Annotated in this window: 92 protein-coding genes, 1 tRNA gene and 3 pseudogenes (1 of these 96 running past the window's edge); 51 read left to right on the top strand and 45 right to left on the bottom strand. The window is 64.5% G+C overall.

Annotated features, from left to right (window positions below; translation table 11 throughout):
- The 6 genes from XcyCFBP4188_RS03690 to aptA all read right to left on the bottom strand — a co-directional run.
- On the bottom strand, positions 1-252 hold the beginning of the coding sequence (locus tag XcyCFBP4188_RS03690) for a DHA2 family efflux MFS transporter permease subunit (RefSeq protein WP_006449715.1). 1,179 nt of this gene lie to the left of the window's left edge; 252 of the gene's 1,431 nt are visible here — the first part of the coding sequence; its start codon is at positions 250-252; its stop codon lies beyond the left edge, outside the window.
- Positions 253-654: 402 nt separating this feature from the next.
- Entirely contained in the window at positions 655-1,647 is a 993-nt protein-coding gene (locus tag XcyCFBP4188_RS03685) for a response regulator (protein WP_006449714.1), read from the bottom strand.
- A gap of 33 nt (positions 1,648-1,680) precedes the next feature.
- Positions 1,681-5,775 (bottom strand): CHASE domain-containing protein, encoded by a 4,095-nt coding sequence (locus XcyCFBP4188_RS03680; RefSeq protein ID WP_104591643.1) that lies wholly within the window; start codon positions 5,773-5,775, stop codon positions 1,681-1,683.
- 207 nt (positions 5,776-5,982) lie between these two features.
- On the bottom strand, positions 5,983-7,287 hold the full coding sequence (locus tag XcyCFBP4188_RS03675; protein ID WP_104591642.1) for a DUF445 domain-containing protein: 1,305 nt from the start codon (positions 7,285-7,287) through the stop codon (positions 5,983-5,985).
- A 292-nt stretch (positions 7,288-7,579) separates the two neighbouring features.
- Complete coding sequence (locus XcyCFBP4188_RS03670) at positions 7,580-8,434, bottom strand: plasmid replication/partition related protein (RefSeq protein ID WP_104591641.1); 855 nt, start codon at positions 8,432-8,434, stop codon at positions 7,580-7,582.
- Positions 8,435-8,559: 125 nt separating this feature from the next.
- A complete protein-coding gene (gene aptA, locus XcyCFBP4188_RS03665) occupies positions 8,560-9,924 on the bottom strand; it encodes an omega-aminotransferase AptA (RefSeq protein WP_167393497.1) in 1,365 nt (454 codons plus the stop codon).
- Positions 9,925-10,320: 396 nt separating this feature from the next.
- On the opposite strand from aptA, the gene XcyCFBP4188_RS03660 reads away from it, so the two are divergent.
- Genes XcyCFBP4188_RS03660 through XcyCFBP4188_RS03645 form a run of 4 tightly spaced genes read left to right on the top strand, consistent with a single transcriptional unit; the run spans position 10,321 to position 15,462 of the window.
- On the top strand, positions 10,321-11,997 hold the full coding sequence (locus XcyCFBP4188_RS03660; protein WP_104591639.1) for an OFA family MFS transporter: 1,677 nt from the start codon (positions 10,321-10,323) through the stop codon (positions 11,995-11,997).
- Positions 11,998-12,003: 6 nt separating this feature from the next.
- On the top strand, positions 12,004-12,849 hold the full coding sequence (fdhD, locus tag XcyCFBP4188_RS03655) for a formate dehydrogenase accessory sulfurtransferase FdhD (protein WP_104591638.1): 846 nt from the start codon (positions 12,004-12,006) through the stop codon (positions 12,847-12,849).
- Complete coding sequence (locus XcyCFBP4188_RS03650) at positions 12,846-15,194, top strand: FdhF/YdeP family oxidoreductase (protein ID WP_104591637.1); 2,349 nt, start codon at positions 12,846-12,848, stop codon at positions 15,192-15,194. Before fdhD ends, XcyCFBP4188_RS03650 begins: the two co-directional genes overlap by 4 nt.
- Complete coding sequence (locus tag XcyCFBP4188_RS03645; RefSeq protein ID WP_167393496.1) at positions 15,184-15,462, top strand: hypothetical protein; 279 nt, start codon at positions 15,184-15,186, stop codon at positions 15,460-15,462. The genes XcyCFBP4188_RS03650 and XcyCFBP4188_RS03645 overlap by 11 nt, the downstream gene beginning before the upstream one ends.
- Before the next feature lie 281 nt (positions 15,463-15,743).
- On the opposite strand, the pseudogene XcyCFBP4188_RS23750 reads toward XcyCFBP4188_RS03645, so the two are convergent.
- Positions 15,744-15,979: pseudogene (locus XcyCFBP4188_RS23750) on the bottom strand (hypothetical protein).
- A gap of 577 nt (positions 15,980-16,556) precedes the next feature.
- Here XcyCFBP4188_RS23750 and XcyCFBP4188_RS03640 point away from each other — a divergent pair.
- Positions 16,557-17,864: an MFS transporter gene (locus tag XcyCFBP4188_RS03640; protein ID WP_104591635.1), complete on the top strand. Its 1,308-nt coding sequence runs from the start codon at positions 16,557-16,559 to the stop codon at positions 17,862-17,864.
- A gap of 86 nt (positions 17,865-17,950) precedes the next feature.
- Here the strand turns inward: XcyCFBP4188_RS03640 and XcyCFBP4188_RS03635 are convergent, their stop codons facing one another.
- The 3 genes from XcyCFBP4188_RS03635 to XcyCFBP4188_RS03620 all read right to left on the bottom strand — a co-directional run bounded on the left by XcyCFBP4188_RS03635 (position 17,951) and on the right by XcyCFBP4188_RS03620 (position 22,567).
- Positions 17,951-19,249, bottom strand: a complete 1,299-nt coding sequence (locus tag XcyCFBP4188_RS03635; protein ID WP_167393495.1) for a diguanylate cyclase — start codon at positions 19,247-19,249, stop codon at positions 17,951-17,953.
- A 622-nt stretch (positions 19,250-19,871) separates the two neighbouring features.
- Positions 19,872-21,188 (bottom strand): NAD(P)/FAD-dependent oxidoreductase, encoded by a 1,317-nt coding sequence (locus tag XcyCFBP4188_RS03625; RefSeq protein ID WP_104591634.1) that lies wholly within the window; start codon positions 21,186-21,188, stop codon positions 19,872-19,874.
- Positions 21,188-22,567 (bottom strand): glutamine synthetase family protein, encoded by a 1,380-nt coding sequence (locus tag XcyCFBP4188_RS03620; protein ID WP_104591633.1) that lies wholly within the window; start codon positions 22,565-22,567, stop codon positions 21,188-21,190. The genes XcyCFBP4188_RS03625 and XcyCFBP4188_RS03620 overlap by 1 nt, the downstream gene beginning before the upstream one ends.
- Positions 22,568-22,729: 162 nt before the next feature.
- Between XcyCFBP4188_RS03620 and XcyCFBP4188_RS03615 the strand changes: the two genes are divergently transcribed.
- The 10 genes from XcyCFBP4188_RS03615 to XcyCFBP4188_RS03570 all read left to right on the top strand — a co-directional run bounded on the left by XcyCFBP4188_RS03615 (position 22,730) and on the right by XcyCFBP4188_RS03570 (position 35,294).
- Entirely contained in the window at positions 22,730-23,485 is a 756-nt protein-coding gene (locus tag XcyCFBP4188_RS03615; protein WP_074057301.1) for a gamma-glutamyl-gamma-aminobutyrate hydrolase family protein, read from the top strand.
- A gap of 6 nt (positions 23,486-23,491) precedes the next feature.
- Complete coding sequence (locus tag XcyCFBP4188_RS03610) at positions 23,492-24,877, top strand: glutamine synthetase family protein (RefSeq protein ID WP_074057302.1); 1,386 nt, start codon at positions 23,492-23,494, stop codon at positions 24,875-24,877.
- Between the two features lie 231 nt (positions 24,878-25,108).
- The gene (locus XcyCFBP4188_RS03605; RefSeq protein WP_104591632.1) at positions 25,109-26,476 is read left to right on the top strand and encodes an aspartate aminotransferase family protein; all 1,368 of its coding nucleotides are present in this window, start codon (positions 25,109-25,111) and stop codon (positions 26,474-26,476) included.
- 240 nt (positions 26,477-26,716) lie between these two features.
- Positions 26,717-27,832 (top strand): polyamine ABC transporter substrate-binding protein, encoded by a 1,116-nt coding sequence (locus XcyCFBP4188_RS03600; protein WP_104591631.1) that lies wholly within the window; start codon positions 26,717-26,719, stop codon positions 27,830-27,832.
- 197 nt (positions 27,833-28,029) lie between these two features.
- Positions 28,030-29,232, top strand: a complete 1,203-nt coding sequence (locus XcyCFBP4188_RS03595) for an HlyD family secretion protein (protein ID WP_046932382.1) — start codon at positions 28,030-28,032, stop codon at positions 29,230-29,232.
- Positions 29,229-30,815, top strand: coding sequence for an MDR family MFS transporter (locus XcyCFBP4188_RS03590; RefSeq protein ID WP_006449562.1), 1,587 nt, complete (start codon positions 29,229-29,231; stop codon positions 30,813-30,815). Before XcyCFBP4188_RS03595 ends, XcyCFBP4188_RS03590 begins: the two co-directional genes overlap by 4 nt.
- Before the next feature lie 4 nt (positions 30,816-30,819).
- On the top strand, positions 30,820-32,310 hold the full coding sequence (locus XcyCFBP4188_RS03585; protein WP_006449561.1) for an efflux transporter outer membrane subunit: 1,491 nt from the start codon (positions 30,820-30,822) through the stop codon (positions 32,308-32,310).
- Between the two features lie 109 nt (positions 32,311-32,419).
- A complete protein-coding gene (locus XcyCFBP4188_RS03580; RefSeq protein ID WP_104591630.1) occupies positions 32,420-33,538 on the top strand; it encodes an ABC transporter ATP-binding protein in 1,119 nt (372 codons plus the stop codon).
- Entirely contained in the window at positions 33,538-34,449 is a 912-nt protein-coding gene (locus XcyCFBP4188_RS03575) for an ABC transporter permease subunit (protein ID WP_104591629.1), read from the top strand. The genes XcyCFBP4188_RS03580 and XcyCFBP4188_RS03575 overlap by 1 nt, the downstream gene beginning before the upstream one ends.
- Complete coding sequence (locus XcyCFBP4188_RS03570) at positions 34,446-35,294, top strand: ABC transporter permease subunit (RefSeq protein ID WP_104591628.1); 849 nt, start codon at positions 34,446-34,448, stop codon at positions 35,292-35,294. The genes XcyCFBP4188_RS03575 and XcyCFBP4188_RS03570 overlap by 4 nt, the downstream gene beginning before the upstream one ends.
- 139 nt (positions 35,295-35,433) lie before the next feature.
- Here the strand turns inward: XcyCFBP4188_RS03570 and XcyCFBP4188_RS03565 are convergent, their stop codons facing one another.
- On the bottom strand, positions 35,434-35,853 hold the full coding sequence (locus XcyCFBP4188_RS03565) for a hypothetical protein (protein ID WP_104591627.1): 420 nt from the start codon (positions 35,851-35,853) through the stop codon (positions 35,434-35,436).
- A 44-nt stretch (positions 35,854-35,897) separates the two neighbouring features.
- Positions 35,898-36,137: a hypothetical protein gene (locus tag XcyCFBP4188_RS22475; RefSeq protein ID WP_146094026.1), complete on the bottom strand. Its 240-nt coding sequence runs from the start codon at positions 36,135-36,137 to the stop codon at positions 35,898-35,900.
- Between XcyCFBP4188_RS22475 and XcyCFBP4188_RS03560 the strand changes: the two genes are divergently transcribed.
- Positions 36,109-37,500 (top strand): NAD-dependent succinate-semialdehyde dehydrogenase, encoded by a 1,392-nt coding sequence (locus XcyCFBP4188_RS03560; RefSeq protein ID WP_006449556.1) that lies wholly within the window; start codon positions 36,109-36,111, stop codon positions 37,498-37,500. The two genes, XcyCFBP4188_RS22475 and XcyCFBP4188_RS03560, sit on opposite strands and share 29 nt — an antisense overlap.
- Positions 37,501-38,077: 577 nt before the next feature.
- Here XcyCFBP4188_RS03560 and XcyCFBP4188_RS03550 read toward each other — a convergent pair.
- From XcyCFBP4188_RS03550 to XcyCFBP4188_RS03505, 10 genes are all read right to left on the bottom strand, one after another.
- Complete coding sequence (locus XcyCFBP4188_RS03550) at positions 38,078-39,079, bottom strand: magnesium and cobalt transport protein CorA (protein ID WP_006449555.1); 1,002 nt, start codon at positions 39,077-39,079, stop codon at positions 38,078-38,080.
- 14 nt (positions 39,080-39,093) lie between these two features.
- Complete coding sequence (locus XcyCFBP4188_RS03545; protein ID WP_428977228.1) at positions 39,094-40,281, bottom strand: lipoprotein N-acyltransferase Lnb domain-containing protein; 1,188 nt, start codon at positions 40,279-40,281, stop codon at positions 39,094-39,096.
- A 68-nt stretch (positions 40,282-40,349) separates the two neighbouring features.
- Positions 40,350-41,228, bottom strand: a complete 879-nt coding sequence (locus XcyCFBP4188_RS03540) for a CorC family transporter (RefSeq protein WP_006449553.1) — start codon at positions 41,226-41,228, stop codon at positions 40,350-40,352.
- A gap of 96 nt (positions 41,229-41,324) precedes the next feature.
- Entirely contained in the window at positions 41,325-41,843 is a 519-nt protein-coding gene (locus XcyCFBP4188_RS03535) for a hypothetical protein (RefSeq protein WP_006449552.1), read from the bottom strand.
- Positions 41,843-42,328, bottom strand: a complete 486-nt coding sequence (gene ybeY, locus XcyCFBP4188_RS03530) for an rRNA maturation RNase YbeY (RefSeq protein ID WP_104591625.1) — start codon at positions 42,326-42,328, stop codon at positions 41,843-41,845. Before ybeY ends, XcyCFBP4188_RS03535 begins: the two co-directional genes overlap by 1 nt.
- Before the next feature lie 101 nt (positions 42,329-42,429).
- Positions 42,430-42,978, bottom strand: a complete 549-nt coding sequence (locus XcyCFBP4188_RS03525; RefSeq protein WP_006449550.1) for a hypothetical protein — start codon at positions 42,976-42,978, stop codon at positions 42,430-42,432.
- Between the two features lie 2 nt (positions 42,979-42,980).
- On the bottom strand, positions 42,981-43,964 hold the full coding sequence (locus tag XcyCFBP4188_RS03520) for a PhoH family protein (RefSeq protein WP_104591649.1): 984 nt from the start codon (positions 43,962-43,964) through the stop codon (positions 42,981-42,983).
- Positions 43,965-44,260: 296 nt separating this feature from the next.
- Positions 44,261-44,464: a hypothetical protein gene (locus tag XcyCFBP4188_RS23245; protein ID WP_104591624.1), complete on the bottom strand. Its 204-nt coding sequence runs from the start codon at positions 44,462-44,464 to the stop codon at positions 44,261-44,263.
- A gap of 30 nt (positions 44,465-44,494) precedes the next feature.
- Positions 44,495-45,964 carry a tRNA (N6-isopentenyl adenosine(37)-C2)-methylthiotransferase MiaB gene (miaB, locus tag XcyCFBP4188_RS03510; RefSeq protein ID WP_104591623.1) on the bottom strand — a complete coding sequence of 490 codons (1,470 nt, stop codon included), beginning with the start codon at positions 45,962-45,964 and terminating at the stop codon, positions 44,495-44,497.
- 69 nt (positions 45,965-46,033) lie between these two features.
- On the bottom strand, positions 46,034-46,648 hold the full coding sequence (locus tag XcyCFBP4188_RS03505) for a glutathione S-transferase family protein (RefSeq protein ID WP_006449547.1): 615 nt from the start codon (positions 46,646-46,648) through the stop codon (positions 46,034-46,036).
- A gap of 118 nt (positions 46,649-46,766) precedes the next feature.
- Here XcyCFBP4188_RS03505 and XcyCFBP4188_RS03500 point away from each other — a divergent pair.
- The 7 genes and pseudogenes from XcyCFBP4188_RS03500 (at position 46,767) to XcyCFBP4188_RS03470 (ending at position 53,681) form a co-directional block, all read left to right on the top strand.
- A pseudogene (locus tag XcyCFBP4188_RS03500) lies at positions 46,767-47,731 on the top strand (helix-turn-helix transcriptional regulator).
- Positions 47,732-47,780: 49 nt separating this feature from the next.
- Positions 47,781-48,773 (top strand): lytic transglycosylase domain-containing protein, encoded by a 993-nt coding sequence (locus tag XcyCFBP4188_RS03495; protein ID WP_006449545.1) that lies wholly within the window; start codon positions 47,781-47,783, stop codon positions 48,771-48,773.
- Positions 48,774-48,950: 177 nt separating this feature from the next.
- A complete protein-coding gene (gene petA, locus XcyCFBP4188_RS03490; RefSeq protein ID WP_043907856.1) occupies positions 48,951-49,595 on the top strand; it encodes a ubiquinol-cytochrome c reductase iron-sulfur subunit in 645 nt (214 codons plus the stop codon).
- A complete protein-coding gene (locus XcyCFBP4188_RS03485; RefSeq protein ID WP_006449543.1) occupies positions 49,595-50,854 on the top strand; it encodes a cytochrome b in 1,260 nt (419 codons plus the stop codon). Before petA ends, XcyCFBP4188_RS03485 begins: the two co-directional genes overlap by 1 nt.
- Entirely contained in the window at positions 50,847-51,605 is a 759-nt protein-coding gene (locus XcyCFBP4188_RS03480) for a cytochrome c1 (protein WP_006449542.1), read from the top strand. Before XcyCFBP4188_RS03485 ends, XcyCFBP4188_RS03480 begins: the two co-directional genes overlap by 8 nt.
- A 918-nt stretch (positions 51,606-52,523) precedes the next feature.
- Entirely contained in the window at positions 52,524-53,159 is a 636-nt protein-coding gene (locus XcyCFBP4188_RS03475) for a glutathione S-transferase N-terminal domain-containing protein (RefSeq protein WP_006453247.1), read from the top strand.
- A gap of 78 nt (positions 53,160-53,237) precedes the next feature.
- On the top strand, positions 53,238-53,681 hold the full coding sequence (locus XcyCFBP4188_RS03470) for a ClpXP protease specificity-enhancing factor (RefSeq protein WP_006453246.1): 444 nt from the start codon (positions 53,238-53,240) through the stop codon (positions 53,679-53,681).
- Between the two features lie 232 nt (positions 53,682-53,913).
- Here the strand turns inward: XcyCFBP4188_RS03470 and XcyCFBP4188_RS03465 are convergent, their stop codons facing one another.
- Positions 53,914-54,258, bottom strand: a complete 345-nt coding sequence (locus XcyCFBP4188_RS03465; protein ID WP_006453245.1) for a DUF3301 domain-containing protein — start codon at positions 54,256-54,258, stop codon at positions 53,914-53,916.
- 662 nt (positions 54,259-54,920) lie between these two features.
- On the opposite strand from XcyCFBP4188_RS03465, the gene XcyCFBP4188_RS03460 reads away from it, so the two are divergent.
- Positions 54,921-56,288 carry an NEL-type E3 ubiquitin ligase domain-containing protein gene (locus XcyCFBP4188_RS03460; protein ID WP_006453244.1) on the top strand — a complete coding sequence of 456 codons (1,368 nt, stop codon included), beginning with the start codon at positions 54,921-54,923 and terminating at the stop codon, positions 56,286-56,288.
- Positions 56,289-56,723: 435 nt separating this feature from the next.
- Complete coding sequence (locus XcyCFBP4188_RS03455) at positions 56,724-61,181, top strand: DEAD/DEAH box helicase (protein WP_104591622.1); 4,458 nt, start codon at positions 56,724-56,726, stop codon at positions 61,179-61,181.
- Here the strand turns inward: XcyCFBP4188_RS03455 and XcyCFBP4188_RS03450 are convergent.
- A pseudogene (locus XcyCFBP4188_RS03450) lies at positions 61,121-61,739 on the bottom strand (DNA-3-methyladenine glycosylase). The gene XcyCFBP4188_RS03455 and the pseudogene XcyCFBP4188_RS03450 overlap by 61 nt on opposite strands.
- Positions 61,740-62,053: 314 nt before the next feature.
- Here XcyCFBP4188_RS03450 and XcyCFBP4188_RS03445 point away from each other — a divergent pair.
- Together XcyCFBP4188_RS03445 and XcyCFBP4188_RS03440 are read left to right on the top strand one after the other, a co-directional pair.
- Entirely contained in the window at positions 62,054-63,712 is a 1,659-nt protein-coding gene (locus tag XcyCFBP4188_RS03445) for a methyl-accepting chemotaxis protein (protein ID WP_006453242.1), read from the top strand.
- An 11-nt stretch (positions 63,713-63,723) separates the two neighbouring features.
- A complete protein-coding gene (locus XcyCFBP4188_RS03440) occupies positions 63,724-64,233 on the top strand; it encodes a chemotaxis protein CheW (RefSeq protein WP_104591621.1) in 510 nt (169 codons plus the stop codon).
- A 52-nt stretch (positions 64,234-64,285) separates the two neighbouring features.
- On the opposite strand, the gene XcyCFBP4188_RS03435 is transcribed toward XcyCFBP4188_RS03440, so the two are convergent.
- The 5 genes from XcyCFBP4188_RS03435 to rnd all read right to left on the bottom strand — a co-directional run bounded on the left by XcyCFBP4188_RS03435 (position 64,286) and on the right by rnd (position 67,825).
- Positions 64,286-65,371, bottom strand: coding sequence for a GGDEF domain-containing protein (locus tag XcyCFBP4188_RS03435; RefSeq protein WP_104591620.1), 1,086 nt, complete (start codon positions 65,369-65,371; stop codon positions 64,286-64,288).
- Positions 65,372-65,539: 168 nt separating this feature from the next.
- Positions 65,540-65,716, bottom strand: coding sequence for a hypothetical protein (locus tag XcyCFBP4188_RS23000; protein ID WP_006453239.1), 177 nt, complete (start codon positions 65,714-65,716; stop codon positions 65,540-65,542).
- Positions 65,717-65,913: 197 nt separating this feature from the next.
- Positions 65,914-65,989, bottom strand: a tRNA-Ala gene (locus tag XcyCFBP4188_RS03430).
- A gap of 105 nt (positions 65,990-66,094) precedes the next feature.
- Entirely contained in the window at positions 66,095-66,496 is a 402-nt protein-coding gene (locus XcyCFBP4188_RS03425; protein ID WP_006453238.1) for an H-NS family nucleoid-associated regulatory protein, read from the bottom strand.
- Between the two features lie 234 nt (positions 66,497-66,730).
- Entirely contained in the window at positions 66,731-67,825 is a 1,095-nt protein-coding gene (gene rnd / locus XcyCFBP4188_RS03420; RefSeq protein ID WP_006453237.1) for a ribonuclease D, read from the bottom strand.
- A 118-nt stretch (positions 67,826-67,943) separates the two neighbouring features.
- Between rnd and XcyCFBP4188_RS03410 the strand changes: the two genes are divergently transcribed.
- Positions 67,944-69,788, top strand: a complete 1,845-nt coding sequence (locus XcyCFBP4188_RS03410) for a formylglycine-generating enzyme family protein (protein ID WP_043911373.1) — start codon at positions 67,944-67,946, stop codon at positions 69,786-69,788.
- Positions 69,789-70,049: 261 nt separating this feature from the next.
- Complete coding sequence (locus XcyCFBP4188_RS03405) at positions 70,050-71,303, top strand: virulence factor family protein (protein ID WP_043911378.1); 1,254 nt, start codon at positions 70,050-70,052, stop codon at positions 71,301-71,303.
- A 587-nt stretch (positions 71,304-71,890) separates the two neighbouring features.
- Here the strand turns inward: XcyCFBP4188_RS03405 and xseA are convergent.
- Both xseA and queG read right to left on the bottom strand, forming a co-directional pair.
- The gene (gene xseA, locus XcyCFBP4188_RS03400) at positions 71,891-73,252 is read right to left on the bottom strand and encodes an exodeoxyribonuclease VII large subunit (RefSeq protein WP_006452168.1); all 1,362 of its coding nucleotides are present in this window, start codon (positions 73,250-73,252) and stop codon (positions 71,891-71,893) included.
- A 54-nt stretch (positions 73,253-73,306) separates the two neighbouring features.
- The gene (queG, locus tag XcyCFBP4188_RS03395; protein ID WP_006452169.1) at positions 73,307-74,374 is read right to left on the bottom strand and encodes a tRNA epoxyqueuosine(34) reductase QueG; all 1,068 of its coding nucleotides are present in this window, start codon (positions 74,372-74,374) and stop codon (positions 73,307-73,309) included.
- Positions 74,375-74,398: 24 nt separating this feature from the next.
- On the opposite strand from queG, the gene XcyCFBP4188_RS03390 reads away from it, so the two are divergent.
- The 6 genes from XcyCFBP4188_RS03390 (at position 74,399) to XcyCFBP4188_RS03365 (ending at position 82,113) form a co-directional block, all read left to right on the top strand.
- Positions 74,399-75,886: an NAD(P)H-hydrate dehydratase gene (locus XcyCFBP4188_RS03390; RefSeq protein ID WP_006452170.1), complete on the top strand. Its 1,488-nt coding sequence runs from the start codon at positions 74,399-74,401 to the stop codon at positions 75,884-75,886.
- Positions 75,883-76,383: a tRNA (adenosine(37)-N6)-threonylcarbamoyltransferase complex ATPase subunit type 1 TsaE gene (gene tsaE, locus XcyCFBP4188_RS03385; RefSeq protein ID WP_006452171.1), complete on the top strand. Its 501-nt coding sequence runs from the start codon at positions 75,883-75,885 to the stop codon at positions 76,381-76,383. Before XcyCFBP4188_RS03390 ends, tsaE begins: the two co-directional genes overlap by 4 nt.
- Positions 76,384-76,453: 70 nt before the next feature.
- Entirely contained in the window at positions 76,454-78,193 is a 1,740-nt protein-coding gene (locus XcyCFBP4188_RS03380; RefSeq protein ID WP_104591619.1) for an N-acetylmuramoyl-L-alanine amidase, read from the top strand.
- A 137-nt stretch (positions 78,194-78,330) separates the two neighbouring features.
- Positions 78,331-80,193, top strand: coding sequence for a DNA mismatch repair endonuclease MutL (gene mutL / locus XcyCFBP4188_RS03375; RefSeq protein ID WP_006452173.1), 1,863 nt, complete (start codon positions 78,331-78,333; stop codon positions 80,191-80,193).
- Positions 80,193-81,131 (top strand): DUF1684 domain-containing protein, encoded by a 939-nt coding sequence (locus XcyCFBP4188_RS03370; RefSeq protein WP_006452174.1) that lies wholly within the window; start codon positions 80,193-80,195, stop codon positions 81,129-81,131. Before mutL ends, XcyCFBP4188_RS03370 begins: the two co-directional genes overlap by 1 nt.
- A gap of 10 nt (positions 81,132-81,141) precedes the next feature.
- A complete protein-coding gene (locus XcyCFBP4188_RS03365; RefSeq protein WP_043910303.1) occupies positions 81,142-82,113 on the top strand; it encodes a TraB/GumN family protein in 972 nt (323 codons plus the stop codon).
- 47 nt (positions 82,114-82,160) lie between these two features.
- On the opposite strand, the gene phaR is transcribed toward XcyCFBP4188_RS03365, so the two are convergent.
- The 3 genes from phaR to gluQRS form a co-directional block, all read right to left on the bottom strand.
- On the bottom strand, positions 82,161-82,751 hold the full coding sequence (gene phaR / locus XcyCFBP4188_RS03360; protein WP_006452176.1) for a polyhydroxyalkanoate synthesis repressor PhaR: 591 nt from the start codon (positions 82,749-82,751) through the stop codon (positions 82,161-82,163).
- A 158-nt stretch (positions 82,752-82,909) separates the two neighbouring features.
- Positions 82,910-83,650, bottom strand: coding sequence for a beta-ketoacyl-ACP reductase (phbB, locus tag XcyCFBP4188_RS03355; protein WP_074057328.1), 741 nt, complete (start codon positions 83,648-83,650; stop codon positions 82,910-82,912).
- 113 nt (positions 83,651-83,763) lie between these two features.
- Entirely contained in the window at positions 83,764-84,630 is an 867-nt protein-coding gene (gene gluQRS / locus XcyCFBP4188_RS03350; protein WP_104591618.1) for a tRNA glutamyl-Q(34) synthetase GluQRS, read from the bottom strand.
- A gap of 98 nt (positions 84,631-84,728) precedes the next feature.
- Between gluQRS and htpX the strand changes: the two genes are divergently transcribed.
- Positions 84,729-85,607 carry a protease HtpX gene (htpX, locus tag XcyCFBP4188_RS03345; RefSeq protein WP_006452179.1) on the top strand — a complete coding sequence of 293 codons (879 nt, stop codon included), beginning with the start codon at positions 84,729-84,731 and terminating at the stop codon, positions 85,605-85,607.
- A gap of 402 nt (positions 85,608-86,009) precedes the next feature.
- Here the strand turns inward: htpX and XcyCFBP4188_RS03335 are convergent, their stop codons facing one another.
- The 4 genes from XcyCFBP4188_RS03335 to XcyCFBP4188_RS03320 form a co-directional block, all read right to left on the bottom strand.
- On the bottom strand, positions 86,010-88,079 hold the full coding sequence (locus tag XcyCFBP4188_RS03335) for a GGDEF/EAL domain-containing response regulator (RefSeq protein WP_006451997.1): 2,070 nt from the start codon (positions 88,077-88,079) through the stop codon (positions 86,010-86,012).
- 117 nt (positions 88,080-88,196) lie between these two features.
- The gene (locus tag XcyCFBP4188_RS03330; RefSeq protein ID WP_006451996.1) at positions 88,197-89,378 is read right to left on the bottom strand and encodes a BaiN/RdsA family NAD(P)/FAD-dependent oxidoreductase; all 1,182 of its coding nucleotides are present in this window, start codon (positions 89,376-89,378) and stop codon (positions 88,197-88,199) included.
- The gene (locus tag XcyCFBP4188_RS03325; protein ID WP_006451995.1) at positions 89,375-89,923 is read right to left on the bottom strand and encodes a YaeQ family protein; all 549 of its coding nucleotides are present in this window, start codon (positions 89,921-89,923) and stop codon (positions 89,375-89,377) included. The genes XcyCFBP4188_RS03330 and XcyCFBP4188_RS03325 overlap by 4 nt, the downstream gene beginning before the upstream one ends.
- 61 nt (positions 89,924-89,984) lie before the next feature.
- Positions 89,985-90,464: a YaiI/YqxD family protein gene (locus tag XcyCFBP4188_RS03320; RefSeq protein WP_043910113.1), complete on the bottom strand. Its 480-nt coding sequence runs from the start codon at positions 90,462-90,464 to the stop codon at positions 89,985-89,987.
- A 267-nt stretch (positions 90,465-90,731) separates the two neighbouring features.
- Here XcyCFBP4188_RS03320 and XcyCFBP4188_RS03315 point away from each other — a divergent pair, with 267 nt between their 5' ends.
- The gene (locus XcyCFBP4188_RS03315) at positions 90,732-90,941 is read left to right on the top strand and encodes a cold-shock protein (RefSeq protein WP_006451993.1); all 210 of its coding nucleotides are present in this window, start codon (positions 90,732-90,734) and stop codon (positions 90,939-90,941) included.
- Positions 90,942-91,121: 180 nt separating this feature from the next.
- Entirely contained in the window at positions 91,122-91,820 is a 699-nt protein-coding gene (locus XcyCFBP4188_RS03310; protein ID WP_006451992.1) for a glutathione S-transferase, read from the top strand.
- A 138-nt stretch (positions 91,821-91,958) separates the two neighbouring features.
- Here the strand turns inward: XcyCFBP4188_RS03310 and XcyCFBP4188_RS03305 are convergent, their stop codons facing one another.
- On the bottom strand, positions 91,959-92,825 hold the full coding sequence (locus XcyCFBP4188_RS03305; RefSeq protein ID WP_074057335.1) for an alpha/beta hydrolase: 867 nt from the start codon (positions 92,823-92,825) through the stop codon (positions 91,959-91,961).
- Positions 92,826-93,000: 175 nt separating this feature from the next.
- Here XcyCFBP4188_RS03305 and XcyCFBP4188_RS03300 point away from each other — a divergent pair, with 175 nt between their 5' ends.
- Together XcyCFBP4188_RS03300 and XcyCFBP4188_RS03295 are read left to right on the top strand one after the other, a co-directional pair.
- Positions 93,001-94,557, top strand: a complete 1,557-nt coding sequence (locus XcyCFBP4188_RS03300; protein ID WP_104591617.1) for a protein adenylyltransferase SelO — start codon at positions 93,001-93,003, stop codon at positions 94,555-94,557.
- A gap of 94 nt (positions 94,558-94,651) precedes the next feature.
- Complete coding sequence (locus XcyCFBP4188_RS03295) at positions 94,652-95,212, top strand: adenine phosphoribosyltransferase (protein WP_074057337.1); 561 nt, start codon at positions 94,652-94,654, stop codon at positions 95,210-95,212.
- 147 nt (positions 95,213-95,359) lie between these two features.
- Here XcyCFBP4188_RS03295 and dbpA read toward each other — a convergent pair whose 3' ends face one another.
- Positions 95,360-96,736: an ATP-dependent RNA helicase DbpA gene (gene dbpA, locus XcyCFBP4188_RS03290; protein ID WP_006452773.1), complete on the bottom strand. Its 1,377-nt coding sequence runs from the start codon at positions 96,734-96,736 to the stop codon at positions 95,360-95,362.
- Positions 96,737-96,836: 100 nt separating this feature from the next.
- Between dbpA and XcyCFBP4188_RS03285 the strand changes: the two genes are divergently transcribed.
- Complete coding sequence (locus XcyCFBP4188_RS03285; protein ID WP_006452772.1) at positions 96,837-98,732, top strand: ATP-binding cassette domain-containing protein; 1,896 nt, start codon at positions 96,837-96,839, stop codon at positions 98,730-98,732.
- A gap of 587 nt (positions 98,733-99,319) precedes the next feature.
- Here XcyCFBP4188_RS03285 and XcyCFBP4188_RS03275 read toward each other — a convergent pair.
- Together XcyCFBP4188_RS03275 and XcyCFBP4188_RS03270 are read right to left on the bottom strand one after the other, a co-directional pair.
- The gene (locus XcyCFBP4188_RS03275; protein ID WP_006450340.1) at positions 99,320-99,745 is read right to left on the bottom strand and encodes a barstar family protein; all 426 of its coding nucleotides are present in this window, start codon (positions 99,743-99,745) and stop codon (positions 99,320-99,322) included.
- Positions 99,742-100,191 (bottom strand): guanyl-specific ribonuclease, encoded by a 450-nt coding sequence (locus XcyCFBP4188_RS03270; RefSeq protein ID WP_006450339.1) that lies wholly within the window; start codon positions 100,189-100,191, stop codon positions 99,742-99,744. The genes XcyCFBP4188_RS03275 and XcyCFBP4188_RS03270 overlap by 4 nt, the downstream gene beginning before the upstream one ends.
- A 265-nt stretch (positions 100,192-100,456) precedes the next feature.
- Here XcyCFBP4188_RS03270 and XcyCFBP4188_RS03265 point away from each other — a divergent pair, with 265 nt between their 5' ends.
- Positions 100,457-101,068 carry a superoxide dismutase gene (locus XcyCFBP4188_RS03265; RefSeq protein WP_016904847.1) on the top strand — a complete coding sequence of 204 codons (612 nt, stop codon included), beginning with the start codon at positions 100,457-100,459 and terminating at the stop codon, positions 101,066-101,068.
- A 345-nt stretch (positions 101,069-101,413) separates the two neighbouring features.
- Here XcyCFBP4188_RS03265 and XcyCFBP4188_RS03260 read toward each other — a convergent pair whose 3' ends face one another.
- Complete coding sequence (locus tag XcyCFBP4188_RS03260; RefSeq protein ID WP_006450337.1) at positions 101,414-102,247, bottom strand: inositol monophosphatase family protein; 834 nt, start codon at positions 102,245-102,247, stop codon at positions 101,414-101,416.
- A 117-nt stretch (positions 102,248-102,364) separates the two neighbouring features.
- Here XcyCFBP4188_RS03260 and XcyCFBP4188_RS03255 point away from each other — a divergent pair, with 117 nt between their 5' ends.
- The 3 genes from XcyCFBP4188_RS03255 to XcyCFBP4188_RS03245 are packed head-to-tail and all read left to right on the top strand — an operon-like array spanning position 102,365 to position 106,226.
- The gene (locus tag XcyCFBP4188_RS03255; protein ID WP_006450336.1) at positions 102,365-103,132 is read left to right on the top strand and encodes an RNA methyltransferase; all 768 of its coding nucleotides are present in this window, start codon (positions 102,365-102,367) and stop codon (positions 103,130-103,132) included.
- A 50-nt stretch (positions 103,133-103,182) separates the two neighbouring features.
- Positions 103,183-104,112: a phosphate/phosphite/phosphonate ABC transporter substrate-binding protein gene (locus XcyCFBP4188_RS03250; RefSeq protein ID WP_043908632.1), complete on the top strand. Its 930-nt coding sequence runs from the start codon at positions 103,183-103,185 to the stop codon at positions 104,110-104,112.
- A complete protein-coding gene (locus XcyCFBP4188_RS03245) occupies positions 104,109-106,226 on the top strand; it encodes a putative bifunctional diguanylate cyclase/phosphodiesterase (protein WP_006450334.1) in 2,118 nt (705 codons plus the stop codon). Before XcyCFBP4188_RS03250 ends, XcyCFBP4188_RS03245 begins: the two co-directional genes overlap by 4 nt.
- Positions 106,227-106,338: 112 nt before the next feature.
- On the opposite strand, the gene epmB is transcribed toward XcyCFBP4188_RS03245, so the two are convergent.
- Positions 106,339-107,367 (bottom strand): EF-P beta-lysylation protein EpmB, encoded by a 1,029-nt coding sequence (gene epmB, locus XcyCFBP4188_RS03240; RefSeq protein ID WP_006450333.1) that lies wholly within the window; start codon positions 107,365-107,367, stop codon positions 106,339-106,341.
- Positions 107,368-107,470: 103 nt separating this feature from the next.
- Between epmB and efp the strand changes: the two genes are divergently transcribed.
- The 6 genes from efp (at position 107,471) to XcyCFBP4188_RS03210 (ending at position 112,495) form a co-directional block, all read left to right on the top strand.
- Positions 107,471-108,037 (top strand): elongation factor P, encoded by a 567-nt coding sequence (gene efp, locus XcyCFBP4188_RS03235; protein ID WP_006450332.1) that lies wholly within the window; start codon positions 107,471-107,473, stop codon positions 108,035-108,037.
- A gap of 56 nt (positions 108,038-108,093) precedes the next feature.
- Positions 108,094-108,891, top strand: a complete 798-nt coding sequence (locus XcyCFBP4188_RS03230; RefSeq protein WP_225306867.1) for a PA3715 family protein — start codon at positions 108,094-108,096, stop codon at positions 108,889-108,891.
- Positions 108,892-108,909: 18 nt separating this feature from the next.
- Positions 108,910-110,247, top strand: coding sequence for a TRZ/ATZ family hydrolase (locus XcyCFBP4188_RS03225; protein WP_043908636.1), 1,338 nt, complete (start codon positions 108,910-108,912; stop codon positions 110,245-110,247).
- 29 nt (positions 110,248-110,276) lie between these two features.
- On the top strand, positions 110,277-110,996 hold the full coding sequence (gene ubiG / locus XcyCFBP4188_RS03220) for a bifunctional 2-polyprenyl-6-hydroxyphenol methylase/3-demethylubiquinol 3-O-methyltransferase UbiG (protein WP_006450329.1): 720 nt from the start codon (positions 110,277-110,279) through the stop codon (positions 110,994-110,996).
- A 115-nt stretch (positions 110,997-111,111) separates the two neighbouring features.
- Positions 111,112-111,777 carry a phosphoglycolate phosphatase gene (locus XcyCFBP4188_RS03215; RefSeq protein WP_043908630.1) on the top strand — a complete coding sequence of 222 codons (666 nt, stop codon included), beginning with the start codon at positions 111,112-111,114 and terminating at the stop codon, positions 111,775-111,777.
- 28 nt (positions 111,778-111,805) lie between these two features.
- Positions 111,806-112,495, top strand: a complete 690-nt coding sequence (locus tag XcyCFBP4188_RS03210) for an isoprenoid biosynthesis enzyme family protein (RefSeq protein WP_006450327.1) — start codon at positions 111,806-111,808, stop codon at positions 112,493-112,495.
- A 617-nt stretch (positions 112,496-113,112) separates the two neighbouring features.
- Here XcyCFBP4188_RS03210 and XcyCFBP4188_RS03200 read toward each other — a convergent pair.
- The gene (locus XcyCFBP4188_RS03200) at positions 113,113-114,783 is read right to left on the bottom strand and encodes a diffusible signal factor-reguated family 28 glycoside hydrolase (RefSeq protein ID WP_006449342.1); all 1,671 of its coding nucleotides are present in this window, start codon (positions 114,781-114,783) and stop codon (positions 113,113-113,115) included.
- Positions 114,784-114,791 lie beyond the last annotated feature (8 nt).

Genomic DNA, 114,791 nt, shown 5'->3' with positions numbered 1-114,791 from the left:
GCCGAAGCGGTCGGCAATGGCGCCGCTAGCCGGAATCAGCACCGCCAACGCCAGCAGATAGCTGGTCATGGCGATGCTCATGGCCGGCGCGGCGACGCCGAAGTCGCGCGCCAGGGTCGGTAGCGCGGTCGCCAGCACGGTGGCGTCCATCTGCTCCATGAAAATGGCGCAGGCCAGGATCAGCGAGATGATGCGGTAATCGGGATAACGCGGCGGCGGCAGGGCGCCGGCCTCGGACACGCTGGAGGGCATCGGACTCTCGGTTGCGGGGTCGCATCGCTGGCGCCGCAGACGGCAACCGGATCGGCCCGCGTCGCACGGTGTTGTGCGGCGCAACACGCGCATTGTCCGCTCGTGTGGGGCGGGGTTCAAGCGCACGTGGGTAACAGTGCGTGTGTGGTGATGTAGATGTGGTGGTTTGGGTGTTGGATGGCGGGTGTCGGTGTTGATGCAGAGGTTGGCGGCTAAGGCGGCTGATGGTCACGCAGTACGCGAGCAGTTAAATGGCGCGCCTGGCTGACCGACCCTGGCTGGCCGTACCCTCATCCGGCGCTGCGCGCCACCTTCTCCCGATGGGAGAAGGGATCGCAAAGCCCCTCTCCCTCCGGGAGAGGGGTTGGGGTGAGGGTCCGGCGGAAGACAGCCAACTTCAAATCAACGCTGTACAGCCGGGCTGTCCCAGGCGTCCTTGATCTGCAGGATCTGCGGCAAGGCCTCGCGGAAATGTTGCACCAGGCGCGGTTCCAGTTGTTTGCCGGCCATGCTTTCCAGCTTGCGCACGGCATCTTCCACCGTCCATGGGGCCTTGTAGGCGCGCCGCCCGCATAGCGCGTCGAAGACGTCGGCCACCGCCACGATGCGCGCGGATTCGGGAATGGCATCGCCGGCCAACCCCTTGGGGTAGCCGCTGCCGTCCCAGCATTCGTGATGATGCAGCGCGATTTCTGCGGCCAGTTGAAACACCGGGCCGCGGCCGTGACGCAGCAAATCGTGGCCGATCTGCGGATGCTGCAGCACCACCGAGCGTTCGTATTCGTCCAGCGCATCGGGCTTGTGCAGGATGCTGCCGGGCACGGCGATCTTGCCGGCATCGTGCAGGGGCGCGGCGTCCTGCAGCAGCTGCGCCTGTTGCGTGGACCAACCGACTGTTTCGGCCAGCACGCGCGCATACACAGCCATGCGCCAGATATGCGCGCCGGTGTCGGCGTCCTGTCCCTGGCCGGCGGTGCCGAGCAGATGGATCGCATCGCGGTACTGCTGGGCCAGGCGCGCATTTTCTGCCAGCTTCAGTTGGGTGGCGATGCGCGCCTTGAGCAGCGCGGGCGAGTAGGGCTTGCTGATGTAATCGGCCGCGCCCGCTTCCAGCCCCGCGCGTTGGTCCTGCTCGCTGCTGCGCGAGGTCACGAACAGGATCGGGATGGTGGTGCTGGAGGGTTGCTGCTTGAGCGTGCGCGCCACCGCATATCCATCCATGTCGGGCAATTCGACATCCAGCAGGATCAGCGCCGGCGCGTGGCGGCTGACCGCATCCAGCGCCTCGCCGCCGGATTTGGCGAAGACCAACGGGAAATCGTCTCGCAGCAGCTGGCGCAGGGTCGCCAGGTTGCTGGATTCGTCGTCGACGCAGAGCAGTGGACGGGACGGCATGGATGGATCCTTGCGAACCGGCGCGTGCGGCGGTCAGCGGAAGTGAGTGGCCTGCCAGTCGCGCAACGTGGCTTCGGCGCGACGGAAGTCGAAATCCTCGATGGCGCGTTGCAGTTCCTGCTGCAAGTTACCCGGCAACTGTGGCGTGCAGATCAGCAACGCCTGGTCGATCTTGTCGGCATCGTCGCTGGCAAACGCCGCCTGCAGGATCTGCACGCTGTCGTCGTCCAGCGCAAGACCATCGTCGACAATGACGTCGTCGTCCTCGCTGCCTTGCAGGAAGGCATGGATCGCGGTGGCGGTGCGCTGCATGGTGTCTTTGAGCGCAGTCAACGCCGAGGTGAGGTCGTGGCCTTCATCGATGCGGTTTTCCAGATCGCCGGCGGCACCGGCCAGCGCTGGTAATGCCAGCGACCCTGCTGCGCCGCGCAGCTTGTGCGCCAGCGCACCGATGGCGGCCAGTTCGTTGTTGCGCAGATGCTCGGCGGCGGTTTCGGCCGGGTCCGGATTGTCGCGTAGCAGTTTGAGGAGATAACGCGCATACGGCTCGCGTTCGCGCCACAGGCTGCGTGCGCGCGCCGCATCCAATAGCTCCGAATCGGCGTGTTGCCACTCAGGGCCGGCGTGCAGCTCGGCCTGCGGGGCAAGCGCGGGAATGCGGTGCAGTGCAGGCTGCAGGAAATGGCGGATGGCAGCGATCAGTTCCTCCACGTTGAAGGGCTTGGCGATGAAACCGTTCATGCCGGCTTCCAGTGCTTTTTCCTGTTGCGGACGAAACGCACCGGCCGTGAGCGCAATCACCGGCAGACTGGCCAGGGCAGGGATCTGCCGCAGCCGTCGCGTGGCTTCATAGCCGTCCACCACCGGCATCTGCACATCCATCAGCACCAGATGAAAAAGATCCGGCGCGCGCTTGAGCGTGTTGATGGCCTGCTCGCCATCGTGCGCCACGGTGACCATGGCGCCTTCGCCTTCGAGAATGCGTTGTGCCACTTCGCAGTTGATCTCGCTGTCGTCCACCAGCAACAGATGCGCGCCTTCCAGCCGGCGTGCGACGAAAGCGGGTGTGGCGGCGCGCGCAGCGGCGCGCCCTTCGAACAGTTGTTCCACCAGACGATGCAGCGCTGCACTGGTCACTGGTTTGGTCATCACCGCATCCAGACCCTGTTGCTCGGGATGTTGCTCCAGCAGGCGGCGCTCGTACGCGGTGACCATCACGATGACCGGATGCGGGCCGGGTGTTGCACGTGCGCGTATCTGGCGCGCGATCGCCACGCCATCGATATCGGGCATGCGCCAGTCGAGCAGGAAGATGTCGTAAGGCTCGCTGGCCTGTTCGATCGCCTGCAACGCGGCCTGGCCGTTGGCCACCGCATCCACACGCCAGCCGAGTTCGGTGGCGATACGCACCAGATTGTTGAGCGCCGCATCGTGGTCGTCGGCGATCAGCACGCGTGGCATCGACTCCAACGGCAACGTCGGCAACTCGCGCTGTGCCTGCGGCGGTGGGGATTTTTCCAGCGTCACCACAAAATAGAATTCGCTGCCGCGGCCGGGCACGCTTTCCACTTCCAGCTCGCCGCCCATCAATTCGATCAAGCGCCGGCTGATGGTCAGGCCCAGGCCGCTGCCGCCGTAACGCCGGCTGGTGGAGGTGTCGGCTTGCAGAAACGGCGAAAAGATCAGGCTCTGCTTTTCCTTGGAAATGCCGATGCCGGTGTCGCGTACCGAGAACAACAGCTTGAGCTTGTTCGGGTCGCCACTGGGGAAGCGCCGCACCGACAGCACCACCTCGCCCTGTTCGGTGAACTTGATCGCGTTGCCGACCAGATTGACCAGCACCTGATTGATGCGCAGTGCATCGCCGAGCAGCCAGCGGCTGTCGCGCGGCAACGGTTCGACAATCATTTCCACCGGCTTGGCGCTGAGCGAAGAACGCATCAGGTCGGCGATATTGTCGAACAGCTGGTTGAGGTCGAACGGTGCGCGCTCCAGATCGATGCGCCCGGCTTCGATCTTGGAAAAATCCAGGATGTCGTTGATGATCTCCAGCAGCGAGCGTGCAGACCGATCGATCTTGGCGACCATGTCCAGCGCCGCAACAGGCAGCTCGCTGCGTTGAAGCAGATACAGCATGCCCAGAATGGCGTTCATCGGGGTGCGGATTTCGTGGCTCATGTTGGCCAGGAAATCGGACTTGGACTGGTTGGCGCTCTTGGCCGCGTCCATCGCCAGACGCAGCTGTTTTTCGTGCAGTTTCTGCTCGGTGAGATCCACCGCCACGCCCAGGTAGCCGATCACCTGATCGTTGTCGTCGCGCAAGGTGCTCAGCGTGAGCAACACCGGCAGGTGACGGCCTTCGTGACTGACGTAGGTCCATTCGCTGGTGTCGCTGCGGCCGAGGCTGGTCAGCGCGGCCACCGCTTCCAAGGTGTGCGCCACCGGTGTGCCGGTCTGGTCGGAGAGCAGATGCGCCCGGTCCTGCAGTTCTGCGGGCTCGATGAACTGGCTGGCCTTGCGTCGGCCGATGACATCGTCGGCCCGATAGCCCAGCAGCTTTTCTGCGGCCGGATTGAACAGCGTGACAAAGCCGCTGGAATCGGTGGCGATGATGGCGTAACCGGCATGCGCCAGAATCGCGCGCTGCAGCGCGGAGAATTTCACCAGCTCGCTGGTGCGCTCGGCCACCTGGTGTTCGAGCGATGCATTGAGTTCGACGATGCGCTGGTGCGAGCGTACCCGCTCGGAGATGTCGCGGAAGAAATGCGAATGCCCGGTGAGGGTGTCGTCGCCTTCGAGGATCGGCGCCTTGCTGGCCAGTACATAGACTGCGTGGCTATCGCGGTGGCGCATGATCTGCGCTGCAGAGGTCATCACCGGATGTGGCTCGTCGGGGTGTTCGACTTCCGGGACCGCATACGGTTGCGGCAACAACAGCGTTGCCAAGGTGCGGCCGATCGCCTCTTCCGAGCTGTAACCGAACATCGTCTCGGCAGCCGGATTCCAGTGCGTGATGCGTCCATCCGGGGTTTCGGCAACGATCGCTTCGCTGGAGTTGCTGACCAGTGCAGCCAGTTCCATCTGTTTGCGCAGCACTTCTTCGCGGCGCAATCCGTTGCTGAAATACAGCCAGAGCAGCGCGGCGAACAGCACCGAGCCACCCATTACCAGGCTACCCATCAACCACGGCGAGGTCTGATGGAGCGAGGCGAGAAAGCTGGCAGTGGGGTGGGCGGTGATGATCCAGGTGCGCCCATAGATCGGCAGCAACTGGACAATCGGCGGACGACGCGCACTGTCGCTCGACGGCGTGCCGCTGCGATAGAACGTGTGGGTCGGCTCGTTCCTGTCGGACAGATCCAGCGCAACGTCGTCGCGTTCGCCCAGCGTGCTTTGCACCATCTGTTCGACGCTGAAAGGCGCGTAGACCCAGCCGGTGGTCGCAAGCATGCGTTGTTGCGGCGTCTGCAGCGGCATGCCTTCGCGATAGACCGCGAGCAACACCAGAAATCCGCTTTCGCTGGGAATGCGATACCCCGACAGCGAGACCGGCGAGGTCATGATTGGCTCACCGCTGCGCGATGCCTGCGAGGCAGCGGCACGCCGGCGCGGCTCGGAGGCGATGTCCAACCCGAGCGGCCGGTTGCCCGAGGATTCGGGTTCGAAATACAGCACCATGAAACGTTCGCCATCCCAGGGCGCCAACGGGCGACGATGGATATCGGGCGCACCGTCTGCACGCGCAGCCTGCAGAAAGGCCGCTTCGTCGGCGGGCGCCACGCGATGGATATAGCCGTAACCCAGCACACCGGGGAACTCACGCGAATAATCGCGCGAGCGGCTGTACTGGGTGAAGCGATCGCGACTGATGAGCCCGCTGCCTGCGCCGATCACCGCGCCGCGTGCGCCGCGCAAGCCATGTTCGAAGGTATACATGCGCTCGCTGATGTTGCGCGACAGGTTGCGCACCACATCGTTGAAACGCTGCTCACGCTCGAGTTCGTTATGCCGATGCACCGCAAGCCCGGTCAGGATGGCGGCGATCAAACCTGCGGTGAGAATCAGCAGTGCACCGATCGAGGTACGGCGCCCGTACTTCCTGCGCAGATCCCAGCGGCCATTCGGCATCTTGTTTCCTTTGCCTTGCTGTTGCGTGCCCAGTGTCCTGGCCGACAGCGAGGTCGGCCTCGTGGTACCGCTTGAAGATGATCCAGTCCGTGCAGCACTCCCCTGGTGCTGCAACGTGCCATTGGTGGCCGGTAAATAATAGGTGGCCGTCAGCGGCTGGCCGTGATTGGGCAGCTGTCAGTGAGTGATCAGGTCACTGCCAGTGCATCAGAACGCAAGCCAGATCGACAGCGCATGAAGAGCAAGGCCAATCAATCCACCAACCAGCGTTCCATTGAACCGAATGTATTGCAGATCGCGTCCGACACCCAATTCCAATTGTTCGACGAGGTGACGTTCGTCCCAACTTTTCATCGTCGATGCAATATGTTCGGTCACCGAGACCCGCAAGCGCGAGGTGAGTTTGTCAGCAGCCTGCAACATATGCTGATTGAGTGCTTCACGCAGTGAGGGGTCCGACGACAACGCCTGGCCGAGCGATTGCATCGAGCGCTCCATATGCGCGGCCATCGACGATTGTTCACGCGCCAGGTCGTTGCGCAGCGCATCGCGAATCTCGCCCCACAGGCCTTGCACATACTCCTGCAGCGCCGGGTGTTCGATCGCGCGCTGCTTGAGCTCTTCCACGCGCACGGCCATTTCCGGCTCGTCGCGCAGGCGCGCGATGTAGCGCTGCAGCCACGCTTCGTAGTCGAGCCTGATTGGATGCTCGGGCGTCTTGAGAATGTCTTGCAGTTCTTCGATCGCTGCACGCGCCATGCGGTCGGCCAGGCTGTCGCCGATCTCTTCGATCGGCTTGACCCAGTTCACCGTGCCGACCAGCTTGGGCCACTCGCGGCGTGCGTAGCGCACGATCAGCGCCGAGGCACGCGTCTTGACCTGTTCCTGGTCCAGCCATTCACCCAGCCGCAGCAGGACTTCATCCAGCAACTTCTGATGACGGCCGTCGGTGGTGAGCAGCGCCATCACATCGCCGGCAGTGGCGGCGGCATTCCATTTGCGCAGGCGGTCGACGACGAAGCGTTGGATCGCGCCACGCACGGCTTCTTCGTCCAGCAACTCCAGCGCCTGCTGCATCCAGCCGCGCGCCATCTGCGCGAGCATGCGGGCCTGCTCGGGTTTGGCCAGCCATTCGCCGAGCCGGCTGGCCGGGTCGAACACGCGCAGCTTGTCCATCAATGCATCGGGGGCGAGAAACTGGTCGCGCACGAAACCGGCCAGGCCGTCGGCCAGGCGGTCCTTGCCGCGCGGCAGGATGGCGGTATGCGGAATCGGCAGGCCCATCGGACGGCGGAACAAGGCCACCACCGCGAACCAGTCGGCCAGCGCGCCGACCGTGGCCGCCTCGCAAAAGGCCGACACCCAGGCCCAGATGCCTTGCTCGCCCATCAGGTGACTGACGACAAAGCCGACAAACATGGCCAGCAACAGGGCCACCGCCAACAGCTTCATGCGCTGCAGCTGGGCACGACGGGGATCGTTGGGGCGGGGAGTGCTGACGCTTGGTTCCATGCCCTGAGTGTACCCAGTCGCGTGCGGATGGCATGTCCACGGCGATGCCTGACAACGCTGCTGGCGTCGGCGTAGGAGCGCCCTCGGGCGCGATGGCGTTACCGGGAAAGCTTCATCGCGCCCGAGGGCGCTCCTACGGGTGGTTGCACCGATCGGTTGCGGGCGGTTTGCCGTTCGCGATTGCGGCGTGAGGGTTCGGTAGGAGCGCGCTTGCGCGCGATGGTGTTATCGGGAAAGCCTCATCGCGCCCAGGTGCGCTCCTACGGGTGACGCGCTGCGGTCTGTCGTGCGCTCAGCCGCGCAGACGCTCCAGCTGCGACTGCAGCGCGGCTACCTTGGCCAGTAGCGCGGCGTTTTCGTTTTCCAGCTCGGTGACGCGGCGCTGCAGCGCTTTCACATCGCGGCGTTCGGCTTCGTCACCTTCGGCTTCGTCGGATTTGGGTTTGCGCTTGGCATCGCGCACCCGTTTGGCGGCCTGCTTGAGCTCGGCCTTGCCGGCCTGCGCGGCGGCGCGTTGCTCGTCCTCGGACAAGGTCGCCACGGCGGCGGCGGCGCTGATCGAAATCTCACCGGCCCGCACCGCCTGCACCACTTCCGGGGCGGCCTGTTTGTGAATGCGCTCGATCATCACCACCTGGTTGTTGCTCAGGCGCGCCTCGCGCGCCAGCTCGGCGCGGCTGACCGGGGTGGAGGTCTCTTCCCACGGTGGGCTGTCGCTGTCTTCAGTGCTGCGTGCGGCGCTGTCATCGAGGCCGGTGTCGGGCTGGTCATCTCCGACCACCGGCGCTTCGGCAGCGGCGTCGGCATCGCGCTGGGTACGTTGGCGCGCAGCCAGGATCTCGCGCTTGCGCAGCGCCAGCACGCCACGCTGGAAGTCCGACACGCTGCGCCGGCCCAGGTGCTGCTCGATCATCCACAGATGCACGTCCTGCATCGACTGGAAGCGCGGGTTCTGCACGGTCTGGAACGGCAGGCCGTGCTTCTGGCAGATGCCGTAGCGGTTGTGGCCATCCACCAGCACATCGCCCCACAGGACCAGCGCATCGCGGCAGCCTTCGGCCAGCAGGCTGCGTTCCAGCGCTTCGTGTTCGTCGGGCGTCAGCGGGTCGATATAGGCCTTGAGTTCTTCTTTGACAACGATGTTCATGCGGCAACTGCGGGGAAGTGCGGGGCCGGCATTGTAGTGAGCCTGCACCGGCTTTGCGCGCTTGACCGCGACGCGCCCGGACGCTACACGCGGGCGCTTACGCTGCTGTCATCGAGCCGCTGTCATCAAGCAATGCTGCGCAGGATCTTGCCCAGCGTTTCGACGATCTGCCCGATCTGCTCGGGCGTGACGATCAGCGGTGGCGACAACGCGATGATATCGCCGGTGACGCGCACCAGCAGGCCGCCGTCGTGGAAGCAGCGCTCGAACACCTCGTAGCCACGTGCGCCCGGCGCACCGTCGCGCGGTGCCAGCTCGATCGCGCCGATCAGGCCAACGTTGCGAATGTCGATCACGTGCGGCAGCCCGCGCAGGCTGTGCAGCGCGTCTTCCCACTGCGGTCCAAGCGTGATCGCGCGTGAAAAAAGATGTTCTTCGGCGTAGGTGTCCAGCGTGGCGATCGCCGCGGCGCAGGCCAGCGGGTGGCCGGAATAGGTGTAGCCGTGGAAGAGTTCGATCGCCGCTTCCGGCCCATCCATGAAGGCAGCGTGGATCGTATCTGCCACTAGCACCGCACCCATCGGCACCGTACCGCTGGTCAGGCCCTTGGCGGCGGTGATCAGGTCCGGGGTGACGCCGAAGCGCTGCGCCGCGAACGCCTCGCCGACCCGGCCGAAGCCGGTGATCACTTCGTCGAACACCAGCACGATGCCGTGGCGGTCGCAGATGGCGCGCAGCCGCTGCAGATAGCCTTCCGGCGGCAGGATCACGCCGGCCGAGCCGGACACCGGTTCGACGAAGACCGCGGCGATGGTGGAGGCGTCGTGCAAGGTGATCAGCCGTTCCAGATCGTCGGCCAGCTCGGCGCCGTGCGCAGGCAGGCCACGTGAGTAGGCATTGCGTTCGATATCGAGCGTGTGCCGCAGATGGTCGGTGCCGGCCAGCAGCGGGCCGAACCATTTGCGGTTGTTGGGCAGCCCGCCGATCGACATGCCGCCGAAGCCGACCCCGTGATACGCCTTCTCGCGGCCGATGAAGCGGGTGCGCTGGCCCTCGCCGCGCAGGCGGTGATAGGCCAGCACGATCTTCATTGCACTATCCACCGCCTCCGAGCCGGAGTTGGTGAAGAACACATGGCCCAGACCCGGCGGTGCGATCGCGGCAAGCCGCTGTGCCAGCACGAACGGCAGCGGTGAGCCCATCTGGAAGGTCGGCGCAAAATCCAGCGTGCCGGCCTGCGCGCGGATCGCCGCCACGATGCGCTCGCGGCCATGGCCGGCGTTGCAGCACCACAGGCCGGCGACGCCGTCCAGGATCTGGCGGCCGTCGACATCGCGGTAGTACATGCCGGCTGCCGATGCCAGCAGGCGCGGGCGCGCCTTGAACTGGCGATTGGCGGTGAACGGCATCCAGAACGCGTCCAACTGCGAGGGTGCCTGTAACGCATGCGCCTGGTCGCTCAGCGGGTGGTCGTGCATTGCAGGCTCCATCGCGGGGATGGCATGACTGTACGGCAGGCGTCGCGTCGCCCGTCACCCCTGGGAATGCCCGATTGCGACGCCGATTCCGCGACACGCGTCGCGCGGACTGGAAGGACTAGTCAATTAGTCGCAGCGTCGGCCGCTAACCTCCGGGAATGCCTTGTGGCGCGGGCTGTGGCGGGACGCGGGCAGGGTATGGGGCTGGGTCGAAGCATTGCAAAGATCCAGTGATCGCCGATGATGCGCCAGACGACTGCCTGTTGGGCCTGGTAGTCGCTGCTGCCCTTATCGCAACACGCCAATCGATCGCAGCCATCAATCGTATTCGGGGCCGCTGACACACTCTTCGCGCAGTCGTTTGTCGGTCGCTCTACATCGCACTCATCGTATTTTTTGGGGAACGGAATGACACAAGGGTCCACCGTGGCGACAGCCAGCGCAGACGCCGGTCTGCTATCCAAGGAGCGCATCATTGCGCGTCCGGGGTTCAATCGTTGGTTGGTTCCGCCGGCAGCGCTGGCGATCCATCTGTGTATCGGCATGGCCTACGGCTTCAGCGTGTTCTGGCTGCCGTTGTCCAAGGCGTTGGGCATCACCGAGGCGATCGCGTGCCCGGCCGACATGGGCCTGTTCGCGCGCATGGTCGCCACCACCTGCGACTGGAAGATCAGCGAGCTGCAGTGGATGTACACGCTGTTCTTCGTGCTGCTGGGGTGCTCGGCGGCGATCTGGGGCGGTTGGCTGGAACGCGCCGGCCCGCGCAAGGCCGGTGTGGTCTCGGCGCTGTGCTGGTGCGGCGGGCTGGTGATTTCGGCCGCCGGCATCCACTTCCATCAGATCTGGATGCTGTGGCTGGGCTCGGGCGTGATCGGCGGGATTGGTCTTGGCCTGGGTTACATCTCCCCGGTGTCGACCCTGATCAAGTGGTTCCCCGACCGCCGCGGCATGGCGACCGGCATGGCGATCATGGGCTTCGGCGGCGGCGCGATGATCGGCAGCCCGCTGGCCGATGCGCTGATGCGCCACTTCGCCACGCCGACCTCGGTGGGCGTGATGGAAACCTTCCTGGTGATGGCGGCCCTGTACTTCGTCTTCATGATGGCCGGCGCGTTCGGCTACCGCGTCCCGCCGAGCGGCTGGACGCCGGCTGGCTGGACCGCACCGGTGGCCAGCAGCAACGCCATGATCACCGCCAACCACGTGCACGTGAGCAAGGTCTGGGGCATCCCGCAGTTCTGGCTGCTGTGGGGCGTGCTGTGCCTGAACGTCTCGGCCGGTATCGGCGTGATCGGCATGTCCTCGCCGATGTTGCAGGAAGTGTTCGGCGGCCGGTTGATCGGCGTGGACGTCGGCTTCGGCAGCCTGGATCCGACCCAGCTGGCCAGCATCGCCGCCATTGCCGCCGGGTTTACCGGTCTGTTGAGCCTGTTCAACATCGGTGGCCGGTTCTTCTGGGCCAGCATGTCCGACAAGCTCGGCCGCAAGAACACCTACACGCTGTTCTTCGTGCTCGGCATCTGCCTGTACGCCGCTGCGCCGTCGGCCGGTGACGTGGGTGGCATCGCGCTGTTTGCCGGCATCTTCTGCATCATTTTGTCGATGTACGGCGGCGGCTTCGCCACCATTCCGGCGTATCTGGCCGACCTGTTCGGTACCCAGATGGTCGGCGCCATCCACGGCCGTCTGCTGACCGCCTGGGCCACCGCCGGCATCCTTGGCCCGGTGGTCGTCGGCTATATGCGCGAGTACCAGCTGGCGCACGGCAGCCCGCCGTCACAGGTCTACAACACCACCATGTACATCCTCGCCGGCATGTTGGTGCTCGGTCTGATCTGCAATCTGTTGGTGCGTCCGGTGGCCGCGCGCCACTTCATGACGCCCGACGAGCTGGCGCGGGAAAAGCAGCTGGCGCACGAAAAAGTGGACCGCAGCGGGCATGGCGTGTTGCCGCCCGAGCAAATGGCGCGCATCGGGCACGGCGGTAATCCTGCACTGGTGGCGTTTGCGTTGCTGGCGGTCGGTATCCCGATGCTGTTCGGTATCTGGGTCACGCTGCAAAAAGCCTTCGTGCTGTTTCATTGAGATGAGATGACCACTTCGTCTGCCCGCTCCGTGCGCCCCGGTAGTGTGGTGCGCACGGTCCGTCGCCACCGCGGCGGTCGCAGCGCCACGGTGCAGGACATGGTGGCGGCCGAAATGCCGGTCGCCTTCAATTACAACGGGGTGCCGTTCGCGGTGATGATGGCCACGCCGGAGGACCTGGAGGATTTCGCGCTCGGGTTTTCGTTGAGCGAAGGCATCGTCGATCATCCGCAAGACTTGCGGGTGATTGCGGTGGAGACGTTTCTGGAAGGCGCCTCGTTGCAGATCGAGATTCCGCCCGAGCGCGCCGCCGCGTTGGACCAGCGGCGGCGCAATCTGGATGGACGCAGTGGTTGCGGGGTGTGCGGCAACGAATCCATCGAAGCGGTATTGCGTGTGCCGCCGGTGCTGCAATCCTCGCTGCAGATCGATGTGGATGCTCTGGCGCGCGCGTTGGATGCATTGCATGCGCAGCAGCCGATCGCAGCGCAGACCGGTGCCGTGCACGCCGCCGGTTGGGCCGATGCGCAGGGTGTTCTGCGTTACGTGCGCGAAGACGTTGGCCGGCATAACGCGCTGGACAAGTTGATAGGTGCCTTGGCGAGTGACCGCGTCGATGCAGCGCAAGGGTTTGCGGTTGTCACAAGCCGCGCCAGTTACGAAATGGCCATGAAAGCCGCGCAGGCCCGGATTCCGCTGCTTGCAGCGATTTCGGCACCGACCGCGCTGGCGATCAGCCTGGCCGACAGTGCGGGACTGACCCTGATCGGGTTTGCCCGCGATCACGATTGTGTCGTTTACAGCCATCCGCAGCGCCTGGATCTGGGCGTTGGCGTGGGAGAGCCCGCATGAGCAAGAAAACCATCCAGCAGTACGACAATCCCGCCGGCGGCTGGGGCGCATTGCGCTCGGTAGCCAAGCACCTGATGGAACAGGACATCGCGGTGCAGGGCGCCAAGACGTTGCTGCACGCCAACCAACCGGACGGCTTCGACTGCCCCGGCTGCGCCTGGCCCGATCGCGATCACACCTCCACCTTCGAATTCTGCGAGAACGGCGCCAAGGCCGTGGCGGCCGAATCCACCGCGCGTCGCGCCGGCAACGAGTTGTTCGCCGCGCACAGCGTCAGCCTGTTGTCGCAATACAGCGATTACTGGCTGGAAGGGCAGGGCCGCCTGACCCACCCGATGCGTTACGACGCGGCCAGCGATCACTACGTACCGGTGAGCTGGGACGATGCGTTCGCGCAAATCGCCAGTCACCTCAATGGCCTGGCGACCCCGGACGAGGCGATCTTCTACACCTCCGGGCGCACCAGCAACGAGGCGGCGTTTCTGTATCAGTTGTTCGTGCGCGAGTTCGGCACCAACAACTTCCCGGACTGCTCCAACATGTGCCACGAGCCCTCGGGCACCGCGTTGCGCTCGCAGATCGGCGTGGGCAAGGGCACGGTGTCGCTGCACGACTTCGAACTGGCCGATGCCATCTTCATCTTCGGCCAGAACCCTGGCACCAATCATCCGCGCATGCTCGGCGAATTGCGCCAGGCCTCCAAGCGCGGTGCGGCGATTGCCGCATTCAATCCGCTGCGCGAGCGCGGGCTGGAGAAATTCGCCGACCCGCAAGACAAGCTGGAGATGCTGCACAACGGCTCCACGCGCATCGCCTCGGATTATTTCCAGCTCAAGATCGGCGGCGATCTGGCGGCAATGAAGGGCATCATCAAGCACGTGCTGGAGCGCGATGCGCAGGCACAGCGCGATGGCACGCCGCGTTTGCTGGATCTGGAGTTCATCGCCGAGCACACCGCCAACTTCGACGCCTTCGCTGCCGATGTGCATGCGGAAGCCTGGGACACCATCGTCGAAGAGTCCGGCCTGGACGAAGCGGCGCTGCGCAAGGCCGGCGAAATTTATCTCAACGCCGAGCGCGTGATCGCCTGCTGGGGCATGGGCATCACCCAGCACAAACACTCGGTGGCCACCATCCACATGATCACCAACCTGCTGTTGCTGCGCGGCCATCTGGGCCGCCCCGGCGCAGGCGTATGCCCGGTGCGCGGGCACAGCAACGTGCAGGGCGACCGCACGATGATGATCTACGAAAAACCGCCGGCCGCCTTCCTGGACAAGCTGCAATCGGTGTTCGGCTTTGCGCCGCCGCGCGAAGACGGCTTCGACACCGTCGGTGCGATCGAGGCGATGCTGGACGGGCGCGGCAAGGTGTTCTTCGCGATGGGCGGCAATTTCGCCGCCGCCACGCCGGATACCGATGCCACGCATCGCGCGCTGCGCAATTGCGAACTCACCGTGCATGTCACCACCAAGCTCAATCGCAGCCACCTGGTGCATGGCCGCGATGCGTTGATCCTGCCGTGCCTGGGCCGTACCGAAATCGACATCCAGGACGCCGGCTCGCAAGGCGTGACGGTGGAAGATTCGATGAGCATGGTGCACCTGTCGGCCGGCATCAATCCGCCGGCCTCGCCTGACCTGTTGTCCGAGCCGGCGATCGTGGCGCGCCTGGCCGAGGCGACGTTGGGTGCGCGCAGTGCAATCCGCTGGCGTTGGTTGGTAGGCGACTACGACCGGGTGCGCGATCTGATCGCGCAGGTATTCCCGGACTTTGCCGACTTCAATCAGCGCGTGCGCACGCCGGGCGGATTTCGTCTGTCCAACACTGCGCGCGATCGCCATTGGGTGACGCCCGAGCAGCGCGCAGTGTTCAAGCCGCACGCAGTGCCGACCGATAACCCGATCCATCGCGCACGTCGCAGCCACAGCGACCAGATGGTGTTTACGCTCGCCACCACGCGCTCGCACGATCAATACAACACCACCATCTACGGCCTGGACGATCGCTATCGCGGCGTATTCGGCGAGCGCCGCGTGCTCTTCATCAACGGCGCCGACATCGCAGCGTTGAACATGAAGGCTGGCGATTGGGTGGACCTGGAAAGCCTGTGCGAAGACGGCGTACACCGCGAGGCGCGCCGCTTCCTGCTGGTTGACTACAACATCCCGCGCGGCTGTCTGGCGGCCTACTACCCGGAAACCAACGCGCTGGTGCCGCTGTCCAGTTTCGCCGACGAAGCACGTACGCCGACCTCCAAGTCGATTCCGGTGATCGTGCTGCCGCATCGCGCCGAAACTGCGGATGCCGCATCGCGCGATATCGGGGCCGTGCTTGTCCGCTGATCCACAGCTCACCGCACAGCTGCTCACCGCGCTGGCCGACACGCCCGACGGCGTGTCGCTGGCGCGGTTGTGCAAGCAATTGTGCGTGCGCATGAGCGTGCTGCTGCGCACATTGGCCTGGCTGGGCAGCGCCAGTCTTGATGGCCAACCTGGTCCGGGTTGGATCCAGGTGGAAGACCGCGGCGAGCGGCAATTCGCGCTGCTGACGCCTGCCGGGTTGGCAGCGCATGCGCAGCGCGAAACGGCGCAAGCGCCACCCGTTGACTAAGAAAGTTGCTGGTTGTTTGCATGCAACCATGCACACCGACTTTCTCAACATGCACACCGACCATCTCGACAGGTCCTTGCCCGCCCACCGTCGCGGGACCTTACGCGGCATGGATGCCGCGTAAGAGCTTACAAGGACGTACTTGCAGCGTGTCCCGCGATGGTGGGCGGGCAAGGGCCCTGCAGCAAAGCTGAAGATCATCGGCTCTAGAACTGATCTATCCGCAAGTGCAAATACTTCAAGACGACCGAGATTTCGAGTCGTCTCGTCGTTCGATGCAGTCAAATGCTTACGTCAAAAGCCTGGTTAGTCGAGAGCGCGGTGCCCTCACCGCTCGCGGGACACGCCGCAAGTACGTCCATGTAGGCTCGGTGGCGGCATCCATGCCGCCACAAGGTCCCGCAATCGGCGAGGGCACCGCACCAGAAAGATTGCTGGTCGCTTTGTTGAAAGCCATGCACACCGACCATCTCGACAGGTCCTTGCCCGCCCACCGTCGCGGGACCTTACGCGGCATGGATGCCGCGTAAGAGCCTACATGGACGTACTTGCGGCGTGTCCCGCGATGGTGGGCGGGCAAGGGCCCCGCAGCCAAGCTGAAGATCATCGGCTCTACAAGCGATCTATCTGCATCGTCCAAACGCTCCTGACTTTCCGTGTGTCCCACGATGCTGGGCGGGCAAGGGCCCTGCAGCCAAGCCGAAGATCATCGGCTCTACAAGTGATCTATCTGCATCGTCCAAACGCTCCTAACTTTCCGTGTGTCCCTCGATGCTGGGCGGGCAAGGGCCTTGCAGCCAAGCCGAAGATCATTGGCTCTACAAGCGATCTATCTGCATCGTCCAAACGCTCCTAACTTTCCGCGTGTCCCACGATGCTGGGCGGGCGAGGGGCCCTGCAGCCAAGCCGAAGATCATCCGCTCTGCAAGTGATCTATCCGCACTCCTCCACCGCTTCAACCGAGATCTCACAGCCCTGCTGCCACAAAGCGGACGGTCACGCCTGTAACTTTTCCCAGGCCGGTTGGTCCGCGCAAACCGTCGCGGCAATCTGCCAGAATCGGCCGTCTTGTCTTGTCTGGATGTCGATCAACGATGACTGCCGCCGCGCCGCTCGCCTCGCCCATCAATTCGCCTGCGCGCGTGCTGTTCGCCAGTTTGATCGGCACCACCATCGAGTTCTTCGATTTCTATATTTACGCCACTGCCGCAGTGCTGGTGTTCCCCACCTTGTTCTTTCCTGCCGGCGATGGCAGCGCCGCGATGCTACAGTCGCTGGCGACATTCGCCGTCGCATTTGTCGCGCGGCCGGTGGGCTCGGCCGTGTTCGGCCACTTTGGCGATCGGGTCGGGCGCAAGGCCACGTTGGTGGCGGCGCTGCTGACGATGGGCTTGTCCACGGTGGCGATCGGCTTGCTGCCCAGCTACGCGCAGATCGGCGTGTTTGCGCCCGCGCTGTTGGCGTTGTGCCGCTTCGGACAGGGCCTGGGTTTGGGCGGCGAATGGGGTGGGGCGGTGTTGCTTGCTACCGAAAACGCGCCGCCGGGAAAACGCGTGTGGTATGGCATGTTTCCGCAGTTGGGGGCGCCGCTGGGCTTTCTATTGTCCACTGGCACCTTCCTGGGCATGGGCGCAGTGCTTGACGATGCGCAGTTCATGCAATGGGGCTGGCGTGTGCCCTTTCTGGCCAGTGCATTGCTGGTGCTGACCGGCTTGTGGGTGCGCCTGAGCATCACCGAGACACCGGATTTCCAGAAGACCCTGGACCACAAGACACGCGTACGCCTGCCATTGGGCACGGTGATCACCCAGCACTGGCCGGCCTTGATCATCGGCACGCTGGGTGCGTTCGCCACCTTTGTGCTGTTCTATCTGATGACGGTGTTCGCGCTGGGTTACGGTACCAAGACGCTGGGTTACGACAAGGAGCAGTTTCTGCTGCTGCAGATGGCCGGTATCGTCTTTTTCGCGATCGGCATTCCGCTTTCGGCCAAGTTTGGTGATCGCCATGGTGCACCGCTGGCGATGATGCTGGCCAGCATCGCGATCATTGCGTTCGGGCTGGCGTTTGCGCCGTTGTTTCAGGCCAATCATCCGTTGCAGGTGTTGATCTTCCTGGGGTTGGGCTTCTTTTTCATGGGCCTGACCTACGGCCCCTGCGGCACGCTGCTGGCCGAGTTGTATCCCACCGAGGTGCGTTACACCGGCGCCTCGTTGTCGTTCAATCTGGCCAGCATTCTGGGTGCGGCGCCGGCACCGTATGTGGCCACGCAACTGGCCGCACGTTATGGCGTGCAGGCGGTCGGGCAGTATCTGGGGGGCGCTGCGGTGCTGAGTCTGTTGGCGTTGATCGCGGCGCGTGCGATGCGGCGCCGTTCCAGCCAGGCACATCCGTTCGTGTAGGAGCGCGCTGGCGCGCGATGAAGCGCTATCGATCATGCTTGATTGCATGCCGGCAGGCGCTTGCTGCGCGGCTCAGCCGGCCTCGATCAGACTGCCAGACGGACCTGATTGCGACCGCCGGCCTTGGCCAGATACAGGTGCTTGTCCGCCTCGTTCAACAGATGATGCAGCGACTGGTCGCCTTCGCTGGCGATGCATACGCCGATGCTGACCGTCATGCTCAGCGTTTCGTCGCCCACGCGCACGCGCAAGGCGCTGATGCGCTCACGCAAGGTTTCGAAATAGTCGCTGGCGTTGGCGACATCCAGCCCCGGCACCAGCAGGCAGAATTCTTCGCCGCCGAAGCGCGCTACCAGATCCTGCGGCCGCGCATGCCCGGAGACCGAGGCGGCCACCGCACGCAATGCCTGGTCGCCGGCTTCGTGGCCCCAGGTGTCGTTGATATGTTTGAAGTGGTCGATGTCCACCATGGCCGCAGTCACCGTCTGGTCCTGCGACAGCAAGGCGGGGATCACCCGCTGGCTCTGTTCCAGAAAATAACGCCGGTTGGGCAGGCCGGTGAGGAAGTCCCGGGTAGCCAGATCCTGCAGCGTGCCGATCAGTTCCAGCTGGTCCACGTTCTGCGACACGCGGCAGAAGAATTCTTCGCGTGAGAATGGTTTGCGTAAAAAGTCGTTGGCGCCGTTCTTGAGAAAACGCGGGATCAGCGACGAATCGCTGTCGCCGGAAATGCCGATCACGGCAACCTTGTCGCGTGAGCGGATCGCACGCAGCCGGCGGGTGAATTCCACGCCTTCCATGCCGGGCATTTCCTGATCGACGATGGTCAGTCGAATGCCGGGGTCGCGCTCGATCGCCTGCAGGCCGGAGGCACCATCGGCAGCGAGCACCACGCGGTAGCCGTACATCGACAGCAATGCGCCGGCATAGGTACGCGCAGACAAGGAGTCGTCCACCACCAGCGCGGCGATACGCCGATTGCGCTCCAGGCGCTGCACCAGCCAGGCCAGATATTCGATCGCACCTGGCGCATTTTTGAGCACGTAATCGATGATCTGCTGCTGCAGCACGCGCTGGCGCAGATCCTCGTCGTAGACGCCGCTGACCACCACGGTGGGCAGTTTGCGCGAGAGGAAAAATTCCACGACCTTGTCGCGGTCGCCATCCACCAGCACCAGCCCGGTCAGGACCAGGAACCAACCATCTTCTTCGTCGAGTACGCGCGCCGCTTCGGCCAGGGTCGAGACAACCGTCACGGGCAGTTCCACGCGTTGCTCGATGGCTTCGCGCAGCATGCTGGTGAACGTGCGCGAGTTTTCCACCAGCAACACGCGTTGCGGCAAAACTGCGCTTTCACTATTGCGATGTAAGGTGCCTGGGGACATCGGTTGGCCGTGCGGATCGAACCGTCATACCAGCTAACGGCTCTGCTCGCCAAAACTTGAGTGCTTCGTCTCAAAGTGGCGAAGACTAGGAGTGGCTAACAAAACCTAGCGAGCGAGCGCCTGTCAGTGAGTGCAGTGGTTTTGTCGGCCGCATCTTGGCGGATGAGATCCAGATCAAACGCTGCGTGGGTCGAGGGCGCGGTGTCCTCACCGCTCGCGGGACACGTCGCAAGTACGTCCATTTAGGCTCGGTGGCGGCATCCATGCCGCCACACGGTCCCGCAAGCGGTGAGGACACCGCACCAGAGAGTTTGTCGGTTGCTTTCTTAAAGCTTGTCCATCGCTCGGCTTACATTGAGAAGATGAATCAGGCGTGCCGTTATCTAAGCAACCCACGTAAGGCATTGCTTGCACCATGCACACCGATCATCTTGACTGGTCCTTGCCCGCCCACCGTCGCGGGACCTTACGCGGCATGGATGCCGCGTAAGAGCTTACAAGGACGTACTTGCGGCGTGTCCCGCGATGGTGGGCCGGCAAGGGCCCTGCAGCCAAGTCGCAGCTCAGCAGCTCTGCAATCGAACAACGTGAAGTAGTTTTGTCAGCCGCTCTCAGGCGCAGATCACCACAGCGCATCGCGTAGCCGGTACCAGCTCATCGCCGCCACCAGCAAGGGAGTACGCATGAGCCGTCCGCCAGGGAAGGGCAGATGCGGGATGCGCTCGAACACGTCCAGACGTTGGCTTTGACCGGTGATGGCCTCTGCGATGACATGACCGGCAAGGCCGGTGGCTGCCACGCCATGGCCGGAGAAACCCTGCGCGAAATACACATTGGCTGCCAGCCGGCCCCAGTGCGGGGCGCGGTTGCGCGAGATGTCCACATAGCCGCCCCACAGCGTTTCCAACGGCACGCCGCGTAGCTGCGGGAACACGGTGTGCATGCGCTGCGTCATCAAGCGGTTCAAGCCGGGCGGCGGGCGCGAGGAATAACTGGCGCGGCCGCCGAACAGCAGCCGGTGGTCGGCGCTGAGCCGGTAATAGTCCAGCGCCCAGTTGGTATCGGCCACGGCCATGTCGTTGGCGATCAAGACGCGTGCGCGCGCCTCACCCAGCGGCGGCGTCGCGCCGACATAGGTGCCCACCGGCATGATGTGGCGTTCCAGCGATGTGGAAATGCCGTGTAACAAGGCGTTTCCGGCGATCACGCCGAAGTCGGCGCTGACGCTGCCCTGGGCGGTGTGCATCACCACGCGGTCGCCGTGGCCCAGCCGGGTCACCGCCGAGTCTTCGTAGATGCGCACGCCGGCCGCCAGCGCCGCACGCGCCAGACCGAGCGCGTAGGCCAGTGGGTGCAGATGGCCGCTGGCCGGGTCGAACATCGCGCCCAGATACAGCGGGCTGTCCAGTACCTGCCGGGTGCGGGCGCGGTCCCACCATTCCAGCGGGTAGTCGTAGCGCTCGGCCATGCGCACGATGCCGTGCTGCAAGGCCTGCACCTGGCGCGGTTTCAGCGGCACGTGGGCGTGGCCGTCGCGCCAGTCGCAGGCGATGGCATGACGCTCGATGCGCGCGCGCAGCAGGCGCATGCCATCGCGTGAGAAGTCGAACAACAGCCGCGCATCGGCATTGCCGACCAGTGCTTCCAGCGTTTCCTGCTCGCAGCCGTAGCCCACGATGGCCTGGCCGCCGTTGCGCCCGGACGCGCCCCAGCCGATGCGCCTGGCTTCCAGCACGATGACCTTGTAGCCGGCCTCGGCCAGGGCCAGGGCCGCAGTGAGGCCGGTGTAGCCGGCGCCGAGAATGCAGACATCGGCGCGTTCAATGCCTTGCAGGCACGGCTGTTCCGGCAAGGCGGGCGTGCTGCGCGCGTACCAACTGTCGGGATAGCCGTTGCCCGGCGTGTCGGTGTCTGGCAGTTGTGTGGCCGCGCCGCCCATCACACGGTCCGCAGATACCGGGCGTAATCCAGATCCGGCACCAGCGCCTGGTAGTCGAGCAATTCGCGTTGTTTCTGCTGGCCGAACACATGCTGGAACTGGCTGCCGAACTGCTCGCCGATGAAAGGGCTGGCGCCAAATGCATCGACTGCGCCTTGCCAGGTACGCGGCTGGAACACCGCTTGCGCATAGGCATTGCCGGTGACCGGCGCGGTGGGCTCGCCGGGGTGCTGCAGGCCATCCAGCATGGCGGCGAGCACAGTGGCGGCGACCAGATACGGATTGGCGTCCGCGCCGGCAATGCGGTGTTCGATCCGGGTATTGCGTGCATCGCTATGCGGGATGCGCAGCGCCACGGTGCGATTGTTGAAGCCCCAGCTCGCATCCAATGGTACGAAGGCATTGCTGACGAAGCGTCGATAACTATTGGCGTGCGGTGCGAACACCAGCAGCGAGGCATCCGCATGCCGCTGCAGCCCGGCGATGGCGTGGCGCAGGCTGTCGGCTGGCGCATCGGCGCTGCTGGCAAACACGTTGTGGCCATCGGCATCGAGCAGGCTCACGTGCAGATGCAAGCCGCTGCCGGCCTGGCCCGGGAACGGCTTGGCCATGAAGCTGGCGAGCTTGCCCTGCTGCTGCGCGATCGCCTTGATGGTGCGTTTGAGCAGCAGTGCCTCGTCGCAGGCGGCCACCGCATCGGCGCGATGCTGCAGGTTGATTTCGAACTGGCCGGGTGCGTATTCGGCCACCGCCGTATCGGCCGGGATGCCTTGTTGCCGGCAGGCGGCGGTGACTGCATCGGTGAAGCCGCGCTGGTGGTCCAGGTCCTGCAGCGAATACACCTGGGTGCTGTCGCTGCGCTCACCGGTGACGGGGTCGCGCGGGGTCTGCGGACGCCCCTGCGCATCGGCCACTGCGTCGAACAGATAGAACTCCAGCTCCACCGCGATCACCGGGGTCAGGCCGAGCGCGGCAAAGCCACGCAACACACGCTGCAGTACCGCGCGTGGTGCGACCTTGAACACACTGCCGTCGTGGTTGTGCATCGCCAGCAGCAGCTGCGCCATCGGCTGCGGTGCCCACGGCACCGGGCGCAGCGAGCCTTCGATCGGCCGGCAGATGCGGTCGGCATCGCCGATGGCGTAGCCCAGCCCGGTTTCTTCCACGGTATTGCCGGTGATGTCGGTGGCGATCAGCGACATCGGCAGGCACACGCCATCGCGATAGATCTTGCCAAGCGCCTCGCCTGTCACACGTTTGCCACGCAGTACGCCGTTGGTGTCGGGCAGCAGCAGGTCGACCGATTCGCAGCCATCGATGCGCGCCAGCGTGGCGGCATCGGCAGCAGGCAAGGACGCGGCGAAGTTTTCGGAAGCCATGGGCACCACCTGCGAAGTCGCCGCTCAGCCTAGCAAAGCATGCGTGAGCAGTCGCAACCGCAGTCGCGTTGCGCTTGGCAATGCGTGCGGCGGAGCGGTAAGTTCGGCTGCATCGCAAGTGCATTGCACCTGACGTTCAACGCTCTACACCGGGATGTCTGCATGGCTGTCGTTCCACTGGTTGGGTTGCCGACCGATCGCATCCAGCAAGGGCCGCATCCGTTTCTGGCTGCTGGCGAAAAGTACATTCGCGCGGTGGTAGATGCGGCGGGCGCGATGCCGGTATTGCTGCCGAGCCTGCAGCCCACGCTGGAGGCAGGTGTGTGGCTGGATCGGTTGGATGGCCTGTTGCTGACTGGTGCGGTGAGCAATATCGAGCCGCATCACTACAGCGACGAGCCCAGTTGGGAAGGCAACCTGCACGATCCCGCACGCGATGCCACCAGCCTTGGCCTGATCCCGCAGGCGCTTGCACGTGGCCTGCCGGTGCTGGCGATCTGCCGCGGCCTGCAGGAGGTTAACGTGGCGCTGGGCGGGCGCTTGCATCAACGCGTGCAGGAGGTGCCCGGCCTGGCCGATCATCGCGAAGACCGCAGCGCACCGCTGGACACGCAATACGGCCCGGCCCATCTGGTGCAGCTGCAACCCGGCGGCTGGTTGGCCGGCATGAGCGAGACCGCGCAGGTGTGGGTGAATTCGCTGCACGGGCAGGGTATTGCGAAGCTTGCCGATGGGCTGGTGGTCGAAGCCACTGCACCGGATGGCCTGATCGAAGCCTTTCGCGGCGCCGGGCCGGGCTTTTTGCTCGCGGTGCAATGGCATCCGGAGTGGCGTGTCACACAGCATCCGTTCTACCGTGCCATCTTTCAGGCCTTCGGCGAGGCCTGTCGTCAATACGCCGCTCAACGCGGTCAGTGAGGTTGCATGTCCATCCGCACACGTTCGCGCAAATCCACGCCCAAGCAGCCGGAGAGCGCGCTGCGCCGCTGGCTCAAGGAGCGCAATATCACCGAGGTGGAGTGCCTGGTGCCGGACATCACCGGCAACGCACGCGGCAAGATCATCCCCGCCGACAAGTTCTCGCACGACTACGGCACCCGCCTGCCGGAAGGCATCTTCGCCACCACCGTCACCGGCGATTTCCCGGACGATTATTACGAGCTGACCTCGCCATCGGATTCGGACATGCATCTGCGCCCGGACGCCTCCACCGTGCGCATGGTGCCGTGGGCGGCCGATCCCACCGCGCAGGTCATCCACGATTGCTACACCAAGGACGGCCAACCGCATGAGCTTGCGCCGCGCAACGTGTTGCGCCGCGTGCTGGACGCGTATGCCGAGGTGAAGCTGCAACCGGTGGTGGCGCCGGAGCTGGAATTCTTTCTGGTGCAGAAGAACACCGACCCGGATTTCCCGTTGCTGCCGCCGGCGGGGCGCTCCGGTCGCCCGGAAACCGCGCGGCAGTCGTATTCGATCGATGCGGTCAACGAGTTCGATCCGATCCTGGACCTGATGTACGACTATTGCGATGCGATGGAACTGGACGTGGATACCTTGATCCACGAATCCGGCGCGGCGCAGCTGGAGGTCAACTTCACCCATGCCGACGCGCTCTCGCGTGCCGATCAGGTCTTCATGTTCAAGCGCACCATGCGCGAGGCCGCGTTGCGGCATGGCGTGTACGCCACGTTCCTGGCAAAACCCATGGAAACCGAGCCGGGCAGTGCGATGCATATCCACCAGAGCCTGTTGCATACCGGCACTGGCAAGAATGTGTTCAGCGGCAAGCGTGAAGGCGGCTTCAGCGACACCTTTGCGCATTATCTCGGTGGCCTGCAGAAATACATTCCGATGGCGATGGGGTTGCTGGCGCCCAACGTCAATTCCTACCGGCGGCTGATGTTCGGCGAGGTGTCGCCGAGCAACGTGCTGTGGGGGTTCGACAATCGCACCTGCGGGCTACGCGTGCCGATCGATACTCCGCAAAACATGCGGGTGGAAAGCCGATTTGCCGGTTCCGATGCCAATCCGTATCTGGCGATGGCAGCGACCTTGGCGTGCGGGTTATTGGGCATCCGCGAGAAGCTGGAACCGACTGCGCCGATCAGCAGCAACGGCAAGGAGCAGGGCTACGATCTGCCGCGCTCGCTGGGCGAAGCTCTAGACGGATTGGAGGGCTGCGATGCATTGCAGGAGATGCTGGGTCGGCGGTTTGTGCGCGCCTATATCTCGGTGAAGCGGAAGGAATACGAGACGTTCTTTCGTGTCATCAGTTCGTGGGAGCGGGAGTTCTTGCTGTTGAATGTCTGAGGCGTTTGCGCCTCGCGCAGCGTGCTGCTTCGTCTCCTTCTCCCATCGGGAGAAGGTGCCCGAAGGGCGGATGAGGGTACGGCATATAAGGATGCATGATGCCTCGCGCGTTGGACATTGCGCACCGCCTCGTCCGCGCGTTTTCACTCCCTGTTCGGCATGCGCCACTGAAAGCATCTTGTGCCCGGCCGATCGACCGTAGACTGCACGTACCCCGCAGCCGGAGTGCCCATGGATCCGCAAGCACTGAAGACCTTGCAGCAACTCGATGCTGCCCATCACCTGCATCCGTTCAATGACAACGCGGCATTGGCCGACAAGGGCACGCGCATCCTGACGCGCGGGCAGGGCGTGTATGTGTGGGATGCGGACGGCAACAAGTTGCTGGATGCGTTCGGCGGATTGTGGTGCGTGAATGTGGGCTACGGACGCAAGGAGCTTGCGCAGGCAGCGGCGCGGCAGATGGAGCAGTTGGCGTACTACAACAGCTTCTTTCAGTGCACCACCGAGCCCACCATCCATCTGGCCGCCAAGCTGGCGGAGCTGACGCCGGGCGATTTGAACCATGCGTTCTTCGCCAACTCCGGCTCGGAGGCCAACGACACCATCCTGCGGCTGGTGCGGCACTTCTGGGCGGTGCAGGGGCAGCCGGAAAAACGCATCTTCATCGGCCGCCACGACGGCTATCACGGCACCACCATGGCCGGCGCCAGCCTGGGTGGCATGAAAGGCATGCACAAGCAGGGTGGCTTGCCGATTCCGGATATCCACCACATCGCGCCGCCGTATCACTTTGGCGATGGCGGTGAGATGGATCCCGAAGAATACGGGCTGCTGGCAGCGCGCCGCTTGGAAGAAAAGATTCTGCAGCTCGGCCCCGAGAACGTGGCAGCCTTCATCGGCGAGCCGATCATGGGGGCGATCGGGGTCTACATCCCGCCGCGCAGTTACTGGCCGGAAATCGAGCGCATCTGCCGGCGCTACGACGTGCTGCTGGTCGCCGACGAAGTGATCTGCGGCTTCGGCCGTACCGGTGCCTGGTTCGGTGCGGATTACTTCGGCTTCCAGCCCGATGTGATGACGCTCGCCAAGGGCATCACCTCCGGCTATATCCCGTTGGCAACAGCGATGTTCAACGATCGCGTGGCCGGTGTGCTCAAGACGCACGGCGGCGAGCTGGCGCATGGCGGCACCTATTCCGGGCATCCGGTGTGTGCGGCGGTGGCGTTGGAGAATGTGCGGCTGTTGCAGGACGAGGGCATCGTGGAGACTGCGCGCACCCGGATTGCGCCGTATCTGGCGCAGCGCTGGGCCGAGCTGGGCGAACATCGCCTGGTGGGCGAGGCACGCATCGCCGGGCTGGTCGGCGCACTGGAACTGGTGCCCGACAAGCGCCAGCGCGGGGTGTATTTTCCCGAGCGCGGCCGGGTAGGGGCGCTGTGCCGCGACTTCGCACTAAAGCGCGGGCTGATCCTGCGCGCGACTTACGACGCCATGCTGCTGTCGCCGCCGTTGATCATCACCTGCGAGCAGGTCGATGAGCTGTTCGACAAGGCGTGGGCGGCGCTGGAAGATACCGCGCAGGCGCTGGGCAGATGAGTGGCCCTCATGGCGCGCGCACGTCAGTTGGGTGCGAGTGACGCGTGGAAACCACAATGGTCGAATGCGGTATGCCGCCCCGTCCAATGGCCGCGCCCGCCAGGTGCAGCACACCTCGTTTTCGATAGCCGCTGCAAGCCAGGGAAATAAGCTGGGCAAACAGAAACCCGATGCGTAGGCTGGAACGCTCACCGGCCACACCGCCGGCCCCGCCATGACCGCACTGCTTTGGAGATCCACATGACGTTGCGACTGCTCGCCCTGACGCTGTCCACCACCTTGTTGGCTGCCTGCGGCGGCGGCACTGCGCCAGGTAACGCCGACGCACGGGCCAAAGTGCTCAACGTTTACAACTATTCGGACTACATCGCCGAAGACACCATTCCCGCGTTCGAAAAGAGCAGCGGCATCAAGGTCACCTACGACGTGTTCGACAGCGACGAAATGGTGGAAGCCAAACTGCTCGCCGGCGGCAGCGATTACGACGTGGTGGTGCCCACGCTCAGCTTCTTCGGCCGGCAGATCCAGGCGGGCGTCTTCCTGCCGTTGGACAAGAGCAAGATCCCCAATCTGGCCAATCTCGACCCGGACATCATGCGCCGCATCGCCGCGCAGGATCCAGGTAACGCCTTCGGCGTGCCGTACATGATCGGCACCACCGGCATCGGCTACAACGTGGACAAGCTCAAGGCCGTCTTCGGCAGCACCGAGGTCGCCAACAGCTGGGATCTGGTATTCAAGCCGGAAAATCTGTCGAAGTTGAAGGATTGCGGCGTCACCATTCTCGACACGCCCTCGGACATGATTCCGATCGCGCTCAATTATCTGGGTCTGGATCCGCACAGCACGGTGCCGGCGGAGATCGAAAAAGCCGCCGCGCTGATCAAGACCATTCGCCCGTACGTGCAGAACTTCCACTCCAGCCAGTACGTGACCTCGCTGGCCAACGGCAATACCTGTCTTGCAGTGGGCTGGTCGGGCGACATCATCCAGGCGCGCGACCGCGCGGTAGAGGCCGGCAACACCGTCAAGGTAGCCTATTCGATCCCGAAGGAAGGCGCGCCGCAGTGGTTCGACATGCTGGCCATTCCCAAGGACGCCAAGCACCCCGACAACGCTTACGCCTTCATCAATTATCTGTTGAAGCCGGAGGTGGCCGCAGCCAACAGCAACTTCATCCATTACGCCAATCCGGTGCGCACCGCCACCCCGCTGGTGGATGCGGCGATCCGCAACGACTCCACCATCTACCCGCCGCCGGAGGTGACCGCCAAGATGTTCACCTATGCGATCAATCCGCCGGAAGTGGACCGGCTGTACACGCGGCTGTGGACCGAGATCAAGACCGGTCGTTGAGGCGGCGGTGGGTTGAAGGCGCGGTTGCGTTGCCAGGTCTTCATAAAGAACCAATCAGTCCAAGCGGCAGCTGACCAGGCTCGTCACGCAATCTGTACCGGGCGGTTCAAATAATTGTATGGTTGCGCCGCCTTCGCCGGACCGCTTTTGCGGCACGTCGTTGCGCGCGCCTCGCCCACGACACAGGACGCCTGACTTTGAGCAACCACGATCACCCGTCCAACGACGGCCAGGCTTCGGCCCAGGATGCCCAAGGCAATGCTGCACACAATCAGCAGGAGCCGCCCAAGCCCTCGCCGTTGAAGAACCCCAAGGTGAAGTGGACGCTGATCGTGGTCGGCCTGCTGCTGGTGGTGGTGCTGGCGCTGTGGCTGGCCTACTACCTGATCAAGGGCCGCTACATGCAGAGCACTAATAACGCCTATCTGCAGGCCGATTCGGTAGCGGTTGCGCCGCGCGTCAGCGGCTATGTGACCAAGGTGATGGTGGGCGACAACCAGATCGTGGAGGCCGGCCAGCCGCTGCTGCAGATCGACGACCGCACCTACCAGGCCACCCTGCAGCAGGCCGAAGCGGCGATTGCCGCGCGCCAGGCCGATATCGCCGCGGCAACCGCCAACGTGTCCGGGCAGGAGTCGTCGCTGGTGCAGGCGCGTAGCCAGGTGACCTCGGCAGCGGCAAGCCTGACATTCGCCCAGGCCGAAGTGAAGCGCTTCGCTCCGTTGGCCGCCTCGGGTGCAGACACCCACGAACATCAGGAAAGCCTGCAGCACGAACTGGCCCGCGCACGCGCCCAGTACGACGCGGCGCAGGCACAGGCCAAGGGCGCGCAGAGCCAGATCCTGGCCAGCGACGCACAACTGGAACAGGCGCAGGCCGGCGTGAAGCAGGCCACCGCCGATGCCGACCAGGCCCGCGTGGCGGTGGAAGACACCCTCCTCACCAGCCGCATCCGTGGCCGGGTCGGCGACAAGACCGTGCAGGTGGGCCAGTTCCTCGGCGCCGGTACCCGCACCATGACCATCGTGCCGCAGCAATCGCTGTACCTGGTTGCCAACTTCAAGGAAACCCAGGTCGGCCTGATGCGTCCGGGCCAGCCGGCCGAGATCGAGGTCGATGCGCTGTCGGGCGTGAAACTGCACGGCAAGATCGAAAGCCTCTCGCCGGGCACCGGTTCGCAATTCGCATTGCTGCCGCCGGAGAACGCCACCGGCAACTTCACCAAGGTCGTCCAGCGCATTCCGGTGCGGATTCGCGTGCTGGCCGGTGACGAGGCGCGCAAGGTGCTGGTGCCGGGCATGTCGGTCGAAGTCACCGTGGATACGCGCTCGGCCAAGGACGCCAAGCAACGGGCCGAGGAGGAATCCGATCGCGTGCAGGCGCAGGAGCGCGCGCGATGAGTGCAGCCGCAGCCACCGGCCCGCGTGCCGGCGGCAGCGCCCAACGCGAGAAGGCCGAACCGGGCGCCTGGCTGGCGGTGCTGGCCGGTACCATCGGCTCGTTCATGGCGACGCTGGATATCTCCATCGTCAACGCGGCGCTGCCCACCATCCAGGGCGAAGTCGGCGCCAGCGGTACCGAAGGCACCTGGATTTCCACCGCCTACCTGGTCGCCGAGATCATCATGATCCCGCTCACAGGCTGGTTCGTGCGCACGTTGGGCCTGCGCAATTTCCTGCTGATCTGCGCGGTGATGTTCACCGCGTTTTCGGTGGTGTGCGGCTTGTCGACCTCGTTGACGATGATGATCATCGGCCGCGTCGGGCAGGGCCTGGCTGGCGGTGCGTTGATTCCCACCGCGCTGACCATCGTCGCCACGCGCCTGCCGCCCAGCCAGCAGACCATGGGCACCGCCTTGTTCGGCATGACCGTGATCATGGGCCCGGTGATCGGCCCGCTGCTGGGCGGCTGGCTCACCGAAAACGTCAGCTGGCACTACGCGTTCTTCATCAACGTGCCGATCTGCGTTGGTCTGGTGGCTTTGTTGCTGCTCGGGTTAAAGCATGAAAAAGGCGATTGGGCCGGCCTGCTCAATGCTGACTGGCTAGGCATTTATGGCCTCACCGCCGGCCTGGGCGGGCTCACCGTGGTGCTGGAAGAAGGCCAGCGCGAGCGCTGGTTCGAATCCAGCGAAATCAACATGCTGAGCCTGATCTCCCTAAGCGGATTCATCGCCCTGGTGATTACCCAGTTTCGCCGACGGCCGCCGGTGATCCGGCTGTCGTTGCTGCTGCATCGCAGCTTCGGTGCGGTGTTCGTCATGATCATGGCGGTGGGCATGATCCTGTTCGGGGTCATGTACATGATTCCGCAGTTTCTGGCGGTGATCTCCGGCTACAACACCGAGCAGGCCGGCTACGTGCTGCTGCTGTCCGGCCTGCCCACCGTGCTGCTGATGCCGATGATGCCCAAGCTGCTGGACGTGGTGGATGTGCGCATTCTGGTGATCGCCGGGCTGATCTGTTTTGGCGCGGCCTGTTTCGTCAATCTGTCGCTGACTGCCGACACCGTGGGCATGCATTTTGTCGCCGGCCAGTTGCTGCAGGGCTGCGGGTTGGCGCTGGCGATGATGTCGTTGAATCAGGCCGCGATTTCGTCGGTACCGCCCGAGCTGGCCGGCGATGCATCGGGCTTGTTCAACGCCGGCCGCAACCTGGGCGGCTCGGTGGGCCTGGCGCTGATCTCCACCTTCCAGGAGCGCCGCATGACCTTCCATACCGAAACCATCGGCAGCGCGATCACTGCCAATGCCTCACGTGCGCAGGACTTTCTCTCTGGCCTGACCGCGCAGATGCAGGGCAGTGCCGGTGCGGAGGCCGCGATCCGCTCGATCGCGCAGCTGGCGCGCCTGGTGCAGCAGCAGGCGCTGGTGATGACCTATAGCGATCTGTTCTGGATCTTCGGCGTGATCGTGGTCTGCACGATTCCGCTGGCCTTTTTGCTCAAGCCGTTACCCAAGGGGGCGCACCTTGCAATGCACTGATTCCATGCGCCTGATCCGCATGCCGCTGGCAGCCGCGCTGAGCGCGGTGCTGCTCGGCGGCTGCATGCTCGGCCCCAACTACACCAAGGCGCCGGTCGTGGCCGATGCGGCCATGCAGGCGTCGGCATTGCATCGCGCCAGTGGCGCCGAGGTGGTCGTCGCTGCGCCGTTGAATCACTGGTGGGAGGAGCTGCACGATCCGATGCTCACCCAACTGGTCACCCAGGCGTTGGCCGACAGCCCCAATCTGCGTGCCGCGCAGGCGCGGTTGTTGGCTAACCGCGCACTGGCACGCCAACGCCGCGCTGAGCGCTTGCCCAAGCTCAACGCCAGCGCCTTGTACGCGTATGCCGAGCCGCCGCAGACCATCGTCGATACGCTCGGCGAATTGCAAAATGGCGAAAACAGCCAGCCGCCGGCCGCGGGCGAGGAAGAGGCGAGTCTGGACAAGACCCAGATCTACAGCGTCGGTTTCGATGCCAGCTGGGAGCTGGATCTGTTCGGCCGCCGCCGTCGCGCCGCCGAAGGTGCCTTGGCACAGGCGCAGGCCTCCGAAGCCGAGCTGGCCGACGCGCAGGTGCAACTGGCTGCCGAAGTCGGGCAGGTCTATCTCAACTACCGCGGGCTGCAGGCGCGTCTGGCCATTGCCGACGCCAACCTCGACAAGATCGGGCAGACCTTGCGGCTGACCCAGCAGCGCCGCGAACAAGGCGCTGCTTCGGACCTGCAGGTCGAGCAGATCGCCACGCAAGTGCAGCAGCAACAGGCGCAACGCCTGCCGCTGGACCTGCAATCGCAGGAGGCATTGGACCAGCTGGCGTTGATGGTCGGGCGCGCGCCCGGTGCACTGGATACGCAATTGAGCACAGCGCAGCCGTTGCCGATGTTGCCTACCCAGGTGCGTGTGGACGATGCCGGTGCGTTGATCCGTCGCCGCCCCGACGTGCGCAAGGCCGAGCGCGAGCTGGCTGCCTCCAGCGCGCAGATCGGCGAGGCATTGAACGGCTATTTCCCGCAGGTGACCCTGCTGGGCGGTCTGAGCTGGGTGGCCGGTTCGCCTGGCGATTTCAATTCCGATGCGCTGACCACGCTGGCGGTACCGATGTTGCGCTGGTCGATCTTCGATTTCGGCCGCACCAAGGCGCAGGTAGCGCAGGCGCGTGCCGGCAATGCCGGTCGCGAGGCCGCGTACGAGGGTGCGGTGCTGGCCGCGTTGCAGGATGCCAATTCGGCGTTGGCGCGCTTTGGTTCGGCGCGCAAGCAACTGGTGGTCGCACGCCAGGCCGAAGCCTCGGCCACGCGCTCGGCCGGGCTGATGCAGCAGCGGCGCGATGCAGGCGCCACTTCGTCGATCGACCTGCTCGACGTGCAACGCCAGCAACTGTCCGCGCAGGACGCCGCCGCGCAGGCGCAGGTGCAGTTGCTGGTGAACTACGTGGCCTTGCAGAAAAGCCTGGGCCTGGGCTGGAGCGAACCGGCGCAGGAGGCGCGCTGAGCGATTCCTGATGCGGCGGGCGCAAGCGCTGCAGCCGTAGTCGGGTTTTGCCATGATGCGGTGAGTGGTCGCCAGTGCGGTCCTCGCGCCTTTGCAATCGAGAGGTTTCATGGCAGTTCCCGAGCAACTCTCCACCAGCGACACCGCGTATCTGAGCATCAGCGAGGTCCGCAAGGAGTTCGACGGCTTCGTCGCGGTCGACGATGTCAGTCTGCAGATCCGCAAGGGCGAGATCTTTGCGCTGCTGGGCGGCTCGGGCAGCGGCAAGTCCACGTTGCTGCGCTGCCTGGCCGGTTTCGAACGGCCGACCAAGGGGCGCATCGTGCTCGATGGCCAACCCATCGACGCGCTACCGCCGTACGAGCGCCCGATCAACATGATGTTCCAGTCGTATGCCCTGTTTCCGCACATGAGCGTGGAGCAGAACATCGCATTCGGATTGAAGCAGGAAGCCTTGTCCAGATCCGCCATCGCCGCGCGTGTCGGCGAGATGCTGGAGCTGGTGCAGCTCGGCAGCTTGGCCAAGCGCAAGCCGCATCAATTATCCGGCGGGCAGCAGCAACGCGTGGCGTTGGCGCGCTCGCTTGCCAAGCGGCCCAAGCTGCTGTTGCTGGACGAACCGATGGGCGCGCTGGACAAGAAACTGCGCTCGCAGATGCAGCTGGAACTGGTCAACATCATCGAGACCTCCGGCGTCACCTGCGTCATGGTCACCCACGATCAGGAAGAGGCCATGACCATGGCCACCCGCATCGCGCTGATGGACAAGGGCTGGATCCAGCAGGTCGGCACCCCCGACGAGATCTACGAACAACCGGCCAACCGCTTCGCTGCCGAATTCATCGGCTCGGTCAATCTGATCGACGCGGTCATCGTCGAAGACGAGCCGGATTACGTCGGTTTGAAAACCTCCGCGTTCGACGCCTGCATCCGCATCGGGCATGGCATCACCGGGTTCGCAGGGCAGTCGGTCGCGTTTGCGCTGCGTCCGGAAAAACTGGTCATCGGCAAGAACGAACCCGCGCAGGCCTGCAACAAGGCGCAGGGCGTGATCGAAGACATTGCCTATTTCGGCAGCCATTCGGTGTATCACGTGCGCTTGCCGAGCGGCTTCAAGCTGATGGCCCATTTCGCCAACCGCCAGCGTTGGGCCAGCGAAGCGCTGACCTGGGGCGATGCGGTGTGGGTGGGTTGGGGCGAGGACGACGGCGTGGTGCTGACCGCATGATGCGCCGACTACTCCGTCGCGCACTGCCGGGCGCACGCTGGGGCGTGATCGCCGCACCGTATCTGTGGCTGCTGCTGTTCTTTGCCATTCCGTTCCTGATCGTGCTGAAGATCTCCTTCGCCGAGCACGCCACCGCAATGCCGCCGTACACGCCGCTGTTCGCCGTAGCTGCCGATGGCGCGGTCAGCATCAAGCTGCATCTGGGCAACTATCTGGCCTTGTTGCGCGACAGCCAGTACGTGGCGGCGTATGCGAGTTCGATCAAGATCGCAGCGATCTCCACTGCGCTTGCGTTGCTGATCGGCTACCCGATGGCCTACGTGATCGCACGGTTGCCGCTGGCTACGCGCAACGTGGCGATGATGCTGGTGGTGCTGCCATCGTGGACCTCGTTCCTGATCCGCGTGTACGCCTGGATCGGCATCCTCGACAGCAACGGATTGCTCAATCAGGCGCTGCTGGCACTGGGCGTGATCCGGCAGCCGTTGCACCTGCTGTACACCCCGATCGCCGCCTACATCGGCATCGTCTACTGCTATCTGCCCTTCATGGTGTTGCCGCTGTACGCCAATCTGGTCAAGCACGATCAACGCTTGCTCGAAGCGGCCTACGATCTGGGCGCGCGGCCGTGGCAGGCGTTTGTGCGCATCACCTTGCCGCTCTCGCGCAACGGCATCGTGGCCGGCTGCATGCTGGTGATGATTCCGGCAGTGGGCGAATTCGTCATTCCGGAAATGCTGGGCGGCCCAAACACCTTGATGATCGGCCGCGTGCTGTGGGGCGAGTTCTTCAACAATCGCGACTGGCCGGTAGCCGCTGCGGTGGCCACGGTGATGCTGCTGTTGTTGCTGGTGCCGATCGTGATTTTCCACCGTTATCAACAGCGCGAGCTGGAAGGGCGGCTCACATGATGCGCGCGCCTCGCAGCGGACGCGTGCTGGGCGGCAGCGTGCTCGCGCTGGGTTTCGGCTTTCTGTATCTGCCGATCCTGTTGCTGATGGTGTACTCGTTCAACGCCTCGCGCCTGGCCACCGTGTGGGGCGGTTTTTCCACGCGCTGGTATGGCGAATTGCTGCGCGACCGCCAGTTGCTGGACGCGGCTTGGGTCAGCCTGGAAGTGGCATTCTGGACGGCGTGTGCATCGACAGTGCTGGGCACCATGGCGGCCATGGCAATGGTGCGCATGCGGCGCTTTCCCGGCAAAACCGTGTTCGGTGCCTTGATTACCGCGCCTTTGGTGATGCCGGAAGTGATCATCGGCTTGTCGATCCTGCTGTTGCTGGTGTCGATGGGCGGGGTGCTCGGTATCGCACCGCGCGGGGCGGTCGCGATCTGGGTAGCGCATGTCACCTTCACCGTCTCGTTCGTCACGGTGGTGATTTCCTCGCGGCTGCAGGAGCTGGACCGTTCGCTGGAAGAAGCCGCGATGGATCTCGGTGCGACACCGCTGAAGGTGTTCTTCCTGATCACCTTGCCGATCATCGCGCCCGCATTGGCCTCGGGCTGGCTGCTCGCCTTCACGCTATCGCTGGACGATGTGGTGATCGCCAGTTTCCTGGCCGGCCCCAATTCCACTACGCTGCCGATCAAGGTATTCGCCTCGGTGCGGCTGGGCATCAGCCCCAAGATCAATGCGCTCGCGACGGTGATGGTGCTGGCGGTGTCGATCGCCGCGGTGATCGGTTGGTGGCTGTTGGCGCGCAGCGAAAAACGCCGTCAACGCGATGCACAGTTGGCTTTGCAATCCGCTCTCTGAGCGCGTGCCGGTAGTGGAGCGGTAGCAGGCAGCGCTTACATCGACGTGGACTGCACCGCTCGGAACTGCGGTGCACGCGGGGTACATGTGGGTGACGGGCGCCTGCCTTGCTGTTGCGCTGTTGTTTCGTTGGCTGCGCTTACTTGGCCGGAGGCGTATAGCCGCTATCCCATGGCTGCGGTTTGGTCAAAAAGCACTGGTACTCGGCGCTGATTTCGTAACCCTGCTGCTCGGTTCTGGGCTGTTCGGCGGTGCCGTCCTTGCTCTTGGTTTTGCCGTCGCCCTTGTCGTTCTTGCGTTCCTGTTTGCTCGGATAGATCGTGACCATGTTCGGCGAGGAACTGGCGGTCACAAACTGGCGGATGGCAGTGTCCGAGCAGGCCCGCAGTGCCTCCTCCTCGCATGGCTGGGCAGGGTTGGGCAGGTTGTTGGTACAAGTCACGGTCACGAATCCGTTCGCGCTGGGGCGTGGCCCGCGCATCACGTCCTGGATGAACGCGCAACCGGGCAGGGATGCGCTTACGACGATCGCCAACGCAGTGCAAAAGAACAAGCGCATCGAGGTTCTTCCGTGAGTGATCGATTCTGATCAGAGCCGGAATGCTAGAGCATTTCTGGCCCTGTCATGCCATTGCGCAAAGTGAAGTTGGGCCACTGGCGACAGTCTGTTTCGGGCAGGCGCTTCTCGGCGGTCATGTTGGTCGTCGCAAGCGCCATGTGATCGCGCTGCGGCATTCCGTCGCGGTGCCGGCAAACACAGCGTTGCAGCGATTTCAGATGGTTGTGACGCGGCTGCAACTTCCCGGCGACTAGCATGGCCGCCTTGCTACAGGAGACCGTCATGTCCTACGACACCGTCAATCCGGCCAACGGCCAGGTCGAACACACCCAGCACACCCTGGATGCCGCTGCCATTGAAGCGCGTTTGGCCGCTTCCGCCAAGGCGTTCCCCGCTTGGGCGGCCTTGCCGCTGGCCGAGCGCGGCGCCTTGTTGCGGCGTGTGGGCGAAGAACTGAGCAAACGTCGCGACGATCTGCAGCGCATCATGACTGCCGAGATGGGCAAGCTGCGCGCTGAAGCGTTGGCCGAGGTCGACAAGTGCGCACAAGCGTGCGCGTATTACGCTGAGCATGCGGCCGACTATCTGGCACCGCGCGATATTGCGACCGAAGCGCAATCCAGCTACGTGCGTTACGAGCCGTTGGGCTGCGTCTTTGCGGTGATGCCATGGAATTTCCCGTTGTGGCAGGCGTTTCGCTTTCTCGCACCGGGCCTGATGGCCGGCAACGTCGCGTTGCTCAAGCACGCCAGCAATGTGCCGCGTTGCGCCGATGCGATGAAAGAAGTGCTCGATGCTGCTGGTATTCCGCCGGGCGTGTTCGATGTGCTGCATATCGACAACGACCAGGCGGCTGACGTGTTGCGCGACGATCGCATCGCCGCAGTGACGCTCACCGGTAGCGAGCGTGCGGGCCGGTCGCTGGCCGCAAACGCGGGCGACCAGTTGAAGAAGTGCGTGATGGAGCTCGGCGGCAGCGATGCCTTCGTGGTGCTGGAAGACGCCGATCTGGAGCACACCGTCACGTCTGCCGTGCAGTCGCGTTTCGACAACAGCGGGCAGACCTGCATTGCCGCCAAGCGCTTCATCGTGGTGGACGCGATTGCCGATCAGTTCATCGAACGCTTTGTCGCTGCCGCGTCCAAGCGCGTGCTCGGCGACCCGCAGCAGGAAACCACCACGCTCGCGCCGATGGCACGCGCCGACCTGCGCGACGAGTTGCACAAGCAGGTGCAGGCCAGCGTGGAGAAGGGCGCAAAGGTGCTGCTCGGTGGCGAGCCTGTGGCTGGCTCGCATGCAGGCTATCCCGCCACCATTCTCGACCGTGTTGCCCCGGGCATGCCGGCTTACGAGGAAGAGTTGTTCGGCCCGGTCGCCTCAGTGATCCGCGTGGCCGACGAAGCAGAAGCGGTGCGTGTGGCCAACGACACCACCTTCGGACTGGGCGGCAGCGTGTGGACGGCAGATGCCAAACGCGGCGAGCGCGTGGCGCAGCAGTTGCAATGCGGTGCGGCGTTCGTCAACTCGGTGGTCAAGAGTGATGTGCGTTTGCCCTTCGGTGGGATCAAGCGCTCCGGTTTCGGGCGCGAGCTTGCCGAGCATGGCATTCATGAGTTCATGAATATCAAGACGATCTATGTGGCTTGATTGCTGGGATTGGTGAGTCGGGATTGGGAATTCGCACAATCAGGATTTGTACAAGCGATGCACTTCCCTTCTCCCGTCGGGAGAAGGTGCCCGAAGGGCGGATGAGGGTACGGGTTACACGCCGTAGTTGATGGTTGCTTAAACAAGCAAACGCGGAAGCAGGGGCTTGAGGCAAAGCCAAGGCCAAGGCTTCCGCGCCTTGCGACGCGGGTTACTTTTGTTTCGGCAAAAGTAACCAAAACCATGTCGCCCGACGCGATCCGGTGCGATGGAGCCGCACCGGTGCCCTGCGCTCCTCGCCACGCGCGGCACGGTGCCCAAACTCGCTACGCTCAGACAGGGCGCCTCTTCGGCCACGCGTGGCTGCGGTGCTCGGCTCGCTCTAGGGCGAGGGGAAGCCAACAGCCAACAGCTAGAAGCCGACAACTGGAAGCGAAAGAGCAAATACTTAGACGCTAGACGCTAGACGCTAGACGCGATGGCGCAGGCATAAAACACAAGCTAAAAACCAGCGGTCAACGATGCGGCTCTAACCAATCCCGAATCCCAACTCCCCAATCCCGGCCGCAAAGCGGCCTCACAGCCACCGCGCGCGCTTGAACAGGCGATACAGCACCAGGCACGAGCCAACCACACCGGCCACCAGCAATGGATACGCGTAGCGTTTGTCCAATTCGGGCATGTGAGTGAAGTTCATGCCGTACCAACTGGTGATCAGGGTAGGTGCGGCCAGCAATGCGGCCCATGCGCCTAAGCGTTTGACGGTCTCGCCCTGCGCGAGCGTCACCATCGACAGGTTCACACTCAGCGCAGTGCCCAGCATTTCGCGCAAGGTGTCGATGGCGTCGTTGATGCGCACGGCGTGATCGAGCACGTCGCGCAGGTAGATGCCGACTTCTTCGTGGATCAGCGAGCCCGGGTTGCGCTTCAGGTGCGAGAGCACGTCCTGCAGCGGCGCCACCACCAGCCGCATCTTGTTGAGTTCGCGCTTGAGTTCGTACAGGCGCACCACGGTCTCGCGCTTGTAGTTGTCGGCAAAGATGTCTTTTTCCAGGCCTTCCAGCGTGTCGCGGAACTCGTCCATGATCGGCAGGTAATTGTCGACCACAAAGTCGAGCACGCCGTACAGGCAGAACGAGGCGCCCATGCGCAGCATCGCCGGTTCGCGTTCGACCCGGTGCCGCACCGGCGTATACGACAGCGAGGCACCATGCCGAACGGTCAACAAGAAGCGTGTGCCGAGAAACGCGTGCGTCTCGCCATAGCGGATGCGCTCGTTCACCAGCTGGGCAGTATTGACCACCACGAACAGCGAATTGCCGTAGCTCTCGGCCTTGGGCCGTTGGTGCGCCTTGAGCGCATCTTCGATCGCCAGATCATGCAGGCCGAACTCGTCCTGCAGCTTGTGCAGCACAGACTCCTGCGGCTCGTACAGACCGACCCAGACAAAGCCATCCGGGCGCTGCAGCACGTCGCTGATCTGCTCCAGGCTGATGTCGTGGCGTTCGGCATCGCCATCGTAATAGGCGCAGGTGATGACGCAGGACGGGTTGTCCGGATGGCGGCCGTGATGGTTCATGGGCGCATCCTGGATCAGCGCGTGCGAACGGACAAGTCACGCCGCCTTAGAGCGATCGCGAGCGCGGCATGAATCGGCAACAGCAGCAACACCCATTGCAGGTTGTCCTGCGCCTGGAACGACAGCCAATGAATCAGCAGGGCCGCCAATGCGGCGGCGGCAACCACCCAGCGCAGCACGTCGAACCAGCGTCCGGGCCGGCGCCCGCGCAGCACTGCGATGCCACCGATCAGCAGCAGCGCGCACAGCGGGTTGACCAATAACAGGTTGCGGTTGGCCCAGGCCGATTGATGCGCCGTGAAGTCCCATAGATACACCAGCAGCCCGCCGCCGATCGCGCACAGCAGCCAGTACGGCAGCGCAAGTGCGGCCAACAGCCGCTGCCTGCGACCGAGTGCCAGTACGCCGGCAGCGACGATCAGACCCGTCAGCAGCCACGGCCACCAGTGCCGTCGCTGTTCGTCCGGCTCCGGTGCGATGCGATGCGGCAGCAAGACCTGGGTGGATTGCACCAACGGCCGCCCCGCGCTGTTGTGCACCTGGGTCAGGCTGTCGGCCAGGCGCATCGGCACGAAGGCTTCTTCCCAGCGCGACAACGGGCGATCTGCGTACGGCCCCAGGCCCAGGTCGAAGCCCAGCCACATCCACGGGGCAGGGGAGGCCAGGCGCACCGCTTCGCTGCGGAAGGTGTTGCCGCGCGAGCGACCGGCCAGCTGCGATTTCAGCGCGCCGCCCATTGCACGGTCCAGCGTGTCGCGGACCATCGTGGCGCAGTTGGCCACGAAATAATCGTAGTGATAGCGCGCGTTCTCGGGCTGGCTGCGCACGGCCAGCCCGTCGGCCAGTGCGCGCGCCTGTTCGGGCGGCAGATCCAGCCACTGGATACTGACCCCGCGGCCGATGGCGCGGTACTGCTGCAGGTCTTCCTCCAGTGGCAGTGCCACCAGGTAATACATCATCTCGCCGCGGGTAAAACGCGGAATAAAGTCCGGCTCGCTCGGGTCGAAAAAGCCGAAGTTGTACGAGGTGGCCTGCTGCGTGATCGGGTCCACGACCACGATGGCATCGTGGCCGAAGCGTTCGAAAAACACTTCGCCGGGCTGCATGGTGACCACGCCAACGCGCGGTGCCGGCGCGGTCGTTTCGACGGGCGCCTGAGCGACTGCCACGGGTGCGATCAGCAACGCCAACAACGCCAGGATGCAGAACGCAGCCCATCGCCGAACGCTGCCGCGGCGTAACGCTGCAGCGGAAATGCCATGCAACGGGTTCAAGCGTCGTCCTGCGGGTCGGGCGGCAACATGGTGACGTGGAAGGCATGCACGCGCCGCGCATCGGCTTTGGCCACGCGGAACGCAAAGCGCCCCAGGGTCAGCTCTTCGCCGGTTTCCGGAAGATGGCCGATCGCATCGGTGACCAGGCCACCGACGGTGTCGTACTCGTCATCGGGGAAGTCGGCACCAAAGCGCTCGTTGAAGTCTTCGATCGGCGTCAGCGCATCGACCACGTAGCGGCCATCGGCCTGGATCGCGATCAGCGAATTCTCTTCTTCGGCATCGTCGTGCTCGTCGTCGATCTGGCCGACGATCTGCTCCAGCACGTCTTCGATGGTAACCAGCCCGGCGACGCCGCCGTACTCGTCCACCACGATCGCCATGTGGTTGCGCGACAGGCGGAATTCCTTGAGCAGCACGTTGAGCTTCTTCGACTCCGGGATCAGCACCGCCGGGCGCAGCAGCTCGCGCACGTTGCCAGGGCCGTTGTCGGCGACCACGCCGCGCAACAAATCCTTGGCCAGCAGGATGCCGAGCACTTCGTCCTTGTTCTCGCCGTGCACCGGGAAGCGCGAATGGCCGGATTCGACCACCTGCTGCATCAGGTCCAGAAAGCGCGCCTCTACGGGCAGCGAGACCATTTGCGAGCGCGAAATCATCACGTCGCCCACGGTGAGCTCGGACACGGAGATCGCGCCTTCCATCATGCGCAAGGTGTCTGCGGCGATGAGACCGTCTTGCTCGGCGGTCCGCAGCAGCGCGACCAGTTCGTCGCGGGTGTGGGGTTCGCCAGAGAAGGCAGCGCTCAGGCGCTCGAGCCAGCTACGGCGTTTTTCGGGTGTTTCTTGGGATTGGCTACTGTCGTCTTCGGACATCGTGACGGGGGACGGCACCCGGCAAACCAGGCGATAGCGGTCAGTCTAACAGGAAGCCGCTAAGGCGCTGTGGACAGGGCGCAGGGGCGCCCGCTGTCAGGGCAGATCCAGGCTGTAGCCGCAGCCGACCACGGTCTTGCCGGGGTGGGATTTCACGTTGGAGACGCTGAGCACCACCGATTCGATCATCGCCTCGCCGGTCTTGGGGTTGGTGGTGTCTTCGCTGACCAGCTCGCGGCCATACATGATCTTGTCGGCGTTATCCACACCCAGTTCCAGGTTCAACTGCTTGGCCAGCGGGCGCGGGTCGGGCAGGTCCAGCAACGCCATGATGCTGGCGCCGGAAAACGCGATGTGGGTAGTGCTGTGACCGAACACGGTAATCGGCGTGTTGAGCGTGTATTCGGTCATGAACAGGTTGGCCTGCTCCAGCGGCGTCCAGCCCAGCGCGACCGCCTTGAGCGGGTCGGCCAGTACCGGCGCCAGCGCGCTGAAGTCGCCGATGCGCTGGCGGCATTCGATCAAGGCCGGCAGGTCCGGACGTACCGGCGCGGCCTGGGCCCAGGCGGTGGAGGAGGTGAGCAACAGCAAAACAGCTGCGACGCCGGCACGCATCAAAGTTCCCCCGCGTACGGGTCGTCGATACCTAGATCGGCCAGGATCTCGCGTTCGAGTTGTTCCATCGCATCGGCCTCCTTGTCGTCTTCGTGGTCCCATCCGAGCAGATGCAAGGTGCCATGCACGGTCAGATGCGCGTAATGCGAGGCCAGCGATTTGCCTTGTTCGGCCGCCTCGCGCGCCACCACCGGCGCGCAGATCACCAGATCGCCCAGCAGCGGCATCTTGACGCCCTTGGGCAGGCCTTCGGGCAACTCGGCCGGAAAACTCAGCACATTGGTGGCGTAATCCTTGCCGCGGTAATGATGGTTGAGCGAGCAGCCTTCCTTCTCATCGACAATGCGCACCGCCAGATCGGCCTCGCGAATACGTCCCTTCAGCGCGGCGGCCACCCACTTACGAAAACTCACCGCCGAGGGCAAACCGGCGCGCGGCAGCGCGTAACTGACAGCGACGTCGAGACGGATGGGGCCCTTGGTCATGGGGAACACCAGCATTCAGAGCAGGCAGGGGTGACAAGTATCGCGCGAGTGGTGTCTTGCTGCGACGCCTGCGCGCGCGTCCGTAAGCGATCGGTCGGACATTAGCGGACGCACTCGACTAGCACTAGCACCAGCGCACCGCCGTCGGCGACGCGATAGAAAGCACTGCCCATCGGCCCGTTTTGGCAATGTGGATCGACCCGCCTGACCTCGAGGGCAGGCGCGAAACCCGGTGGCGCCTGCGTCCATATCGCGGCTTGGCCATGCTCCAGCAAGCGACCGACCAGATAGCGCGCGTCGGCGCTTTCCTTGTCCTCCCGAACTATTGCGCATCCGAAGCGGTCGTGCGCCATGCCGGTAGAGGCAAGTAGCGCCTGCGCCCGTGTGCCTGCAAGTAGTGCCTGCCGCTGTGTATCGTCGTCAGCTGCTGCAACGGGTAGTGCAGGCTTCATCAGCGCGATTTGTTCCAGCTCGGCCCGGTCCAACAGGATGCTCACTTGCGCAGCGGCCACCGACACACAGGAAGCGGCAAGTTGCTGTCGCAGCATGACGCGCGTCGTCGTGTCAGTCTGTTCGGATACTTGCGCCTGCGCCGATCCCTGGCAAGCCAGCACCAACCACATCCCCAACAGTAGACCGGTGCCATGCATGGTCAATCGGTCGCTGGCGGGAGCAAGGCGCTATCGCGCTTCTCGTAGGCAGTCACGATGCGCTGCACCAGCGGGTGGCGCACCACGTCGCGTGCTTCGAAAAAGGTGAAGCTGGCGCCGTCCACATCGCGCAACACTTCCACTGCATCGCGCAGGCCGGATTTGACGTGTTTGGGCAGGTCGACCTGGGTCAGGTCGCCGGTGATCACTGCGGTGGAGCCGAAGCCCAGGCGGGTCAGGAACATCTTCATCTGCTCGATGGTGGTGTTCTGCGCTTCGTCGAGAATCACGTAGGCATCGTTGAGCGTGCGGCCGCGCATATACGCCAGCGGCGCGATCTCGATGACGTTGCGCTCCAGCAGCTTGACCACTTTTTCCACGCCCAGCATTTCGTATAGCGCGTCGTACAGCGGGCGCAGGTATGGGTCCACCTTCTGGCTCAGATCGCCGGGCAGAAAGCCAAGTTTTTCGCCGGCTTCCACCGCTGGGCGCACCAGAATCAGTCGCTGCACGCGCGATTCGTTCAAGGCTTCCACGGCGCAGGCGACCGCCAGGAAGGTCTTGCCGGTACCGGCCGGGCCGATGCCGAAGTTGATGTCGTGGGTGGCGATCGCATGCAGGTATTTGGCCTGGTTGGCGCCGCGTCCACGTACGGTGCCGCGCTTGACCTTGATCGCCACGTCCTGGGCTTCGTAGGAACGCTCGACCACGTGTTCGACGTTGGCATCGTTCAGGCGCAGATGGATCGCGTGGTTGTCGAAAACGGTGGAGGCGGCCTCGTCGTACAAGGCGATCAGCAGCGTCTGCGCGGCGGTGATCGCCGGCTCCGGGCCGGTGACACGGAAGATGTTGCCGCGGTTGGCGATCTCCACGCCGAGCTTGAGTTCGATCTGGCGCAAGTGCGCGTCGAACGGGCCGGCCAGATTGGCCAGGCGCTCGGTGTCGTCGGGTTCCAGGGTGAAGTCGCGGTGTGCAGTTGAGTTCATGGTCGGCTCGGACAGCGCATGCATGCGGCGTCGGTAGGGCGGTACGAAAAGGGTAGCGCGCAGCGTGTGATCCCACCAACATGCCCGGCGGCACGGCGGCGTGACCATGCGCGCGCCCGCCTGCGCGTTCGAGTTCTCCACAAGCGCTGTGGAGTCACGCATCCACAACCTGTGGATAGAATTGGTGACGCTTACTGGCGTAAGGCCCGGCAGGGTGGTGGTGAAAAAATCGCCAGTGTGCGTGCGCTTGTCCACAACCGATGTGGATCGAATTCGGTAAAGCCTGTGGGTAAGTGTCACGCGGCCTTGTGTAGCAAGGCGTTGTGGATGGGTGGCGAATTTTTCGCCACCAGTGCGCGCAGCGAGCGACGCGACGGATCATGTCGATGCTTGTCGTTGTCTGCGACTGCAAGGAATAGCTCAGGTGAGCCGCATGAGCGTGGCTGGCGCAGGTTGTACGGATCGCGGGCAACGCGTGATGCAAGCGATGCCTTCAACATGGCGCCGAGCAATCCGGCGCCTGCGCTGCATCAGCGTGCGTTTTCATCCAGGTGGATACGACCACGCAGCGAATTGCTCATTGCCTCGGTGATCACCACATCGACGAATTGCCCGATCAAGCGCGCATTGCCGGGGAAATTCACCGGGCGCATGTTCTCGCTCTTGCCGGTCAATTCGTTGGGATCGCGCCGCGAGGGGCCTTCCACCAGCACCCGCTGCACGCTACCGACCATGGACTGCGAAATACGTGTGGCATGCGCATTGATCTGCGCCTGCAAACGTGCCAGGCGCGCCTGTTTGACGGCATCGGGCATGTCGTCCTGCAGATCCGAGGCCGGCGTTCCAGGGCGACGCGAATAGATGAAGGAAAAACTCTGATCGAAGCCCACGTCTTCGATCAACTTCATGGTCTTTTCGAAATCCGCTTCGGTTTCGCCGGGGAAGCCGACGATGAAGTCCGAACTGATCGAAATGTCCGGGCGCACCGCGCGCAGCTTGCGGATCTTGGACTTGAATTCCAGCGCGGTGTAGCCGCGCTTCATCGCCGACAGAATGCGGTCGCTGCCAGCCTGTACCGGCAGGTGCAGGTAATTGGCCAGCTGCGGCACGTCGCGATACGCATCCACCAGCGAATCGGAAAACTCCAGCGGATGCGAGGTGGTGAAACGAATACGACCGACGCCGTCGATCTGCGCGATGGTGCGAATCAGCAAGCCCAGATCCGCGTACTGCGCGGCGTCTCCCGCATCGGCGCCATATGCACCGCGATACGCGTTGACGTTCTGGCCGAGCAGATTGATCTCGCGCACGCCTTGCGCGGCCAGTTGCGCCACTTCCACCAGCACGTCTTCGAACGGCCGGCTCACTTCTTCGCCGCGGGTATAGGGCACCACGCAGAACGAGCAGTATTTGGAGCAGCCTTCCATGATCGACACGAACGCCGACGGGCCATCGGCACGCGGCTCGGGCAGGCGATCGAACTTTTCGATTTCCGGGAAGCTGATGTCGACCTGCGACTTGCCCGATTCGCGCCGCGCGCGGATCAGCTCGGGCAGGCGATGTAGGGTCTGCGGGCCGAACACCAGATCCACATACGGCGCGCGCTTGACGATGGCTTCGCCTTCCTGCGAGGCCACGCAGCCGCCAACACCGATGATCACAGGCGTGCCGCCGGCCTTGTGCCTGCTCTCCTTGAGCAAGCGCCAGCGGCCCAGCTGGCTGAACACCTTTTCCTGCGCCTTCTCGCGGATGGAGCAGGTATTGACCAGCACCACGTCGGCGTCTTCGGGGTTGTCGGTCAGCTCCAGGCCTTCGGAGGCGGCGAGTACGTCGGCCATCTTGGCCGAGTCGTACTCGTTCATCTGGCACCCGTGGGTCTTGATGTACAGCTTGCCGCGCACCACGGCGGGCGCTGCCGGGCGTGCCACGGGCAGCGGCAACAGGGCAGGTGCGTCCACGGTGGTGGCCGCGGACAGATCGGAAACGGATGTCCCGGGCATGGCGCTTATTCCAGGCGGGTAGAAGATAGCCGCGTAGTTTACCCGCTTGCGCCGGCTGCGTCCGGATGCTCAGGGCCTTGCATTGATCGCCTCGGCGCGGCCGAATGCCGGCCGGTCGGCCATGCGTGCAATATAGGCGCGGGTCGTGGCAGGCGGATCGACCAGGCCGAAATCGACCATCCAGCCCAGCGCGCCGCCCCACAGCACATCGGCCGCGCTGCAGCGCTGGCCCAGGAGATAGTCGCCCTTGGCCAGCTGCGCATCGATCACCTGCAGCACCGTGGCGCAGTCGGCGTAGGGCGAGATCGCGCGCGGCGGCGCGTCGCGTTTCATCGCGCGGTCGATGATCGCCGGCTCGAACGCCGAACCGTAGAAGGCCAGCCAGCGCAGATAGGCGCCGCGATCGGCATCGCCCGATGCTGGCGACAGGCCGGCTTCCGGATACAGCTCGGCCAGGTACTGATAGATCGCGCCCTGTTCGGTGACCACGCTGTCGCCATGCCGGATCGCCGGGATCTTGCCCATCGGGTTGATCGCCAGGTACTCAGGTGCGAGCTGTTCGCCTTTTTCCAGGTCGAGGATCTGCAGGCTGTAACTGGCGCCGAGCTCTTCCAGCAGGACCAGCACGCCGCGCGAGCGCGAGCGGGGATTGTGGAAAAGTGTGATGTGGCGGTCGTCGGGCATTGCGAGTCCTTGGTGGCCAGGAGAAGAGTGCAAGTAGCGGGCATTGGTGCAGCGACACGTGATGACGCAATCCTATACAGCTATTGCGGACACTTTCTGTCCGCAATACGGTGGCGCGATGGCCTCGACCGCTGCCCGCCTGTTGCGTCTGCTTTCTCTGCTGCAGGCGGCCGGAGCTGGTCCGGCGTGGCCCTGGCTGAGCGCCTGGAAATTCATCCGCGCAGCGTGCGGCGCGATATCGACCGCCTGCGCGAGCTTGGCTACCCGATACAGGCCGCGCCAGGAACCGGTGGCGGCTATCGGCTAGGGCAGGGCGCAGCCGCCTTGCCGCTGTTGTTCGAAGAAGACGAAGCGCTCACCGTGGCGATCGCCTTGCGCGCGGCCGCGCCGACGATCCGCGACATGGACGCGGCAGCGGCGCGGGTGCTGGCCAAGCTCGATCCGCTGTTGCCGCGACGCAGTGGCCAGCGCGCCAGCGCCGCGCATGCGGCCATGGCCAGTCTGCCGATCATGGACGCCAGCGCGTTGGTGGACGCGGCACTGCTGGCGCAACTGGCCAGTGCCTGCCGCGACCGCATTACCTTGCGGCTGGACTATCGCCGCCACTCTGGCGCGCCGATCACCCGCTGCGTCGAGCCGGCGTTGCTGGTGAATTACGGGCGGCGCTGGTACTTGCTGGTCTGGGACTGCGAGCGCCAGGACTGGCGCACCCTGCGTGCCGACCGTATCGATCAGGCCGTCGCGACCGGCGCGCAGTTCGCCGCCCGTGCGCTGCCGGAAGAACCGCTGCAGTTGTTGCGCAAGGCGATCGGCGAGTCGCCATTCCCATGCCGGGCGCGGGTACGCCTGCAAGGCACGCTTGATACACTCGCCGCCCGTATTCCGCCCTGGCTGGGGGCGCTGGAAGCCGACGGCCCCGCGCATTGCTGGCTCGGTCTGGGCGCCCCGAGCATGCCGGCCCTGGCGGCCAATCTGCTGTTGCTCGAACTGCCGTTCGAGGCGATCTCTCCTGCCGATATGCGTGAACCCCTGACCCAGGCCCTGAACGCGTTGCGCGCGCAACTGGACCAGCTGCCCCGGTAACGCCTGCCGACACTTGGCAAGCCCAGGGCAAGCTGGGACACTCCGCCACATGAAGGGGATGTCAAGAGTGCTGGGGCTGTTACTTGTCACGTTGTCGGCGGCGCCGGCCAGCGCCGGCACCCTGTACAAGTGCGTCAGCGGCGACGGCATCACCAGTTATTTGAGCAAGCGCCAGAGCGGCGCCACCTGCAGCGTCATCAGCAGCTACACCCCGGATCGCTCTGCCCGCCGCACACCGCCTGCCTCGGCACGCCCGACCTCAGGCCTGGTCGCCAGCCCGGCGCGCAGCATCGCCAACATCGACAGCGGCGCGCCGGCCACCATCATCAGCCAGCCGGTCAGCCAACCGCCGCGTCGCGCTGCCGAGGTCGCTTCAGCCGTGGTGCCGCGCGCGCTGCCGGTGTCGGAGACGTCCATCGTGCAGGCGCCTGCCGCCGCAACGGCGGTCAATCCGCGTCGGGTGGTCAGCGGGCAGGTCTATTCCTATATGAAGGACGGCGTGCGCCACTACACCAGCGCACGCCCGCGCCAGGTCGCCAGCATCGAAGGCCTGCACACCATCCACTACAGCTTTATCGAGACCTGCTACGCCTGCGGCGCCAAGCCCGGCGTCAACTTTGGTGCGATCCGGCTCAACACCAATGCCTACCAGCAGGAAATCACCGCGGCGGCGCGTGAGTTCGGGGTCGAAGAAGCGATCGTGCGCGCGATCATCCATGCCGAGTCGGCCTACAACCCGCTGGCGCTCAGCCGTGCCGGCGCGCAAGGGTTGATGCAGCTGATGCCCGGAACCGCGCGCCGCTTCGGCGTCAGCGACGCCTATGATGCATCGCAAAATATTCGCGGCGGCGTGCAGTATCTGTCCTGGTTGTTGAAACGCTTCAACGGCGATCTCACGCTCGCCGCCGCCGGCTACAACGCGGGCGAGGGCGCGGTGGATCGCTACGGCGGCGTGCCGCCTTACAGCGAGACCCAGCGCTATGTGCAACGCGTCGGCCTGCTGGCCGGTCGCTATCGCGGGCAGGGCACGGCAGCCAACTGAGCTGCGTGCGTTATCGACACGCATCTGCATGCAGCGTTTGCACAGCGCAGCTCCGACTGCGTACATTGCATTGTCTGTGCATTAAGCGTTCCGCTACACTGCGGTCGATTCATCGCGGCTGGACCCCCCGCCAGCCGTTGGCAGCCTCACGCTACCTAATCAAGATCGGAGAGCCGGATGGCCAACGATGGGGTTAACGCACCTGCTGATCTCGGGCGTCGTCGGTTTTTGACCGCGACAACCTCCGTGGTCGGTGCGGTCGGAGCAGGATTTGTTGCAGTTCCGTTCGTGAAGTCGTGGAATCCAAGTGCACGCGCCAAATTGGCCGGCGCACCGGTGACCGCCGACATCAGCGCCTTGCAGGAAGGGCAACGGCTGGTTCTGGAGTGGCGCGGTCAGCCGATCTGGATCGTCAAGCGCTCCAAGGCGATGCTCGACGCACTGCCCTCGCTGGACGACCGGCTCAAGGACCCCAAGTCCGAGAACAAGGACCAGCAGCCGGACTACGTGCTGAAGAACCCCGAGTACCGCTCGATCAAGTCCGATATCTCGGTATTGGTGGGCCTGTGCACGCATCTGGGGTGTTCGCCGGAGATGGTCGCCGAGATCCGGCCCGAGCCCTATGACCCGCAATGGAAGGGCGGCTACTTCTGCCCCTGCCATAAATCGCGCTTCGACATGTCCGGCCGCGTCTTCGATGGCGTGCCGGCACCGATCAACCTGCTGGTGCCCCCACACCACTACGTGGACGACAACACGCTTGTCATCGGCGTCGATCCGGATGGCGCCGGTACGTCGGCCAAAAGCACGGGGGCTGCCTGATGAGCAATATTCTTGTCCGTACCGCGAACGGCGTGTTCGAGTGGGTCAACGAGCGCGCGCCCGGCCTGATGCCGGTCTATCGCAAGCATGTCAGCGAGTACTACGCGCCGAAGAACTTCAACATCTGGTACTACTTCGGCTCGCTGGCGATGGTGGTGCTGGTCAACCAGATCGTCACCGGCATCTTCCTGACGATGCACTACAAGACCAGCGCTGCCGATGCGTTCGCTTCGATCGAATACATCATGCGCGACGTGGAGTGGGGCTGGCTGATCCGCTACATGCACAGCACCGGCGCCTCGCTGTTCTTCATCGTGGTGTATCTGCACATGTTCCGCGGGCTGATGTACGGCAGCTACCAGAAGCCGCGCGAGCTGGTGTGGATTCTCGGCATGCTGATCTATCTGGTGCTGATGGCCGAAGCCTTCATGGGCTACGTGCTGCCCTGGGGGCAGATGTCGTTCTGGGGCGCGAAGGTGATCATCTCGTTGTTCGGCGCCATTCCGGTGATCGGCAATGGCTTGACCGAATGGATCATGGGCGACTATCTGCCCGGCGATGCCACGCTCAACCGCTTCTTTGCCTTGCACGTCATCGCCTTGCCGTTGGTGCTGTTGTTGCTGATCGTGCTGCACCTGGGCGCGCTGCATGAAGTGGGCTCCAACAATCCCGATGGCGTCGACATCAAGAAAGGTCCCAAGGGCAATCGCTGGGATGCGCACAAGCCTGCCGACGGTATCCCGTTTCATCCGTATTACACGGTCAAGGATCTGGTCGGTGTCGGCTTCCTGCTGCTGATCGCGGCCTTCATCATCTTCTTCGCGCCGGCGTTCGGCGGTCTGTTCCTGGAGCACGACAACTTCACCGAGGCCAACCGGCTGGTGACCCCGGAGCACATCAAACCCGTGTGGTACTACACGCCGTACTACGCGATGTTGCGGGTGGTGCCCAACAAGCTTGGCGGCGTGGTGGTGATGTTCTCGGCGATCGCGATCCTGTTTCTGGTGCCATGGCTGGATCGCGCCAAGGTGCGTTCGATCCGCTACCGCGGCTGGATCTCCAAGGTCGCGCTCGGCGTGCTGGTGGTGTGCTTCGTATGGCTGGGCGTAATCGGCTCCGGGCCTGGCACCGACGCACACGAGACCTATGTCGGGCGGGTGCTGACCTTCCTGTATTTCGCCTTCTTCATCACCATGCCTGTGTGGACACGGATAGATAAGACCAAACCGGTACCGGAGCGGGTGACCACGCATGACTAAGCACATCGTGAAGTCATGGAAGTCACGCGTGGTTGCGCTGCTGTGCGCTCTGGTCGTTGCCGGCGGCGCGATGGCGGCCGAAGGCGGTGCGGTCCATCAAGCCGGAAACGATCTAAGCGATCGTGCCTCGCTGCAACGTGGGGCGCAGTTGTTCATGAACTACTGTTCGGGCTGCCATTCGCTGAAATACCTGCGCTATTCGCGCATGGCCAGCGATCTGGGCTTGAGCGAAGCGGAGGTCATGGCCAACCTCAACTTCACCGGCGCCAAGATCGGCGAGCACATCGAAGGCACCATGCCGCACGATGCAGCGACCAAATGGTTCGGCAAGGCGCCGCCGGATCTGAGCCTGATCGCCCGCGTGCGCGGCACCGACTGGGTCTATACCTACCTCAAGTCGTTCTATCTGGATCAGACCCGTCCATTGGGCTGGAACAACCAGTTGTTCCCGAACGCGTCCATGCCCAACCCGCTGTGGGAACTGCAAGGCCTGCAGCTGGCGCAGTACGGGCCGCCGGACAAGGCCACCGGCGACAAGCCGGTGCAGGCGCTCAAGCTCGGTCAAGCGGGACGCCAGACACCAGTCGAGTTCGATCAGACCGTGCGCGATATCTCCAACTTCCTGGAATACGCGGGCGAGCCGGCGGCGCTGAAGCGGCAAAGCATGGGCGTGTGGGTGATTCTGTTTCTGGCCCTGCTGACCTTCATCGCCTATCTGCTCAAGAAGGAATATTGGAAGGACGTGCATTGATTAGGCTGTAAATCCTGCGGCGGCCGCGCACTGCCGCAGCCGCCCGAAAGCAGGTACACAACCTGGTAATCGCCAAGCGGATGTGGACGCTGTGGAGGAACCGGAGTGTCCGAGTGGTACATGCGATTCCGAGCACGGGCTGCGCCTGTTTGGGTGTCGCGCAGTCATTTTTGTTAGCCGCTCTTGGCACTATCTCGATAGTCCAGGTCGTGTTGGTCGGTTGGTCGGAGGGCGCGATGTCCTCACCGCTCGCGGGACACGCCGCAAGTACGTCCGTGTAGGCTCGGTGGCGGCATCCATGCCGCCACACGGTCCCGCAATCGGCGAGGACACCGCACCAGTAGAGTGAGTCGGTGCTTTGTTGAAAACATGCACACCGACCATCTCGACTGGTCCTTGCCCGCCCACCATCGCGGGACCTTACGCGGCATGGATGCCGCGTAAGAGCCTACACGGACGTACTTGCGGCGTGTCCCGCGATGGTGGGCGGGCAAGGGCCCTGCAGCAAATCTGCAGATCAGGCGCGAACCAACGTGCCGATGACGCTACAAGGACGTACTTGCGGCGTGTCCCGCGATGGTGGGCCGGCAAGGGCCCTGCAGCAAATCCGCAGATCAGCCGCGAACCAACATGCCGATGACGCTACAAGGGCTTACTTGCGGCGTGTCGCGCGATGGTGGGCGGGCAAGGGCCCTGCCGCAAACCCGCAGATCAGCCGCAAACCCACCTGTCGATGATGCGTAATCGCCTGGCACGCCCGTCATTCAACAAGACAACATGGCCTGTTCGTGTTTTGAGGCCTTATCACCCTTGGCTTTTGCGTGACGTGATTGCACACTCGAAGGACCGTGGTGACGGTCGGCGTTGGGCCGGCTGCGCCGATGCGGCCGGCGGATTCCGGTCGTCGGAGAGCCTTGAATGGCGACGAGTGTGCGTATGCGAAATACCTTGACTTTGTTTTCGTCCAACGACGACGTGTTGTGCCACCGGGTCCGCTTGGTCCTGGCGGCGAAAGGGGTGACCTACGACCTGGTGCCGGTCGACCCACAAAATCCTCCCGAAGATCTGATCGATCTCAATCCCTATCACTCGGTTCCCACCCTGGTCGAACGCGACCTGGTGCTGTACGCCGCATCGGTGGTCAGCGAGTACCTGGACGAGCGCTATCCGCATCCGCCGCTGATGCCGGTCGACCCGCTGTCGCGCGCGCGCCTGCGTCTGGCGATGCTGCGGATCGAGCACGACTGGGTGCCGCAGGTGCAGGCCATCCAGCTCGGCAACAAGACCCAGGCCGAAGCCGGCCGAAAGCGCCTGAAGGAACTGCTCACCGCCTCGGTGCCGCTGTTCAAGGCCAGCAAATTCTTCCTCAATCCGGAAATGAGTCTGGCCGATTGCGCGATGGCGCCGATCATCTGGCGACTGGACGCATTGGAAATCGGGCTGCCCAAGGACGGCAAGGCGATCGAGGACTACGGCAACCGGATCTTCCGCAATCCCGGCTTCATCCGTAGCCTCACCGATCAGGAACGCAAACTGCGCGACATGCCGGGCTGATGCGAGGGCTGTATGCCAACAGACCGAGGTCCGATCGTAGCGCCGCCGCTACGGGTCGTGTGCGGGTAAAATGACGCCATGAGCGAAGATTTCCCCCGCATGACCAGCCATCGCCCGTACCTGTTGCGGGCCTTGGTCGAATGGATCAACGACAACGGCATGACGCCGCACGTTCTGGTGGACGCAGGCTTGCCTGGCGTGCAGGTGCCTGCCAGTGCCGTCAAAGACGGCCGCGTCGTATTGAACATCGCCGAGCGCGCCGTGGTCGGGCTGCAGGTCGACCACGAAAGCGTGCGTTTTACTGCACGCTTCGGCGGCGTCAGCTATCCGGTGATGGTGCCGATGGCCGCCGTGCTGGCGGTGTACGCACGCGAGACTGGGCAGGGCATGGCCTTGCCGGACGACATCCCGGGCACCAGCACCGAGCCACCGGATCCCGGTGCACCGCCGCCACCGAGCCCGGCTACGCCGGACGAGCCGCCGAGTGCCGGCAAGCGCCCGCATTTGCGTGTGGTCAAGTAAGTGGACGTCCGGGCGCGCATTGCGCGTCCGGCGTTCGATGTGTGGCAGGCGCTTCGGTTACTGATGCGCACTGTGCGCGTGCGGCACAGATGGACAGACGTGCCGTTGGACAGGCGTGCTGCAATCGACGCATCGGTGCTGTCGATGCATGATCAGTGCTGAGCAGACTTCAGTGGCGCATGATCAAGCGCAGAAGATGCATTCGGATCTGCGCAAGCCAGTCAAGCCACACTCAATTCAAACGCTGATGGTCCGGGCTCAACGGCGTCACCGTTGCCACTTGTGGTCCGGTGAAGGCGATCAGCTGATCGCCGCGCAGCACCAGGCGGCCACTATGCCGGTCGATGCCATCGTGCGAATACTCGAACCGGAACGTCCGCTCGAAGCCCAGCCAGCCATTGGGCTTGCGGTAGATGCGGATGTTGGTGGAATGCACGCTCTGGTCCAGCCACTGCACATCGGCGGCGCGGCAGGCATTGCGGCCGAGGGTGTCGGCGCGTTCGGCAGCGGCACGCGAGGAGTTCCAGAACGCGAACAGCGCTGCGCCGGCAATCATGAACAGGATGAGACTGGGCATGGCAGCCAATGTGCCATGGCAGCGGGCCGGTCCACAATGGCCTTTTCGCGCGGCACCGTTGTAGGTGCGCGCACATCAAGAAAGCCACCGATGCGCCATCTCGAACGCCTGAGCGTTGACGACAGGCTTGCCGGCGTCACCGCTCGCGACGAGATGCCGCTGCGCCATTAAAACGCATCGCGCCATGCACGCTTCGCAGCTGGAAGGGTTTCTTCGGCGGTGGGTCGGGATGTAGCGTGTGTGTCCAATATCATGGCCAACCTGAGTCGGTCAGCCACGACAGGGACAAAACGCTTCAAACCAATGCAGTCTGTCCGGCATTTTTCGCTGGGCGCCATCGTGCCAATACACGTGTAAAGGGGAAAGAGCTCATGTCACGTCTTCCCATTCCTTCGTCCTCCGGCGTGCCGTCAACGAGCCGGGTGCCGGTCGATGATCAGGTTGGTCAGCATCACGTTGCGGTACCCGATTCTTCGCACCCATCCGCGTCCCCCCCTCACCCCGGCGCCGGTCCGCTTGCCGGTCTTTCTTCCCGGTCTCGGTCTCCGTTGCGTTCCCGGGCTCAGCCATCTTCACAGGTCCACAGTCAAGCGGAGGGCAGTGCCAGTGCGTCTGCCCCGCCCCCTGCGGAAGCGTTTGATTTCGTGGCTTGGTCCGAGGCCATGCGCGCGTTGCAAATCCACGAGAATTCGCAATTGGGGGGCACGGACGAGTCGCCGCCGCGGGCTCTCGGGGAGCAGGTTGATCATTGGCTGACAGCGGCCTGCCAGCCGTGCCTGGAAAACGCGCACGCGTTCGATGATGAGTCTAACGCGGGACAGTTTTCCGAGCTTCTCGAGAAGCGCTATGAAGCAACAGCGCACCAGTCGGAAATTGAAAAGGGTGAGGTGCTGCAACTGGGAGCGGAAGTGATCAACGCAGTCGCCGCAGATCCTGAATTACGCAAGCTGGTGTTTGCAATGGCGGAGAGTGCGCTTGGGACATGCCATGACAATGTTTCAACCGGATTCTCGGCCATCGTCAATACGGTTCGTAATCACCAGATGTCACTAGCCGTGAAGCAAGGAAGGCTCAATGCTGCCGGGTTGCAGGCTTGGGCGAGCCGGCAGTTTCGCCTGGATGCGCTCGAGTCGGAAGTGCATCGCTTCATCGAACATTCCATCAAAGCCTGCACGACGGAGCTTGAACAGTTCTCAAGTGCACTTGCGCTACAGGCCTGCGTAGCGGATATCCACAGCGGTCTAGTAAACTTGATTGAAAATTTTCAACTACTGGCCCCACTCGACCCGAGAATCGGCGAGCTGATGGCTAGGCTTGAGCAATCCGGGTCTTCAGACAGTGAGGATTCAAGGGAACTTGCTTCCGTGGTACAAGACATTTTTGCGAGGTACGTGGCGGGGCAACTGCCGGCCGCGCCGACTGACCCTGGGGTGCAGTATGTGGTCGGGATGATGCAATATTTGATTCAACGTCGAAGTGAATATGCCCAGCTCGCAAGCAATGGCGAGGCATTAAGGCAATATGCCCAGCTCGCAGACAATGGTGGGTTGCCAACCGAAGAGCAATCACTCAGGCAGTCGCAGCTTGTCCAAAGGTTGAAGACGCTTGAAGATGAGCCGGTGGAAACGATGATGCATGCCAAGGTGATGTTGAGTGAGGAGCTCGATTTGCCGAACGTGCCGTCATCGATGATATTCCAGCCGATAAGTGCGTTGACCAATGAAGATTTGACCACGCTAGCAAGCTCTGTTCGCGAGCGCGAACGGGATAAGGATGCATTCGGTGATTTTCTGTTGGCTAACGAGACGTGGAGAGCGGGGGTCAAGCAATTGTATGCCGCTGAATACGAGGCATTGATGGAGTCGTTCAATAATGATGCGTTCTATGAGCTGGACGTGCCGCCCGGCGATGACGCGCATGTGGCTGAGTCGATAAAGTATAATGAGCTTGCTTCAGACTTTTTGGATCGCAAGCAGAAGGCGGAAAACGCCTGGCTTCGGGAAAAAGTTGGTTCAGATATTTCGGGCTAGTCAAATTCACATGCACCAACCACGATAAATAGCGGACCTGTGCTGGACCTTTGATTATCCCTTGCGGGATGCTGGTGAACCTAAACCGATGGTAGAGCAACAAGGGCGTGACGCCAGTCCAGTGCACACCGGCAACGCATCATCCGGCATGCCCGCTATGAAGGGAGCACGCACGTGCCGGGCTCGCTCGCGTCTTACGGCATGGGGCTGAGCCTCAAACCGGCCACCCGCCCGCCATGCTGGGGCCGACAGCCTCAATGTCGGGCATTGGTTGGGCGGGCCGAGCGGCTACACGGTGGGGGCGCTTTGAATCGATTGCCGCCAAGGCCACATCAGTCTTGCATGCGTTGCACCGCACCCCCATCCATAGCAGTCCTGCCGAGTTGAATCCGATTGCCGCGCGGCCGGTTGCCGTCGCGGCTTTGGGCACCATCCATGCATCCTGTTCTGCAGCAATTTCATCCTGTGGTCGCTGCGTGGTTTGCGCGGACCTTTGCTGCGCCCACGCCGGCGCAGATTGCCGCTTGGCCGTCGATCCAGGCCGGGCGGCACACGCTGGTGGCTGCGCCGACCGGTTCGGGCAAGACGCTGACCGCGTTCTTCGCCGCCATCGATGCGCTGATCCGCGATGGTCTGGCCAACGGCGGCGCATTGCCGGACGAAACCCGCGTGGTCTACGTGTCGCCGCTGAAGGCGCTGTCCAACGACATCCATCTCAATCTGGACGCCCCGCTGCAAGGCATCCGCGCAGCCCTGCGCGCAAGCGGTTTGCCGGATGTGGCAGTGCGCACGGCGGTGCGTACCGGCGACACACCGCAGCGTGAGCGGGCCAGACTGCGGCGCGTGCCGCCGCATATTCTGGTGACCACGCCGGAGTCCTTGTATGTGCTGCTGGGCTCGGCCTCCGGGCGCAACGCGCTGCGGCACGTGCGCACCGTCATCGTCGACGAAATCCATGCGGTGGCGGCGGACAAACGCGGTAGCCATCTGAGCCTGACGCTGGAGCGCCTGCAACGATTGGCCGAGCGCCCGATCACCCGCATCGGGCTGTCTGCCACGCAGAAGCCGATTGAAACGGTCGCGCAATTTCTGGTCGGCGTCGGCGAAGACGGGCAACCTCCACCGCAGTGCGACATCGTGGATATCGGCTACACCCGCACGCGCGACCTCGCGCTGGCCTTACCGCCGACGCCGCTGAGCGTGGTGATGTCCAACGACCAGTGGCTGCAGGTGTATGCCGAGGTGGCTGCGCTGGCGCAGCAACACCGCACCACGCTGGTATTCGTCAACACACGGCGCATGGCCGAGCGGGCCGCGCGGCATCTGGGCGATCTGCTAGGCAAACAGCGCGTGGCCGCACATCACGGCAGCCTGTCGCGCGAGACGCGCCTGCTGGCCGAGCAGCGACTCAAGGCTGGCGAATTGACCGTATTGGTGGCCACCGCATCGCTGGAACTCGGGCTGGATATCGGCGATGTCGATCTGGTCTGCCAGCTCGGCTCGCCGCGTTCGATCGCCACGTTCCTGCAACGCGCCGGACGCGCCGGGCATGCGGTCGGTGGCACGCCGAAGGCGCGGCTGTTTCCGCAGACCCGCGACGAGTTGGTCGAATGCGCTGCGCTGCTCGATAGCGTGCGCCGCGGCGAGCTGGACGCGCTACGGATTCCGCTCGCGCCGATCGATGTGCTTGCACAACAACTCGTGGCCGAGGCCGCCTGCGAGGACTGGGAGGAAGATGCGCTGTTCGCGCTGGTGCGCCGCGCGTGGCCATTCGCTCAGCTGTGCCGGGAGACGTTCGATCGCGTGGTGGGCATGCTGTGCGAGGGCTTCAGTACCCGGCGCGGGCCGCGTGCGGGTTATCTGCATCGCGATGCGGTGCACCGCCGCCTGCATGCACGCCGTGGCGCGCGCATGACCGCGCTGACCTCCGGCGGCACCATTCCCGAAACCGGCGATTACAGCGTGGTGCTAGAGCCGCAGGCGGAAAAGATCGGCACGGTGAACGAAGATTTCGCGGTCGAAAGTCTCACCGGCGATGTATTTCAACTCGGCAATGCCAGCTACCGCATCCTGCGTGTGGATGCGGGCCGCGTGCGGGTGGAAGATGCCAAGGGCGCGCCGCCGAACATTCCGTTCTGGCTGGGCGAGGCGCCGGGCCGCAGCGATGAATTGTCGGCGGCGGTGTCGCGGTTGCGTGGCGAGATCGCCACACGGCTGGACAGCATGCCCCTCGATGCCACGCCGTTCGAAGGCGCGCTACTCGACAGCACGCCACGCGCCTCCGCGCCACATCAAGCCGCCTGCGATTGGCTCTGCAGCGAGTTATGTCTGGCCGCCGAAGCCGCGCGCCAACTGGTGGACTATCTCGCGCACGCCCGCGCGGCGCTGGGCACTATGCCGACCCAGCAATGTCTGGTGATGGAGCGCTTCTTCGATGCCAGCGGCGGCACCCAGCTGGTGATCCACTCGCCGTATGGCAGCCGCATCAATCGCGCGTGGGGGCTGGCGTTGCGTAAGCGCTTCTGCCGTACCTTCAATTTCGAGCTGCAGGCCGCGGCAACCGAAGATGCGATCGTGCTGTCGCTGTCCACCAGTCATAGTTTTGCATTGGAGGAGGTTGGCCGTTATCTGCACTCGTCATCGGCCGAGCATGTGCTGATCCAGGCGGTGCTGGATGCGCCGCTGTTCGGCGTGCGTTGGCGCTGGAATGCGACCAATGCGATGGCGTTGCCGCGCTTCACTGGCGGCAACAAGGTGGCGCCGCAGTTGCAACGGATGAAGTCCGAAGATCTGCTGGCGAGCGTGTTCCCCGATCAGGTGGCCTGCGCGGAGAATCTGGCCGGCGAGCGGCAGGTGCCGGACCATCCGTTGGTGACGCAGACGCTGCAAGACTGCCTGCATCAGGCCATGGACAGCGAAGGCTGGTTGCAGGTGCTGCGTGGGCTGGAATCCGGTGCGATCACGGTGGCGGCGCGCGACCTGGCCGCGCCATCGCCGCTGGCGGCCGAAGCCTTGAACGCGCGTCCGTACGCGTTTCTGGACGACGCGCCACTGGAAGAGCGCCGCACCCAGGCGGTGCAAAACCGCCGCTACACGCCGCAGACCAGCGACGATCTGGGCCGGCTCGATCCCGATGCCATCGCCTCGGTGTGCGAGGAAGCCTGGCCGCAGCCGCGCGATGCCGAAGAAATGCACGAAGCGCTGGTCGGACTTGGCGTACTGCCCGGCGACGAAGCTGCCGATGCGCAATGGCAGGCCTGGTTGGCTGCGCTGGCTGCCGATGGTCGTGCCAGCTGTATCGCGGTGAACGGTGCGCCCGCGCTATGGATCAGCGCCGAGCGCATCGACTGGTTCATGCCGCTGTATCCAGATGCGTCGCCACAACCGCCGTTGCAGGCGCCGGCCGATTGCCGTGTCGCCGAGTGGGAACGCGACTGGGCTGTGCGCGAACTGCTGCGCGGGCGCCTGTCTGCGATCGGCCCGGCGCAGGTGCCGGCATTGGCGGGCGCACTGCATTTGCCGGAGGCCGAGATCGTGCTCGCGCTGGCGGCATTGCAGCGCGAGGGCTATGTCATGGCCGGGCAGTTCAGTGCGCAGGCGCAGGCTGAAGAATGGTGCGAACGCCATCTGTTGGCGCGCATCCATCGCTACACCCTGGGGCGCTTGCGCCGCGAGATCGAACCGGTGTCGCAACGCGATTACGCGCGCTTTCTGTTCGAGTGGCAGCACCTCGACAGCGCCAGCCGTGTGGCCGGGCCGGATGCTTTGGCCGGTGTTGTCGGGCAGCTGGAAGGCTTCGAAGCGCCCGCGCTGCTGTGGGAGAGCGAGCTGCTACCTGCGCGCGTACGCGACTACCAACCGGCGTGGCTGGACGAGTTGTGCACGGCCGGGCGCACCGTGTGGGCACGGCTGCGTCCCGGCGGCGGCCGCAGCGGCGCCGCGTTGCGCGCAACACCCATCGTGTTATTGCCGCGTCGCGAAGCGCAGCGCTGGAGCAGCCTGGCACGGGGTGTCGATGACGCACCGTTGGGCTCGCGCGCGCAGCGCGTGGCAGAGGTGTTGCAGCAGCAAGGCGCGTTGTTCTTCGATGAGATCGCCGATGCCGCCCGCTTGATGAGCACCGAGTTGGAAGACGCGTTGAGCGAGCTGGTGATGCGTGGCCGCGCGCATTGCGATAGTTACGCCGGGCTGCGTGCGCTGCTGGTACCGGCGTCGAAGCGGCCGAGCGCGCTGTCGCGCCAACGTCGCCGCGCCAGTGCACTGGGCATTCGCGATGCCGGTCGCTGGGCGCCGGTGCGCACGCTGCCGGAATTACCGTTGGCCGAAGCCGGCGAGCGGCATCAGGAAACCCTCGAACACGTTGCGCGCACGCTGCTGCGTCGTTATGGCGTGGTGTGTTGGCGGCTGCTCGAACGTGAGGCTGCATGGTTGCCGCCGTGGCGCGAATTGCTGCGCATGTATCAACGGCTGGAAGCGCGCGGCGAGATCCGGGGTGGTCGCTTTATAGGGGGCCTGTCTGGCGAACAATTCGCGTTGCCGGACGCGATTGCCGCGTTGCGCCGGGTGCGTGCGCAGCCGCTGCAAGGGCAGTGGGTGTGCGTGAGTGCGAGCGACCCCAGCAATCTGCTCGGCAGTCTCCTGCCGGGTGAGCGCATCGCGCGCGTGCCGGGCAATCGCGTGGCTTATCTCGATGGCCTGCCGGTGGCGGTGTGGGCGGCAGATCGCTTCCAGCCGCTGCAGGAACTCACCGCTGAGCAAGCCGAACAGGCACTGCGCTTGCTGCAACGTGGCCCTGGCGCTGCCGAGCAGACGCCGATGGAGCAATGGCTGGCTCAGTCGCCCGGCAGCACCGCGCGCGCGCCGGTCACGCGCGGAAGCGGACGCGACAAATAGCGGCTATCGGGGACCAGCCAGCGCCACGGCGCATCCATCGCCTTGCGGATGCCGATGCGCGGCGTCGTCAGCGGGATCGATGGTGGCGGCAGGCCATCGTCTTCGATCCATAGCCGCGCGCTTGCGCTGGTCAGATCCAGCCCGTTATCGGCAGCCGTGACGCCGAATGCCTGGGCCAGGCGACCGGGGCCGGTGGTCAAGGTCTTGAGCGGGGCAGCGTTACGTGCAGCCTGCATGAAGGCGATCCCGACCAGCGACTCGAGCGCGCGAATCAGCACCGCATGGCCAGGCGCGCCGCCGCACACCGCGTTGATCGCCCAATGCATGCCGTAGATGAGACACATACAGATGCCCGGGCGCACCGAACATCACCTGCGTGCGTGGAGTCATGCCGCGGAACGAATGCGCTGCCGGATCTTCGCTGCCGCAATACGCCTCGACCTCGGTAATGCGCCCGCGTCGTCCGTCCGCACTGACCAGTACCTTGTTGAGCAATTGCGGTGCGACGCTGCGTGCGTCGTGATCGTAAAACGTGCGCGGGAGTGGTCGAGGCGACATGCACGCAGCCTAGCGGCGCGGGCGTGATGTCGCTGCGGGTGTCCCTCGGGACTGTCCCGGACAACGCGCGAATCGCGGGTAGGATTTTTCCGAATGTGGGCTATTGCGAGCGCATGACCGGTCACAAAAGCGCACATCCGACTGCCTGAATAGGCATCGCGGCAATGCCCGCATCTCAAGCGCGTTTTGCTGGCGCCGATAGCCATTAACGAACGGTTTAGAAACGCCGCGTCGTCGTGATCGCTACCTCGCAGCACGCCATCGCTTGTCCTTGCAGCGCTTGTCGCGCGCACCATCCTCAAGAGAACTTTCCAATGTTAGGCAACTTCAGAATCGGAACCAGGCTGATCGTGGCGTTCCTGATCGTCTCGGCGATCGGCGCATGCATCGGCTGGGTGGGCTATTCCAACTCCGGTCGTATCAGTGACCTGTCGAGCTCGCTGTACGAGCGCGAATTACTGGGCTTGTCGAACGTGAAAGAGGCCAACATCAACCTCATCTATGCCGGCCGCGCACGTGCCAATCTGTTGTTGGCCAGCAGCGCCGAAGAACGCCAGTCGCATGTGCAGAGCATCGACAAGTACACCGCCAGGGTGGTCGATCACATCACCCGTGCGCGTGGCAGTTTCGAAACCGAAGAGGGCAAGACCAAGCTGGCGCAGTTCGATCGCGCCTGGCAAAAGTATCTGGACGAGCGCGGCCGCTTTATCGAAGTCGCCAACCGCGAGGCCTTGCGCGAAACCAATCCGGAATTGGCGGCGCTGTCGCGCGCCGTGCGCGCCAGTTCGGATGAAGTCGACAACCTGATGACCGATCTGAGCAGCCTGCGCGAGCGCAGCGCGGCATCGGCCAATGCGGAAACCGGTGCTATCCATGCACGCGCTTCGAAACTGCTGATCGCCATCATTTGTGGAGGTGTGCTGCTTGGCGCGATATTAGGTGTGGTGATCAGCCGTAGCGTCACCGGCCCGATCCGCCGTGCAGTGGCGGTTGCCAATGGACTGTCGGAAGGCGATCTGAGCATGCGTATCGAGGTGCAGGGCCGCGATGAAACCGCGCAGTTGCTCGAAGCCATGCGCACCATGGTGCAGAAGCTGTCGCAGGTGGTCGGCGAGGTCAATACCAGTGCCGAGACCCTGGCCAGTGCATCGGAAGAAGTCAGTGCCACTGCGCTGAGCCTGTCGCAGGCCGCCAGTGAACAGGCCGCCGGTGTGGAAGAAACCAGCGCCTCGCTGGAACAGATGACCGCATCGATCAGCCAGAACACCGAGAACGCGCGCATCACCGATGGCATGGCCACCCAGGCCGCGAAAGAAACCATCGAAGGTGGCGAAGCAGTGGTCGCCACCACCCAGGCGATGAAGCAGATCGCGCAGAAGATCGGCATCATCGACGACATCGCCTATCAGACCAATCTGCTCGCGCTCAACGCGGCGATCGAAGCGGCACGCGCCGGCGAACATGGCAAGGGCTTTGCCGTGGTCGCCGCCGAGGTGCGCAAGCTGGCCGAACGCAGCCAGGTGGCCGCGCAGGAGATCGGCGAAGTGGCAAGTTCCAGCGTGGAATTGGCCGATCGCGCAGGGCGTTTGCTGGACACCATCGTGCCCAGCATCAAACGCACCTCGGATCTGGTGCAGGAGATTTCTGCCGCCTCCGAAGAGCAATCTTCCGGCGTCAGTCAGATCAACTCGGCGGTGGTGCAGCTCAGTCAGACCACCCAGCAGAATGCCAGCGCGTCCGAAGAACTGGCCGCCACTGCCGAAGAGATGAGCGCGCAGGCCGAACAACTGCAGCAGAGCATGGCGTTCTTCCGCCTGGGCGGGCAGGGGCCTGCGAGTACGCCGCCCAAGCGTGGCAAGGCGGTCGCCGCACGTCCGGCACGCGTCGCAGCTGCACGTGGTTGGCGCAGCACTGCAGCGCCGGCCTACTCCATGTCCGAGGGCCCGGACGAAGGCCAGTTCGCCCGCTTCTGAGAGACCGATCGATGACTGCACAGACCCCCGATGTGATGCCTGGCGATGCCGATGCGGCGGCCCAGTACCTGACCTTTCAACTGGCCGGCGAAACCTTCGCCATCAGCATTCTCGGCATTCGCGAAATCATCCAGTACCGCGCCCCCACGCCGGTGCCGTCGATGCCGGCCTGCGTGCGCGGGGTGATCAATCTGCGCGGTGCGGTGGTGCCGGTGGTGGACCTGCAATCGCGGCTGGGGCGTGCCGACAGCGCCATCGGCAAACGCAGCTGCATCGTGATCCTGGCCACCGAACAGGCACAGGGACCGCAGGTGATCGGAGTGTTGGTCGATGCGGTCAACGCGGTGATCGAACTGGCCGATCAGGACATCGAAGCCGCGCCCTCGTTTGGTACGCATATCCGCCGCGATCTGCTACGCGGCATGGGCAAGGTCGGCGAGCGCTTTGTGGTGTTGCTGGAGATGGAGCAGGTGCTGCATGTCGAGGAGATTGCCGGCACTGCCGATGCACTGGTCGCCTAAGCTGCAGCCTCGCCAGACGCCTGAACCAGGCATCTGGCGCGAGCGCTACCAATCAATCCTGCAGATACCAACCAGCGAAGCGATGCACGCGGTTGCGTCCGCTGCGTACCGCGATCTGCAATGCATGCCGCGCGCGCGCCAGCAAGGCGTTGGTGTCGTGCAAATCGCAGGCAGGTGCATCCACCAGCCCGATGCTGACCGTCAACGGAGCATTCGGCCAGGTAGCCGTTTCGATTGCCGCGCGGATCCGTTCGGCGGTTTCCACAGCGACCTGCGCCGACGTCGACGGCAATGCCACACACAGCTGATCCGAATTCAATCGGGCCACACTTGCGGTAGGCGGCAGCTGTGCTTCGATCATGCTTGCGGCCTTGACCAGTGTTGCATCCGCTGCAGCCGCGCCGGCCTGCAATTTCTGCCGTTTGAAGCCATCCAGATCGATCAGCAGAAAGCCGAGCGATAGCTCAGCCGAAGCACTCGGCGCGTCTGCAAGCGCGTGCACTGCGCGCTCCAGACCGGCGCGATTCCACAAGCCGGTGAGTTCGTCGCGCAGCGCGTCCAGCTCGACCAGCTTGGCTGCGTGGCGCAACTCGATGGTAGTGACCACTTGCCGCGCCAGCGCCTTCAGCGCATCGCGTTCGGCCACCGACAGGCGCCGCGGCGTGCGGTCCAGCACGCACAGGGTCCCCAGCGCGATACCGTCGGAGGTCAGCAGCGGGGCACCTGCATAGAAGCGGATCTGCGGTTCGCCGGTGACCAGTGCATTGTCGACAAAACGCGCGTCCAGATGGGTGTCACCGACTTCCATCACCTGATCGGGTTCGAGAATGGCGTGCGCGCAGAACGACAGATCGCGCGGCGTTTCGCGCGGCTGCATGCCGATCCTGGATTTGAACCACTGGCGTTGCGTGTCGATCAGCGAAATCAGCGCCATTGGCGTCCGGCACACTGCCGCAGCGATCGCGGTGAATTCGTCGTAGCTGGGCTCGGGCGCGGTATCCAGGATCTGGTAATCGTGCAGTGCGGCCAGGCGATCGTCTTCATTGGCCGGCATGCGCGCGCCGAAGGTCGCATTGATGCCGCCTGGCAACAGTGTCGCGTGGTTCAGGCTCAACGCGGGCGCGTCGGGATTCTGCATGCAAATGACCACCAGGACAGGGCGCCGTCAGGCGATGAAAGACAAGGTGCGAGCACGGCGATGGCCGGTACAACCGAGCCATCGCCTGACTGTTGGAACCAGCGCGCCAGCCACCCTAGCGGCGAGCGCGTGCCTAGATCTTGCCACAGGAGCCGCTGCGCGGACGCATCACTCGCCCTGACCGGCGTTGCCGTGCGGACGGCGGTTGTTTTCTTTGTCGATCTGCAAGTCCTTCTGGCCCGGGCGCTGCTTGGCGGCCTCATCGTGCTGACGGTCCTGCTGGCTTTCGGCAGCGCCATGCTGATTCTCTGTGACGTTGTCGGGCTGTTTCTGCTCATTGCTCATGGCGTGCGTCTCCAGGGTCGATGAAGAAACGGACGTTAGCGCGCGCGGTGTGATCCTGGCGGCATGGTTCCGTTGTCACGGCTGCGCACGCTCAAAAGCCCAGGTCGGCGCGGAGTGAGTAACCCGAATGCCGCCAGCCCGCGACAAACAAAAAATCCCCGGCAACCAGTGGTTGCCGAGGATTCTTTGAAAATCAATGGTGGAGCGGAAGGGGATCGAACCCTCGACCTTCGCGATGCGAACGCGACGCTCTCCCAGCTGAGCTACCGCCCCACGTGCTCTGGATTCTAACCATATGCCGCGCGGTTCGCCAAGGGCTGGCTTGAGGTGTCGTACCGCACCGTCAAAGATGCGATCCGGGTCAATGACGCGCTGCAATCACTCGCCGATCAACGGGAACTTGAGGTCCGGGTTCTTGGCCTTCCATTCCTTGTACGACACCGAGCCTTCCCATGCAGCGAAGGCCTTGGGCGTGCGGCCGCGTCCGGACCAGGTTTCGCCGGTGTGTGGCAGTTCGTACTTCGGCTTGACTTCGCTACGACCGCTCTTGACCACTTCCTTGCGTGCGGTGCCGGCGCCCAGGTAACCGGCGATATCGTTGCGCTGCTTGGTGTTGAAGTGGCCGGCGAACTGTTCGAGCAGCGAGACGATGGTGGCATGCGCAGACGATGCTTCGCTTGCGCGCTCGGTCTTCTCCTGTTCTTCCAGCTTCTGCAGTTCCTCCAGCAGCTTGGCTTTGGCTTGTGCGATGGAATCCAGTTTCGAAGTGGTATTGCTCACAGAGGTATAGCCTCGGAATAAAAAAGTAGTGGAGACGCCGCCCAGAGGGCGCGCGTCATTATGGCATGCGGCCTGTCGGCGGCCGTTAGCTGCGCGGGTGCCTGCTCAGGGTGTGAAACCCCTGTCGCCGGGCCTGTGCGGTCGCTTTTTGCAGTACCGCGACAGGTGCCGTCCAGGGGCTGCCCATGCAGCAAACCTGGCCGTCACCATACAGCGAGCGATACCTTACTGCGATCACCGCGCGGTAGCGTCATCCAGCAGCGGCAGCACTTGCGCCTCCAGCACCTCGCGGCGCCATTGGCCCAGCGGGGCAGGCCAGCTGTGTTGTTCGATCAGGCTCTCCAGGTGCCGGCGCGAGGCCAGGATGCCGTCCGGCAGGCCCAGTTCGCGGCTGCGCTGCGCCACCGCGTCCTGCAGACGCTTGAGCACCGCCTTGTTGCCGTCGGTGGCGGCCTGCGCCAGCGGCGCATGGTCCTCGTCCGGCAGCGGCGTGTTGAGCGCTTCCCACACTGCGGCCGCGAGCTTGCGCGGTGCCTTGGGGAATTTGTCGAACTGGCGCAGCAGTGCGTCCAGATCGTCGGGCGGAAAACGTGCCAGCTGGCTGGCCAGTTCGTTGTCCAGGATCCAGCTGCGTGGGCGGTCGCTCTGACGCGCCTGCAGATCGCGCCAGCGCAGCAGCCGCAGCAGCCGACGCTGCGCGGCAGGTTCCAAAAATTGCGCGGTGCGCAGGCTCACATGCGGCCAACGCTCGCCATCGTCGTGCTCCACCGTGGCGAGCAGGCGCTCGGCATCTTCGGCCAGCCAGCCCAGGCGATCCTGCTCGGTCAGACGGCGGCTGAGTTCGTCATGGATCGCAAACAGATAGCGCACATCGTCGGCGGCGTATTCGAGCTGCGCGGGCGAGAGCGGGCGGCGCATCCAGTCCGAGCGCGTCTCGCCCTTGGTCAGCAAGGTGCCGGTCACTTCCTGCACCAGCTTCTGATAGCCCATGCCACCGCCCACACCGGCCAGCGCAGCAGCGATCTGGGTATCGAACAACGGCCGCGGCAACACCCCGCAGGCGCATTTGAAGGTGACCAGATCTTCGCTGGCGCTATGCATCACCTTGACGATATCGGTGGCGGTCAACCATTCTCCGAGCGCCGCGTTCATGCCCGGAATCAGCGGGTCGATCAGCAGGATCTCCTCGCCGATGGCCATCTGCACCAGCGCCAGTTGCGGCCAGTAGGTGCGTTCGCGAATGAATTCGGTGTCCAGGCCAATGCGGGACGGACGCGCTGCGTGCAGGCGTTGCGTCAGCTCGGAGGGGTGGGTGATCCAATGGGGCACGTGATTTCCGTCGACAGCGAGGGTTTGCGCAGAACGCGCAGAATAGCCTAACGTCGCGATCGCCTGTCGTGCGGCAGAGCACTGGAAGGAGCAGGTGGTGGGTGAGTGCGGTAACCGGATGGCAGCGTGGGGACTGGTCGCGTTAAGCCTGTGCGCCTGTTCGCGTGCACCCACGCCAGCACCTGCCGCTGCGCCACAACCTGCAGCCGCAGCTGCGGTGCCGAGCAAGCCGAATGTCTCGATCAGTGGCGAAGAATCCGCCGAGACCGTGGCGCAATGGCAACCGCCGGCAGTGGACCTGGGCGACGAACCTTTGGCGCAGGCGCGCAAGCGTGCCGACCAGGCCTTGCAGGAAGATCGGCTGTTTGGCAGTGCCGACGATGCGATCCCGTTGTATCTGGCGATCCAGCAACGTGCCGACGGCAAGGATGCGGCCAGCCGTCGCGGGCTGGAGCAGGCGCGGCGCCGGCTGATCGAGCGCGGCGAGGACTTGATCGAACAGACCGAGCGCCAGGACGATGCGCTCGAGCAGGCGCGTGAGCTGGCCATCGTGGCCCTGGCGCTGGCGCCGCAGGATCCCAAGGTGCGCGCGCTGCAGAGTGCGGTGGAAACCGCGCAGCGCGTGCTCGGCTTCAACCGTGCCGGCGAAGAAGATCTGCGCGGTGGGCGGCTGGGCGAAGACGGCAATGGCGCGCTGGTGAATTTTCGCGATGCGGCCCGGCTGGACCCCGACAACCCACGCACGCGGCAGGGACTTGCGGCCGTGGAAAGCGGCTTGCTGGCACGTGCCGAGCAGGCTGCCGAGGCAGGCGATTTCATCGCTGCGCGTTACTGGTTGCAGATGGCCGGGCAGGTGCGCGAGCGCGCGCCGACCATTGCCGATGCACGGGCACGCGTGGAGCGCATGCGCCACGCACAGATCGCCGCCTTGCACGATGCCGGCCTGCACGATCTGAACTCGCCGCGGGGGCTCAAGCCGGCCGGCGAGAAATTGGCCGAAGTGTTGCGCATCGCCGACCCGGGCGACCCGGTGGCCGGCGATCTGCGTCGTCGTCTGGAACTGGCCACTCATTACGGCAGTTTTCGCCCCGGGCAGGTGTTCACCGATGGGCTCAAAGTGGGTGGGCGTGGGCCGCAGATGATCGTGGTGCCGCATGGCGCGTTTCAGATGGGTGCAGGCGACGCCGAGCCGGGGGCGTCCGACAACGAGCGCCCCGCGCATTACGTGCGCTTCGCGCGCGGCTTTGCGCTGTCGATCACTGAAGTGACCGTCGCCGAGTTTCGTCAATTCATCGAGGCGACCGGCGCACGCCCGCGTGCCACCCGACGCGGGCATTCGGTGGTGTACGACGAGCGCAGCGGCAACTTCATCCGCCGCAGCGGGGTGGATTGGCAATCCGACTACAACGGCGCGCAGGCCGCACCCAACAGCCCGGTGATGCACGTCAGCATCCGCGACGCCGAAGCCTATGCGAGCTGGCTATCGGAACAGACCGGCCGCCATTACCACGTGCCCAGCGAGGCCGAGTTCGAATACGCGGTGCGCGCCGGCACCACCGGGCGTTATCCGTGGGGCAATGCCGGCTCGCCGCCGCTGGATGCGGGTAATTTCACCGGCGGCAACGATGTCTCGCGCAGTGGCCGGCACTGGAACAATGGCTTTGTCGGCTATGGCGACGGTTTCTGGGGGCCGGCGCCGGTGGGCAGCTTTCGCGCCAACGCCTGGGGCCTGCACGACATGGGCGGCAACCTGAGCGAGTGGGTGGCCGACTGCTGGCATGCCAGCTACCGCCGCGCGCCGGCCGACGGTGCGGCGTGGTTCAACCCCGGTTGCCGGCAGCGCATGATCCGCGGCGGCAGCTGGGCCAATTCTCCGCAGCAGACGCGCGCGGCCTGGCGGCAGTCGCAGGACTCCGATAGCACCAGCGCGCGCATCGGTTTCCGCGTAGCGCGCGGTATCTAGGGCGGCGGTCCGGGCGGCATGCCTGTCGCCGCCAAGGGTGTGATCGCAGCAGCGCAGATCGACGTTCTTGGCGCCAGTCGGGGTGCGATTGCCGCGCGCCGGTTGCAGCTTCCCGGTGAGCGCCGGTCCGGTGTTGTTTACCGCTGACCAAGGGTCACCCGGTGTGCAGGCTTAACCCCAGCGAACAGCCCCCGAACCGCTCCGGAACCCACGGGGGTTCGCTGCGGTCTGCAGTGCCTGCACTTCTGAAGGATGGCTGCGATGAGCTGGGAAATCCGTTTGTTTCGTTGGCTGATCGCAGTGCTGCTGATCGGTGGCAGCGGCTACGCAGTAGCGCGGCATCTGCAGGATGGAAATACTGCCGGGCATTACGGCTCGGTCGAAGTGGTGCGCCCCGAGGGCACGCCCAAGGCGATGGTGGTGCTGTTGCCCGACAGCGGCCATGCCCAGGACGGCCAGCGGCTTGCCGAGATGTTGAGCAACGACGGCGCGTTGGTCGCGGTAATCGACACCGCCAGCTACCGCGAACGTGTGCGGTCTCACCGCGCCGCCTGTAGCTCGCTGGCCGACGATGCCGAGCGGCTGGGCAAGAAGTTGCTGCGCGCCGAGCACGTGGATGCGTTCCTGCCGCCGGTGCTGGTGGGGCAGGGCGATGGTGCGGTGCTGGCACGCCAGGCGCTGGCCTCGGCCGCGCCGGACGTACTGGGGGGCGCGGTTGTCGCCGATGGCGGCACCAGCGATGTCGGCCTGGCCTGCGCACGCGATGTGCCCGATGCGAATCAGGGCTTCCTCGATGATCTGGTCGACGACGCCAACCCGATGCAGATTGCCGCCGCCACCCTTGGCCATTTCCAGGCAGCGCAGGCGCAAGGGGTGGGCGATCTGCCGTTGGTGGAACTGCATGCGCCCGGCAGCGACCGCTTGGTGGTGATGCTGTCCGGCGATGGTGGCTGGCGCGAACTGGACAAAGGCATCGCCGCGCAGTTGCAGCAGCAGGGCGTGTCGGTGGTGGGCTGGAACAGCCTGCGCTACTTCTGGGGCAGCCGCACGCCGCAGCAGGTCGGGGCGGATCTGGATCGGGTGATCGCCACGTATCGGCAGCGCTGGCATATCCAGCACGTCGCCTTGGTGGGCTACTCGTTCGGTGCCGATGTGCTGCCGTTTGCCTATCCCGAACTGTCGCCGCAGCAGCGTGCCTCGGTGCAATTCGTCAGCTTGCTCGGTCTTGGTCACCAGGCCGATTTCAAGGTGCGCGTCGGCGGCTGGCTTGGGTGGCACAACGATGCCGAGCGCGATGTGGAACCGGCGATCCAGTCGCTGGACGCGCATCGCCTGCAATGCATCTACGGCGATCAGGAAAAGGACACGCTGTGCCCTGAGTTACGCGCACGCGGTGTCGAGGTGGTTGCGCGCCCGGGTGGCCATCACTTCGATCACGATCCTGCGGTGCTGGCCGGCGTGTTGCTGCAAGGTTGGCAGCATGCGGTGCAGACGTCCACGCCCAGCCGTGGTTGAGGGGCGACGCGACTAACAGAACAGCACACGATCGAGTTGCCAGGTGCGATGCCCTCACCGCTTGCGGGACCCTTGGTGGCATGGATGCCTCCAAGCATTCTTCATGGACTGATTCACGGCGTGTCCCGCGAGCGGTGAGGGCCTTGCGCCCTTGATGCGCTGAACTTTTTGAACCGTGCATTTGATTGCATCTCGACGACGCTACGACGCGAAGTCTTGTTTGTCCTGTAGTGATCGAACACCTTGGATACATGGGGTGCAGAGCGCTGATCTGGGGGTTGGTTGCAGGGCCCTTGCCCGCCCACCATCGCGGGACACGCTGCAAGTACGTCCTTGTAAGCTCTTACGCGGCATCCATGCCGCGTAAGGTCCCGCGACGGTGGGCGGGCAAGGACCAGTCTCGATGGTCGGTGTGCATGGCTTTCAACAAAGTAGCCAGCAAACTGTCTGGTGCGGTGTCCTCACCGATTGCGGGACCGTGTGGCGGCATGGATGCCGCCACCGAGCCCCCAGGGACGGGTTTACGGCGTGTCCCGCAAGCGGTGAGGGCACCGCGCCCTCGACTGATCGACATGTCGAGACAGCGCTCAAGCGGGTTTGTTAGCCACTCTTAAGCCGTCGCTGGATTCGACCCGCACCTCGATGCTGCCATCGGCCAGCTGCGCACGCAGGCGCTCGCCGGGACTCACCTCGCCAGCGCTGCGTACCACGCTGCCATCGGTGGGGCGGGTAACGATCGCATAGCCGCGCGCCACGGTGGCCAGCGGGCTGACCGCTTCCAGCGAGCGCGCAAGACCACGCAGCCGCAGTTGATCGTGTTGCAAACGTCGCTGCATGGCTGCCTGCGGATGCAAGGCCTGCAGGCGCTGCTGCAAGTTGGCCAGATCGCGTTGCGGGTTGTGCGCATGCAGGCGTGCCTGCCCACGTTGCACACGTGCCTGCAGCCGCTCCAGTACCTGGGTCATGCGTGCACGCAACTGGCGGCCGGCATCTTCCTGTCGACGGTGAAGCAGTTGCAGCCGCGCCTGCGGGCTGTGCGCACGCAGACGCAATGCAAGCCGGTCAGCGCGCTGCATCGCGTTGCCCAGCGCGTGTTGTTGCAGCTGAGCCATGCGCGCATGTGCACGCCGCACGCGGGCGACCAGCTCGCGTTGATCGGGCACCAGCAACTCGGCGGCCACCGAGGGCGTAGGCGCACGCACATCGGCAACGAAGTCGCTGAGGCTGAAGTCGGTCTCGTGGCCAACCGCCGACACCACCGGTGTCTGCGCGGCGGCAATTGCGCGGGCCAGGCGCTCGTCGTTGAACGCCCACAGATCTTCCAGTGAGCCGCCGCCGCGGGTGATCAAAATGACGTCGTAGCGCCCGGAGGCGTCTGCGCGCTGCAGCAGCGAGGTGATCTGCGCGGCGGCGCTGTCGCCTTGCACCAGCGAGGGCAGTAGGTCCACTTCCAGCAGCGGAAAGCGGCGCGCCAACACGCTGAGCACATCGCGCACCGCCGCACCGCTGGGCGAGGTGATCACCGCCAGGCGCCGCACATGCGCCGGCAACGGCTGCTTGCGCTCGGCATCGAACAGGCCTTCGGCGGCCAGGCGTGCGCGCAGCTCGTCGAAGGCGCGGCGCAAGGCGCCTTCGCCGGCTTCTTCCATGTGGTCCAGCACCAGCTGGTAGTCGCCGCGTGCCTCGTACAGGGTGAGACGTCCGCGTGCGAGCACGCGCAGGCCTTCGCGCGGCTGGAACTTCAGCCAGGTGCTCTTGGGCTTGAACATCGCGCACCGGATCTGCGCACGTGCGTCCTTGAGCGTGAAATACAGATGGCCCGAAGACGGGCGCGTGACGCTGCTCAGCTCTGCTTCCACCCAGACCAGCGGGAAGCTGCCTTCCAGCAGGTCGCGCGCCAGGGTGTTGAGTTGGCTGGGGGTGAGGATCTGTTCGTTGCGGTCGGCCATCGCGGCATTATCCCGCAGCGGCGATGCGCATGCGTGAGTGCATCTCGCGGACGCTCACAGGCCGTGTTGCGCCAGCGCCCAACCCACGTGTTCGCGTACCAGTTCCGAATCGTCGTTGCGACGGGCTTCCAGTGCCGCCAACACCTCCGGCGTGCCAGGCGCATTACCCAGCCCCACTGCGATATTGCGCAGCCAGCGTTCGTGGCCGCTGCGGCGGATCGGGCTGCCCTCGGTACGGCGCAGGAACTCGTCCGTGTCCCATGCAAACAGCTGCGGCAGCGTCGCCACATCCAGGTCGTTGCGGGCACGAAAATCGGCTTCGTCGGTGCGTTGGGCGAACTTGTTCCACGGACAGATCAGCTGGCAGTCGTCGCAGCCGAAGATGCGGTTGCCGATCGGCTTGCGCATTTCCTCAGGAATGGCGCCGTCGTGTTCGATGGTGAGATAGGCAATGCAGCGGCGCGCATCCAGCCGGTGTGGGGCGATAATGGCCTGGGTCGGGCAGATGTCGATGCAGCGCGTGCAGGTGCCGCAATGCGCAGTGGCCGGGGTATCGATGGGCAGCGGCAGATCGAGGTAGATCTCGCCCAGAAAAAACCATGAACCGCCATTGCGATCGATCAGGCAGGTGTGTTTGCCGATCCAGCCCAGCCCGGCGTTGCGCGCCAATGCGCGCTCCAGCACCGGTGCGGAATCGACGAATACGCGATAGCCGAACGCGCCGACTTCGCCCTGGATGCGCTCGGCCAGTTTCTGCAGCCGGTTGCGCATCAGCTTGTGGTAATCGCGCCCCAGCGCATATCGCGCCACATAGGCGCGGCGGCCGTCGTGCAAGGTGTTCCAGGCTTCGGTGTCGTCCTTGCGGCCGTAGTCCATGCCCACCGACAACACGCGCAAGGTGCCGGGCACCAGTTCCTGCGGGCGCGAACGCTTGTCGCCGTGCTGGGCCATCCAGTGCATGGTCCCGTACAGGCCTTCTTCCAGCCAGCTGCGCAGATGTACCTCGTCTTCGCCCAGTTCGATGCCGGTGATGCCGCAACGTTGAAAGCCGGCCTCGCGCGCAAGCGCACGGATGCGCGCGGCAGCGTCGGTGGGGTCGGGGCGGGCGAGGACGGCAGACATGGCGACAAGTATAGAATTCCCGGCATGTACGTACCGCTCGATCTTTACGACACCACCGCCGCGCGCAGGTTGGATGCGCAGGCCACCGCGCTGCTCGGTGGCGATGGCTATTTGTTGATGCAACGCGCCGGGCAGGCCGCCTGGCAGTACCTGCTGGAGCGCTGGCCGCAAGCGCGCCGCATCGTGGTGGTGTGCGGCACCGGCAACAACGGTGGCGATGGCTATGTACTGGCGCGCCTGGCGCAGCGGGCCGGGCGTGATGTGCGGGTGGTGCATCTTCCAGGGCACGGCCCGGCCTCGGCGCTGGCACAGCGGGCCTGCACCGATTACCTGGGCGTTGGTGGCGCGATCGCATTGTTTCCGTCTCCGCTGGCGCAGGCCGATGTGATCGTCGATGCGCTGTTCGGCATCGGCCTCAACCGTGCGCCGGATGCTGACACCGCGTCATTGATCGAGGCCATCAACGCAGCCGGCGTGCCGGTGTTCGCGCTGGATGTGCCCAGCGGCATCGATGCCGATCACGGCGTGGCCTTCGATGCGGCGGTGCGCGCAGAGGTCACCTTGCAGTTCATCGTGCCGCATATCGGGCTGTACACCGGCGATGCGCTGGAGCATGCCGGCGAGTGCGCGATTGCCTCGCTTGAGGTGCCGGATGCCGCGTTCGATGGATTGGCGCCGGCTGCGCATAGTTGGGATATCGACGCCTTGGCCGCGCAGTTGCGGCCGCGCCGACGCAATACGCACAAGGGCGAATCCGGGCGGGTGCTTTGTGTTGGCGGCAATCTTGGCAGCGGCGGCGCGATCATGCTGACGGCCGAAGCGGCCTTGCGCAGCGGGGCAGGGTTGGTGCAGGTCGCCACCCGCGCCGAGCACGTTGCGCCACTGCTGGCGCGCTGCCCGGAAGCGATGGTGCGCGCGGTGCAGGCCGATGACGAGATCGCCGCACTGGCCGATGCGGCCGACGTGGTCGCACTGGGGCCGGGCCTGGGTCAGGACGCCTGGGCGCAGGCGTTGTGGCATGCGGTGCTGGCCTCGGATGCTGCGGTCGTCATCGATGCCGACGGCCTGAATCTGCTGGCTGCCAACGCAGTGCCGAGCCGCGGGCCACGTGTGTTGACCCCGCATCCCGGCGAGGCCGGCCGTTTGCTTGGCCTGTCCACCGCACACGTCCAGCGCGACCGTCTGGCCGCCGCAGACGCCTTGGCCAAGCGCTTCGACGCGGTTGTGGTGCTGAAAGGCGCCGGCAGCGTGATCGCGGCGCCGCATGCCGTGCCCCGCATCATCGACGCGGGCAATCCGGGCATGGCGGTGGGCGGCATGGGCGATCTGCTGACCGGCGTGATCGCCGCCTTGCTGGCGCAGGGTTGGTCGCCGTTCGATGCCGCCAGCCTGGGCGCCTTGTTGCATGCCTGCGCTGGCGACGCAGCCGCGCGCGATGGCGAGCGCGGCCTGCTGCCAACGGATTTGTTACCCGAACTGCGCCGCCTCGCCAACGCCGGAGCCATTGCATGAGCCAACTCACCGCACAACTGGTCGATGCGCAGGCCACCGAAACCCTGGGTCAGGCCCTGGCCGCAGTGCGCCCCACGACTGCGATGGTGCAGCTACATGGCGATCTCGGCGCCGGCAAATCCACCCTGGCGCGCGCGCTGTTGCGCGCACTCGGCGTTACCGGGCCGATCCGCAGTCCCACCTACACCTTGGTCGAGCGCTATCCGCTCAGCACTGGTGATGAGGCCTGGCATCTGGATCTGTACCGTATCGGGCATGCCGGCGAATTGGACTTTCTCGGGCTCGACGAGGGCAGCGCGAGCCTGTGGCTGGTCGAATGGCCGGAACGTGGCGCAGGCGCACTGCCGCCGGTGGATCTGGACGTGGAACTGGCCGTTGAAGGCGAGGGTCGCAGCGTCACGCTGCTGGGCCGTAGCGAAACCGGACGCGGCTGGCTGGCACGTCTGGCACAGCACCCTGAGTTGCAGGCGCTTTCTGTCGGCTCACAAGAACAATGAACGCCAGGTTGTGGATTATTAAGGGAAATCACCTTGCAATTGACACTATTGGGTGATTGAATCCAGCCCCATGACACCGGGGATCCGCCAGTTCTGTGTTTCCGCCCTGACCGCCAGCCTGAGCCTGGCGGTTTTTGCTGCGTGGGCCGGCGAAATCAAGAGCGTTGGTGTCAGCACCGGTGCAACCGGCACGCGCGCCGAGATTCAGCTTGCCGGCAGCGGCGGCTTCAAGACGCTGTCGTTGGCCAACCCCAATCGGTTAGTGGTGGATTTCCCCGATTCTGCGGGCGTGCGCGGTCTCAAGCTGCCTGGCGCTGCCGGTCTGGTGACTTCGGTGCGCACTGGCCAGCCGGTGCCGGGGACGTTCCGGGTGGTGTTCGAGCTGGCAACGCCGGTTACGCCGCTGAAGCCGCAGATGCAGACGCTGGGCAGTGCCTCGACCTTGGTGATCGAGTGGCCGGGCGATCCGACGCCGGTTGCGTCCACGGCCGCCACCACGACGGCAGCGCCTACGGCAATGCCGGCGCCGCGCCCGGTCACTGCGCAGCCGGTGAATGCACAGGCCGAGGCAGCGCGTGCGACTGCAGCCTTGGCTGCATCTGCGCAGCGCGCCTCATCCGCGCCACCGCCGCAGGCACCAGCACCAGCACCAGCACCGTACGTGCCTGCATCGGCCATGCCTACCGTCACAACGGCACCCGTTCCGACAACGGTCGCCACTGGCGTGCCGACGCCGCGTCCCGGCGTTGCCACGAGCGCGGTGACGACCAGTACGGCTATGCCGGCAAGCGCCGGCAGCAATACGCCCAATCGCGTCACGGTCACCACTGCCAATGCACCCACAGGCGTGCCGATGACTGGCGGTAGCGCATCGCCCGCTGCGATCTTGAACGGTGCCACTGCGCCGATGGGCGTTGCACCCGGCAACACCGCGGCAGCCATGCCGAACGCGGCGTCAGGCGTGGTTGCGGGCACAGACAGCGACGATATCCCGCCGCGCCCGGTACTTCCCAGCGAAGCCTCGCGGATCAAGATGGCGCCGGGCATGCGCCCGTTGATCGTGGCAATCGATCCCGGCCACGGTGGCCAGGACCCGGGTGCGATGGGCCCGACCGGCAAGCGCGAAAAAGACGTCACCCTGGCGGTCGGCCGCGAACTGGCGCGCCAGATCAACGCCACGCCCGGCATGAAGGCGTACATGACGCGCGACACCGACGTGTTCATTCCGCTGCCGATGCGCGCGCAAAAAGCCCGTGCCGCCAAGGCCGACATCTTCATCTCGATCCACGCCGATGCCGCAGAAAATCGCAGTGCAACCGGCTCATCGGTCTACGTGCTGTCGACCAAGGGTGCCTCCTCGCAGCGCGCGCGCTGGTTGGCCGACAAGGAAAATGCTGCCGACCTGGTCGGTGGCGTGCGCCTGCAGCAAACCGAAAGCACGCTTGCCAACGTGTTGCTGGATCTGGCGCAAAGCGGCCACATGAAGGCTTCCGAAGATGCTGCCGCCCATGTGCTGGGCGGGCTCAAGCGGATCGGCAACAACCACAAGCCGTTTCTGGAACGCGCCAACTTCGCGGTACTGCGGACCTCGGACATGCCGGCGATGCTGGTGGAAACCGCCTTCATTTCCAATCCGGATGAAGAGCGTCGCCTGATCGATCCGGCCTACCAGCGCAAGATCGCCTCGGCCGTGCTGGATGGCATCGATACCTTCTTCACCCGCCAGCCGCCACCGGGCACGCTGTTCGCCGCGCGTGCGCAGGCCGAAGCCGATGCAAGCGCCGGCACCGTGGCCGGCGGTAGTCGCTGACCCGCTCGGCTATCATTGCGCACTGATTCCTTGATGACGGCGCCTGCGCGCCGCCGGATTGCCGTGCCGACGTCTGTCTTGCTTGCTACACCCTCGATGCGCTTCCCAGTTTGCGACCAGCGCGAGTGCCTGCGCTGATGGCGATTCGTCAGCTGCCCGACATCCTGATCAACCAGATTGCCGCCGGCGAAGTGGTCGAGCGGCCTGCATCGGTGGTCAAGGAGCTGGTCGAAAATGCGCTCGATGCCGGCGCCACCCGCGTGGATATCGAGCTCGAAGAAGGCGGCGTGCGCCTGATCCGTATCCGCGACAACGGCGGCGGCATCCCGCCGGACGAACTGCCGTTGGCGGTGTCGCGGCATGCCACCAGCAAGATCGCCTCGCTGGACGATCTGGAAACCGTAGCCACGCTCGGTTTTCGCGGTGAAGCCCTGCCGTCGATCGCCTCGGTCAGCCGCTTCACCCTGGTCTCGCGCCGCCACGATGCCGAACATGGCTCCGCGTTGGAAATCGAAGGCGGCCGCCTGGGCGAAGTGACGCCGCGTGCGCATGCGCCGGGCACTACGGTGGAAGTGCGCGAGCTGTTCTACAACGTCCCCGCGCGGCGCAAGTTCCTGCGCGCCGAGCGTACCGAGCTCGGGCATATCGAAGAGTGGCTGCGCTCGTTGGCACTGGCGCGGCCGGATGTGGAATTGCGCGTGGCGCATAACGGCAAACCCTCGCGCCGCTACAAGCCGGGCGATCTGTATTCGGATGCGCGTCTTGGCGAAACGCTGGGCGAGGATTTCACCCGGCAGGCCTTGCGCGTGGATCACAGCGGCGCCGGTCTGCGGCTGCATGGTTGGGTCGCGCAACCGCATTACTCCCGCGCCAGTACCGACCAGCAATATCTCTACGTCAACGGCCGTTCGGTGCGCGATCGCAGCGTGGCGCATGCGGTGAAGATGGCCTATGGCGATGTGCTGTTCCATGGCCGCCAGCCGGCGTATGTGTTGTTTCTGGAACTGGACCCGGCGCGCGTGGACGTCAACGTGCACCCGGCCAAGCATGAGGTGCGCTTCCGCGAGGCGCGGCTGATCCACGATTTTGTGTATCGCACCTTGCAGGATGCGCTGGCGCACACGCGTGCCGGCGCGATGCCAAATAGCATCGGCACGGAAGGCACCAGCGATACAGGTGCTGCACCGAGTGGGATGGCCAACACTCCGAACTACGGTGGCGCAACCGGCAGTGGTGGCGGCACCGGCTACGGCAACTGGACGCCATCGCAAACACCCTTGGGCCTGCGCGTGGATGAAGCGCGCGCCGCGTACAGCGCGCTGTACGCGCCGCCATCGGGCAGCGCACAGCAGCAGTCCGCGGCCATGCAAACCTTCTCCGGCACCGGCTTGCCGGCGACTTCGCACGACAGCGGTGTTCCGCCGCTCGGCTATGCGGTTGCGCAATTGCACGGCATCTACATCCTTGCCGAAAACGCCGAGGGCTTGATCGTGGTGGATATGCACGCCGCGCACGAACGCATCGGTTACGAACGGCTCAAGAACGCGCACGACAGCATCGGTCTGCACGCGCAGCCGCTGCTGGTGCCGATGACGCTGGCAGTAGGCGAGCGCGAAGCCGACACCGCCGAGCGCGAAGCCGATACGCTGGCCAGCCTGGGCTTCGAGATCACCCGCGCCGGCCCGCAATCGCTGCATGTGCGCAGCATTCCCGCGCTGCTGGCCAATGCCGAACCGGAAGCGCTGCTGCGCGATGTGCTCGGCGACCTGCGCGAACACGGTCAGAGCCGCCGCATCGCCACTGCGCGCGACGAGCTGCTGTCGACCATGGCCTGTCACGGTGCAGTGCGCGCGAATCGACGCCTCAGCGTCCCCGAAATGAACGCGCTGCTGCGCGATATGGAAGCCACCGAGCGCTCCGGCCAATGCAACCATGGCCGACCGACCTGGGCACGGTTTACGCTGGGCGAAATTGATCGTTGGTTTCTCAGGGGGCGTTGATGGCTGGGTTGCACAAGGGGAAACGCTGGCTGCTCGGCATGCTGGTGTTCATGACGCTGGCCGGGTGCGGGCGAGACGCACCGCCGCCGGCGGCGCCCGTCGCCCTGGACAAGACATTCCTGACCGACAACGCCGCCTGGCGCGAAGCCCGCCTGGCAGAGCTGCGTGCGCCAGACGGCTGGACCAGTCTGGTCGGCCTGCACTGGCTATCGCTGAAAGCGCACTACATCGGCAGCAGTGCCGACAGCGGCATCAAGCTGGCGGTCGGGCCGCCCAAGATGGGCATGGTGTCCTCCGAGGCCAACACGGTCTGGTTCGTGCCCGAGCGCGGCGTAGCGCTGACCGTCGATGGCAAACCGCTGACCGGCAGGATCCGCTTCCACTCCGATGACGACCCACAGCCGACCTTGATCCATTTCGATGACGGCAAGGGCGTGTTGAGCCTGATCCGTCGCGGCGACCGCAATGCGCTGCGGGTCAAGCATGCCGATGCACCATCGCGCACCGGCTTTGCCGGTTTGGAATACTGGCCAGTCGATCCGTCCTGGCGTATCAGCGGACGCTACGTGCCCAACGATGTCGGCAAGACCATCCCGATGGTGGATATCGTCGGCATCAGCAGCGAGCAGCCGAACGCCGGGGCAGTCGAATTCGAGCGCGACGGCAAGCCCTATCGGCTGGAAACCATCGGCGAACCGGGGCGGCCGATGTTCGTGGTGTTCGCCGACCGTCCCAGCGGGCATGGGAGCTACCCGGCCGGGCGCTTTCTGGATCTGGATGTCGCCGATGCCTCCGGGCATGTGGTGATCGACTTCAATCGCGCCTACACCCCGCCGTGCGCGTTTACGCCGTTCGCGACCTGTCTGTTGCCGCCACCGGAGAACCGTATCGACCTGGCCGTATCGGCGGGCGAGAAGGCTTACAAGGTGCCGCACTGACGTGGAGAAAATCGACGTGGTAAAGACAAGCGCGCGAACCCGACTTGCAACATGGTGCAGCAGCGGACTGATCTGCGTGGCGCTGTGGAGCGGGGCGGTGGCACCGACCTGGGCGCGTGCCGGCGGCGAGGCTGCGGCCGGACCACCAGTGCCGTTGTTGTGGAAGGTCGATGGCAAGGGCGGCACGTTGTATCTGCTGGGCTCGTTCCATGTGCTCAAGCCCGGCGATTACCCGCTGTCGCCGGACGTCATGCAGGCCTTCGCCAAGGCCGACCGGCTGGTGTTCGAACTACCGCCATCGGATGCGCAATCGCCGGAGCTGGCCGGCCGCATGCTGCAGGCGGCAAGGCGCAGCGACGGGCGCCGGTTGCAGGACGCGCTCGATGCAAAAACTTGGCAGGCCTTGAGCGCCTACGCGCGCAAATACGGCATGTCGCTCGACACCCTGCAGCCACTCGAGCCCTGGTTTGTCGCCTTGACGATCAGCCTGGCCGAGATGAGCCGGCAAGGCATGGACCCGAACGCCGGTCTGGATCATTACCTGATGGAGCAGGCGCAGGCCAAGGGCAAACCGGCCGATGGCCTGGAGCGGGCCGAACAACAGATCGCCATGCTCGATGGCATGTCGCCCACCGAGCAGCATCAGTTGCTGGAAGAGTCGCTGGACGAGGCGGAGGCCACCGATCAGGTGCGTCAGCTGCACACGGCCTGGCGCAATGGCGATGTGCATACGCTATCCACGCAAATGGCCGAAGACATGCGTCGGCAATACCCGGCGCTGTATCAGGACATCAACGTCGAGCGCAATGCGCGTTGGGTGCCGCTCCTGGAGCAACGGCTAGGTAAAGGCAGCGGAACCACGCTGGTGGTGGTCGGTACGCTGCATCTGCTGGGTAGCGACGGCGTGGTAGAGCGTCTGCGTGCACGTGGCTACCACGTGGAGCGGATCTGCTCGGCCTGCACGGAGCAGGCCGGCCGCTGATCTGGCTGCGCCGGCAGCGTGTCACGCGCCCGCGCAGCAGTCGTCTTTCAGCCGCGATTGCGGGCCTTGCCGGTGGTGCCCGTGTTGCTGGACGTGCCGTGTGTACCGGTTCCCTTGTGCGTGCCGGTCCCCATCGGGCCGCTGCCCACACCCGTGGAGCCCGGTGGTGTCGGCGGCATGCCAGGGCCACCTGGACGACCGAAGCCGGCTCCGAAATTGCGCTGGAATTCCTGCCACAACTCCAGGTTGCGCTCGGTCAGCTGATTCATCATTGCCCACGGGGTCTGCCCAAGCAGGTTGCCCATCTGCTGGCGGAACTGCTGCTGCTGATCCAGAAACACCTGCATGCTGCGCTCCAGGTAGTTGCCCATGAAGCCCTGCAGCGAGTCGCCGTAGAAACGGATGATCTGACTCAGCAACTGGGTGGAGAGCATCGGCTCGCCGTCCTGTTCGCGGTCGGCAATGATCTGCAGCAATACGGCGCGACTGAGGTCTTCGCCACTCTTGGCGTCGCGTACTTCGAATTCTTCGCCGTCGATGATGAGCTGACGCACATCCTCTATGGTGATGTAGCTGGAAATTTCCGTGTCGTAAAGACGGCGATTGGGATACTTCTTGATGATGCGAAGTCCGGCCATGGAACGTTCACTCACAACGATAGTGCGCGCAGGATGGCGCACCGCAACAGCGCTTGCAACAGCAAAAGGCCTTATTTTCTTAAGCAGACACCAAAAAAATGCTGCGCAGCATGATTTCTAAGGAAATTTCATGCTGCAGCGCGAAGGTGCAGCAAACGCTACCAGCCCATGTGATGGCCGCCGTTGATATCCAGGTTGGATCCGGTGATCCAGGCGGCCTCTTCTGCGACCAGGAATGCCACCGCATAGGCGATCTCTTCCGGGCGACCCAGCCTCCCCGTGGGGATGTCGGCAACGATCTTGGCGCGCACCTCTTCCGGCACCGCCATCACCATGTCGGTGGCCACGTAGCCTGGCGAGACGGTGTTGACGGTCACCCCGAATGCCGCGTTTTCGCGCGCCAGCGAGATGGTGAAGCCGTGCATGCCGGCCTTGGCGGCGGCGTAGTTGGCCTGCCCGTACTGGCCCTTCAATCCGTTGATGGAGCTGATCTGGATCACCCGCCCCCAGCCGCGCTTGCGCATGCCCTCGATCACCGGGCGGGTGACGTTGAAGACCGAATTGAGGTTGGTATTGATGACCTCATGCCACTGCTCGGCGGTCATGCGGTGGAAGGTGGTATCGCGGGTGATGCCGGCGTTGTTGACCAGTATTTCGATCGGCCCGAGTGAGGTTTCCACTTCCTCGACCAAGGCGCGCGCATGTTCGGAGGAGGCCACATCGCCGCGAAACAGGGCGAACTCGTAGCCCTGCGCCTGCATGCGCTGCTGCCATGCGCGGGCTTTTTCGGCATTGCGGAAATTGCTGGCGACCCGGTGCCCCTGGTCGGCCAGGCGCTTGCAGATGGCGGTGCCAATGCCGCCGGTGCCGCCGGTGATCAATGCGACGCGAGATGTCATGACGACTCCAATGAACAGATGGTAGGCGAGTGGGACGCGGACACTGGCGCCGCGCCCGGTTGCCGGTGCTGGGTCGCAATTCTAGTCACGCAGGCGCTGTGATGCGCGTTCGGTCACGTTCGGATGTGGTGGCGGGGCAGCAGTTGAGGCGAAAAATGCTGCACGGCATGTTGCAGCAGTGTGTCGACTGCAGCATGCCGCGGCAGTGCTGCCGCGTTCTGTCCTAGTGCGGCCCAGGCGGCGTGCAGGGCCGGCAGCGGGTCGGCATCGTCCAGTGCGGGTGCGTCATGCGACTTGGATAGCTTGCGGCCGTCGCCATCCAGGATCAGCGGTAGATGCAGATAGCGCGGCTGCGGCAGGCCCAGGGCGCGCTGCAGCAGCAGCTGGCGCGGGGTGGAGTCGAGTAGGTCCGCGCCACGCACCACATCGGTGATGATTTGCGCGGCATCGTCCACCACCACCGCCAGCTGGTAGGCCCAGTAGCCATCGGCGCGGCGCAGCACCACATCGCCCACCTCGGCATATACGTCCTGCATCACGTGGCCCTGCAGTGCGTCGTCGAAGCCGACCGGCGCCTGCGGCGGCACCCGCAGGCGCACCGCGCGGCGGGTACCCAGCGGCGCTACACAGGCATGGTGGATGCCGCCCATGCCTGCGAGGTCGGCGCGGCTGCAGCTGCATTCGAAGGCCAGCCCGGGCTCCAGCAACGTGGTCAGAGCCGCGGCGTACTGCGCGTCGCGATCGGATTGATATATCACCGGGATGTCCGAGCTCAGCCCGAATGCCGCCAACGTGCGCAACTGGCGTTGGGTGGCGCCGGGCTCGGCACGCGGCGGGTCGATGTCTTCGATGCGCACGCACCACTCACCGCCGGCATGCCGCGCGAGTAGCCAGCTGCCGAAGGCCGCCAGCAGGGAGCCGAAGTGCAGGGGGCCGGTGGGGGAGGGCGCAAAGCGGCCGCGGTAGCTGGGTGATGACATGGGCAGCTGAATCTTCGGTCAGATGCTTGCTTGATTTCAAGCGCTGGCGGCCGCAAATCCGCAGCAGTTCATTCCCGCATGTGTGGAGTCATCGCGCCATGTTCAACCGCATTTTCCTGTTTCTGCTGACCAATTTTGCGGTGCTGATGCTGGCCGGCATCGTCATGTCCGTGCTGGGCGTCAATCCCGCGCAGATGAGCGGCTTGTTGGTGATGGCGGCCGTGTTCGGTTTTGGTGGGTCGCTCGTTTCTTTGCTGCTGTCCAAGTTCATGGCCAAGCGCAGCACCGGCGCCCATGTCATCACCGAGCCGCGCACGCCGACCGAGCGCTGGCTGCTGGAGACCGTGCGTCGCCAGGCGCAGGCGGCCGGCATCGGCATGCCGGAGGTGGCGGTCTACGACGGCCCGGAGATCAACGCCTTCGCCACTGGCGCCAATCGCAACAATGCCTTGGTGGCGGTGTCCACCGGCTTGCTGCAGAACATGAGCCAGGACGAGGCCGAAGCGGTGTTGGGCCATGAAATCGCGCACGTCGCCAACGGCGATATGGTCACCATGGCGCTGCTGCAAGGCGTGCTCAATACCTTCGTGATCGTGCTGGCGCGTGTGGTCGGCGGTGTCATCGACGGCGCCATCTCCAGCAATCGCGAAGGTGGCCGCGGTTTTGCGTATTACATCATCGTGTTCGCGCTGGAGATGGTATTCGGTTTGTTCGCGACCATGATCGCAATGTGGTTTTCGCGCCGTCGCGAGTTTCGTGCCGATGCCGGTGGTGCGCAGCTGGCAGGGCGCAGCAAGATGATCGCCGCGCTGGAGCGCTTGTCGCTCAATCACGGCCAGAACACCTTGCCCTCGCAGGTGCAGGCGTTCGGGATCTCCGGCGGTGTAGGCGACGGCTTGCGTCGTCTGTTCCTGAGCCATCCGCCGCTGACCGAACGCATCGCTGCGCTGCGTGCCGCGAACGGTACTGCGCGATAAGGCGGCACTGCTGTCGATTGTCTTGAAGTGGCTGGTCAGCGCGGATAGATCGGTTGTAGAGCGGCTGATCTGTTGATTGGCTGCAGGGCCCTTGCCCGCCCACCATCGCGGGACACGCCGCAAGTACGTCCCTGTAGGCTCTTACGCGGCATCCATGCCGCGTAAGGTCCCGCGACGGTGGGGCGGGCAAGGACCAGTCGAGATGGTCGGTGTGCATGTTTTCAAGCGGCAGCAAACTGTCTGGTGCGGTGTCCTCACCGATTGCGGGACCGTGTGGCGGCATGGATGCCGCTACCGAGCCCCCATGGACGGGTTCACGGCGTGTCCCGCGAACGGTGAGGGCACCGCGCCCTCGACTCACCTAGCTTTGATCGTTGGTCTTTCGCTTGCCTCGGCAAGGCCTCAGCCGAACTCGTAGTTCATCAACGGCCCGGTCGGTGCGACGAAGTCGCCTTGCACATAGTCCACGCCGGCACTGAAGAAGCTGCTCATCGACTGCGCATCGGCCACGAATTCGGCCACGGTGAGGATGCCGGCCGGTTGCGCGCGCGAGGTGATCTCGCGAATTTTTTCCTGACTTTCGCGGGCCGATGCGACATCGCCGGTGATGCCGCGATCCAGCTTGAGAAATGCCGGCTGGAAGTGCGCCAGCAACTGGAACGAATCCAGGCCCGAACCGAATTGTTCCAGCCCCACCTTGCAGCCCATCGAAGACAGCGAGGCCAGAAACTGCTGGGCGTTGCGCAGATGCGTGAACACCTTCGATTCCGGCGTCTGCAGCCACAGCCGCTCGCCGGGCACGCCATACACCGCCAATTGCTCGCGGATGGTGTCGATCATCTGTGGGTCGGAGAACGAGTTCGGTCCGATCCGCACCAACAGGTGTGTCTTGTGTCCGGCACGCTGCCGCTCGCCGAGCTGGCGAATCGCGCGCGCCACCACCCAGCGGTCGATTTCGGTGATCAGGTCGTGCTCTTCGGCGATGGCGATAAACGCGTTCGGCGACATGATTTCGCCATTGCGTTCCAGCCGCAGAAACGCCTGGTACAACTCCACCGGTTCGCCCTGCAGGTTGAGAACAGGCTGGTAGTGCAGCGAGAAGCCATCGCCGACCAGTGCTTCGCGCAGCTGTTCTACCCAACGTTCGATGCGTTCTTCTTCGGCGCGATCAGAGGCGGCCGGGTCATAGATGCTGACCGCATTGCCGCCGAGCTCGGCAGTGGTGCGTACCGCCTCGGTGCCGCGATTGAGCACCTGGCCGATGCTGGCGATCTTTTCGCCGATCTGCACCCCGCCAATGCTCACCGTGACCGTGGCCGAGCGCGCGCCGATGCTGAAGACATGCTGCGCGAACGCATCGCGCACCATTTCTGCCAATGCGTGGGTGCGCGCGTAGTTGCCGTCCATCAGCAACGCAAAGCTGTGCTCGCCGAAGCGCGCCGCCACCACGCTGTCATCCAGCACGCTGGCCACGTGCGCGGCCAGGGCGGCGATCAACGCGTCGGCCGAATCCAGGCCGATTTCGGGCAATAGCCGCGCGTAATGGTCCGGCTCGATCAGCAGGAAGCCGGATTGGCCTTCGCTGCGACCGGCCCGTGCCACCGCCTGTTCCAGCGCGACCATGAAGGTCGGCCGGTTGAGCAGGCCGGTGACCTGATCGCGCTGGCGCAGATCTTCGACCTCGCGTGCCAGTTCCGGGTCGAATTCCTCGCGGCGGCGGAACACCACCTGGATGCACGGCTCGCCTTCATACGTGGCGGTGGCAAATTCCATCGTCGCCGGAAAGGTGTCGCCTTCCAGTCGGCGCGCGTCGACCTTGTATTGCGCCGGCGGCGGTTCGCCCTTGGACAGTGACTTGAGCAATTGCTTGAAATCGTCGACGTATTGCGCGGCGATCATGTCCAGCAACGACACGCCCTCGACATCCTCGAACGACTCGAAGCCGAATATCTCCAGATACGCCTCGTTGGCACGGATATGCATGCCCTCGTGCACGTAGGCGATGGGGTCGCGCGAAGACGCGATCAAGGCATCGCACCGCCGCTCGGTTTCGCGCATCTGCGCTTCGATGCGGCGCAGTCCGCGCCGGGCTTGCAGATCGGCCCATTCCGAACGCACCAGTGCCAGCAGATGCTCCGGACGATGCCGCAGCACGAGCGCGCGAATGCCGTGCGAAGCAGCCTCGACCAACGCGTTTTCTTCGATCCGTTCGGCCAGCAGAATGATCGGAATGTCCTTGCCGCTGCTCGCGATCTGCTGCTGCAGCGCGTTCATCGGAATCTGCAGCGCCTGGCCATGCAGGGCCAGATCGATCTGGCCGGACAACATGCTGGCGAGGTCTTCCAGGGTCTGCGGCCGCGATGGACGCACTGCAATGCCGCCGTTGCGCAATGCGGTCACGATCGCCTCCGCGCTCTCCACACTGTCGTCGACGATCATCAGGCGGAGGGTGAGATCTTTATCTTTCTGCATGCGCGGCTTCCTGGAGACGGCTCTAAATACACGAAGGGGGTGGGAGGCGTCCATGTGTGTGGACAAGCCCGCATCCGGGGTGAGACTTGGTCCACGTTTCTATCACCCAGCATAGGCTTAAGCGACGCTTCCTGCGGCGTGACCGGATGCCCATGCCCACTGAAAGTTGTAGCCGCCCAACCATCCCGTTACATCCAGCACCTCGCCGACGAAATACAAGCCGGCCACCAGACGCGACTCCATGGATGCACTGGAGACCTGGTTGGTATCGACACCGCCGAGCGTTACTTCAGCGGTACGGTAGCCTTCGGTTCCGCTGGCGGCCAGCGGAAATGCGCCGAGCAGGTCGGCCGCGCTCTGCAGTTGCGGCGGATCGAGCTGACGCACCGGCTTGTCCGGCAGCCACACTTCGCACAGGCGCTGCGCAAAGCGTCGCGGCAGCACATCGGCCAGTACATTGCGCAGTTCGGTGGCGCCGCGTTGATTTTTTTGTTCGCGCAACCATGCTGCAGCATCCTGCCCGGGCAGCAGGTCCAGGCGCAGATCATCGCCGGGCTGCCAATACGAGGAGATCTGCAGGATCGCCGGGCCACTGACGCCGCGGTGGGTGAGCAGCATGAAGTTGCGGAAGCTGACCCCGTTGCAGTGCGCCTCAATCGGCAAGGCCAGCCCGGACAACTCCTGCAGCCGCTCCTGATGCTTGCCACTCAGCGTCAGCGGAACCAGCCCGGCGCGTGTCGGCAGCAGCTCGTGGCCAAACTGTTTGGCCAGCGTATAGCCGAAGCCGCTGGCGCCCATGCTCGGAATCGACAGCCCGCCGGTGGCCACGATCAGCGATTGCGCCTGCACGCGTCCCTGGCTGGTTTCGGCACTGAAGCCTTCGCTGCCACGCTGGACCGAGAGCACCTGGCAATCGGTACGCACCTGCACGCTCGCCGCGTCGCATTCGTCCAGCAACATGCGCACGATCTGCTTGGACGAGATATCGCAGAACAGCTGGCCCAGCTCTTTCTCGTGATAGGCGATACCGTGGCGCTCGACCATCTCCACGAAATCCGCAGGGCTGTAGCGGGCCAACGCAGACTTGCAGAAGTGGCGATTGGCCGACAAAAAATTGCCGGGCGTGGTGCCGGTATTGGTGAAGTTGCAGCGCCCGCCACCGGACATCAGGATCTTCTTGCCGACCTTGTTGGCGTGGTCGATCACCAGCACCTGGCGGCCACGTCGGCCGGCGGTGAAGGCGCTCATCAGTCCAGCCGCGCCGGCACCGATGACCAGCACGTCGTAACGCGTGCTCATTCGGCCGGGGCTTGCCGCACCATCGGAGTCAGGGTGACGCTGCCGTGGTCGGCCAGCATCTGCACCTCGCCGTCCTGGATGATCACATCGAAGCGCATGCCGCGCTGGATCAGGGCGCCAAGCGCCTCGGTGGCCTGCGAATCGAGTTCCAGCACGCGCAGGTTGCGTTGTCGGCCGAGCGCATTGGCCTGCTTCTTCCACCAGGTTTCGGTGGCCTGGCCGCCGTAGCCGATCACCACTGCCTCACGCGAGCGATTGCAGGCCTTGCGCACGCGGCTTTCGTCCGGCTGGCCGAGGTCGATCCACAGATCCGGGTCGCCGGTGTAATCGCGCCGCCATAGGTCGGGCTCGTCGTCGTTGCTCAGCCCGCGGCCGAACTCCAGACGGTCGTCGGCAAACAGCGCGAACGCCAGCAGCCGCACCATCAGGCGCTCGTCGGTTTCGGAGGGGTGCTGGGCCAGGGTCAGCGAATGGTTGGTGTAATAGCCACGGTCCATGTCGCTGATCTGAAGTTCCGCCCTGCGGACGGTGGCGGTAAGAGCCATCAGGATGCCGGTTGCAAAGGGCGCTCATGATACGCCGCCGCTGCAAGGCCGGCGTGCTGCGCTAGGTGCGCGGATGCGCGGCCAGCCAGCGGTCCAGTTGCGCAGCAAATGCCTGGCGGTCGCGTGCATGCAGCGCAGGCGGCCCACCGGTGGCGACGCCGGCACCGCGCAGTTCTTCCAAAAAGCTGCGTACCGACAGGCGCTCCTTGATGGAGTTGTCGGTGAATGGCTCGCCGCGCGCGCTGATGGCGGTCGCGCCTTGCTCCAGGACACGGGCGGCCAATGGAATTTCCTGCGTGACGACAAGATCGCCGGCGGCAACCCGTTCGGCAATGGCATCATCGGCCGCGTCCGGTCCGCCCGGAACCTGGACGGCGCGCACATGCGCCAGGCGTGGCGTGGGCAGGAAATGATTGGCGACCAGGGTCACTGCGGTGCCGGTGCGCACGGCAGCTCTAAACAAAATGTCGCGGACCACGGCAGGACAGGCATCAGCATCGACCCAGATCTGCGCCTGGGTTGGCGTACTAGGCGTATTCATAAGGTGATATCGATAGGGAAGGGACCTGACATGCGGTCGGATTTGGCCCGATAGTAAAAATTTTGACGCGGGGTGTCGCTTTTTATCGGAATCGCGAGTATTGTGCACGCACTGTGTTTGCAAGGGTCACCGTGAATCGTGGCCTGATGCAGCCGGATCGTTACAGATCTCGCTTCATCGTTCCGCTTTACCAACGCCTGCAACTCAGTCTCAGCTCCGGCTTTTCGGACGCTGCGATTTATCCATCTATAGTTCAGGAGTTTGTAAATGTCAGATCGTCAGAGCGGTACCGTGAAGTGGTTCAATGATGCCAAGGGCTTCGGCTTCATCACCCCGGAAAGCGGCCCGGACCTGTTCGTGCACTTCCGTGCCATCCAGGGCACCGGCTTCAAGTCGCTGCAGGAAGGCCAGAAGGTCACCTTCGTCGCCGTGCAGGGCCAGAAGGGCATGCAGGCTGACCAGGTGCAGGCGGTCTAATCCGTCTGCAACCGTAAGGTTGCCAAAAACGCCGGTCGCGCAAGCGACCGGCGTTTTTTATTGGGCGTCGTTTGAGCAATGCGCTTACATCGTCAGCAGCGCGGTGACTGCAGGCGCGAGTGAGCGCGGCGACGACGCATGGATGGGTAGGATGTGCGCTTTCCGCGCGCAGCCCTTCTCATGATCACTGTCCACCATCTCAATAATTCCCGTTCCCAGCGCGTGCTGTGGCTGCTGGAAGAAATGGCGCTGCCGTACCAGATCGTGCGGCATGAGCGCGACCCCAAGACCATGCTGGCGCCTGCCGCATTGCGTGCGATCCATCCGCTGGGCAAATCGCCGCTGATTGTGGATGGCGATCTGACCGTGGCCGAGTCCGGCGCGATCATGGAGTACCTGACCGAACGCTACGACACCGAATGCGCCCTGTCGCCATCGCCGCGTCCGCAGGATTCGCCGGAGCGCATGCAGTTTCGCTACTGGATGCATTACGCCGAAGGCTCGGCGATGCCGCCATTGTTGATGACGCTGATCTTCGCGCGCATTCGCAGTGCGCCGATGCCGTTTTTCGTCAAGCCCATTGCACGCGCGATTGCGGACAAGGCGATGTCGGGCTTCGTCAGCCCGCAACTCAAGCTGCATCTGGATTGGATGGAGCAATCCCTGCAGGCCAGCAACTGGTTCGCCGGTGAGCGCTTTACTGCGGCCGACATCCAGATGAGCTTTCCGGTGCAGGCCGCCGCGGCGCGTGGCGGCGGGTTTGAAAATTATCCGCGTTTGCGCGCGTTTCTGGAGCGGATCGAAGCGCGTCCGGCGTATCAGGCGGCGCTGAAAAAGGCCGGCCCGTTCGAGCTGATGGGACGCAAGTCCCCAGAGTAATGCTGGCAGCGGCTTGGCGAGCCGTAATGCTGCGGCAAGCTAGAGATCACTTTGCTTGCCGCCATTCGTCTGGTTTGCGACTCCCCAATCCCGACGTCCAATCCCGCGCGCAACCACCTGCGCGCGCACGTCCAGACCTCAGGGCGCGCGACACTGCCGCAGGAACTGCAACGTGTCGCGCATCACTTGCGAGTCCTTGCGGAGTGACAGCACCAAACGCATATGGCCCATTCCTGGATAAAAAATGCGGTGCGCCTGGACACCTGCCTGTTGTTCGGCTGCTGCGAGAACCGTGCTGTTACGCGGTTCCACCACGTGGTCGGCATCGCCGTGCAGCAGCAACATCGGCGGCTCGTCCCCATCCACATGACGAATGGGTTGTGAGGCTTCCTGTTCGGCAGGTGAAGTGCCGAAGATCTGGATCAATTCAGGGTCGGTCATCGGCGAGAAGTCGTAAGGGCCTGCGAGGCCGACGAAACCGCAGAGTTGGCGTGGCTGCATGCCCTGTGCCTGCAGCCATCGGCGATCGGTGGCGAGCAGTCCGGCGATGTGCGCACCTGCGGAGTGGCCCATCACGGCCAGGCGGGCTGGGTCTCCGCCGTAGGCGCGTGCGTGCTGGTGGCTCCAGGCGGTGGCCTGTGCGGCATCGGTCATGAAGCCGTCCAGCCGGACCTGCGGATACTTTCGATAGTCGGCCACCATCACCACCACGCCCTCGCGGGCCAGCGAGCGGCCGAACCAGCGATAGTTGGCGCGGGCGCCACGCTTCCAGGTGCCGCCGTAGAAAAACACCACCACCGGCGCATCGACGGCGCCGCGCGGTTGGTAGACGTCCAGCGCCAGACCGTGTTCCGGGTCGAAGACCTGGTTACGGTGTTCGGTGACGCCGCTGCGGCTGGACGCGGCGTTGATGCCGCCGTAGAACACGCTGCTGCAGGCGCTCAGGCTTAACGAGCCCAGCAGCAGAAGGGTAGGGCGAAACCAACGGGAAGTGTGCAAGCGCATGGGTAGGGTCGCTGTAATAACTGAGATGAGTAAATCTGAGGCCGTGATGAGCAAGTGCGAGTGCAGCTGGATCCTGACTGTTCAGCGTGTCTCGAATCGGATACGAGGCAGGTAGCGAATAGGATGCGCTGTTCACCCATGCGAAGTTCACCCGCTCTGGCCTAGGCTTTTTGCCATGACAGATATCCAGTTCGACAACCGACTGCGTCAGCAGTTGCCTGGTGATCCGGAAGAAGGGCCGCGTCGCCGGGATGTGGTCGCTGCCTGGTCGTCGGTGTCGCCGACGCCGGTCGCAGCGCCAAGGCTACTGGCCTATTCCGCCGAGATGGCGCAGCAACTCGGGCTGGACGAGGCCGAGCTTGCCAGTGCCCGTTTTGCCGAGGTGTTTGGTGGCAACGCGTTGTATCCGGGCATGCAGCCGTGGGCGGTCAATTATGGCGGGCACCAGTTCGGGCATTGGGCCGGCCAGCTCGGCGATGGCCGTGCGATCTCGCTGGGCGAGGCGATCGGGGTCGATGGTGTTCGCTACGAATTGCAGCTCAAGGGCGCTGGCCCGACGCCGTATTCGCGTGGTGCCGATGGGCGCGCCGTGCTGCGCTCGTCGATTCGAGAATTCCTGTGCAGCGAAGCGATGCACCATCTGGGTGTGCCGACCACGCGCGCACTGAGCCTGGTCACGACCGGCGATGCAGTGGTGCGCGACATGTTTTACGACGGCCGGCCGCAGCGCGAGCCTGGCGCCATCGTATGCCGGGTGGCGCCATCGTTCATCCGCTTCGGCAACTTCGAATTGCCCAGTGCGCGCGGGGATAGCGCGCTGCTGCGGCAGTGGGCGGATTTCACCATTGCACGCGATTTCCCGGAGTTGGAAGGTGCTGGCGAGAATCTGTACGCGGCCTGGTTTGCGCAGGTCTGCGAGCGCACCGCCGTGATGGTGGCGCACTGGATGCGGGTCGGTTTCGTGCATGGGGTGATGAACACCGACAACATGTCGATCCTGGGCCTGACCATCGATTACGGCCCATATGGCTGGGTCGACGACTACGACCCGGACTGGACGCCGAATACCACCGATGCGCAGGGCCGGCGTTACCGCTTCGGCACCCAGCCGCAAGTGGCGTACTGGAACCTGGGACGCCTGGCGCAGGCGCTGGCGCCACTGTTTGCCGATGCGGCGCCGTTGCAGCAGGGGCTGGACCACTTCCGCGATACCTACCTGGCCTGCGACCGCCGCGACACCGCGGCCAAGCTGGGTCTGGCCGACTGCCGCGACGAGGATCTGCACTTGATCGATGTGTTGCGTGAATTGATGCATGCGGCCGAGATGGACATGACGCTGACGTTTCGTGGCCTGATCGAGTTGTCGCCGGAGCATCCCGACCCGGAGCTGCTGCGCGAAGCGTTCTACGACCAGGACAAGCGCCTTGCGCACGCCGGGCAGTTGCAGGAATGGCTGCAACGCTATGCCACACGGCTGGGTCAAGACACACTATCGCCGGACCAACGCCGCGAACGCATGCGCCTGGCCAACCCGCGCTACGTGCTGCGCAACTATCTGGCGCAGCAGGCGATCGATCTGGCAGAGCAGGGCGATCCCTCCGGCGTGCAGGAACTGCTCGAGGTCATGCGCCGGCCCTGCGACGACCAACCGGGCCGCGATGCGTTTGCCGCGCGGCGGCCGGAGTGGGCGCGCGACCGCGCCGGCTGCTCGATGCTGTCGTGCAGTTCCTGACGCACTCAGATGCACGTATGTCGTAAACGCGGCGTCACGGGTCTGCGCAGCCTAGAATAGGGTGGTCCCCACCGGCCTTGACGCCATCGCCACCATGACTGACTGCACCCGCTGCGCCGGCACTAATTCTTCCGGACCCAACCATTGGGCTGAACGGATCCGCGATATCGCCGACTTTCCCAAGCCGGGCATCGTCTTCAAGGACATCAGCCCGCTGCTGTCGGACGGCCCGGACTTTGCCTCGGCGCTGGACGAAATGGCGCAGCCCTGGCGCACCACGCCGCTGGACGCGGTCCTTGGCATCGAGGCGCGTGGTTTCATTCTGGGCGCGGCGCTGGCGCGCGAACTGCGCACCGGTTTTGTGCCGGTGCGCAAGCCAGGCAAGCTGCCCGGGCGGACGTTGGTCCAGGAATACGCGCTGGAATACGGCACCGATCGCATCGAAATGCACGAAGACGCGTTGCCGCGTGGCGCGCGCGTGTTGATCGTCGATGACGTGCTCGCCACCGGCGGCACGCTGCGTGCGGCGCTGGGGCTTGCTGCACAGCTGGAACTGGAAGTGGTCGGTGCGGCGGTGCTGGTCGAGTTGCTGGCGCTGCAGGGCCGCAGCAAGTGGGCCGATGACGTGCCGTTGCTGGCCACGTTGAGCTACTGATTCACACAGCTTGCTGATTGAGCGGCTTGCCGATCGAGCGTCTGGCTACATGGATGCGCGAGAGTGCGCATCCATGTAGATCGTGCGGCAGGCGCTTCAGCACCTCCGCTTAATCGTATGGCGGCAGGGTATCTGCCGGGCCGCTGATTACAGCTTGCTGACCCGGAACCGACGCCCCTTGATCTTGCCCGCATGCAGATGCGCCAGTGCCTTGGCGACGTGCGCGCGGGCGATGGCGACATAGGAGCGGGTGGGGTAGATCGCGATCTTGCCGATCGCCGCGCCCGAGAGCCCGGCTTCGCCGGTCAACGCGCCGAGAATGTCGCCTGCGCGGAGTTTGTCGGTCTTGCCGCCGTCGATGCGCAAGGTGGTCATGGCCGCCTGCGGCAGCTGTGCCGGGCGCGCGGTGGCCAACGGTGCACGCGACCACTTCAACGGCTGGCCTTGTTCGGCTTCCAATGCCTGGGCGCGCCCTGTTTCGCGTGAGGCCACCAGGCTGAGTGCAAGCCCGCGCTTGCCCGCGCGCGCAGTGCGGCCGATGCGGTGGCGGTAGGTTTCGGTGTCGGTGGGCAGCTCGTAATTGACCACCGCCGCCAGGTCTTCCACGTCCAGTCCGCGCGCGGCCACATCGCTGGCCACCAACACGTTGCAGCTGCGATTGACGAAGCGCACCAGTACTTCATCGCGGTCGCGCTGTTCCATGTCGCCATGCAGGGCCAGCGCAGAGAAGCCGAATTCCTGCAGCGAGCCGGCCACTTCGTCCACTTCCTTGCGGGTATTGCAGAACACCACGCTGGACTCGGGATTGAAGCGCAGCAGCAGCCCGGCGACGGCTTTCTGTCGATAGGTCGGGTCGACCTCGAAGAATTGCTGGTCGATTTCCGGCGCGTTGTCGGCGCCTTCGACGGTGATTTCGATCGGGTCCTTCAGGATCTCGCGCGCAAGCGTACGGATGATGTCCGGGAAGGTGGCCGAAAACAGCAGGCTCTGACGGTGTTTGTCGCAGCGGCTGGCGATCTCGCGGATGGGTTCTTCGAAGCCCATGTCGAGCATGCGGTCGGCCTCGTCCAGCACCAGCGTGCGCACGCCGCCCAGATGCAGCGCGCGCTTGCGCGCAAGTTCCTGGATACGCCCGGGCGTGCCGACCACCACTTGCGGGTCGTGCGCTTCCAGCGAGGCCAGTTGCGGGCCCAGCGGCATGCCGCCGGTCAGTACCACTAGTTTCATGTTCGGAATGCCGGTGGCCAGCTTGCGCAGCTGTTTGCCGACCTGATCGGCCAGCTCGCGGGTGGGGCATAGCACCAGCGCCTGCGCGCGGGTCAGCGCGGGATCTAGCTTTTGCAGCAGGCCCAGCCCGAAGGCGGCGGTCTTGCCGCTACCGGTGGGGGCCTGTGCGATGACGTCGAGCCCTTGCAGGATCGGCGGCAGGCTTTGCGCCTGGATGGGAGTAAGGACGGTGTAGCCAAGGGCGTCGATGCCGGGGGCCAGGGCCGGCGACAGCGGCAGCGCGGAGAATTCGTTCATGGCGCATTTTAGCGGGAATCGGGAGTGGGGAATGGGGAATCGCAACGGCGAGGCTTTTCCATTCCCGATTCACCATTCCCGATTCCCGTACAATTGGCCCATGCCTTTAATCACTCTGCAAAGCGTCGACTACAGCGTCGGCGGCCCCTTGTTGCTGGAAAAAACCGACCTCACGATCGAGCCGGGCGAGCGTATCGCCCTGATCGGCCGCAACGGCGCCGGCAAATCGACCTTGATGAAATTGATCGCCGGCGAGCTCAAGCCCGACGACGGCGAAGTGCGCGTGCAACAGGGCGTGCGTATCGCGCGGCTGGAGCAGGAGGTGCCGCAGGGCACCGGCGGCAGCGTGTTCGAGGTGGTGGCCGATGGCCTGGGCGAGCTTGGCCATTGGCTGGCCGAATTCCATCAGCTCAGCCATGCCGAGGTGTTCGATGGCGATGCGTTCGGCAAGGTGCAGGCCAAGATCGACGCAGCCGACGGTTGGGCGCTGGATCAGCGCGTCACCGAGACGCTGACCAAGCTGGAACTGGATGGCGATGCCGAGTTTGCGCGCTTGTCCGGCGGCATGAAGCGCCGCGTGCTGCTGGCGCGCTCGCTGGTGTCTTCGCCGGACGTGCTGCTGCTGGACGAGCCGACCAACCATCTGGATATCGAAGCCATCGATTGGCTGGAGTCGTTCCTGAAAGGCTGGAACGGCAGCGTGTTGTTCGTCACCCATGACCGGCGCTTCCTGCGTGCATTGGCCACGCGCATCGTCGAAATCGATCGCGGCCAGGTCACCAGCTGGCCCGGCGACTGGGCCAATTATGAGCGCCGTCGCGAAGAGCGGCTCAATGCGCAGGCGCAGGAAAATGCGCGTTTCGACAAGATGCTGGCGCAGGAAGAAATCTGGATCCGGCAGGGCATCAAGGCGCGGCGGACCCGCGACGAAGGCCGTGTGCGGCGTCTGGAATCGATGCGCAACGAACGTGGCCAGCGCCGCGATCTGAGCGGCAATGTGCGCATGGAAGTCTCGCAGGGCGAGTCGTCCGGCAAGAAGGTGATCGAGACCAAGGAGGTCGGTTTCGCGTTCGGCGCGCGCACGATGGTCAAGGATTTTTCGACCATCATCCAGCGGGGCGACCGCATCGGTCTGATCGGCCCCAACGGCAGCGGCAAGACCACCTTGCTCAAGCTGTTGCTGGGCGACTTGCAGGCGCAGCAGGGCGAAATCCGCATCGGCACCAATCTGCAGATCGCGTATTTCGATCAGTACCGCTCCACGTTGCGCGAGGACTGGAGTGCGATCGAAAATGTGGCCGAAGGCCGCGATTTCATCGAGATCAACGGCAAGCGCAAGCATGTGCATGCGTATCTGCAGGACTTCTTGTTCACCCCGGAGCGCGCCCGCGCGCCGATCACCCGTCTCTCCGGTGGCGAACGCAATCGCCTGCTGCTGGCGCGGCTGTTTGCGCAGCCGTCCAACCTGCTGGTGATGGACGAACCGACCAACGATCTTGACGTGGAAACGCTGGAACTGCTGGAAGAGCTGCTCGGCGAATACACCGGCACCTTGTTGCTGGTCAGCCATGACCGCGACTTCCTCGACAACGTGGTGACCTCCACGTTGGTGATGGAAGGCGAGGGCCTGGTCGGCGATTACGTCGGTGGTTACAGCGATTCGCTGCGTCAGCGTCGCACCCCGGCGCCCAATGCAATGGCGGTTGCCAAGGCATCGGCGACGGCGGCTGCGACTACGCCTGTGGCGCCTGCTGCCGCACCGGCGGAAGCTGCGCCCAAGCGCAAGCTCAGTTACAAGGATGCGCGCGAGCTGGAACAGTTGCCGGCCTTGATCGACAGCCTGGAGCAGCAGGTCGCAGCGCTCACCAATGCGATGAACGACCCGGCCTTCTATCAGCGCGACAGCGCAGCGATGGCCGCGCATACCGCCGCGCTGGGCGATGCACAGGCGCAGCTGGATGCGGCGTTCGCGCGCTGGAGCGAGCTGGATAGTTGATAGCTTAACCGGCGTACGACTGCGTTCCGGTCTTTGGTTTTTAGGCGCGGCAAACAAGCATCGCGAGCTGATAGATGACTTGTAGAGCGGCTGATCTGCGGGTTTGCTGCAGGGTCCTTGCCCGCCCACCATCGCGGGACACGCCGCAAGTACGTCCGTGTAGGCTCTTACGCGGCATCCATGCCGCGTAAGGTCCCGCGACGGTAGGCGGGCAAGGACCAGTCGAGAGCGTCGGTGTGCATGGTTGCAAGCAGTGCAATAAGCGCATTTTTTGGATGACGGCGCGTCCGATCAGCGTCGCAACGCGAATGAATAACAGGCAGGCTTTCAACGAAGCGACCTACGAACATTCTGGTGCGGTGTCCTCGCCGCTTGCGGGACCGTGTGGCGGCATGGATGCCGCCACCGAGCCTACATGGACGTACTTGCGGCGTGTCCTGCAAGCGGTGAGGGCACCGCGCACTCGACTAACCAGCCTTTGATTCGCATCTAGATTTCGCTGCCAGTCCCGACAGTGCGTCATTCGCCAACGAAGGCGAGTGCGGCCAACATGTTGCCGCCATCGCTACAGCGTTTGTTAGCCGCTCTCAGTCGCAAGCACTCGCAGGCGCCACAAATGCTGCAAATGTGAGCCCGCGCGCGGCCCAGGCAGTGGCGGCTTCATCGAGAATATCCAGCAAGGTGTTGCGATCGTTCGGTGCAGTGCGCGCGAGTGCGTCTGCGCCGTTGATCAACAGCGCATAGCCATGTGATGCGGGCAGCCAGGCCAGGTCGCGCAAGGCATCGGAGAGCGCGTCCCAGTTGCGACCGAAGCTGACCGGGAAATCCAGTTGGGTGGCCAGGCGCATCAGCAACATGTGCTTGTCGCTGCAGCTGGCCAGATCCACACGCAGGATGCGCAGGCCGGCGTCGCGGGCGAGCGCGGCCATGGTGTCCAGATCGTCGGTGTCGGCTTGATAGACGCCTGATTGTTGCGGATCGGACAGGTCCAGTGCGAAGTCGCCTGCGCTCATGGAGCCTGCTCCGGCGTGGGGCCCTTGAACGATTTAAAGCTCTGGTAATGATCGTCGCTGTAGTACCACGCTTGCGGCGGCGTGCCGCCAGTGACGATGCGGCGTGCGCCGCGGTCAGGGCTACCGGGCGTCTCCACGGTGTACTCGTGGTAGTAGCCGCGCTCGCGCTCGGGCAGGCGTTGTTCGCGATTGCCGAACACGCTGCCGTCCTGCGCATGCGGGAACGGCCCGCCGCGCTTTATCAATACGATAGTGGCCATCGCTTCGGTCGGCAGAAAACCCGGAAGACCCTGCTGCCGAGGCGTCTGTTCGGGCGGCGCTGTTGCGGCGATCGGCGCGTTGAGCTGCGGCGCGAACTGCGGCTTGGGCGTCTGCATCACGCGCACGCCCCACAAGCCGGCGACGAGCAGCACGATGGCGACGATCAGCAAAGCGGGCTTACGCATGAAGACGATCCGGAAGCGATTGTGGAGACAGCAGATCAAGTATGCCGTCGCGCGACTGTGTCGACTTTGAACGCCGCGGCATGTGTACGCCTACGCGATTCACGCCCAAGTAACCGGGGCATGGTGCAAGGTGTGGAGCGAACACGACGCGGTGTGCGATGGGATGAAGTTTCCCTGCCAGCACTCTTGGTAAGCGCCGCCGCCGTCCCTACTATTTATCCCGCAACGCCCGGTCTTCGCCGGGCGGCAAGTCCAGGAGACACGCATGGCTTACACCCTTCCGCAATTGCCTTACGCCTACGACGCGCTGGAACCGAACATCGATGCGCAGACGATGGAGATCCATCACACCAAGCATCACCAGACCTACATCAACAACGTCAATGCGGCGCTGGAAGGGACCGAGTATGCGGACCTGCCGGTCGAAGAGTTGGTGTCCAAGCTGAAGAGCCTGCCGGAAAATCTGCAGGGCCCGGTGCGCAACAACGGTGGTGGCCACGCCAACCATTCGCTGTTCTGGACCGTACTGTCGCCCAACGGTGGCGGCGAGCCCAAGGGCGAGGTCGCCAAGGCGATCGACAAGGACATCGGTGGTTTCGAGAAGTTCAAGGAAGCCTTCACCAAGGCCGCCGTCAGCCGCTTCGGCTCGGGCTGGGCGTGGTTGAGCGTGACCCCGGACAAGAAGCTGGTGGTCGAAAGCACCGCCAACCAGGACAGCCCGCTGTTCGAAGGCAACACCCCGATCCTGGGTCTGGACGTGTGGGAACACGCGTACTACCTGAAGTATCAGAACCGTCGCCCGGAATACATCGGCGCGTTCTACAACGCGGTGAACTGGGAAGAAGTCGAGCGCCGCTACCACGCTGCGATCGCCTGAGTTCTGTCGTGGCGCCGTCACAATGGCGCCATAAACAAAGAGGCCGGGAGAGATCCCGGCCTTCTTTGTGTCTGCGATCTGCTTTGTAAGAGCGACCCTGGTCGCGATGGGGCTTTCAGTGGAAGGCTTCGTCGCGCTCTGGCGCGCTCCTACGTCGTGCGGTGCCGATTGGCTTGGCATCGGACTGGAACGGAGAGGCCGGGAGCGATCCCGGCCTTGTGCGTTTGCCGTTAGCTGTTGTAGGAGCGACCCTGGTCGCGAGGGGCTTTGCCGGGAAAGCCTCATCGCGCTCGGGCGCGCTCCTACGTTATGCGGGCGTCGAGCAGAACTTGGGGTCGGGAGCGATCAGAACTTGGCGTCGAACTCGCGCGCGTAGCCGGTGTTGACGATGACCTTCTGCAGCGCATCGCTGATCTTGATGTTGCCGGCCACGATCTGCTGCGTTTCCGGGCCCATGTTGTCCATGCGCGGCGGGGTGGCGCCCTTGTAGTCGCAGACCCGGCCACCGGCTTCGCGTACCAGCAGCACGCCGGCGGCGATGTCCCAGGCTTTGACGCCAGCTTCGAAATACGCATCGGCGCGGCCGCAGGCCACATAGGCCAGATCCAGCGCGGCAGAACCGGTGCGACGCACATCTTCGGCCTGCACCAGCAGCGCATCGACGCACTTCAGCTGCGCACTGATGCGTGCACGCTCGCGCGGCGGAAAACCGGTGTGGACCATCGCCCCTTCCAGGTCCTTGCGTTCGGCAATGCGGATGCGGCGGTCGTTGAGCACCGCGCCGGCACCGCGGCTGGCGGTGAACAGCTCGTTGCGCAGCGGGTCGAAGATCACCGCATCGGTAGGCTCGCCGTTTTCCACCAGCGCGATCGACACGCAGTAATGCGGAAAGCCGCGCAGATAGTTGCTGGTGCCATCCAACGGGTCGATGACCCAGGTGTAGCGGCCACTCTTGCCGCCCTGCACGCCGCCTTCTTCGCCGAACACGGCGTACTCGGGGTAGCCGCGCTTGAGTTCCTTGATGATGACCTTCTCGGCATCGGCATCGACTTCGCTGGCGTAATCCATGCGGCCCTTCTGCACCACATTGAGCGAGTCGAGCTTGTTGATACCGCGCAACAGCACATTGCCGGCGAGGCGGGCGGCTTTGACCATGACGGTGACGGCGGGTTTCTGCATGGTTAAAGCTCCCGTGAAGGCAGAATTGAAGAATTGGCGAAGGTAAAAGAGCGGTCCGGCACGAAACCGGTCGCGCAGTTTACCATCTACGACCGAACAGCTCCCCAATCTCCGTTCATGTCCGTCAGTCAGCGCATCCGTTTTGTTCTTGTCGGTACCCAGCATCCAGGCAATATCGGCGCCGCCGCGCGCGCGATGAAGACGATGGGGATCTCGCGTCTGGTGCTGGTCGCTCCTGAGCGCGCCCTCGACGAAGACGCCTACCGGCGCTCTGCCGGTGCCGAGGACGTGCTCGGCGATGCACCGGTCTTCGCCACGCTGGGCGAGGCGGTGGCCGATTGCACGCTGGTGATCGGCTGCACCGCGCGCGCGCGCCGGGTGGCCTTGGAAGAGTTGCTGCCGGACGCCGGCGCACGCCGTGCCCTGGCCAAGGCCGGCGAGCCGGCGGAAGTGGCGATCGTGTTCGGCCGCGAGCGCACCGGGCTGACCAACGACGAGTTGCAGCTCTGCCACGCGGCCGTGCATATCCCGTCCGACCCGGCTTTCAGTTCGCTCAACCTGGCCGCCGCAGTACAGGTGCTGGCCTATGAAGTGCGGCTGGCACAGTTGGAAGCGGGCCAGGCGGAACCGGCGCCGGCAGCCACCACCGGCGCACTGCGCGAAGGCCCCGCCAGTCACGCGCAACTGGAAGGTATGTTTGCCCAGTTGGGCGAGACGCTGGACGACATCGATTTCCACAAGGGCCGCGCGCCGGAGTCGGCGATGCGCAAGCTGCGGCGGCTGTTGTTGCGCACCGAGATGAGCGAGCAGGAGGTGCGCTTGCTGCGCGGCATCCTGTCCGATGCCCAGCGCATGGCCATGCTGGCAAAGCGGGCCGGAAACTGACGTCTGTCACATCTTGAGAGATTCGGCTAGGCTGTCGGCGGCTCTAGGGAGTGTCCTTTTTGCGCGGTCTACGATGGTGTCTGATTGCCTGTTGGCTGCTCGCTGGGGCGGGCTTTGCCGTGACGGCGGCGGCAGCGCCTTCTTCGGTCCTGGTGCTTGGCCGGATCAGCGACGATCCCGCCACCCATTACGAGCAACTCAAGCCCTTGCTGGACTATGTGGTGCCGCGCATGCGCGTGGTCGGCATCCGCCGTGGCGAAATCCTGATGGCGCCGGATGCGCGGCAGATGTCCAGCTATCTGCGCCGTGGCCGGGTCGATTGGGTCAGCGAAACCACCGGTGCGGCGATGCTGCTGGAACAGCGCGGCGGTGCGCATCCCTTGGTGATGACCGAGCGCGGCGGCATGCGCGAGTTCCACACCGTGTTCTTCGTGCGCCGCGACAGCTCGATCCAGTCGCTCAAGCAATTGCGCGGGCACACCCTGGCGCTGCAGAACGCCTCGTCCACCAGTGGCTATCTGCTGCCGATGCTGGAGTTGCTGCGCAACGGCATCGCCTGCGATGTGCTGCTGTCGCCGGACGATACCCAGGTGCCGGGGTCGGTCGGTTATTTGATGGTCGGTACGAAATTGAACGTGGCCGCATTCGTGCACAAGCGCCTGATCAATGCGGGCGCTTTCAGCAATGCCGATTGGGACGACGAACGCCACTTGCCGGCGACCTTCAAGCGCGACTTCCGCATCGTGCACCGCAGTGCGCCGGTGCCGCGCGCGGTGGAGATGGTGCGTACCGGGCTGGACTCGGCGGTGGAGCGGCAGTTGCGCATCGTCTTGCTGCAGGCCGCGTCCGACCCGCAAGCCGGCCCGGCATTGAAGCGCTTTTTCGGCACCACCGCATTCCATCCTCTGGATGACAACAGCCGCCGACGCCTGAATGCGTTGAGCGCCGGTGTGCAACGTGTCAGGGACCAGGTGGAATGACTCAGGTGCGCTTTGGGTTGCAGGCACGTTTTCTGTTGGTGATGGCGCTGACGCTGCTGTTGGTCGGCGCGATTCTGGCCTCGTTGCTGCAACGCCAGAGCGCGATGCAGCGCGAGGTGCGCGGGCTCAGTGCGCAGATCCTGCACGAGCTGTTTGATCGCAGCCTGCGCTCGCGTGGCGAAACACTGGCCACCGAGCTGGCGGCCGGCCTTGCCAATCCGCTCTACTACTCCGACCTGGGAGCGGTGGGTGCATTGGTGCGCAACGCCTCGCGTCAGCAGGTGGTGAGTTACGTGCTGGTGTTCGACCGACGTGGCCGGCTGGTGCACGACGGCACGCCGACGCTGCAGCGCTACGGTCAGACGATGAACGACCCGCTGGCGTCCAAGGCGGCCAGCGCGCGAGCGATGTTGCTGCAATCCTCGCCCGAGGTGCTGGATGTGACGGTGCCGATCAAGATCGGCGACCAGCGCATCGGCGGCGTGCGCGTGGGCATGTCGCGCGAGCGGGTGCGCAAGATCGAGTCCGGCGCGAATCTGACCCTGGTGCAAAACCTCAACGCGATCGGCAAGCGCGATCTTGGCTGGCTACTGGTGCTGCTGGCTGCATTGGTCGCGTTGGGTGTGTTGCTGGCCATCTACGTGCAGCGCACGCTGGTGGCGCCGGTACGCTTGCTGGCTGCAGCGGCCAAGCAGATCGAGCGCGGCGACTACGCAGTGCAACTGCCGCCGCATCCGCGCAACGACGAAATCGGCGAGCTGATGTCCGCGTTCGGGCGCATGAGCGAAAGCATCGCCCGGCACGATCGCGAAGTGCGCCACATGGCCTATACCGACGCGTTGACCGGACTGACCAACCGGCTGGGCTTTCGCGAAGGCCTGGACCATCTGCTCAATACCGCGCGCAGCACCGACAGCAAACTGGCGCTGCTGTTTGCCGATATCGACGACTTCAAGCGCGTCAACGACACGCTTGGGCACGAGGCCGGCGATGAGGCGCTGCTGCAGTTCGCCAGCCGTATCAGCCGGGCGGTGGGCGCCCTGGGTGGCGACGATGCGATTCTGGCGCGCTTCGGCGGCGACGAGTTCGTGATCCTGCTGCAGAGCGGCGATGTCACGCTGCTGGCCGCCCAGCTCGCAGACCGGCTGGTGCACGAGTTGAGCCGGCCGTTGAATGTGCAGGGCCGCGAGGTGTTCCTGGGCACCTCGATCGGCATCACGTTGTTCCCGGACGATGCCAACGATGCCACCGCGCTGTTGAAGAATGGCGACATTGCGATGTACCAGGCCAAGGTCGCCGGCAAGAATTGCCATCGTTTCTACAGCCGCGCCGCCGATCATGCAGTCGAACGCCGTGTGCATATGGAGCATGAGCTGCGCGGGGCGTGGGAGCGCGACGAGCTGCGCCTGGTCTATCAACCGATCTACCGCACCATCGACCGTGTGCTGGTCGGGGTGGAGGTATTGCTGCGCTGGCAGCACCCGGCTTTGGGCACGATTCCGCCGTCCACTTTTATCGATATTGCCGAGCAGAGCGGCCTGATCGAAGTGATCGGCCCCAAGGTGCTGCGCGCGGCCTGCCTGGAAGCGGCGCAATGGCCGGAAGTGGGGGAGGGCTTGTTCATTTCGGTCAATGTCTCGCCGCGTCAGTTGCGCAGTGGCGATCTGATCGACACTGTGGCCGAGTGCCTGGCCGAATCCGGATTGCCGGCCGCACGCCTGCATCTGGAACTGACCGAAACCGCAGTGATCGGCGACGAGATGATGGCCGCCAGCCTGCTCGATCAGTTGCACCGCACCGGGGTGAAGGTGTGGCTGGACGACTTCGGTACCGGCTTCTCCGGCCTGAGCCATCTGCGCCAGGTCCCGGTGGACGGGGTCAAGATCGACAAGAGCTTCATTGCCGACCTGCAGCGCGACCCGGACGATCTGGCGTTGACCACGGCCATCATCGGCATGGCGCACTCGCTGGGCATCACGGTGGTGGCCGAGGGGATCGAGCAGGAAGCACAATTCAATCTGCTGCGCGATCGTGGCTGCGACCTGGGCCAGGGCTACTGGTTCAGCCGCCCGCTGAGCCCGGCCGATTTGGTCAAGCTGATCGCGGCGGGGTGAGTGGCGTAGGAGCGCACCTGGGCGCGATGGGCGTTACCGGTAATGCCCATCGCGCCCAGGTGCGCTCCTACAGGTCCCGTGGTGCCTGTACGCCTGCCGGTGGTGGTGACGATTACAGTGGCCGTTTGCCGGTATCGCCGGGGATTTCGCGCACCAGGCGCGGCACCAGGTAGCCGGACAGGCGCGTGGCCAGCTCGGTATGCAGGGCGCGTGCATGTGCATCGTCCACTTCGAAATGCGCGACCCCTGCGACCCGGTCGAGCTGGTGCAGGTAATACGGCAGTACGCCCGCGGCGAAGCTGCGCTCGCTCAACGCGGCCAGTGCATCCACGCTGTCGTTGACCCCGCGCAGCAGCACGGCCTGGTTGAGCAGTTGCGCGCCGGTGTCGCGCATGGCACGCATGGCGGCGTCCACGGTGGAATCGAATTCGTTGGCGTGGTTGGCGTGTATCACAAAGGCCACCGGCCAGGGCAGGCTGCGCAGCCAGGCCAGCAGCGGCGCATCGACGCGCTCGGGCAGCACCACCGGCAGCCGGCTATGGATGCGCAGGCGTTTGATGTGCCCGATGGCGGCCAGCGCGTCGGTGAGTTCGGCCAGTTTGCTGGTGGCCAGCGACAGCGGGTCGCCGCCGGACAGCAGCACTTCGTCGATGCCGGGGTCGGCGGCGATCGCGGCCACCGCCTCGCGCCATCCATCGCGCGCGGCGGTTTCCTCGGCATACGGGAAGTGGCGGCGGAAGCAGTAGCGGCAGTGCACCGCGCAGCTGCCGGTGGCGATCAGCAGGGCGCGCCCGCGGTATTTCTGGATCACACCGTCTGCGATCTTGGCGGCGCCATCGCCGACCGCATCCAGGCCGAAGCCCGGTACCAGCCGCATTTCGGCATCCAGCGGCAGCACCTGGCGCAGCAATGGATCGTGCAGGTCGCCACGGCGCATGCGCGCCACGAACGCGCGTGGTACCCGCAGCGGGAACTGGGCGGCTGCCTCTGCGCTGATGCCGGCAGCCGCCGCGTCCAGGCCCAGCAGCGCCAGTAGCTCGCGTGGGTCGCGCACGGCATCGCGCCACTGCTGCTGCCAGCGGTGCGGCTGCAGGGTGGGAGGCGGAGATGGCTGTAAGGCGAGGGGGGCTGCGGGTATCATGTGCGGTCACAAAACCAATGCCCGCCGGTTGCGGCGGGCGCCCCATTCTAATCCGACCTGCCACGGCCTGTGGCAGGTCGTGGTCTTATCGAGGAGCTGCACCATGGCCACTGTTGGCATGAACGACGTCAAGAACGGCATGAAGATCCTGGTCAACAACGAACCGGCGGTCATCACCGAGACCGAATACGTCAAGCCGGGCAAGGGCCAGGCCTTTACCCGTATGAAGTACCGCTTCATCAAGTCCGGTCGCGTGGTCGAAATGACCATGAAGGCCACCGACGACGTGGAAGTGGCCGACGTCGTCGATACCGACATGCGTTACCTGTACAGCGATGGCGAGTACTGGCACTTCATGGACCCGGAAACCTTCGAGCAGGTGCAGACCGACAAGGCCGGCATGGGCGGCGCCGAGAAGTGGCTCAAGGGCGAGGAAGACTGCATCGTGACGTTGTGGAACGGCGCGCCGATCTGGGTGCAGCCGCCGAACTTCGTCGAGCTCAAGATCACCGAGACCGATCCGGGCGTGCGCGGCGATACCTCGGGCGGCGGCGGCAAGCCGGCCACGCTGGAAACCGGTGCGGTGGTGCGCGTGCCGTTGTTCGTCAATCAGGACGAAATCATCAAGGTCGATACGCGTTCGGGCGAATACTCGGCGCGCGTCAAGTAAGCCGGATGCGCCCGGGACGCTGGCCTGGTCGAGCGGTACGCAGTGCCGGTGTCCTGATGGGGCTGTGGGCTGCGCTCGCAGCGTGCCCGGCCTTTGCGCAAGCGGCTGCCGCAGCTTGCGGCGCCGGTGATGTGGCCGCCGTTGCGGCCATTGCAACCTCCGGTGTCGTGGGCGGCGCTGCAGCCACGGTACCGGTCGAGCGTGCGGTGGCCCAGACCTGCAAGCCGTGGCCGAACGATGCGGCGATCCGGCTGGCGGCAATCGCATTTGCTGGCGACGCCCAGACCGTGCCTGGCGAGCGCGACATTGAGTTGCGCGTGGCCATGCTCGATGCGGCCAGCGGCAAGGTGCTGGCGTTCTACGCGCAGGACATGGGTGAAGACGCCGCCTTCGAACTCGATGCAGACAGTTTGCGTCTGGATACCGCGCGCTACGACCTGGCCAAGGGCGTGCGTGCGATCGGCGTGGTGATGCATAGCGCCGCGCACGGGCCCAGCTGCCCGGATTTTTACAGCAATCAGGCATTGACCTTGCTGGTGCGCGAGGGGCGCAGCTTGCGCCCGGTACTGCAACGCGATCTCTATGCGTGGCAACGTGTGAAAGGCGAGCCGTGCAGTGTGGGGAAGAGCGATGTGATCACCGAAGTCGCCAATCTAAGCCTGAGCATGGCACCGCAGGCACATGCCGGCTATGCGGACATCGTGCTGACAGCCAACGTATCTACCGCAGAAAACGTAGCTGACAGCGACACCATTACCGAACGCACCCGTCGCGTGCGCCAAGTGCTGCGCTACAACGGCCAGCGCTATGTGCCTGTGGCCGGTGGCGATACCAGCTGGCCGTTCGACAACTAACCCTTTATGGATCCGCTCATGACCAATGCCCCTCCCGAAGCGTGCGACCTGTTGATCGAGGCCGGCTACGTGGTGCCGATCGAACCGCATGCGGTGGTGCTCGAAAACCACGCGGTGGCGGTCAGCAACGGCGCCATCGTGGCGATCCTGCCGATTGCCGAAGCACGCGCACGGTTTGCGCCGAAGCAGACCGTCTCGCGCCCGGAGGCGGCGCTGATGCCGGGCCTGGTCAACGCGCATACGCATAACCCGATGACGCTGCTGCGCGGCATTGCCGACGATCTGCCGCTGATGGTGTGGCTGCAGCAGCACATTTGGCCGGTGGAAGCGGCGGTGATCGGGCCGGAGTTCGTGGCCGACGGCACCACGCTGGCGATCGCCGAGATGCTGCGCGGCGGCACTACCTGCGTCAACGAAAACTACTTCTTCGCCGACGTGCAGGCGGCGGTCTACAAGCAGCATGGCTTCCGCGCACTGGTGGGCTCGGTGATCATCGATTTCCCCACCGCATGGGCCTCGTCGGACGACGAATACTTTGCGCGTGCCGGTGAATTGCACGACCAATGGCGCGAAGATCCGCTGATCAGCACAGCGTTTGCGCCGCATGCGCCGTACACGGTGAACGATGCTAACTTCGAGCGCGTGCGCATGCTGGCCGATCAGCTCGATCTGCCGGTGCATCTGCATACCCACGAGACCGCGCAGGAAGTGGCCGATTCGATCAAGCAATACGGGCAGCGCCCGCTGGCGCGACTGGATCGCCTGGGCCTGGTCAACGACCGCCTGATCGCCGTGCACATGACCCAGCTTACCGAGGCAGAAATCCATCTATGCGCCGAGCGCGGCGTGAGCGTGGTGCATTGCCCGGAATCCAATCTCAAGCTGGCCTCGGGGTTTTGCCCGGCCTGCGCGCTGCAACGTGCCGGCGTAAACCTGGCCATCGGCACCGACGGCTGCGCCAGCAACAACGATCTGGACATGTTCAGCGAGAACCGCACCGCGGCCATTCTGGCCAAAGCAGTGGCCAACGATGCCACTGCGCTGGATGCAGCCACCACCTTGCGCGCGGCCACGCTCGGCGGCGCGCGTGCGTTGGGCTTCGGCGACAAGATCGGTTCGCTCGAAATCGGCAAGCAGGCCGATCTGGTCTGCGTGGATCTGTCTGCATTGGAGACCCAGCCGCTGCATCATGTGTTGTCGCAACTGATCTATTCGGCCGGCCGCCATCAGGTCACCGATGTGTGGATCGCCGGCAAGCCCAAACTGGTACAGCGCGAGCTGGTCGACATGGATATCGCCGCTCTGGTCGCCAATGCGCGGCAGTGGCGCGACCGCATCCGCACCGTCCGCGCCTGAGCGCGCCTCATCGCAACACGGAGCTCCGCATGAATCCGAATACTCACACCACCTCCGGCAATTTTCACCAGAGCGAGCTGGATAAATTCGCCGCGCTGGCAACGCGCTGGTGGGATGCCGATGGCCCGCAGAAGCCGCTGCATGCGCTCAATCCGGTGCGTCTGGATTACGTCTCCGCGCGGCTGGATCTTGCCGGCGCGCGCGTGCTCGATGTCGGCTGCGGCGGCGGGTTGCTCAGCGAGTCGATGGCGCGTCTGGGCGCACAGGTCACCGCGATCGATCTGGCCCCGGAGCTGGTCAAGGTGGCGCGCCTGCATAGCCTGGAATCGGGCGTGCAGGTGGATTACCGCGTGCAGTCGGTGGAAGACCTGGCCGCAGAGCAGCCAGGCAGCTTCGATGCGGTAACCTGCATGGAAATGCTCGAGCACGTGCCGGACCCGACCGCGATCATCCGCGCCTGCGCCAGCCTGCTCAAGCCGGGCGGCAAGCTGTTCCTGTCCACCCTCAATCGCACGCCGGCCGCGTTCGCGCTGGCGGTGGTCGGTGCCGAATACATCGCGCGGTTGCTGCCCAAGGGCACCCATCACTACAAGGATTTCATCAAGCCGGCGGAACTTGCGGCGTGGTTGCGCAGCGCCGAGCTGCAACTGGAAGACGTCAGCGGCATGCTGTACGAGCCGTGGCGCAATCGTGCGCGGCTGTCGTCGCGCACCGAGGTGAATTATCTGGCTTACGCGGTCAAACCGTGACGAGCAGGGATTGGGGAGTGGGGAGTCGGGATTGGCAACAGCAGGTGGGTGCTTGATGTCTGCGCATTCCCACCTTGCGGATGGCGAGACGCAGCCGTCCAGCGGCGGGGCGTCTATGAATTTCCCGCGTGCGGTGTTGTTCGATCTGGATGGCACCTTGCTTGATAGCGCGCCGGACATGCTGGCCACCGTCAACGCGATGCTGAGCGAGCGGGGACGTGCGCCGATCGCGTTGGCGCAGCTGCGCCCGGTGGTGTCGAAAGGTTCGCGCGCGATGCTGTCAGTTGCGTTTGCCGAACTCGATGCGGACGCACGCGATGCCTTGGTTCCTGAATTCCTGCGTCGCTATGAGGCCTTGATCGGCACGCAATCGCAGCTGTTCGAGGGTGTCGAAGAGTTGCTGCTGCGGCTGGATCGTGCGGGGTGCGTGTGGGGCATCGTCACCAACAAGCCCGAATACCTGGCGCGGCTGATCCTGCCGCAACTGGGCTGGGAACAGCGCTGCGCGGTGTTGATCGGCGGCGATACGCTAGCCGAACGCAAGCCGCATCCGTTGCCGTTGCTGACAGCTGCCGAACGCATCGGCATTGCGCCTGCGCAGTGCGTCTATGTGGGCGACGATGAGCGCGACATCCTGGCCGCACGCGCGGCAGCGATGCCATCGGTCGCGGTGTTGTGGGGCTATCGGTTGCACGATGACGATCCCTTGAGTTGGCAAGCCGATGTGTTGGTCGAGCAGCCGCAACTGTTGTGGAATGCCGCGGCGTGGCCGCAGCCCTGATCTTCTTTCGTTTTTTTCTGGACCCGCCATGAGCCAATCCAGCGCTCTCGACAGTTTTCTCGACAAATGGCGCACCCGCTGGCCGGAATGGGCGGTTGCCGAGCCTTTCATTCCGCAACTGCAACGGCCGCTGGCTGCCGCCTGGTTTGCCTTGTTGCAGGAATGGGAAGACATCATGAATATCGCCGGCGACCCGTTGCCGGCCGATGCCAAGCTGGCGTGGTGGCAGCAGGAGCTACGCGATTGGTCGCAGCAGCGCTCGCGGCATCCGCTCGGGCGCGTGCTGGAACCGGTGCGTGCGCCGTGGGCGCAATTGGCCGACACCTTGCCGGCGATGCAGGATGCCCGCGTGCCGCCGCAATCGTTGCAGCAAGCGCTGGACACCTTGCGCGCCTTTGCCGAGGCCGTGGTTGCAGTCGAGGCGGTGATGTTTACGCGCAACCAGTCTGGCGATGGCACGGCGGTGGCGGTGCAATGGCTGGACGCACGTCAGCGTGTGGCCGGCGACAGCGCAACGCCCGGTGGCATGACAACCGCCGCATGGCGCGCGCAATTGCTGCAGGCCTGGCCGCGCAAGCCTGCGTTGGCGCGGCCGCATCGGGTGTGGTCGCGGCTGGCACGTTTGCGCTTGCAGCGCGAACTCGCCGGGAAGGCGGCGTATCCGCCGCCGGTGCAGCAGCTCTGGCATAGCTGGCGTGCGGCCAGCGGTGCGGACTAAGAGCGACTAACAGAACTACTGTGCTCACCGCCAGTTTTGTGGTTCCCCAACAGCCACGACCATGTTGACCGGTGTGATGCCTTCGACTGACTAAGCTTCTTATCGCATTTAATTACGCTACGACTCGCAACCTCGTTCGTCTTGAAGCGATGAGAGAGTGTGGATAGAGCAAATTGCAGGGCGGATGATCTGCGGGTTGGTCGCAGGGCCCTTGCCCGCCCACCATCGCGGGACACGCCGCAAGTACGTCCGTGTAGGCTCTTACGCGGCATCCATGCCGCGTAAGGTCCCGCGCCGGTGGGCGGGCAAGGACCAGTCGAGATGGTCGGTGTGCATGGCGCAAGCCATGTATGACGTGCGTTGTTTGGCTAATCGCCGTCCGATCAGCTTTTCAACGCAAGCCGAGCAACAGGTAGGCTTTTAGTCAACCACCGACCAACTCTATGGCGCGGTGTCCTCGCCGATTGCGGGACCGTGTGGCGGCATGGATGCCGCCACCGAGCCTACATGGACGTACTTGCGGCGTGTCCCGCGAGCGGCGAGGGCGCCGCGCCCTCGACCAACCGAGTGTCGATGCAGGGTTGCAAGCAGTGCATGCAGCACTGCTTCAAGCAAGATCAGATCGGCGAATCAGGCAATACCGAGTGGTAAGCAATGAAGGCGTCATTGCACTGCAGCGGTGTGCCCGGCCCAGGCTTGCCTTGCAGTTGCACATCGTTGGGCACCGACTCCGACAGCTGATCGAAGAAGCTCACCGGGCCGCCCTTGAAGGTGAAGTGCGTCGCGCCCGGATTGCTGGCCGGTCCGCCGAAATGCGGCTTTGCGAACGAGATCGGGCCACCTTCCAGCACCACGTTGTCCAGCGAAAGGGTGATCGGCAAGGTGGTGGTCGCATCGCGATAGCCGTAGAAGCTCAGCTGACCGCCGCCAAACGCCTTGGAACCGAGCGAGTGCACGTTGGTTAACGCAATACCGCTGAAATTGGGCAGCTTGTTACGCACCGCTGCATTGGCGTAGTTGGCATCGAATACCAGCGGCCTGGCAACGCCGCGCATGCAGACGTTTTCGAAACTGATGTCGTAGACCTGGCCGCCACGGCTACCATCGGATTTGATACGCAAGCCGTTAGCCGAATACGGATCGGAGTTCACGTCGTTGCTGTTGAAGCCATCGATGCTCAGGCCGCGCACGGCGATATGGCGCATGCCCGAATCGGTTTCGCTGCCCAGCGAAAAACCGTGCGTGTAATAGAACTGGTTGTAGGCGAACAGCATGTTTTCCGAGGCGATGCTGCGCTTGCTGCTGGCATGCGCCTTGATTGCCACGCCATCGTCGCCGGTGCCGATATACGAGTAGGCCAGCAATACCTTCTTGGACTGGCCAGGGTCGAAGCCATCGGTGTTCTTGGCTGTTTCCGGAGTGAAGCAGGTCGCATGCGGATTGACATCAGGCGTGCTGCCGGCCGGGCAGCGATAGCCAGGACGTGAGTAGACCAGGCTGGGGGCGAGAATCTTGATGCCCCATGCCGTCAAGCCGACCACGTTATCGGTGGTGACGTGGAAGTTGGGCGAGTTTTCCAGGGTGATGTCGTACAGGGTGAAGTCGCTGCTGTCGTCGATCTGCAGCAAGCGCGGCACGTGCTGGCTCAGTCCCTTGGTGACGTTGAGATAGGCCAGATCCCACCAGCTGGCGGTGCCGGCATTGGGTCCGGCGGTGAGCGTGCTGCCGCCGCGGCCATCGATCTTGCCGGCACCCACAATCGCACTGTTGGCGGTGTCGGCGACGTGGATCAGCGGGTTGCAGGATTTGGCCTTGTCGCTGGTCGCGGTGCCACAGGTGCCCAGGCCATTGTCGTAGTCGCGCGGATTGCGCGAGCCGAACAAGGTGACGCCGCGATCGATCCATAGCGTGACTCCGCTCTTGATCGTCAACGGGCCGCTCAATACGCCAGATTCGCCGGCATCGCCGGTGACCAGACGCACGGCGCTGCCGGCGGGGCAATCATCGATGGCCGCCTGCAGACGCGCGGTATCGCGCTTGGATTGCGCAGGATCACTGTCGAGCGTATCCAGCGAACCGGCAACCGGCACCAGCGCGGCCTTGAGCGTGGCGCAGACCTGCGTCGGTAGCGTGGGCTGCTGGATCACGCCCCAACTGGTGGAGATGCTGTGCGCGGTATCGGGCAGGTCCTGTTCATGCGGACGCGCCGCACCGGCCTGGAAGGTGGATAGGCCGAGCAGGGCGAGCGTCAAGGGCGCGACAGCCGGAAAAGCGGACGGGTATTGCATGGTGGACG

This window comes from Xanthomonas hortorum pv. cynarae (assembly GCF_002939985.1).
Taxonomy (GTDB): Bacteria; Pseudomonadota; Gammaproteobacteria; order Xanthomonadales; family Xanthomonadaceae; genus Xanthomonas; species Xanthomonas hortorum_D.
This window is presented reverse-complemented; position numbering and strand designations above follow the sequence as displayed.

Excerpts from the sequence above, each read along its gene's own strand:
- XcyCFBP4188_RS03685 (WP_006449714.1), bottom strand. The coding sequence starts at position 1,647 with ATGCCGTCCCGTCCACTGCTCTGCGTCGACGACGAATCCAGCAACCTG.
- XcyCFBP4188_RS03680 (WP_104591643.1), bottom strand. The coding sequence starts at position 5,775 with ATGCCGAATGGCCGCTGGGATCTGCGCAGGAAGTACGGGCGCCGTACC.
- XcyCFBP4188_RS03675 (WP_104591642.1), bottom strand. The coding sequence starts at position 7,287 with ATGGAACCAAGCGTCAGCACTCCCCGCCCCAACGATCCCCGTCGTGCC.
- XcyCFBP4188_RS03670 (WP_104591641.1), bottom strand. The coding sequence starts at position 8,434 with ATGAACATCGTTGTCAAAGAAGAACTCAAGGCCTATATCGACCCGCTG.
- aptA (WP_167393497.1), bottom strand. The coding sequence starts at position 9,924 with ATGGAGCCTGCAATGCACGACCACCCGCTGAGCGACCAGGCGCATGCG.
- XcyCFBP4188_RS03660 (WP_104591639.1), top strand. The coding sequence starts at position 10,321 with ATGACACAAGGGTCCACCGTGGCGACAGCCAGCGCAGACGCCGGTCTG.
- fdhD (WP_104591638.1), top strand. The coding sequence starts at position 12,004 with ATGACCACTTCGTCTGCCCGCTCCGTGCGCCCCGGTAGTGTGGTGCGC.
- XcyCFBP4188_RS03650 (WP_104591637.1), top strand. The coding sequence starts at position 12,846 with ATGAGCAAGAAAACCATCCAGCAGTACGACAATCCCGCCGGCGGCTGG.
- XcyCFBP4188_RS03640 (WP_104591635.1), top strand. The coding sequence starts at position 16,557 with ATGACTGCCGCCGCGCCGCTCGCCTCGCCCATCAATTCGCCTGCGCGC.
- XcyCFBP4188_RS03635 (WP_167393495.1), bottom strand. The coding sequence starts at position 19,249 with ATGTCCCCAGGCACCTTACATCGCAATAGTGAAAGCGCAGTTTTGCCG.
- XcyCFBP4188_RS03625 (WP_104591634.1), bottom strand. The coding sequence starts at position 21,188 with ATGGGCGGCGCGGCCACACAACTGCCAGACACCGACACGCCGGGCAAC.
- XcyCFBP4188_RS03620 (WP_104591633.1), bottom strand. The coding sequence starts at position 22,567 with ATGGCTTCCGAAAACTTCGCCGCGTCCTTGCCTGCTGCCGATGCCGCC.
- XcyCFBP4188_RS03615 (WP_074057301.1), top strand. The coding sequence starts at position 22,730 with ATGGCTGTCGTTCCACTGGTTGGGTTGCCGACCGATCGCATCCAGCAA.
- XcyCFBP4188_RS03610 (WP_074057302.1), top strand. The coding sequence starts at position 23,492 with ATGTCCATCCGCACACGTTCGCGCAAATCCACGCCCAAGCAGCCGGAG.
- XcyCFBP4188_RS03605 (WP_104591632.1), top strand. The coding sequence starts at position 25,109 with ATGGATCCGCAAGCACTGAAGACCTTGCAGCAACTCGATGCTGCCCAT.
- XcyCFBP4188_RS03600 (WP_104591631.1), top strand. The coding sequence starts at position 26,717 with ATGACGTTGCGACTGCTCGCCCTGACGCTGTCCACCACCTTGTTGGCT.
- XcyCFBP4188_RS03590 (WP_006449562.1), top strand. The coding sequence starts at position 29,229 with ATGAGTGCAGCCGCAGCCACCGGCCCGCGTGCCGGCGGCAGCGCCCAA.
- XcyCFBP4188_RS03585 (WP_006449561.1), top strand. The coding sequence starts at position 30,820 with ATGCGCCTGATCCGCATGCCGCTGGCAGCCGCGCTGAGCGCGGTGCTG.
- XcyCFBP4188_RS03580 (WP_104591630.1), top strand. The coding sequence starts at position 32,420 with ATGGCAGTTCCCGAGCAACTCTCCACCAGCGACACCGCGTATCTGAGC.
- XcyCFBP4188_RS03575 (WP_104591629.1), top strand. The coding sequence starts at position 33,538 with ATGCGCCGACTACTCCGTCGCGCACTGCCGGGCGCACGCTGGGGCGTG.
- XcyCFBP4188_RS03570 (WP_104591628.1), top strand. The coding sequence starts at position 34,446 with ATGATGCGCGCGCCTCGCAGCGGACGCGTGCTGGGCGGCAGCGTGCTC.
- XcyCFBP4188_RS03565 (WP_104591627.1), bottom strand. The coding sequence starts at position 35,853 with ATGCGCTTGTTCTTTTGCACTGCGTTGGCGATCGTCGTAAGCGCATCC.
- XcyCFBP4188_RS03560 (WP_006449556.1), top strand. The coding sequence starts at position 36,109 with ATGGCCGCCTTGCTACAGGAGACCGTCATGTCCTACGACACCGTCAAT.
- XcyCFBP4188_RS22475 (WP_146094026.1), bottom strand. The coding sequence starts at position 36,137 with ATGACGGTCTCCTGTAGCAAGGCGGCCATGCTAGTCGCCGGGAAGTTG.
- XcyCFBP4188_RS03550 (WP_006449555.1), bottom strand. The coding sequence starts at position 39,079 with ATGAACCATCACGGCCGCCATCCGGACAACCCGTCCTGCGTCATCACC.
- XcyCFBP4188_RS03540 (WP_006449553.1), bottom strand. The coding sequence starts at position 41,228 with ATGTCCGAAGACGACAGTAGCCAATCCCAAGAAACACCCGAAAAACGC.
- XcyCFBP4188_RS03535 (WP_006449552.1), bottom strand. The coding sequence starts at position 41,843 with ATGCGTGCCGGCGTCGCAGCTGTTTTGCTGTTGCTCACCTCCTCCACC.
- ybeY (WP_104591625.1), bottom strand. The coding sequence starts at position 42,328 with ATGACCAAGGGCCCCATCCGTCTCGACGTCGCTGTCAGTTACGCGCTG.
- XcyCFBP4188_RS03525 (WP_006449550.1), bottom strand. The coding sequence starts at position 42,978 with ATGCATGGCACCGGTCTACTGTTGGGGATGTGGTTGGTGCTGGCTTGC.
- XcyCFBP4188_RS03520 (WP_104591649.1), bottom strand. The coding sequence starts at position 43,964 with ATGAACTCAACTGCACACCGCGACTTCACCCTGGAACCCGACGACACC.
- XcyCFBP4188_RS23245 (WP_104591624.1), bottom strand. The coding sequence starts at position 44,464 with ATGTTGAAGGCATCGCTTGCATCACGCGTTGCCCGCGATCCGTACAAC.
- miaB (WP_104591623.1), bottom strand. The coding sequence starts at position 45,964 with ATGCCCGGGACATCCGTTTCCGATCTGTCCGCGGCCACCACCGTGGAC.
- XcyCFBP4188_RS03505 (WP_006449547.1), bottom strand. The coding sequence starts at position 46,648 with ATGCCCGACGACCGCCACATCACACTTTTCCACAATCCCCGCTCGCGC.
- XcyCFBP4188_RS03495 (WP_006449545.1), top strand. The coding sequence starts at position 47,781 with ATGAAGGGGATGTCAAGAGTGCTGGGGCTGTTACTTGTCACGTTGTCG.
- petA (WP_043907856.1), top strand. The coding sequence starts at position 48,951 with ATGGCCAACGATGGGGTTAACGCACCTGCTGATCTCGGGCGTCGTCGG.
- XcyCFBP4188_RS03485 (WP_006449543.1), top strand. The coding sequence starts at position 49,595 with ATGAGCAATATTCTTGTCCGTACCGCGAACGGCGTGTTCGAGTGGGTC.
- XcyCFBP4188_RS03480 (WP_006449542.1), top strand. The coding sequence starts at position 50,847 with ATGACTAAGCACATCGTGAAGTCATGGAAGTCACGCGTGGTTGCGCTG.
- XcyCFBP4188_RS03475 (WP_006453247.1), top strand. The coding sequence starts at position 52,524 with ATGGCGACGAGTGTGCGTATGCGAAATACCTTGACTTTGTTTTCGTCC.
- XcyCFBP4188_RS03470 (WP_006453246.1), top strand. The coding sequence starts at position 53,238 with ATGAGCGAAGATTTCCCCCGCATGACCAGCCATCGCCCGTACCTGTTG.
- XcyCFBP4188_RS03465 (WP_006453245.1), bottom strand. The coding sequence starts at position 54,258 with ATGCCCAGTCTCATCCTGTTCATGATTGCCGGCGCAGCGCTGTTCGCG.
- XcyCFBP4188_RS03460 (WP_006453244.1), top strand. The coding sequence starts at position 54,921 with ATGCGCGCGTTGCAAATCCACGAGAATTCGCAATTGGGGGGCACGGAC.
- XcyCFBP4188_RS03455 (WP_104591622.1), top strand. The coding sequence starts at position 56,724 with ATGCATCCTGTTCTGCAGCAATTTCATCCTGTGGTCGCTGCGTGGTTT.
- XcyCFBP4188_RS03445 (WP_006453242.1), top strand. The coding sequence starts at position 62,054 with ATGTTAGGCAACTTCAGAATCGGAACCAGGCTGATCGTGGCGTTCCTG.
- XcyCFBP4188_RS03440 (WP_104591621.1), top strand. The coding sequence starts at position 63,724 with ATGACTGCACAGACCCCCGATGTGATGCCTGGCGATGCCGATGCGGCG.
- XcyCFBP4188_RS03435 (WP_104591620.1), bottom strand. The coding sequence starts at position 65,371 with ATGCAGAATCCCGACGCGCCCGCGTTGAGCCTGAACCACGCGACACTG.
- XcyCFBP4188_RS23000 (WP_006453239.1), bottom strand. The coding sequence starts at position 65,716 with ATGAGCAATGAGCAGAAACAGCCCGACAACGTCACAGAGAATCAGCAT.
- XcyCFBP4188_RS03410 (WP_043911373.1), top strand. The coding sequence starts at position 67,944 with ATGGCAGCGTGGGGACTGGTCGCGTTAAGCCTGTGCGCCTGTTCGCGT.
- XcyCFBP4188_RS03405 (WP_043911378.1), top strand. The coding sequence starts at position 70,050 with ATGAGCTGGGAAATCCGTTTGTTTCGTTGGCTGATCGCAGTGCTGCTG.
- xseA (WP_006452168.1), bottom strand. The coding sequence starts at position 73,252 with ATGGCCGACCGCAACGAACAGATCCTCACCCCCAGCCAACTCAACACC.
- queG (WP_006452169.1), bottom strand. The coding sequence starts at position 74,374 with ATGTCTGCCGTCCTCGCCCGCCCCGACCCCACCGACGCTGCCGCGCGC.
- XcyCFBP4188_RS03390 (WP_006452170.1), top strand. The coding sequence starts at position 74,399 with ATGTACGTACCGCTCGATCTTTACGACACCACCGCCGCGCGCAGGTTG.
- tsaE (WP_006452171.1), top strand. The coding sequence starts at position 75,883 with ATGAGCCAACTCACCGCACAACTGGTCGATGCGCAGGCCACCGAAACC.
- XcyCFBP4188_RS03380 (WP_104591619.1), top strand. The coding sequence starts at position 76,454 with ATGACACCGGGGATCCGCCAGTTCTGTGTTTCCGCCCTGACCGCCAGC.
- mutL (WP_006452173.1), top strand. The coding sequence starts at position 78,331 with ATGGCGATTCGTCAGCTGCCCGACATCCTGATCAACCAGATTGCCGCC.
- XcyCFBP4188_RS03370 (WP_006452174.1), top strand. The coding sequence starts at position 80,193 with ATGGCTGGGTTGCACAAGGGGAAACGCTGGCTGCTCGGCATGCTGGTG.
- phaR (WP_006452176.1), bottom strand. The coding sequence starts at position 82,751 with ATGGCCGGACTTCGCATCATCAAGAAGTATCCCAATCGCCGTCTTTAC.
- phbB (WP_074057328.1), bottom strand. The coding sequence starts at position 83,650 with ATGACATCTCGCGTCGCATTGATCACCGGCGGCACCGGCGGCATTGGC.
- gluQRS (WP_104591618.1), bottom strand. The coding sequence starts at position 84,630 with ATGTCATCACCCAGCTACCGCGGCCGCTTTGCGCCCTCCCCCACCGGC.
- htpX (WP_006452179.1), top strand. The coding sequence starts at position 84,729 with ATGTTCAACCGCATTTTCCTGTTTCTGCTGACCAATTTTGCGGTGCTG.
- XcyCFBP4188_RS03335 (WP_006451997.1), bottom strand. The coding sequence starts at position 88,079 with ATGCAGAAAGATAAAGATCTCACCCTCCGCCTGATGATCGTCGACGAC.
- XcyCFBP4188_RS03330 (WP_006451996.1), bottom strand. The coding sequence starts at position 89,378 with ATGAGCACGCGTTACGACGTGCTGGTCATCGGTGCCGGCGCGGCTGGA.
- XcyCFBP4188_RS03325 (WP_006451995.1), bottom strand. The coding sequence starts at position 89,923 with ATGGCTCTTACCGCCACCGTCCGCAGGGCGGAACTTCAGATCAGCGAC.
- XcyCFBP4188_RS03320 (WP_043910113.1), bottom strand. The coding sequence starts at position 90,464 with ATGAATACGCCTAGTACGCCAACCCAGGCGCAGATCTGGGTCGATGCT.
- XcyCFBP4188_RS03315 (WP_006451993.1), top strand. The coding sequence starts at position 90,732 with ATGTCAGATCGTCAGAGCGGTACCGTGAAGTGGTTCAATGATGCCAAG.
- XcyCFBP4188_RS03310 (WP_006451992.1), top strand. The coding sequence starts at position 91,122 with ATGATCACTGTCCACCATCTCAATAATTCCCGTTCCCAGCGCGTGCTG.
- XcyCFBP4188_RS03305 (WP_074057335.1), bottom strand. The coding sequence starts at position 92,825 with ATGCGCTTGCACACTTCCCGTTGGTTTCGCCCTACCCTTCTGCTGCTG.
- XcyCFBP4188_RS03300 (WP_104591617.1), top strand. The coding sequence starts at position 93,001 with ATGACAGATATCCAGTTCGACAACCGACTGCGTCAGCAGTTGCCTGGT.
- XcyCFBP4188_RS03295 (WP_074057337.1), top strand. The coding sequence starts at position 94,652 with ATGACTGACTGCACCCGCTGCGCCGGCACTAATTCTTCCGGACCCAAC.
- dbpA (WP_006452773.1), bottom strand. The coding sequence starts at position 96,736 with ATGAACGAATTCTCCGCGCTGCCGCTGTCGCCGGCCCTGGCCCCCGGC.
- XcyCFBP4188_RS03285 (WP_006452772.1), top strand. The coding sequence starts at position 96,837 with ATGCCTTTAATCACTCTGCAAAGCGTCGACTACAGCGTCGGCGGCCCC.
- XcyCFBP4188_RS03275 (WP_006450340.1), bottom strand. The coding sequence starts at position 99,745 with ATGAGCGCAGGCGACTTCGCACTGGACCTGTCCGATCCGCAACAATCA.
- XcyCFBP4188_RS03270 (WP_006450339.1), bottom strand. The coding sequence starts at position 100,191 with ATGCGTAAGCCCGCTTTGCTGATCGTCGCCATCGTGCTGCTCGTCGCC.
- XcyCFBP4188_RS03265 (WP_016904847.1), top strand. The coding sequence starts at position 100,457 with ATGGCTTACACCCTTCCGCAATTGCCTTACGCCTACGACGCGCTGGAA.
- XcyCFBP4188_RS03260 (WP_006450337.1), bottom strand. The coding sequence starts at position 102,247 with ATGCAGAAACCCGCCGTCACCGTCATGGTCAAAGCCGCCCGCCTCGCC.
- XcyCFBP4188_RS03255 (WP_006450336.1), top strand. The coding sequence starts at position 102,365 with ATGTCCGTCAGTCAGCGCATCCGTTTTGTTCTTGTCGGTACCCAGCAT.
- XcyCFBP4188_RS03245 (WP_006450334.1), top strand. The coding sequence starts at position 104,109 with ATGACTCAGGTGCGCTTTGGGTTGCAGGCACGTTTTCTGTTGGTGATG.
- epmB (WP_006450333.1), bottom strand. The coding sequence starts at position 107,367 with ATGATACCCGCAGCCCCCCTCGCCTTACAGCCATCTCCGCCTCCCACC.
- efp (WP_006450332.1), top strand. The coding sequence starts at position 107,471 with ATGGCCACTGTTGGCATGAACGACGTCAAGAACGGCATGAAGATCCTG.
- XcyCFBP4188_RS03230 (WP_225306867.1), top strand. The coding sequence starts at position 108,094 with ATGGGGCTGTGGGCTGCGCTCGCAGCGTGCCCGGCCTTTGCGCAAGCG.
- XcyCFBP4188_RS03225 (WP_043908636.1), top strand. The coding sequence starts at position 108,910 with ATGACCAATGCCCCTCCCGAAGCGTGCGACCTGTTGATCGAGGCCGGC.
- ubiG (WP_006450329.1), top strand. The coding sequence starts at position 110,277 with ATGAATCCGAATACTCACACCACCTCCGGCAATTTTCACCAGAGCGAG.
- XcyCFBP4188_RS03215 (WP_043908630.1), top strand. The coding sequence starts at position 111,112 with ATGAATTTCCCGCGTGCGGTGTTGTTCGATCTGGATGGCACCTTGCTT.
- XcyCFBP4188_RS03210 (WP_006450327.1), top strand. The coding sequence starts at position 111,806 with ATGAGCCAATCCAGCGCTCTCGACAGTTTTCTCGACAAATGGCGCACC.
- XcyCFBP4188_RS03200 (WP_006449342.1), bottom strand. The coding sequence starts at position 114,783 with ATGCAATACCCGTCCGCTTTTCCGGCTGTCGCGCCCTTGACGCTCGCC.